106 protein-coding genes, 2 tRNA genes, 1 other RNA gene, 6 pseudogenes and 2 riboswitches (2 of these 117 running past the window's edge) are annotated in these 113,574 nt (G+C 63.7%); of the genes and pseudogenes, 65 read left to right on the forward strand and 50 right to left on the reverse strand.

Annotation, left to right across the window (positions count from 1 at the left end):
* From QPC17_RS00260 to QPC17_RS00285, 6 genes are all read right to left on the reverse strand, one after another.
* Nucleotides 1-187, reverse strand: the 5' portion of a protein-coding gene (locus QPC17_RS00260) for a hypothetical protein (RefSeq protein ID WP_251769703.1). The gene continues 431 nt to the left of window position 1, outside the view; the window shows 187 of its 618 coding nt (coding positions 1-187); the start codon lies at nt 185-187; its stop codon lies beyond the left edge, outside the window.
* 305 nt (nt 188-492) lie between these two features.
* Nucleotides 493-819: a hypothetical protein gene (locus QPC17_RS00265; protein WP_285347330.1), complete on the reverse strand. Its 327-nt coding sequence runs from the start codon at nt 817-819 to the stop codon at nt 493-495.
* Nucleotides 816-1,103, reverse strand: a complete 288-nt coding sequence (locus QPC17_RS00270) for a hypothetical protein (RefSeq protein WP_285347331.1) — start codon at nt 1,101-1,103, stop codon at nt 816-818. The genes QPC17_RS00265 and QPC17_RS00270 overlap by 4 nt, the downstream gene beginning before the upstream one ends.
* Before the next feature lie 4 nt (nt 1,104-1,107).
* Entirely contained in the window at nt 1,108-1,926 is an 819-nt protein-coding gene (locus tag QPC17_RS00275; protein ID WP_285347332.1) for a ParA family protein, read from the reverse strand.
* On the reverse strand, nt 1,907-2,158 hold the full coding sequence (locus QPC17_RS00280; RefSeq protein WP_251769699.1) for a hypothetical protein: 252 nt from the start codon (nt 2,156-2,158) through the stop codon (nt 1,907-1,909). Before QPC17_RS00280 ends, QPC17_RS00275 begins: the two co-directional genes overlap by 20 nt.
* Nucleotides 2,159-2,173: 15 nt before the next feature.
* Entirely contained in the window at nt 2,174-3,100 is a 927-nt protein-coding gene (locus QPC17_RS00285) for a tyrosine-type recombinase/integrase (RefSeq protein WP_285347333.1), read from the reverse strand.
* A gap of 64 nt (nt 3,101-3,164) precedes the next feature.
* On the opposite strand from QPC17_RS00285, the gene QPC17_RS00290 reads away from it, so the two are divergent.
* Entirely contained in the window at nt 3,165-3,314 is a 150-nt protein-coding gene (locus QPC17_RS00290; RefSeq protein WP_179853723.1) for a hypothetical protein, read from the forward strand.
* 176 nt (nt 3,315-3,490) lie between these two features.
* Here QPC17_RS00290 and QPC17_RS00295 read toward each other — a convergent pair whose 3' ends face one another.
* Entirely contained in the window at nt 3,491-4,159 is a 669-nt protein-coding gene (locus QPC17_RS00295) for a uracil-DNA glycosylase (protein ID WP_062614144.1), read from the reverse strand.
* A 109-nt stretch (nt 4,160-4,268) separates the two neighbouring features.
* Between QPC17_RS00295 and QPC17_RS00300 the strand changes: the two genes are divergently transcribed.
* From QPC17_RS00300 to groL, 6 genes are all read left to right on the forward strand, one after another.
* A complete protein-coding gene (locus QPC17_RS00300; RefSeq protein WP_062614143.1) occupies nt 4,269-4,973 on the forward strand; it encodes an ABC transporter ATP-binding protein in 705 nt (234 codons plus the stop codon).
* A 10-nt stretch (nt 4,974-4,983) separates the two neighbouring features.
* Entirely contained in the window at nt 4,984-6,000 is a 1,017-nt protein-coding gene (locus QPC17_RS00305) for a COG1361 S-layer family protein (RefSeq protein ID WP_068539094.1), read from the forward strand.
* Entirely contained in the window at nt 6,001-7,362 is a 1,362-nt protein-coding gene (locus QPC17_RS00310) for an ABC transporter permease (RefSeq protein WP_251769697.1), read from the forward strand.
* A gap of 135 nt (nt 7,363-7,497) precedes the next feature.
* Nucleotides 7,498-7,893 carry a DUF3263 domain-containing protein gene (locus QPC17_RS00315; protein ID WP_068539096.1) on the forward strand — a complete coding sequence of 132 codons (396 nt, stop codon included), beginning with the start codon at nt 7,498-7,500 and terminating at the stop codon, nt 7,891-7,893.
* 106 nt (nt 7,894-7,999) lie between these two features.
* Nucleotides 8,000-8,590 (forward strand): LytR C-terminal domain-containing protein, encoded by a 591-nt coding sequence (locus QPC17_RS00320; protein ID WP_068539098.1) that lies wholly within the window; start codon nt 8,000-8,002, stop codon nt 8,588-8,590.
* Between the two features lie 272 nt (nt 8,591-8,862).
* Nucleotides 8,863-10,488 carry a chaperonin GroEL gene (gene groL, locus QPC17_RS00325; protein ID WP_062614186.1) on the forward strand — a complete coding sequence of 542 codons (1,626 nt, stop codon included), beginning with the start codon at nt 8,863-8,865 and terminating at the stop codon, nt 10,486-10,488.
* A gap of 270 nt (nt 10,489-10,758) precedes the next feature.
* On the opposite strand, the gene QPC17_RS00330 is transcribed toward groL, so the two are convergent.
* Nucleotides 10,759-12,072 carry a hypothetical protein gene (locus QPC17_RS00330; RefSeq protein WP_145989888.1) on the reverse strand — a complete coding sequence of 438 codons (1,314 nt, stop codon included), beginning with the start codon at nt 12,070-12,072 and terminating at the stop codon, nt 10,759-10,761.
* A 97-nt stretch (nt 12,073-12,169) separates the two neighbouring features.
* Between QPC17_RS00330 and QPC17_RS00335 the strand changes: the two genes are divergently transcribed.
* Together QPC17_RS00335 and QPC17_RS00340 are read left to right on the forward strand one after the other, a co-directional pair.
* The gene (locus QPC17_RS00335; protein ID WP_285347334.1) at nt 12,170-12,958 is read left to right on the forward strand and encodes an SDR family NAD(P)-dependent oxidoreductase; all 789 of its coding nucleotides are present in this window, start codon (nt 12,170-12,172) and stop codon (nt 12,956-12,958) included.
* Nucleotides 12,955-13,650, forward strand: a complete 696-nt coding sequence (locus QPC17_RS00340) for a lysophospholipid acyltransferase family protein (protein WP_062614137.1) — start codon at nt 12,955-12,957, stop codon at nt 13,648-13,650. Before QPC17_RS00335 ends, QPC17_RS00340 begins: the two co-directional genes overlap by 4 nt.
* A 134-nt stretch (nt 13,651-13,784) precedes the next feature.
* Here QPC17_RS00340 and QPC17_RS00345 read toward each other — a convergent pair whose 3' ends face one another.
* From QPC17_RS00345 to QPC17_RS00365, 5 genes are all read right to left on the reverse strand, one after another.
* Nucleotides 13,785-15,299 carry a sensor histidine kinase gene (locus QPC17_RS00345; protein WP_070446563.1) on the reverse strand — a complete coding sequence of 505 codons (1,515 nt, stop codon included), beginning with the start codon at nt 15,297-15,299 and terminating at the stop codon, nt 13,785-13,787.
* Complete coding sequence (locus QPC17_RS00350) at nt 15,296-16,039, reverse strand: response regulator transcription factor (protein ID WP_062614135.1); 744 nt, start codon at nt 16,037-16,039, stop codon at nt 15,296-15,298. The genes QPC17_RS00345 and QPC17_RS00350 overlap by 4 nt, the downstream gene beginning before the upstream one ends.
* Before the next feature lie 9 nt (nt 16,040-16,048).
* A complete protein-coding gene (locus QPC17_RS00355) occupies nt 16,049-16,600 on the reverse strand; it encodes an NYN domain-containing protein (RefSeq protein ID WP_285347336.1) in 552 nt (183 codons plus the stop codon).
* Between the two features lie 82 nt (nt 16,601-16,682).
* Nucleotides 16,683-17,438, reverse strand: coding sequence for a PspA/IM30 family protein (locus QPC17_RS00360; RefSeq protein ID WP_070447587.1), 756 nt, complete (start codon nt 17,436-17,438; stop codon nt 16,683-16,685).
* Between the two features lie 47 nt (nt 17,439-17,485).
* The gene (locus tag QPC17_RS00365; RefSeq protein ID WP_285347337.1) at nt 17,486-19,387 is read right to left on the reverse strand and encodes a TPM domain-containing protein; all 1,902 of its coding nucleotides are present in this window, start codon (nt 19,385-19,387) and stop codon (nt 17,486-17,488) included.
* A gap of 213 nt (nt 19,388-19,600) precedes the next feature.
* On the opposite strand from QPC17_RS00365, the gene QPC17_RS00370 reads away from it, so the two are divergent.
* From QPC17_RS00370 to QPC17_RS00385, 4 genes are all read left to right on the forward strand, one after another.
* Nucleotides 19,601-19,975, forward strand: coding sequence for a cold-shock protein (locus QPC17_RS00370; protein WP_068539108.1), 375 nt, complete (start codon nt 19,601-19,603; stop codon nt 19,973-19,975).
* Nucleotides 19,968-20,756, forward strand: coding sequence for a DUF3027 domain-containing protein (locus tag QPC17_RS00375; RefSeq protein ID WP_068539110.1), 789 nt, complete (start codon nt 19,968-19,970; stop codon nt 20,754-20,756). Before QPC17_RS00370 ends, QPC17_RS00375 begins: the two co-directional genes overlap by 8 nt.
* Before the next feature lie 6 nt (nt 20,757-20,762).
* On the forward strand, nt 20,763-22,103 hold the full coding sequence (manA, locus tag QPC17_RS00380; protein ID WP_062614129.1) for a mannose-6-phosphate isomerase, class I: 1,341 nt from the start codon (nt 20,763-20,765) through the stop codon (nt 22,101-22,103).
* Between the two features lie 265 nt (nt 22,104-22,368).
* Nucleotides 22,369-23,835 (forward strand): NCS2 family permease, encoded by a 1,467-nt coding sequence (locus QPC17_RS00385; RefSeq protein WP_201783178.1) that lies wholly within the window; start codon nt 22,369-22,371, stop codon nt 23,833-23,835.
* A 73-nt stretch (nt 23,836-23,908) separates the two neighbouring features.
* On the opposite strand, the gene serC is transcribed toward QPC17_RS00385, so the two are convergent.
* On the reverse strand, nt 23,909-24,982 hold the full coding sequence (gene serC / locus QPC17_RS00390; protein WP_285347338.1) for a phosphoserine transaminase: 1,074 nt from the start codon (nt 24,980-24,982) through the stop codon (nt 23,909-23,911).
* 106 nt (nt 24,983-25,088) lie between these two features.
* Between serC and QPC17_RS00395 the strand changes: the two genes are divergently transcribed.
* The 6 genes from QPC17_RS00395 to QPC17_RS00420 all read left to right on the forward strand — a co-directional run bounded on the left by QPC17_RS00395 (nt 25,089) and on the right by QPC17_RS00420 (nt 33,168).
* Nucleotides 25,089-25,766 carry a metal-dependent transcriptional regulator gene (locus QPC17_RS00395; RefSeq protein ID WP_068539116.1) on the forward strand — a complete coding sequence of 226 codons (678 nt, stop codon included), beginning with the start codon at nt 25,089-25,091 and terminating at the stop codon, nt 25,764-25,766.
* Between the two features lie 106 nt (nt 25,767-25,872).
* A complete protein-coding gene (locus QPC17_RS00400; protein ID WP_068539119.1) occupies nt 25,873-26,610 on the forward strand; it encodes a C40 family peptidase in 738 nt (245 codons plus the stop codon).
* A 138-nt stretch (nt 26,611-26,748) separates the two neighbouring features.
* Nucleotides 26,749-27,687, forward strand: a complete 939-nt coding sequence (locus QPC17_RS00405) for a universal stress protein (RefSeq protein WP_285347339.1) — start codon at nt 26,749-26,751, stop codon at nt 27,685-27,687.
* A gap of 94 nt (nt 27,688-27,781) precedes the next feature.
* A tRNA-Arg gene (locus QPC17_RS00410) sits at nt 27,782-27,854 on the forward strand.
* A 192-nt stretch (nt 27,855-28,046) separates the two neighbouring features.
* A complete protein-coding gene (locus QPC17_RS00415; protein ID WP_285347340.1) occupies nt 28,047-32,867 on the forward strand; it encodes a hypothetical protein in 4,821 nt (1,606 codons plus the stop codon).
* A complete protein-coding gene (locus tag QPC17_RS00420) occupies nt 32,860-33,168 on the forward strand; it encodes a hypothetical protein (RefSeq protein WP_148132144.1) in 309 nt (102 codons plus the stop codon). Before QPC17_RS00415 ends, QPC17_RS00420 begins: the two co-directional genes overlap by 8 nt.
* Here QPC17_RS00420 and QPC17_RS00425 read toward each other — a convergent pair.
* Nucleotides 33,165-33,821 carry an SAF domain-containing protein gene (locus tag QPC17_RS00425; protein WP_285347341.1) on the reverse strand — a complete coding sequence of 219 codons (657 nt, stop codon included), beginning with the start codon at nt 33,819-33,821 and terminating at the stop codon, nt 33,165-33,167. The genes QPC17_RS00420 and QPC17_RS00425 overlap by 4 nt on opposite strands.
* Before the next feature lie 69 nt (nt 33,822-33,890).
* A complete protein-coding gene (locus QPC17_RS00430; RefSeq protein ID WP_062614120.1) occupies nt 33,891-34,538 on the reverse strand; it encodes a 5-formyltetrahydrofolate cyclo-ligase in 648 nt (215 codons plus the stop codon).
* An 82-nt stretch (nt 34,539-34,620) separates the two neighbouring features.
* Between QPC17_RS00430 and QPC17_RS00435 the strand changes: the two genes are divergently transcribed.
* The 8 genes and pseudogenes from QPC17_RS00435 (at nt 34,621) to QPC17_RS00470 (ending at nt 41,945) form a co-directional block, all read left to right on the forward strand.
* Complete coding sequence (locus tag QPC17_RS00435) at nt 34,621-35,835, forward strand: molybdopterin molybdotransferase MoeA (protein WP_062614119.1); 1,215 nt, start codon at nt 34,621-34,623, stop codon at nt 35,833-35,835.
* A gap of 162 nt (nt 35,836-35,997) precedes the next feature.
* On the forward strand, nt 35,998-37,044 hold the full coding sequence (locus QPC17_RS00440) for a hypothetical protein (protein WP_285347342.1): 1,047 nt from the start codon (nt 35,998-36,000) through the stop codon (nt 37,042-37,044).
* Nucleotides 37,041-37,673, forward strand: coding sequence for an alpha/beta fold hydrolase (locus tag QPC17_RS00445; protein WP_070446579.1), 633 nt, complete (start codon nt 37,041-37,043; stop codon nt 37,671-37,673). Before QPC17_RS00440 ends, QPC17_RS00445 begins: the two co-directional genes overlap by 4 nt.
* Nucleotides 37,674-37,736: 63 nt before the next feature.
* Nucleotides 37,737-37,809 (forward strand) — tRNA-Ala (locus QPC17_RS00450).
* 530 nt (nt 37,810-38,339) lie between these two features.
* Nucleotides 38,340-39,107: pseudogene (locus tag QPC17_RS00455) on the forward strand (IS256 family transposase); the annotation flags it as partial.
* A gap of 82 nt (nt 39,108-39,189) precedes the next feature.
* Nucleotides 39,190-40,325, forward strand: a protein-coding gene (locus QPC17_RS00460) for an IS3 family transposase (protein ID WP_101923801.1) whose coding sequence is annotated in 2 segments (ribosomal slippage) — nt 39,190-39,460 and nt 39,460-40,325 — 1,137 coding nt in all. Because the reading frame shifts where the segments join, the coding sequence is not laid out codon by codon here.
* 452 nt (nt 40,326-40,777) lie between these two features.
* Nucleotides 40,778-41,590 carry a class I SAM-dependent methyltransferase gene (locus tag QPC17_RS00465; RefSeq protein ID WP_062614292.1) on the forward strand — a complete coding sequence of 271 codons (813 nt, stop codon included), beginning with the start codon at nt 40,778-40,780 and terminating at the stop codon, nt 41,588-41,590.
* Nucleotides 41,591-41,606: 16 nt separating this feature from the next.
* A complete protein-coding gene (locus QPC17_RS00470) occupies nt 41,607-41,945 on the forward strand; it encodes a cupin domain-containing protein (protein ID WP_024110836.1) in 339 nt (112 codons plus the stop codon).
* A gap of 151 nt (nt 41,946-42,096) precedes the next feature.
* Here the strand turns inward: QPC17_RS00470 and QPC17_RS09560 are convergent, their stop codons facing one another.
* Nucleotides 42,097-42,282, reverse strand: a complete 186-nt coding sequence (locus QPC17_RS09560; protein ID WP_083200681.1) for a DUF4411 family protein — start codon at nt 42,280-42,282, stop codon at nt 42,097-42,099.
* Between the two features lie 72 nt (nt 42,283-42,354).
* Here QPC17_RS09560 and QPC17_RS00480 point away from each other — a divergent pair, with 72 nt between their 5' ends.
* Together QPC17_RS00480 and QPC17_RS00485 are read left to right on the forward strand one after the other, a co-directional pair.
* On the forward strand, nt 42,355-42,675 hold the full coding sequence (locus QPC17_RS00480; RefSeq protein WP_285347343.1) for a transposase: 321 nt from the start codon (nt 42,355-42,357) through the stop codon (nt 42,673-42,675).
* Nucleotides 42,675-43,544 carry an IS3 family transposase gene (locus tag QPC17_RS00485; RefSeq protein WP_101923945.1) on the forward strand — a complete coding sequence of 290 codons (870 nt, stop codon included), beginning with the start codon at nt 42,675-42,677 and terminating at the stop codon, nt 43,542-43,544. The genes QPC17_RS00480 and QPC17_RS00485 overlap by 1 nt, the downstream gene beginning before the upstream one ends.
* 60 nt (nt 43,545-43,604) lie before the next feature.
* Here QPC17_RS00485 and QPC17_RS00490 read toward each other — a convergent pair whose 3' ends face one another.
* From QPC17_RS00490 to nrdI, 8 genes and pseudogenes are all read right to left on the reverse strand, one after another.
* On the reverse strand, nt 43,605-44,129 hold the full coding sequence (locus QPC17_RS00490; protein ID WP_285347344.1) for a hypothetical protein: 525 nt from the start codon (nt 44,127-44,129) through the stop codon (nt 43,605-43,607).
* Between the two features lie 129 nt (nt 44,130-44,258).
* Nucleotides 44,259-44,354: pseudogene (locus QPC17_RS09590) on the reverse strand (hypothetical protein); the annotation flags it as partial.
* 14 nt (nt 44,355-44,368) lie between these two features.
* Nucleotides 44,369-45,052 (reverse strand): annotated as a pseudogene (locus QPC17_RS00495) (type I restriction-modification system subunit M); the annotation flags it as partial.
* Nucleotides 45,053-45,701: 649 nt separating this feature from the next.
* The gene (locus QPC17_RS00500) at nt 45,702-46,259 is read right to left on the reverse strand and encodes an Abi family protein (RefSeq protein ID WP_349018038.1); all 558 of its coding nucleotides are present in this window, start codon (nt 46,257-46,259) and stop codon (nt 45,702-45,704) included.
* A 318-nt stretch (nt 46,260-46,577) separates the two neighbouring features.
* Nucleotides 46,578-47,798 (reverse strand): ATP-binding protein, encoded by a 1,221-nt coding sequence (locus QPC17_RS00505; RefSeq protein WP_070448271.1) that lies wholly within the window; start codon nt 47,796-47,798, stop codon nt 46,578-46,580.
* Between the two features lie 215 nt (nt 47,799-48,013).
* Nucleotides 48,014-49,042 carry a class 1b ribonucleoside-diphosphate reductase subunit beta gene (gene nrdF, locus QPC17_RS00510; RefSeq protein ID WP_016664111.1) on the reverse strand — a complete coding sequence of 343 codons (1,029 nt, stop codon included), beginning with the start codon at nt 49,040-49,042 and terminating at the stop codon, nt 48,014-48,016.
* 112 nt (nt 49,043-49,154) lie between these two features.
* Nucleotides 49,155-51,329 carry a class 1b ribonucleoside-diphosphate reductase subunit alpha gene (gene nrdE, locus QPC17_RS00515; RefSeq protein ID WP_016664110.1) on the reverse strand — a complete coding sequence of 725 codons (2,175 nt, stop codon included), beginning with the start codon at nt 51,327-51,329 and terminating at the stop codon, nt 49,155-49,157.
* Nucleotides 51,326-51,835, reverse strand: a complete 510-nt coding sequence (nrdI, locus tag QPC17_RS00520; RefSeq protein ID WP_016664109.1) for a class Ib ribonucleoside-diphosphate reductase assembly flavoprotein NrdI — start codon at nt 51,833-51,835, stop codon at nt 51,326-51,328. Before nrdI ends, nrdE begins: the two co-directional genes overlap by 4 nt.
* 231 nt (nt 51,836-52,066) lie before the next feature.
* On the opposite strand from nrdI, the gene QPC17_RS00525 reads away from it, so the two are divergent.
* The 3 genes from QPC17_RS00525 (at nt 52,067) to QPC17_RS00535 (ending at nt 55,203) form a co-directional block, all read left to right on the forward strand.
* Nucleotides 52,067-52,351, forward strand: a complete 285-nt coding sequence (locus QPC17_RS00525) for a transposase (RefSeq protein WP_016664108.1) — start codon at nt 52,067-52,069, stop codon at nt 52,349-52,351.
* Between the two features lie 41 nt (nt 52,352-52,392).
* Complete coding sequence (locus QPC17_RS00530; RefSeq protein ID WP_068539522.1) at nt 52,393-53,202, forward strand: IS3 family transposase; 810 nt, start codon at nt 52,393-52,395, stop codon at nt 53,200-53,202.
* A 135-nt stretch (nt 53,203-53,337) separates the two neighbouring features.
* Entirely contained in the window at nt 53,338-55,203 is a 1,866-nt protein-coding gene (locus QPC17_RS00535; RefSeq protein WP_285347345.1) for a phosphoenolpyruvate carboxykinase (GTP), read from the forward strand.
* Nucleotides 55,204-55,315: 112 nt separating this feature from the next.
* Here the strand turns inward: QPC17_RS00535 and QPC17_RS00540 are convergent, their stop codons facing one another.
* The 5 genes from QPC17_RS00540 to QPC17_RS00560 all read right to left on the reverse strand — a co-directional run bounded on the left by QPC17_RS00540 (nt 55,316) and on the right by QPC17_RS00560 (nt 58,025).
* A complete protein-coding gene (locus QPC17_RS00540; protein ID WP_019174205.1) occupies nt 55,316-55,888 on the reverse strand; it encodes an NADPH-dependent FMN reductase in 573 nt (190 codons plus the stop codon).
* 170 nt (nt 55,889-56,058) lie between these two features.
* Complete coding sequence (locus tag QPC17_RS00545) at nt 56,059-56,664, reverse strand: hypothetical protein (protein ID WP_285347346.1); 606 nt, start codon at nt 56,662-56,664, stop codon at nt 56,059-56,061.
* A 24-nt stretch (nt 56,665-56,688) separates the two neighbouring features.
* Nucleotides 56,689-56,806, reverse strand: a riboswitch (SAM riboswitch).
* Between the two features lie 84 nt (nt 56,807-56,890).
* Nucleotides 56,891-57,154, reverse strand: a complete 264-nt coding sequence (locus QPC17_RS00550; protein ID WP_068539459.1) for a DNA polymerase II — start codon at nt 57,152-57,154, stop codon at nt 56,891-56,893.
* A gap of 191 nt (nt 57,155-57,345) precedes the next feature.
* Nucleotides 57,346-57,555 (reverse strand): hypothetical protein, encoded by a 210-nt coding sequence (locus QPC17_RS00555; protein WP_285347347.1) that lies wholly within the window; start codon nt 57,553-57,555, stop codon nt 57,346-57,348.
* A 77-nt stretch (nt 57,556-57,632) separates the two neighbouring features.
* Entirely contained in the window at nt 57,633-58,025 is a 393-nt protein-coding gene (locus tag QPC17_RS00560; RefSeq protein ID WP_285347348.1) for a peptidase dimerization domain-containing protein, read from the reverse strand.
* On the opposite strand from QPC17_RS00560, the gene QPC17_RS00565 reads away from it, so the two are divergent.
* From QPC17_RS00565 to QPC17_RS00590, 6 genes are all read left to right on the forward strand, one after another.
* Nucleotides 58,000-59,553: a DNA primase family protein gene (locus QPC17_RS00565; protein ID WP_285347349.1), complete on the forward strand. Its 1,554-nt coding sequence runs from the start codon at nt 58,000-58,002 to the stop codon at nt 59,551-59,553. The two genes, QPC17_RS00560 and QPC17_RS00565, sit on opposite strands and share 26 nt — an antisense overlap.
* Nucleotides 59,554-59,689: 136 nt before the next feature.
* Nucleotides 59,690-59,968, forward strand: coding sequence for a VRR-NUC domain-containing protein (locus QPC17_RS00570; protein ID WP_256881568.1), 279 nt, complete (start codon nt 59,690-59,692; stop codon nt 59,966-59,968).
* Entirely contained in the window at nt 59,949-61,310 is a 1,362-nt protein-coding gene (locus QPC17_RS00575; RefSeq protein WP_285347350.1) for a DEAD/DEAH box helicase, read from the forward strand. The genes QPC17_RS00570 and QPC17_RS00575 overlap by 20 nt, the downstream gene beginning before the upstream one ends.
* Nucleotides 61,307-61,771: a hypothetical protein gene (locus QPC17_RS00580; RefSeq protein ID WP_042406075.1), complete on the forward strand. Its 465-nt coding sequence runs from the start codon at nt 61,307-61,309 to the stop codon at nt 61,769-61,771. Before QPC17_RS00575 ends, QPC17_RS00580 begins: the two co-directional genes overlap by 4 nt.
* Before the next feature lie 155 nt (nt 61,772-61,926).
* Nucleotides 61,927-62,304, forward strand: coding sequence for an HNH endonuclease (locus QPC17_RS00585; RefSeq protein WP_014320314.1), 378 nt, complete (start codon nt 61,927-61,929; stop codon nt 62,302-62,304).
* A 246-nt stretch (nt 62,305-62,550) separates the two neighbouring features.
* Nucleotides 62,551-63,108: a terminase gene (locus tag QPC17_RS00590; protein WP_083200670.1), complete on the forward strand. Its 558-nt coding sequence runs from the start codon at nt 62,551-62,553 to the stop codon at nt 63,106-63,108.
* Here QPC17_RS00590 and QPC17_RS00595 read toward each other — a convergent pair whose 3' ends face one another.
* Nucleotides 63,109-64,338, reverse strand: coding sequence for an MFS transporter (locus QPC17_RS00595; protein ID WP_062614261.1), 1,230 nt, complete (start codon nt 64,336-64,338; stop codon nt 63,109-63,111). It lies immediately after the preceding gene.
* A 92-nt stretch (nt 64,339-64,430) separates the two neighbouring features.
* Between QPC17_RS00595 and QPC17_RS00600 the strand changes: the two genes are divergently transcribed.
* The 7 genes from QPC17_RS00600 to QPC17_RS00630 all read left to right on the forward strand — a co-directional run bounded on the left by QPC17_RS00600 (nt 64,431) and on the right by QPC17_RS00630 (nt 69,299).
* On the forward strand, nt 64,431-65,108 hold the full coding sequence (locus QPC17_RS00600; RefSeq protein ID WP_065422052.1) for a TetR/AcrR family transcriptional regulator: 678 nt from the start codon (nt 64,431-64,433) through the stop codon (nt 65,106-65,108).
* 100 nt (nt 65,109-65,208) lie between these two features.
* Entirely contained in the window at nt 65,209-66,390 is a 1,182-nt protein-coding gene (gene metK, locus QPC17_RS00605) for a methionine adenosyltransferase (RefSeq protein ID WP_285321654.1), read from the forward strand.
* Nucleotides 66,362-67,612: a site-specific DNA-methyltransferase gene (locus QPC17_RS00610; protein ID WP_070493635.1), complete on the forward strand. Its 1,251-nt coding sequence runs from the start codon at nt 66,362-66,364 to the stop codon at nt 67,610-67,612. Before metK ends, QPC17_RS00610 begins: the two co-directional genes overlap by 29 nt.
* Before the next feature lie 147 nt (nt 67,613-67,759).
* Nucleotides 67,760-67,945 (forward strand): cell division protein, encoded by a 186-nt coding sequence (locus tag QPC17_RS00615; RefSeq protein WP_285347351.1) that lies wholly within the window; start codon nt 67,760-67,762, stop codon nt 67,943-67,945.
* Nucleotides 67,942-68,592, forward strand: coding sequence for a hypothetical protein (locus QPC17_RS00620; RefSeq protein ID WP_014320309.1), 651 nt, complete (start codon nt 67,942-67,944; stop codon nt 68,590-68,592). The genes QPC17_RS00615 and QPC17_RS00620 overlap by 4 nt, the downstream gene beginning before the upstream one ends.
* Before the next feature lie 215 nt (nt 68,593-68,807).
* The gene (locus QPC17_RS00625) at nt 68,808-69,095 is read left to right on the forward strand and encodes an Nmad4 family putative nucleotide modification protein (protein ID WP_014320308.1); all 288 of its coding nucleotides are present in this window, start codon (nt 68,808-68,810) and stop codon (nt 69,093-69,095) included.
* 33 nt (nt 69,096-69,128) lie between these two features.
* Nucleotides 69,129-69,299, forward strand: coding sequence for a hypothetical protein (locus tag QPC17_RS00630; protein WP_285347352.1), 171 nt, complete (start codon nt 69,129-69,131; stop codon nt 69,297-69,299).
* Between the two features lie 9 nt (nt 69,300-69,308).
* On the opposite strand, the gene ffs is transcribed toward QPC17_RS00630, so the two are convergent.
* From ffs to QPC17_RS00650, 4 genes are all read right to left on the reverse strand, one after another.
* Nucleotides 69,309-69,404: signal recognition particle sRNA small type (gene ffs, locus QPC17_RS00635), an RNA gene on the reverse strand.
* A gap of 89 nt (nt 69,405-69,493) precedes the next feature.
* Nucleotides 69,494-70,285, reverse strand: coding sequence for an ABC transporter ATP-binding protein (locus tag QPC17_RS00640; protein WP_062614264.1), 792 nt, complete (start codon nt 70,283-70,285; stop codon nt 69,494-69,496).
* A gap of 4 nt (nt 70,286-70,289) precedes the next feature.
* A complete protein-coding gene (locus tag QPC17_RS00645) occupies nt 70,290-71,279 on the reverse strand; it encodes an ABC transporter substrate-binding protein (RefSeq protein ID WP_285347525.1) in 990 nt (329 codons plus the stop codon).
* A 22-nt stretch (nt 71,280-71,301) separates the two neighbouring features.
* Nucleotides 71,302-72,324, reverse strand: coding sequence for a FecCD family ABC transporter permease (locus tag QPC17_RS00650; protein WP_068539440.1), 1,023 nt, complete (start codon nt 72,322-72,324; stop codon nt 71,302-71,304).
* Nucleotides 72,325-72,644: 320 nt separating this feature from the next.
* Here QPC17_RS00650 and QPC17_RS00655 point away from each other — a divergent pair, with 320 nt between their 5' ends.
* From QPC17_RS00655 to QPC17_RS00665, 3 genes are all read left to right on the forward strand, one after another.
* Nucleotides 72,645-74,381, forward strand: a complete 1,737-nt coding sequence (locus QPC17_RS00655) for an ABC transporter ATP-binding protein/permease (RefSeq protein WP_068539438.1) — start codon at nt 72,645-72,647, stop codon at nt 74,379-74,381.
* Nucleotides 74,382-74,387: 6 nt separating this feature from the next.
* Nucleotides 74,388-76,115 carry an ABC transporter ATP-binding protein gene (locus tag QPC17_RS00660; protein ID WP_062614289.1) on the forward strand — a complete coding sequence of 576 codons (1,728 nt, stop codon included), beginning with the start codon at nt 74,388-74,390 and terminating at the stop codon, nt 76,113-76,115.
* A 401-nt stretch (nt 76,116-76,516) separates the two neighbouring features.
* Nucleotides 76,517-77,742 (forward strand): IS3 family transposase gene (locus QPC17_RS00665; protein ID WP_101923944.1). Its coding sequence is split into 2 segments (ribosomal slippage): nt 76,517-76,796 and nt 76,796-77,742, totalling 1,227 coding nucleotides; the frame shifts between segments, so codons are not numbered across the junction.
* Nucleotides 77,743-77,772: 30 nt separating this feature from the next.
* Here QPC17_RS00665 and QPC17_RS00670 read toward each other — a convergent pair.
* Nucleotides 77,773-78,369 (reverse strand): annotated as a pseudogene (locus tag QPC17_RS00670) (energy-coupling factor ABC transporter ATP-binding protein); the annotation flags it as partial.
* A 61-nt stretch (nt 78,370-78,430) separates the two neighbouring features.
* Entirely contained in the window at nt 78,431-79,024 is a 594-nt protein-coding gene (locus QPC17_RS00675; protein ID WP_285347353.1) for an ECF transporter S component, read from the reverse strand.
* A gap of 293 nt (nt 79,025-79,317) precedes the next feature.
* Here QPC17_RS00675 and QPC17_RS00680 point away from each other — a divergent pair, with 293 nt between their 5' ends.
* Nucleotides 79,318-79,575, forward strand: coding sequence for a helix-turn-helix domain-containing protein (locus QPC17_RS00680; protein WP_285347354.1), 258 nt, complete (start codon nt 79,318-79,320; stop codon nt 79,573-79,575).
* An 80-nt stretch (nt 79,576-79,655) separates the two neighbouring features.
* Here the strand turns inward: QPC17_RS00680 and QPC17_RS00685 are convergent.
* The 3 genes and pseudogenes from QPC17_RS00685 to QPC17_RS00695 form a co-directional block, all read right to left on the reverse strand.
* Nucleotides 79,656-80,096 (reverse strand): annotated as a pseudogene (locus tag QPC17_RS00685) (transposase); the annotation flags it as partial.
* Between the two features lie 31 nt (nt 80,097-80,127).
* A protein-coding gene (locus QPC17_RS00690) for an IS3 family transposase (RefSeq protein WP_285347355.1) occupies nt 80,128-81,263 on the reverse strand; the annotation gives its coding sequence in 2 pieces (ribosomal slippage) (nt 80,128-80,993 and nt 80,993-81,263; 1,137 coding nt in all).
* 82 nt (nt 81,264-81,345) lie between these two features.
* Nucleotides 81,346-82,113, reverse strand: a pseudogene (locus QPC17_RS00695) (IS256 family transposase); the annotation flags it as partial.
* Between the two features lie 754 nt (nt 82,114-82,867).
* Nucleotides 82,868-82,985, forward strand: a riboswitch (SAM riboswitch).
* A 15-nt stretch (nt 82,986-83,000) separates the two neighbouring features.
* On the opposite strand from QPC17_RS00695, the gene QPC17_RS00700 reads away from it, so the two are divergent.
* From QPC17_RS00700 to QPC17_RS00710, 3 genes are all read left to right on the forward strand, one after another.
* Nucleotides 83,001-83,417 carry a hypothetical protein gene (locus tag QPC17_RS00700; RefSeq protein ID WP_285347356.1) on the forward strand — a complete coding sequence of 139 codons (417 nt, stop codon included), beginning with the start codon at nt 83,001-83,003 and terminating at the stop codon, nt 83,415-83,417.
* A gap of 176 nt (nt 83,418-83,593) precedes the next feature.
* Complete coding sequence (locus QPC17_RS00705; RefSeq protein WP_068539317.1) at nt 83,594-85,282, forward strand: alpha/beta fold hydrolase; 1,689 nt, start codon at nt 83,594-83,596, stop codon at nt 85,280-85,282.
* 162 nt (nt 85,283-85,444) lie between these two features.
* Nucleotides 85,445-86,743, forward strand: coding sequence for a hypothetical protein (locus tag QPC17_RS00710; RefSeq protein WP_285347357.1), 1,299 nt, complete (start codon nt 85,445-85,447; stop codon nt 86,741-86,743).
* On the opposite strand, the gene QPC17_RS00715 is transcribed toward QPC17_RS00710, so the two are convergent.
* The gene (locus tag QPC17_RS00715) at nt 86,692-87,414 is read right to left on the reverse strand and encodes a hypothetical protein (RefSeq protein ID WP_285347358.1); all 723 of its coding nucleotides are present in this window, start codon (nt 87,412-87,414) and stop codon (nt 86,692-86,694) included. The genes QPC17_RS00710 and QPC17_RS00715 overlap by 52 nt on opposite strands.
* A 131-nt stretch (nt 87,415-87,545) precedes the next feature.
* On the opposite strand from QPC17_RS00715, the gene QPC17_RS00720 reads away from it, so the two are divergent.
* From QPC17_RS00720 to QPC17_RS00755, 8 genes are all read left to right on the forward strand, one after another.
* On the forward strand, nt 87,546-89,210 hold the full coding sequence (locus tag QPC17_RS00720; protein WP_285347359.1) for an MFS transporter: 1,665 nt from the start codon (nt 87,546-87,548) through the stop codon (nt 89,208-89,210).
* A gap of 69 nt (nt 89,211-89,279) precedes the next feature.
* On the forward strand, nt 89,280-89,540 hold the full coding sequence (locus tag QPC17_RS00725; protein ID WP_062613964.1) for an ACT domain-containing protein: 261 nt from the start codon (nt 89,280-89,282) through the stop codon (nt 89,538-89,540).
* A gap of 52 nt (nt 89,541-89,592) precedes the next feature.
* Nucleotides 89,593-90,912: a PFL family protein gene (locus QPC17_RS00730; protein ID WP_070445768.1), complete on the forward strand. Its 1,320-nt coding sequence runs from the start codon at nt 89,593-89,595 to the stop codon at nt 90,910-90,912.
* An 81-nt stretch (nt 90,913-90,993) separates the two neighbouring features.
* Nucleotides 90,994-91,881: an ATP-binding cassette domain-containing protein gene (locus QPC17_RS00735; protein ID WP_062613966.1), complete on the forward strand. Its 888-nt coding sequence runs from the start codon at nt 90,994-90,996 to the stop codon at nt 91,879-91,881.
* On the forward strand, nt 91,881-94,052 hold the full coding sequence (locus QPC17_RS00740; protein ID WP_285347360.1) for a YhgE/Pip family protein: 2,172 nt from the start codon (nt 91,881-91,883) through the stop codon (nt 94,050-94,052). Before QPC17_RS00735 ends, QPC17_RS00740 begins: the two co-directional genes overlap by 1 nt.
* Before the next feature lie 40 nt (nt 94,053-94,092).
* Nucleotides 94,093-94,992: a DUF4862 family protein gene (locus QPC17_RS00745; RefSeq protein ID WP_276786889.1), complete on the forward strand. Its 900-nt coding sequence runs from the start codon at nt 94,093-94,095 to the stop codon at nt 94,990-94,992.
* Complete coding sequence (locus tag QPC17_RS00750; protein WP_276786886.1) at nt 94,989-95,606, forward strand: NUDIX hydrolase N-terminal domain-containing protein; 618 nt, start codon at nt 94,989-94,991, stop codon at nt 95,604-95,606. The genes QPC17_RS00745 and QPC17_RS00750 overlap by 4 nt, the downstream gene beginning before the upstream one ends.
* Nucleotides 95,607-95,722: 116 nt before the next feature.
* Nucleotides 95,723-96,172 carry a carboxymuconolactone decarboxylase family protein gene (locus tag QPC17_RS00755; RefSeq protein WP_068539302.1) on the forward strand — a complete coding sequence of 150 codons (450 nt, stop codon included), beginning with the start codon at nt 95,723-95,725 and terminating at the stop codon, nt 96,170-96,172.
* A 132-nt stretch (nt 96,173-96,304) separates the two neighbouring features.
* Here QPC17_RS00755 and QPC17_RS00760 read toward each other — a convergent pair whose 3' ends face one another.
* A complete protein-coding gene (locus tag QPC17_RS00760) occupies nt 96,305-97,324 on the reverse strand; it encodes a DUF5692 family protein (protein WP_101923809.1) in 1,020 nt (339 codons plus the stop codon).
* A gap of 2 nt (nt 97,325-97,326) precedes the next feature.
* On the reverse strand, nt 97,327-98,367 hold the full coding sequence (locus QPC17_RS00765; RefSeq protein WP_276786884.1) for a hypothetical protein: 1,041 nt from the start codon (nt 98,365-98,367) through the stop codon (nt 97,327-97,329).
* 253 nt (nt 98,368-98,620) lie between these two features.
* Between QPC17_RS00765 and QPC17_RS00770 the strand changes: the two genes are divergently transcribed.
* Nucleotides 98,621-99,979: a DUF5692 family protein gene (locus tag QPC17_RS00770; protein WP_068539298.1), complete on the forward strand. Its 1,359-nt coding sequence runs from the start codon at nt 98,621-98,623 to the stop codon at nt 99,977-99,979.
* Nucleotides 99,980-100,047: 68 nt separating this feature from the next.
* Here the strand turns inward: QPC17_RS00770 and QPC17_RS00775 are convergent, their stop codons facing one another.
* The 4 genes from QPC17_RS00775 to QPC17_RS00790 are packed head-to-tail and all read right to left on the reverse strand — an operon-like array spanning nt 100,048 to nt 104,712.
* Nucleotides 100,048-100,671: a LutC/YkgG family protein gene (locus tag QPC17_RS00775; RefSeq protein WP_070445737.1), complete on the reverse strand. Its 624-nt coding sequence runs from the start codon at nt 100,669-100,671 to the stop codon at nt 100,048-100,050.
* Entirely contained in the window at nt 100,668-102,263 is a 1,596-nt protein-coding gene (locus QPC17_RS00780; RefSeq protein ID WP_062613975.1) for a LutB/LldF family L-lactate oxidation iron-sulfur protein, read from the reverse strand. The genes QPC17_RS00775 and QPC17_RS00780 overlap by 4 nt, the downstream gene beginning before the upstream one ends.
* Nucleotides 102,263-103,051: a (Fe-S)-binding protein gene (locus tag QPC17_RS00785; protein ID WP_062613976.1), complete on the reverse strand. Its 789-nt coding sequence runs from the start codon at nt 103,049-103,051 to the stop codon at nt 102,263-102,265. Before QPC17_RS00785 ends, QPC17_RS00780 begins: the two co-directional genes overlap by 1 nt.
* Nucleotides 103,052-103,062: 11 nt before the next feature.
* Complete coding sequence (locus tag QPC17_RS00790) at nt 103,063-104,712, reverse strand: L-lactate permease (RefSeq protein ID WP_371440122.1); 1,650 nt, start codon at nt 104,710-104,712, stop codon at nt 103,063-103,065.
* Between the two features lie 191 nt (nt 104,713-104,903).
* Between QPC17_RS00790 and lysX the strand changes: the two genes are divergently transcribed.
* Nucleotides 104,904-108,248 (forward strand): bifunctional lysylphosphatidylglycerol synthetase/lysine--tRNA ligase LysX, encoded by a 3,345-nt coding sequence (lysX, locus tag QPC17_RS00795; protein ID WP_285347361.1) that lies wholly within the window; start codon nt 104,904-104,906, stop codon nt 108,246-108,248.
* Between the two features lie 18 nt (nt 108,249-108,266).
* On the opposite strand, the gene QPC17_RS00800 is transcribed toward lysX, so the two are convergent.
* Genes QPC17_RS00800 through ocd form a run of 3 tightly spaced genes read right to left on the reverse strand, consistent with a single transcriptional unit; the run spans nt 108,267 to nt 110,746 of the window.
* Nucleotides 108,267-108,947 carry an alpha/beta fold hydrolase gene (locus QPC17_RS00800; RefSeq protein ID WP_083200650.1) on the reverse strand — a complete coding sequence of 227 codons (681 nt, stop codon included), beginning with the start codon at nt 108,945-108,947 and terminating at the stop codon, nt 108,267-108,269.
* Entirely contained in the window at nt 108,907-109,680 is a 774-nt protein-coding gene (locus QPC17_RS00805; protein WP_148132384.1) for a DUF998 domain-containing protein, read from the reverse strand. Before QPC17_RS00805 ends, QPC17_RS00800 begins: the two co-directional genes overlap by 41 nt.
* A gap of 34 nt (nt 109,681-109,714) precedes the next feature.
* Nucleotides 109,715-110,746, reverse strand: coding sequence for an ornithine cyclodeaminase (gene ocd / locus QPC17_RS00810; RefSeq protein ID WP_285347362.1), 1,032 nt, complete (start codon nt 110,744-110,746; stop codon nt 109,715-109,717).
* A gap of 307 nt (nt 110,747-111,053) precedes the next feature.
* Between ocd and QPC17_RS00815 the strand changes: the two genes are divergently transcribed.
* From QPC17_RS00815 to QPC17_RS00825, 3 genes are all read left to right on the forward strand, one after another.
* On the forward strand, nt 111,054-112,052 hold the full coding sequence (locus QPC17_RS00815) for a FecCD family ABC transporter permease (protein WP_062613981.1): 999 nt from the start codon (nt 111,054-111,056) through the stop codon (nt 112,050-112,052).
* A complete protein-coding gene (locus QPC17_RS00820; RefSeq protein ID WP_285347363.1) occupies nt 112,049-112,876 on the forward strand; it encodes an ABC transporter ATP-binding protein in 828 nt (275 codons plus the stop codon). Before QPC17_RS00815 ends, QPC17_RS00820 begins: the two co-directional genes overlap by 4 nt.
* Nucleotides 112,877-112,953: 77 nt before the next feature.
* Nucleotides 112,954-113,574 carry the 5' portion of an ABC transporter substrate-binding protein gene (locus QPC17_RS00825; protein WP_101923817.1) on the forward strand. It continues 345 nt past the right edge of the window, so the window shows 621 of its 966 coding nt (coding positions 1-621); the start codon lies at nt 112,954-112,956; its stop codon lies beyond the right edge, outside the window.

Raw genomic sequence — 113,574 nt, forward strand, 5'->3', positions numbered from 1 at the left:
TGTCCACACCATGGTTGGTCTCAAGGATCTGGCCGACAATGACGTCGCGTGCCTCCCCGTCGCGGGTGTAGACGATGACCGTCTCGCCGGGGGTGAGGTTTACTCCTTCGATCGCCCACTGGGTGTTGTCGAGTCGACGGAAGATGATGTTGCCTTCATCAAGGGAGGCTGGCTGGCCAGTTTTCATGGTGGTGTCCTTTCGAATGGTCAAAGTCCAAACAGTTTCTGAGTTGCCGCGCTCGTTCGGGCGGCGGTGGTCGGTTGCCGTAATCAGTCCCATCGCTTTGAGATCTGAGCGGCGTCGGCGGTAGTAGTATCGGTTGCCCGCGTATGGCCAGTGCTGTTCTAGTGCGTGGCGTTCGAGCTCGGAGTCAGTCATGTCACCATGGGTGGTGAACGCTGTCAGGATCCGCTGGCGTTCACGCGCCAGGTGTTGAAGAGCCTCGGCGGCTTGCACTGACGTTGGTGGGTCTGTGCGTCGAGCGTGGGCATTCACTGGAAGGGCCCTTGCGGGACGATCCCGGCGGCTACCGGCTCATAGGGGCGGCCGTTATTGTGGTCGGCCTCGTTGTGCTCGACCGCCTCGGCCAGATGCGCGCAGGCCCACGCAGATAGGGAGCGGTGCTCGCCACCGGCCGCTAGGTCACGCAGGTAGGCGGCACGGATACGGCCGAGCAAGTCAGCATCGATACGAATCGTGAACTTCTTTAAGCTGGCAGTGCCGGTAGCGCTGGCGGTGCTGGCAGTGCCGGTGATGATGGGGTTAGCGATGGCGGCCTTGGACAGGGCGTCGAGTGCGGCGTGAGGAGTGGTCTTCATTGGTTGTCCTTTGCTAGTTGATCAAGGTAGGCCAAGAGGCGTTTGACTTCGCGTGCGGTGGTGGTCAGTCGGGTGTGGGCGGGGATGATGTGCTCAGGGGCAACGAGGACGTCGTCGAGTAGTTCTCGGATATCGGAATCAAACAAACGGTCTTCGAGTAGCATGGATGCGGCGCTGAGGTAGGTCAGTGCGTTGAGGCAGTCGGCTTTCATGAGCTTGTGGTAGATGTGGCCGTGGTCAGGATCAGCTAAGAGTTTGCGAGACTGCTTTTGTGAGACGCTCATGGTGTTACTTGTCTTCCTCACTGGTGATGTGGATGGTGCTGGCCGTGCTGGCGGGGCCGGCAGTGCCGGTGATGATGGTCATTGTCTGGGTCAGTGCGGTGTCAATCAGCGGGTCAAGGGTGGCCTTGATCGGACTGTGTGCGGTGGCGGCGTGAGCAACTGCCTCGCGTTCGGGTACGTAAGCGTCGATGAGATAGGAGCCGAACGCGCTTTGGAGGGTCTCATGCCAGGCCTGGCGGTCGGTGCGGTCTGGACGATGGGCGTTCAGTAGGATTCCGGCCAAATACAGGCTGGAGTTGTAGTAGGAGCGGCAAGCAGCGATCGTGGAGATCATTTCGCTGACACCATCGACAGCGGCTTCGCGTGCGGTGGTCACGATCAGGGCGGTGTCCGCCGCCACGAGCGCGTTGGTGGTCAGCACGCCGAGGGATGGTGGGCAGTCAATGATGATGTGGGCATAGTCCTCGATCAGCGGCCGCAAAGCGGTCTTAAGGCGGTATTCACGGCCTATGCCCACGTCCTCCTGCCGGGAGGCTAGAAGTCGGTCAGCGGGAAGGATATCGACCTCACCCCACTGGGTTGGGGCGGTGACGATAGCCTGGTAGACCACGGTCGGGTCCTGCCCTGCGGCGATCGCGGCCATGACATCGTTCAGGGTCAGTGCCTGGGGTGCAAGATCCAAGCCGAGAGTGGTCGTGGCATTACCTTGAGGGTCAGCATCGACAACCAAGATCGTGCCCTGGCCACAGAGTCGGTGGGCGAGGTTGGTGGCGATGGTGGTTTTACCTACCCCACCTTTCTGGTTACATACCGCGATGATCATTTTTGGCCTCCATGTCCTTGTTCCATGCAGTGATGATTGGGGTCGTGGCGAGCTCGTCCATTGTGGGCTTGCGGCCATGTTGGGTTTGGAATTGTTCTGACGCTGCGCGCATGGCGGCTTGTGCGAATTGGGAAGATAGATGCCCGTCGGTGTCGTCGATCAGGTGAAGAACGTCAGATACATACATGACCATGCGGTGGTCTTCGGTGAAATAGATATGTGGCTGTTTCATGGTGTTTCCTTTCAATTAACGATCAGTGCCAGTAGTGCTGGCACTGCTGGCGGCGTTGCCGGTGCGGGCGTTGCCGGCAGTGCCTGCGGTGCTGGCGGTGCTGGTGGTGTTCATAGTGAAAACGGGTAGAAGATTGGTTGCCGTAGCTTCCTGGTCCTGGGACACCCGCGTGTAAAGCGCAGTGGTCTGGATTGACTCGTGACGGAGTAGCTCTTGGACGACGCGGATATCCGCACCGTGGCGAAGAAGCTCAGTGCCGTATGAATGGCGGAGCTGGTGGGCGCGGATGTTGACCCCAATTCGTTCAAAGGCGCGTTTGATGGTTTGGCCTACTGATTTCGGTTCGACGTGTCCGCCGCCGGGTGCGGGGAACCAGTAGCCGTGCCGTGGCATGGTGGCGAAGATGGGGATGAGGTCGTCGTGGATGGGAATGATGGCGATCTGTCCGCCCTTGCCTTCCACTGTCATTTGACGGGTGAGAAGATCAACGTCCTGGCCTTGGATTTTGGCGATCTCGGAAATGCGTAGGCCACAGTTGAACGCCAGGTGGATCATGCAACGGGTTTTCTTCCGTAGTGGGAGTTCAAGCACGGCAGAGATGTATTCGATCGGAATCGGTCGCGGCCGATATTTGGGCCGCTTCGGGGCGTGCATACCCAACAACGGATTATCGCTACGCCTCCCGCTGATCTCCATCCACCGAAATAAGGCACGTAGATGAGTAAAGTAGCACCACTTCGTGACCGAGCTAGGTAGGCCGCTGATCCACTGTGCGATTTGGTCAGCGGTGATCGTTTCCGGGGTGGTGCCCAGATCGCGGCAGATCGCGGTTGCGACTCGTGTGCGCTCTCTGATCGTGCGCTCGCTCAAGGATTGTGCTCTCATCGCCGTCTTCCATCTACTGATGGTGAGTGATGTCTGGTAATTCGTTTGAGTGCTCATTTTCCAAGGTTCTCCCATGGTGAGAGCGGGAGTCTCGCGGAAGTGGGCATGGAGACGAAAGCACGTGAAGAGCGCGGATTACCAGCGCTACCAGCAGTGCTGGCGCGGCTGGCACTTGCGGCAGTGCTGGCACGTGGGCAAAAAGAATAAGGAGGAGCAGGGCCTGGTCATGGTCGGCGTTGACGGTGACCAATACCTCGGTTTTGGCTCGTAAAGCGAAGGTCGTCAGTTCGAGTCTGACAGGGGGCTCTCCCAAGGCTCCGGAACCCACCAGGGCCGGGGCCTTTGCTGTTCTGGTCGAGTCCATGGTCGTGAACCTGAGGCCCACCAGGCCAAAATAGCAACCGGCAGCCGGTATATTCACGACTCCTGTCGAACGCGCTCTGTCCCTTACTCCAGCCGCCAGTCGATCGGCTCCGCGCCCTGCTCCACGAGCAGGGCGTTCGCGCGCGAGAACGGCTTGGAGCCGAAGAAGCCCCGGGTGGCGGACAACGGCGAGGGGTGGGCGGAGGTGATCCTCGGCGTCGTGCGAAGCAGGGGCGTCAGCTCTTGGGCCTGCCGGCCCCACAGGATCGCTACGAGCGGCTGGTCGCGCTGGGCGAGCACGCGGATGGCGTGGTCGGTGATTGCCTCCCAGCCTTTGCCCCGGTGTGACGCCGGCGCACCCGGCCGCACGCTCAGCACCCTGTTGAGTAGCATGACGCCGTGCTCGCACCACGGGGTGAGGTCGCCGTGGGAGGCGGGAGCGATGCCGAGGTCGTCGCTCAGCTCTCGGTAGATGTTCGCCAGCGACCTCGGGAGCGGGCTGACCTGCCTGTCCACCGCGAAGCTCAACCCGATGGGGTGTCCGGGCGTGGGATAGGGGTCCTGGCCTACGATTAGAACCCGCACCTGGCTCAGCGGGTAGGAAAACGCGCGCAGTACGTTCTTCCCGGCGGGCAGGTAGCCGTGCCCGGCGTCGTTCTCGGCGCGCAGGAAGTCCCCCATCGCGTGGATGTTGGCCTCTACCGGCGCCATCGCCTCGGCCCATTCGGGATCCATGACGTCGCTCAAACTCATGCCTTTAACCTACACCGCCCACATCCTGATATCCGCCCTGCGGCGGACATCGGGGAGCTCGCACCTCGAATAGAATCGGCTTAATAATGCCGGCGAGGAAGCTAGGTTCGTGGTAGAAGAAATAGCAGTACGCACAAACGACCTGTCAAAGTTGTACAAGGTAGGCCGTTCGCACGTCGTCGCCCTCAACCAGGTCAACCTTGAGATTAAGAAGGGTACGTTCGTGGCCGTGGTCGGCACGTCCGGCTCGGGCAAGTCCACGCTGCTCAACATGCTCGCGGGCCTGGAGCCGCCGTCGGCGGGGAGCGTGGAGGTGGCCGGGTGCCGGATCGACAAGATGAGCCAGGCCGAGCTGGCCGCGTTCCGCCGCGACCACGTGGGTTTCGTCTTCCAGTCGTTCAACCTCATGCAGGAAATGACGGCGCTGGACAACGTGGCCCTGCCGCTCACTTTCCGAGGGATGGGCAAGGCGGAGCGGCGCAAGCGGGCCGCCCGGGCGCTCACCACGCTGGGCCTGGGCACGCACCTGAATCACAAGCCGAGCCAGATGTCGGGCGGTGAGCAGCAGCGTGTCGGCATTGCGCGCGCGCTCGTGTCCAACCCGGAGATTGTCTTCGCGGACGAGCCCACCGGCAACCTCGATTCCCACACCGCCGCCGCCACGCTTGACCTGTTTCGCCGCCTCATCGCGCACTACCACCAGACGTGGATCATGGTCACCCACGATCGGCACCTGGCCAGCTACGCGGACGTCATCGTTTCGATTGGCGACGGCCGCATCCAAGACATCACGCACACCAACCATATGGACTGAGGAGACACCCGTGAAACGCTTCAGCACCCTTTTGGCCTTCCTAACGTTGCTTTTCGCAGGCCTCATCGTTCCCGCCGCCAGCGCGGATACGGCAGATGCCCCCGAGCCGGGCGACGCGCCGACGGCCGACGCCCCGGTCCAGACCGGCAAGTCCACCCCGCGTCTCATGGTGGAGGGCTTTACTACCACGCCGAAGCCCGTGGTGGCAGGCAGCGATTTCGACATCGTCTTCACCGTCCGCAACACCTCCGCTACGGCCCGTGTGCAGAACATCAAGTTCTCCCTGTCGGCCGAGGGCGGGTTGCTGCCGCGCTCGGGGTCGGCGTCGGTGTACCTGGCCAAGCTCGGCCCGCGCGAGTCGGTGGACGTCACCATGTACTACACGTCCCTGCCCACGCTTGAGGACAGGCCCTACCCGCTCACCCTCACGATCGAGTATGAGGACGCGGATTTCACGGCCCTGACCTCCACTGAGACCGTGGCGGTCGTGGTCAGCCAGCCGGCCCGTGTGGAGACGTCGGTGCCGCAGGTGACGCCCGAGATGCTCACCCTCGGCGGCGAGGGTTCGATCGTGTTCACCGTGAACAACCTGGGCAAGTCCGCGATCTCGAACGTCAAGGCTTCCATCAAGGAGGGACAGGCGATCACGGGGCAGGAGGCCTACGTGGGCAACATCGCCGCGGGTTCCACTGCGAACGTTGACATGATCGTCCGAGCCGAGGACGTCACTGAGGGGCCCATCACTCTCGTCCTCACTTACGAAAACTCCGAGGGGGAGACGGCCAGCATCGAGCGCGAGGTGCCCGTCACCGTCATCGAAATGATTCCCGAGGATGGCCCCATCGCTCCCGGGGACATCGACGAAGAGGAGTCCACGATCCCGTGGGGTCCGATCGCGATTGGTGCGTTGGTGTTGATCGGCGTCGTGATCGTGGCGGTGATGGCCGTGCGTCGTCATCGGAAGAAGAAGGACGTCGAGGACGAGGCGGACGCGCTGAGCCTCCTGGATAGCGACGGCCTGATCTAAATGCGCTTTACCGACATCCTCGCATCGGCGGTGGCGTCACTACGACGCCGGCCGTTGCGTACCGTCCTGACCTCGACGGGCGTGGTGATCGGCACGATGGCCGTGGTGGTGATGATTTCGCTCGGTGTCGGGCTGGCGCGGCAGAACGAGGTGAGCGCCAACAGTCCGTCGGTGCGGCAGGTGAGCGTGCAGTCGCCGCCGCGGGCCGAGCGGGGTAAGCCCGCGCCGAAGATGGACGACGCGCTTGCCCGGTCGCTGGCCGGTTTCGAGGGCGTGGAGGCCGTGTTTCCGGTGTATGCCGTGGACATGAAGATGAAGGCGGCGGGTATGGAGGAGTACCTCCAGATCCGCGCCATTCCGTCCGACGGTTTCGAGAAGCTGGGCTATGAGCTGGCCTGGGGCGCGGCGCCCGTGCACGGCGGCACCGTGCAGTTGCTTGCGGGTGGCAAGGCCAACCAGTCGTGGGACCCGCGCACTGGCGAGTCGAAGGAGATCGACCTCCAGGGCCGCACCTACTTCCTTACGGTGGAAACCGAGGGCGGCATGGCCTACGAGATGGCGGAGCCGCAACCGGCGCCGAGCGAGGGTTCGAGCGAGGGTTCTGGGGGCTCGGGTGAGGGCACGACGTCGGTCGCGCCGCCGCGTCCGATCCTCGCCACCGTTTCGGGGCAGCTGTACGAGGAGCCGCAGGTGTGGTCGATGATATCGTCGTCGTACTTCGCCGACCTCGACACGTTGGTGGCGGCCCTGAAGAAGTCGATCTCCACCGAGAAGCTACCCGGCCAGGAGAGCGCGAACGCCAAGCCGGGGCGCAACTTCATTTACAACGAGTTCATCGTCATGGCCAAGGACGCCGACGCCGCCCTCAGCCTTTCCGAGGAGTTGCGCGATTCGGGTTACGGGGCTTACTCGGAGGCCGAGTGGATTCTCGAGGCGAAGAAGACGGCGGCGCGCATCCAGGCGGCGCTCGGCGGAATCGGCGCGATCTCGATGCTTGTGGCCGCGATCGGCATCGCGAACACGATGCTCATGAGTGTGTATGAGCGCCAGCGCGACATCGGTGTGATGAAGGTAATCGGCGCCTCGATGCGGGACATCCGGAGGCTGTTCCTCGTGGAATCCTCCTCGATCGGCTTCCTTGGTGGCGTGATTGGGATCGTGCTCAGCTACGTGCTGTCGGCGGTCATCAACACGTTGGCCTCCTCGCCCGACCAACAAGGTGGCGGCATCTCCCAGATCCCGCCGCTGCTGGCGGTGGCGGCGGTTGCGGGCGCGACCTTCATCGCGATGGCGTCGGGCATGGTGCCCGCGCGCCGGGCCATGAGGCTCAGTCCGCTGGCGGCGATGACGGCACAGCGCTAACGGCTGGGCCGGGACTGGCGCACCAATCCTTCCTGTTTGCGGCGTCTTTCTGACATCCGCGACGGCAATTTGCTATCGCGCGTGTCGGAAAGGCGTCACAAATTATTGTCGGAGGGGCGCGCTAGAGTGGTGGGCATGGACGACGAGCTGACAGAGGTGGAGCGTTCGATCCTCGACATCGAACGCGGTTGGTGGCGGATGGCCCCTACCCGGGAGCAGGCCATCCAGCGTCAGCTGGGGATGACGGCGTCGAAGTACTACCTGGTCCTGTCGCGGATGCTCGACGAGCCGCGGGTGTGGACTGCTGATCCCGCGCTTGTGGACCGGCTGCGGCGCTTGCGCGACTCGCGCCTGACCGAGCGCGGCCTTGACTTGCCGGAGGTGCCGGCCCCTCATGCGCCGCGCGGGGGAGGGCCCGAGGTGGGTGACGGGTCTGACTTGGGTGACGGTGAGTCCGGCGGTGAGGGCGAGGCGGGTGGCCAGAGCGGGCAGGACAGCCAGGGCGCACTCGAGCTCGACGGGCGCGATTAGGCCGCAGATAGGACTGGGGGCGCCGACGAGGCGCGGGCGGCTCGGCCGCGAGCCGAAACACAGCCCGGAATCTCGATTCGGTGCCGATTCCCTGTAAACTTGCCCCGTGGCCACTACATATCCTGAAGACGAATTCGACCGACTCGCCGCCGAGCGCAAGACGATCGGCGGCCACCGCCAGCCTCCGAGTGCTCGCCCGTGGATCATCGGGATCGTCGCGGTCTTGGTGCTTGCCCCCTTGCTGGGCATCGGCATTGGGAAGTTGGTTGCGGGGTCGGACTCGCCGCGGGTGGAGACGACGTCGTCGGCGCCTGCCCAGGAGACCACGGAGCCGGAGGCTACGGAGACCAGCGCCGCGCCCACCGAGGAGCCGAGCGCCACGGAGGAGCCCAGCGCCACCGAAGAGCCGGCGGCTGAGCCGAATCTGAGTCAGCGGGTGCTCGTGCTCAACGGCCGCGGGACCGCGGGCTTTGCCGGGCAGCAGTCGGCGATCCTGCAGGAGGCTGGGTTTACGAACCTCAACGTGGCCGATTACAAGGGTGGGGCTGAGCCGACCGAGTCCACCGTGTATTACAGCGGCGCCGAACATAAGGGCACCGCGACGAAGGTAGCTGAGACCCTTGGGTTTGCGAACGTCGTGGAGGATGCGGCGGTGACGGGGCAGTACCAGACGGAGGTTGTCGTCGTCGCGAGGTAGCACCTCGGGCGGCGCATGCGGAGCCTCACGCTCTCACGAGAAGTTGATATAGCCGCGCTCAACTTTTAGCCGGCGGTGAAACGGCCGGGCGCGGTCGTGGGGAGATTTGCACTCCCGGGCGTCGAGTGCCAAAATCGTTACTGGCACTCTTGAAGTGAGAGTGATAATTCTGCAGCCGATGAGGCTCGCCGATGGCCGGGAAGGAAACGGCCGCACGCGGGTCGTCCGTCGCGGGCGTCGGCTGGACAACCACTAACGTGGAGGAAGTTCGCATGGCAAAGATCATTCATTTCGATGAAGAGGCGCGCCGCGGGATGGAGCGGGGCCTGGACCTGCTCGCCAACACCGTCAAGGCAACGCTTGGCCCCAAGGGCCGCAACGTGGTTCTCGACAAGCAGTGGGGCGCCCCCTCGATCACCAACGACGGCGTGTCCATCGCCAAGGAGATCGACCTGGAGGATCCGCTCGAGCGCATCGGCGCTGAGCTGGTGAAGGAAGTCGCGAAGAAGACCGACGACGTCGCTGGCGACGGCACCACCACCGCCACCGTGCTCGCCCAGGCGCTCGTTAAGGAGGGCCTGCGCAACGTTGTGGCCGGCGCGAACCCGATCGCCCTGCGCCGCGGCATTGACCTGGCGGTTGACGCCGTCGTCAAGCAGCTGCTCAAGGACGCGAAGGAAGTTGAGACCCGCGAGGAGATCGCCGCTACCGCGGGTATTTCCGCGGGCGACGCCGAGATCGGCGAGCTCATCGCCGAGGCGCTGGACAAGGTCGGCAAGGAAGGCGTGGTCACCGTTGAGGAGTCCAACACCTTCGGCACCGAGCTGGAGCTCACCGAGGGCATGTCCTTCGACAAGGGCTACCTCTCCCCGTACTTCGTAACCGACGCGGACCGCCAGGAAGTCGTGCTCGAGGACGCCTACGTCCTGCTCGTCGAGTCGAAGATCTCGAACGTCAAGGACCTCCTGCCGCTGCTGGAGAAGGTCATGCAGACCGGCAAGCCGCTGGCCATCATCGCTGAGGACATCGAGGGCGAGGCCCTGGCCACCCTCGTGGTCAACAAGATCCGCGGCACCTTCAAGTCCGCCGCCGTCAAGGCCCCCGGCTTCGGCGACCGCCGCAAGGAGATGCTCCAGGACATGGCAGTCCTCACCGGCGGCCAGGTCATCTCCGAGACCGTTGGTCTCAAGCTGGACACCGCCGATATCTCGATGCTCGGCCAGGCGCGCAAGGTCGTCATGACCAAGGATGCCACCACCATCGTTGACGGCGCCGGCACCGAAGAGGACATCAAGGCTCGCGTGTCCACGATCAAGGTCCAGATCGAGAACTCCACCTCCGATTACGATCGCGAGAAGCTGCAGGAGCGCCTCGCCAAGCTCGCGGGCGGCGTGGCCGTCATCAAGTCGGGCGCGGCCACCGAGGTCGAGCTCAAGGAGCGCAAGCAGCGCATCGAGGACGCGATCCTCAACGCGAAGGCCGCCGTGGAAGAGGGCATTGTCGCTGGTGGTGGCGTTGCTCTGATCCAGGCGGGCGACGAGGTCCTGGCCGGACTCGGGCTCGAGGGCGACGAGGCCACCGGTGCGCAGATCGTCAAGATTGCCGTGGCCGCCCCGCTCAAGCAGATCGCTGAGAACGCTGGCCTCGAGGGCGGCGTCGTTGCGGAGAAGGTCCGCTCGCTCCCCGCGGGCCAGGGCCTCAACGCCGCCACCGGCACGTACGAGGACCTGCTCGCCGCCGGCATCGCCGACCCGGTCAAGGTGACCCGCTCTGCCCTGCAGAACGCCGCCTCGATCGCAGGCTTGTTCCTCACCACGGAGGCCGTGGTGGCGAACAAGCCGGAGCCGGCAGGCGCTGGTCATGATGACCCCGCCGCGGGCATGGGTGGCATGTACTAAGCCGCACGTAGCTGGATAGGGGGCGGCCCGCCGAGGAGACTCGGCGGGCCGCCCTTTGTCTGTGCGGGAGCCTGTTTGGGTCGGTGTCTACTTGGGCCTCCGGCAGTCACGCCGTTGCCTCGGGCTGTGAAGCCTCATCCCTCCTCGCCGGCGTGACCGCCTCCGGCTACCCGGATCTGCCCGGACGTTTGCGACGCATTTCCGGCAGGGGCGATGGCAATTTGCTGTGGCGGGTATCAAAAAGGTGTCGCGGATGCGGGGTGGGCTGGGCTATTCGACCAGGCCGGAGGGGAAGTCAGTCTCCCGGACGCGCTCCAGGGCCTCGCGCGCCCGCTGCGCCTCCTTGGCGGCCTTGGCGCGCTCGATCTTTTCGTAGGTGGCGCGGGCGATCTCGTCGCGGCGGGCCTGTTTGGCCTCCTCGGGGGTGAGGGGGCGGTCGGGCATGCCGGGGTCGAGGTCCGCGGAAGCGGACTCCAACGAGGAACCCACATGCTCCGTCTGCGACGGGGCAGGAGCCGCCACGGGCCGCTTCTCCGGTTCGGCCATGAGGCCCGGGTGCGGGGCAGTAGACTCGCGGCCGGAATCGGCGCCAGCGGTGGTCGCGTCAGACTCGAAGTGCGCGTGAGGCTCGCGGGGCTCGGCGGGAGCCCCGACGGACGGATTGCTGACACCTGCAGGTCCGCCATGCGGCGTTGAGCCGGGCCCGGCCGGACTGCCAGTTCGATCGGCGGCGGTTTCGGCGGCGTGAGCGCCAGCCCCAGCCGCCCCCGCGGCAACGCCAGCACTCGGCCCGCCGGCAGCACCAGCTACCGCGCTAGCACCCGGCCCGCCATTCCCGCCGAGCTCGGCCTTAATCACCGGGATGCTCCCGGTGGTCTTCTGCAGTTTAACGATCAGGCGCTGCCGCTCGAGTTCGAGGTTCTGGCGCGCGGATTGCTCCCACTGCGTGGCAAGCGGGGTGCTGAAGATGCGGCGTCGGTCGAGCAGGCGGGTGACCACTTCGAGGCGCGCCTCGAGGAAGTGCAGTTCGGGGATGTGGGCGTATTCCTCGCGGACCTTCTCCATGTAGGTCTTGTACTTTTGGGGTTGGTTGGCAAGGAAACCAAGGTGGGCGTCGGTGAGGACGAGCAGGTCCATGTCGTGCGAGTCGAATATGCCGGATTCGGGCACGGGCAGGGGGTGCTTGCGCATGTGGAGGATGAGTTGGCGGATCTCTTCTACGGTGTCGCCGGGGACGCCCAGTTCGTCGAGGTACTTGGCCATGAGAGCCGCGGAGGCACCGCGGTCTTCGCCGCCGTTACGCGTGTAGAGGGCTTGGCCGTCGGTGGAGAAGACAAGCCCGTGTCCCCAGGCAGCCAGCCGGACGACGTCGGCGTCCTGCGCCTCAACAGCGAGGGCATCAACGCGGGCCAGGAGGTCGTAGAGGTGGGACGTGCCGTGGAAGTGGCGGCCGGGGCTGGACCACAGTTCAATGAGGAGGCAGCACACGCGGTCGATGGTCTCGCGTGGGGCTGTTGAACCTACCGCGAGCGCGGAACGCATGAAGGATTGCGTTACCCACTGGGGTACGTCGGTACAAGACATCTCTCTCCAAAATTTCGATGACGTCCGCGATTCTACCTACAATGGCGGTAGTATCTGAATCGGCAATGTTCTATCTGGGCCGGAGGGCGATGGCAGTATGACGCATCCAACGTCACTCGTGCGCGGGAGGGCGCTGATTACGGGCGGTTCGTCGGGCCTGGGCTTGGAGTTTGCGCGGCAGTTGGCTGCGCGCGGCTTGGATCTTGTGCTCGTGGCGCGTGACGCGGAGCGTCTGGCGCGGGCGGCGCAGGAGTTGCGTGGTTCGGGTGTGTCGGTGGAGACGCTACCGGCGGATCTTTCCGACGACGACGGCGTCGCGGCCGTCGCCCAGCGTCTCGGCTCTTCGCAGTCCCCGGTTGACGTTTTTGTGAACAATGCCGGCGCTGGTCTGTATGCGAAGATGGCTACCGCGGATGCGTCGGAGCTGGTGGCGGGCGCGGAGCTGATGGGGATCACCCCAATGGTGCTCGGTGGTGCGGCTGCGGCGGCGATGAAGGAGCGCGGGCGCGGCGTCATTATTAATACGTCGTCGATGTCGGGTGCGGCGCCAATGGGCGCGTACTCGGCGATTAAGGCGTTTGTGCGGGTGTGGTCAGATTCGTTGGCCATTGAGGTGGCACCGTTTGGCGTGCAGGTGGTGACGTTCATCCCGGGGTGGGTGCGCACCGAGTTCCATGCGCGCACGGGTGTGTCCACGTCCTCGATCCCGGATTTCCTTTGGTTGGATGCCCGGCGCGTGGTGGCCGAGTGCCTCGCCGATGCCGACCGTGGCCGTACCTCGTCCACCCCTTCGAAGTGCTTCAAGCTTATTGGTTTCCTGGCCAAGCACGCGCCGGCGGGCGCGGTGGCGGTGGCGGTGAAGAAGCTGAATAAGGGTCGGCGATGAGCGAACTGCAGCCGCTGGATGACTATCATTCGGAGTCGAAGATGCACGCGCGTAAGAACGTGCGGAGGTTTTTCACGCGCCCGGCGCTGAAGACGATCCTGTCCACGAATGTGGAGGGGCAGGAGAACGTGGAGGGCCTGGAGGGGGCGTACGTCGTGGTCGGCAATCACACGTCGCATCTCGACGCGCCGATGGTGTTCACGCTGTTGCCGGAGCACATGACGGAGAGGCTGGCTACGGGCGCCGCCGCGGATTATTGGTACCGGCGGCCCACCCTGTCGAAGATCACGGCGCTGTTTTTCAACACGTACCCGATCGAGCGCAAGCGCGGCGCGAACCAGGTCAGCGGGCCGGCGAAGGGCATGACCGCGCGACTGTTGCGCGAGGGCATCCCGATCTTGATCTTCCCGGAAGGCACGCGCTCCCGCTCGGGGGAGATGGGCGAGTTCAAGGTGGGGGCCGCGGCGCTCGCGATCAAGTTCGGCATCCCGATCGTGCCGCTGGCCCTGCGCGGCGGGCATGACGCGATGCCGGTGGGTGCGGTGCTCCCGGCCCCGAACCGCCCGCCGGTGGACATGTTTATCGGTAAGCCGATGTTTGCCGAGGAGGGCGAGGACGCCGAGGCCTTCATGTCCCGCGTGCGCAGCCAGATTCTGGCGATGCTGGAGCAGGGGGCTGCAAACCCGGAGTAGCCCGCGCCCGCCGGCCCTGGGTTTGAATTATTTTGGACGATTTCGGGGCGATCTCCTCATATGAGAAGATCGCCCCGAAATCGTCCAGTGTTTTTAAATCGCCCCGTGAGTTGCTCGCGTGCGGGCAGCCGGGCTCAGCGCCCGAGCAGACCCCGCTTCTTCTTGGTATCCCCCGTCATCACTCCCGGGAATTCGAGGCGGATGGTGAGCCCGCCGCCGGGGGTATCGAAGGCCTGCGCCGAACCGCCGTGAACTTCCATGATGGCGGCCACGATCGCGAGCCCAAGCCCGGATCCGCCCGACCCGCGCGAGCGCGAGGTGTCGGTGCGGAAGAATCGCTCGAAGATGCGCCCGGCCTGCTGGGCGTCGATGCCGGGGCCGTGGTCGCGTACGTCCACGACGCCGACCTGCCGCTCCGCGTCCACGCCCACGGCCACCTCGACGGGTGTGCCCTCGGGGGTGTGGTTGATGACGTTGGATAGCAGGTTGGTAATCACCTGGGTGACCTTTTCCGCATCCGCAGTGACGATGACCGAGCAGGGCTCGTCGCCTGTGAGTCCCACGAACTCGGCGGGCCACTGCGGGGCCCGCACGTGAAAGTCGGTGACCGTGTTGAGCGCGATGGTGGCCAGGTCGACGGGCTGCATGTTGATCTGGCGCCGCTCGTCAAGCCGGGCCAGCTGGAGGAGGTCTTCAACCAGGTGGGCCATGCGTTCGGATTCGGATTCGATGCGGGACATGGCGAGGTCCACCCCGCCGTCGGGAACGCCACCCAGCCGGTAAAGCTCGGCGTATCCGCGGACGGTGGCGAGCGGGGTGCGGAGTTCGTGGGAGGCGTCGGAGACGAATTGCCGCATGCGTTTCTCGGAGGCCACCTGCACCTCGAAGGATTCCTCCACGCGGGCGAGCATCTTGTTGATCGACTGGCCGAGCAGGGCCACTTCGGAGCCGTCGGTGCCGGTCGGTACGCGCACGGACAGGTTGCGGGCGGCCACCTCGTGGGTGGCGCGTTCGATGTCGCGCAGGCCGGTGAGCGACTGGTCGACCAGCAGGTAGGCGGCGAGCGCGCCGAGGATCAGGGTGATGAGCACGAGGGTGGCGAGCGCTCCGCCGAGGTTGCGCACGGTGTCATTGATCGGCTCGAGCGGCAGGCCGATCACCACCGATCCCACCGAAGTAAGGTTGGTGGGGGAGTAGTTGAGGTCGGTGGTGATGATGCGCCACTCCTGCCCGTCGCGGGTGGAGGGCACGGTGGAGGGCGCTGAGCTTTTGCGCTGGGCCAGCAACTCGGGGTTGAGCGGCGTGCCGTTTTCGTCCTTGATCTGGGAGTTGACAACCGTCAGGTGCCCGAAGGGCACGTTCGCCGCCGGATTTGTGTACGTAATAAAGAGGTAGAAGTCGCTGGGCAGGAGCTGGTCTTGCGTGTCGTTGATGAGCTGGTCGATCGTGACCGTGGCGATCGTGCGGCCCGAGGAGCGCAGGTTGCGGTCCGTCTCATCGATGAGCGAGCCGCGTAACGTGACCGTGGCGAGCCACGACACGGTGACCAGCACGATCGCCATGATGACGATGAACGCGAACACGATGCGGACCGACAGGGTCCGCCGCACCTTCGGTGCCGGGCGCCGGGATTGGAACGTGACGTTCATTTCGCCCGGCGTAGCACGTAGCCGATCCCGCGCTTGGTGTGGATGAGCGGTTCGAGGGCGGCCACCTCGTCGGGGTCGGTGATCCCGAGCGCTTCGGGCGAGTCGATCTTGCGGCGCAGGTAGGAAATGTAGGATTCGACGATTGACGCCTCGCCCACCCAGTTGTAATCCCACACGTGGTCGAGGATCTGGATCTTCGACACCACACGCTCGGCGTTGATGAGCAGGTAGCGCAGGAGCTTGTATTCGGTGGGCGACAGGTCGACGTCGTGCCCGGCCCTGCGTACTTCGTAGGAGCTTTCGTCCATTTCCAGGTCGTGGTAGCGCAGTACGTCGGAGCTGGCGGATTCGGGGGCGGTGCGGCGCAGGATCGCGTGGATGCGCGCTACTACCTCCTCGAGGGAGAACGGCTTGGTGACGTAGTCATCGCCGCCCACTTCCAGCCCGCGCACGCGGTCCTGCACGTCGTCCTTCGCCGTGAGGAACAGGACTGGCAGCTCGGGTTCCTGTTCGCGCAGGTGGGTGAGAACTTCGAAGCCGTCCATGTCGGGCAACATGATGTCGAGCACGACGATGTCGGCCAGGAACGTCCGCTCCACCTTGAGCGCCTCGGCGCCGTTTTCGGCGGTGGCGACGTCGAAGCCGGCGAAGCGCAGCGAAGCGGAGAGTAGCTCGCGGATCGTGGGCTCGTCGTCGACCACGAGCACCTTCGTCTCGGGCTTCTTTGATGCCATGTCCATCCTGGGTCCTTAGATGAAGGCGAGCGGATCGAAATCGTCGATGTCGATCGGGTAGATGCGGTTGAGGGTCTGGTTAAACGCCGCCACGTCGTATTCGAGGTCGATGATTTTCAGCCCCTGGTCCTCCAGTTCGGCCAGCTGGGCCGAGAGGAACTCGCGGAAGCACATGATCGCCACGCGGTGGCCGGCGTCCAGCAGGTCGCTGACCTGGGGGAGGTAGTCGACGTCGTGGGAGGCGATGACGATGTCCGCGCCCGGGCGGTGCAACCCGATCGCGTCGAGCGTGCGCTGGATGCCGACATCCACGATCTTCACGTGCGGATCGTCGGACGTAAGCAGTACGGGCTTCCAGCCGATAGCCAGCAGGGCCTGGACGAAGGTGAACGCGGTGCGCTGGGAGGCGTTCATGTAGAACAGGCCGGTGGTCTCCTCGTCCTCGCCCCATGGGCGGTAGCGCAACACGCGATCCCAGCGGGGGCGCTCCTCCGGGTGCGGGGCGCGCTTGAGGATGTTGACGCCCAGGGTCGCGTCGATATTCTCGCCGTCGATCAGAAAATACATATTCTCATGCTATCGCGGAATGAGGCGGCGAGGTGGCCCGGGGTGGGCCACCTCGCCGTCGTATCGCGCTGGGCTGATCGATTTAGTAATCGGTGAATTCCGTGCCCTCGATCGCCTTGGGTGCCTCGCCTGCCTGGAGGGCGGCGAGACGGGCGGCGACCTCGGCGGACGTGTCGGTTGACTCCAGCTCGGCGAACTGGGCATCCAGCGAGGACGCGGACACCTCGGCCTTGCCAGCCGCAATGGCTTCCTCGCGGCGCACCTTGTCCTCGAAGCGGGCAAGCTCCGAGGTCGGGTCGAGCACGTTGATCGACGCGATGGCGTCCTGGACCTTGTTCTGGGCCGCGGCGGACTTCTGGCGGGCGCTGAGCTGATCGCGCTTGGACTTGAGCTCTGCAAGCTTGCTACGCATGACGTTCAGGCCGTCCTTGAGTTTGGCCACCACTTCCTGCTGGGAGCGGATCATCGGCTCGGCCTCGCGGGCCTCGCCCTCGTGCTGGATCTGACGCTCGAGGGCCACCTTGGCGAGGTTGTCGAACTTCGCGGCACCGTCCTCGTTTCCGGCCGCGCGCATTTCGTTCGCCTTCGCGACGGCGGCCTGTGCCTTCTGCCCCCACTCGCGAGCCGAGTTGATGTCCTCGTTGTAGTCGGCCTCGGCCAGGCGCAGGTTACCGATGGTGACGGCAACCGCGTCCTCCGCCTCGGCGATGGAGTTGGTGTAGTCGCGCACCATCTGGTCGAGCATCTTCTGCGGGTCCTCGGCGCGGTCGATGAGTGCGTTGATGTTGGCCTTGGCCAACTGTGCCATGCGCCCAAGGATGGACTGCTTTTCTGCCATGGTAAATTACCTTTCTCTTACCTGGTCAAAATTGGACATGGACAAAACTAGAATCCTCGGCGCCCGCCGGTAGAGCCGCCGCCACCGCCGCCGAAGCCACCGCCTGAGCGGCCTCCGCCCCCGAACCCGCCGGACAGCCCGCCGATGATGAGCCCGCGGGCTACGCCGGACAGGATCGACCCGGCGAGCGCCCCGGCGAACGCGTCGCCGTCGGAGGAGTACCCGCCCGAGCCGTAGGGCCCGCCGCGGTTCATCCGCTCCACGTCCGACAGGGCGGCCTGCTTGGCGCGGTTGGCCGCCACGCGGGCGGACTCAGCCAGCTGCAGGCGCTCTTGCGGATCCTCGCCGCTTGCCGCCTGCTGGTAGGAATCCTGGGCTTGGGCCAGCTGCTCACGGGCCCCGCTGCGGGCCGAGGCCCGGTAGCGCGTGACCGTGGCTTCGGCGTCGTCGATCGCGCGGCGCGCGTAGGCGAGGGCCTGGTTGGCGTTGGCCTCGAGCTTCTTGCGGTTTTCCTCCGCCGCGCGGAAGGGCTCGAGGGCCAGGTCGATCTTCGTCTCGGTCTCGTGCAGTTCCTCGACGCTGCGGAACGGGTCCGCGTTCGCCCCCGATGCCCGCTGCACCGCCTCCTGGGCCGTGGCCAGTAGCGGCGCCACCGTGGGATCGGTGGGGGCCAGCCGGCGGGCGTCGGCAATATCGGAGGACAGCGAGGCCACGCGCTCGCGCATCTCCGCGCTCGCAGCCTCCAGCTGCTGCGGGGCGTTGAGGAGGGCGTCCGTGAGCTGGGAGGCCTGGGCGAGCGTGGCCTCTGCCATGCGCACGTACGGCACCGCCCCGTTGCGATCGCCCGCGGCCACCTCGGAGTCGGCCGAATCGAGCGACGTGCCCGTGGCCTCAAGCAGGTGCGCCACCTGCGCGGGATAGGTGCGCAGCGTGGCAAGCGCCGACGCCGGGTAGTTCACCTCAAGGTTGTCCACCGTGCGCTTGCCCAGCTCCAGGCGCTGGTTAATCTCCGCTACGCGCGTGCGGAACTCGGCCACCTTCGCATCGGCATGCGCGGCGAGGTTGCGCAGCTCGGAGAATTCCTTCGTGTGGTGCTCGAGCGCCTCCTGCGCCGACCGCACCAGCTGCGTAATCTTCGCGCTCAGGTCCAGCTTCTGCTGCGGGGTCTCCGGATCGGCGTCGTGAAGCTGGGAATGGATCTGGAAGGCCGCCGACGTCGCCTCGCGCGCCTTGTCGATCGTTAGCTGGAAGCTTTGGGTCGCCTCGAGCCCGAACTCGGCGCGGGCGAACTCGAGTTCAGCGCTGGCCGCACGCACGTCGTCGTCGACCTCGAGCAGGGCCGCCGATGCCTCCTGGACCTGCTTGTCCGCGTCCGCCACGGAGGCCTTCGTCTTACGGCGATTGGCGACGGCGATCGCGCCACCCGCGCCCACCGCCACCGTGCCAATCCCCACCAGCGGCCACGGGAACCCGCCCGAATCGTCCACGAGCTCCCCGCCACGCGCCACCGACGCCACGTTCTTGGCGAGGGTGGTGACGCCGGCGTCCCAGTCGCCGTCGCCGAAAAGATCCATGACGTACGGGCTCAGCGACTCGTTCAGCACGGCCTCGGACACGTCGCCCGAGCTGGTCGAATGCCAGCCCACCTCGAGCGTGTCCACCGAGATGACCACCACGCCGTCGTACTTATCCATCCCCGACACCGCGTGCGTCTGCTCGGCCCACTCCTGGGCGTCCATCCCGTCGAGGTTCTTGACCGTCACCACCCACAGGTCCTGGCCCGGCACCTTCTCGACCTCTGCGGCCGCCGCCGCGTCGTCGTCGACCACGCCCGCCAGGTCGGTAAAACGCGCATCCAAGTCCTGGGGCGGTTCAGCGAACGCCACCGCGGGCACAAGCACGATTCCAAGTGCCATCACCGTTGACGCCAGGACGTGCGACTTTCTCATGGGACCTCCCTGAACCTGCGCGTGTGTCGCGCAACACTAACCTACCAATTCCGGCAAGCCCCGCGCGAGTAGATGCCGGGCCGGGCGCCGATATCGCCTCAGAGCGGACAGGCCGGGGTGGCGGCGTCGTGAAGAAAAAGAGGCACAGGAAAAAGCCGCGGCGAAAGTGTCATAATAGGTGGACGTAACAACATTGATGAAAGGGAACGCTAGGTGCCTAAGGGAAAGGTGAAGTTCTTCGACGAGAAGAAGGGCTTTGGTTTCATTGCCGGCGACGACGGGCAGGAGGTCTACCTGCCCGAAACTTCGGTGCCGCTGGGAGTGCGCCTGCGTGCTGGAACGCGCGTTGAATATGGCATCGGCGATACGCGCCGGGGGCCGGCCGCGCTGCAGGTCACGGTGATCGAGAAGCAGAAGTCGCTGGCGGCCGCGAACCGCCGCTCGGCTGAAGACATGGTTCCGCTCATCGAGGACCTCATTAAGATTCTTGACCATGCTTCCACCTCGCTCCGCCGCGGGCGCTATCCGGAGGGCGGCGCGCGGATTGCTCAGGCGCTGCGGGCCCTCGCTGAGGATTTTGATGTCTAATCGTATTAACCCAACCCACAACGTCACTCGTGAAAAGACGCTCGCGCGCGCCGTCGACCAGGCGCGCGAAGCCCTGCTCGACGTCACGCACGCGTCCAACGTTGGCGAGCACGCCGGCGTGGTGCAGGAGGGAGAGCGCGTGGTGACGCACGCCTTCACCTGCCAGCTGCCCGGCTACAAGGGCTGGTTCTGGACCGTCACGCTCTCGCGCGTGCCGCGGGCCCGGCGCGGCACGGTGGACGAGGTCTCGCTACTGCCCGGCCCAGACGCTCTGCTCGCCCCTGAGTGGGTGCCGTGGGCAGACCGGCTCCGGCCCTCCGACGTCAGCGGCACCGACCGCCTGCCCTACAACCCCGACGACTCCAACCTCACCTCCAACGACCCCCTGCTGGATGAGAGCTTCGAGGCCGCGGGCGTGGACGGGGACGAGCTCGCCGAGTTTGAACTGGGGCTCGGCCGGGCGCGCGTCCTGTCCGATCAGGGCCGCCAGGAGGCGTTCAAGCGCTGGTACGACGGCGACGGCGGCCCCCACAACCAGGCCACCCGCACCGCCAAGGCTACCTGCTCCACCTGCGGCTACCTGCTCCACATGGGTGGCTCGGCCCGCCAACTGTTCGGCGTGTGCGCGAATGAGTGGAGCGCCTACGACGGCCGAGTGGTCTCGCTCGACCACGGCTGCGGCGCACACTCGGAAACCGATACGCCCAAGCCCGATAAGATGTGGGACCCCACCGACCCCGTGCTCGACGACCACGATCTGGATATCACCGCGAACGAGTAGCTCTCCATGCACATCATTCAGGGTCGCGTGCGCGATTATACCTGGGGCGCGCGCGATGTGATCCCCGAGTTCTTCGGCCTGCCCGCCGCCGACACGCCCGTTGCCGAGCTCTGGCTCGGCGCGCACGCCGGCGCCCCCGCCCGGTGCGGGGTGGGGCCGCACGCGGTCGCGCTCGCGGCGGAGGATGTGCGTGTTGACGACGCCGGCCCGGCGGCTAGCGCTGGTGGTGCCGGTGAGGCCGGGGCCGATGTCGCTTGCCCGGCCGACGTCGTTAGTCCAGCCGACGTCGTCAGCCCAGCCGGTCCCGCCGCCGACCTGCGCGACTACATCGCCCGCGACCCGGAGGGCGTGCTCGGCCGGGACGTCATGCGCCGCCACCAGGGCGAGCTGCCCTTCTTGCTCAAGCTCATCGCGCCGGCCCAGCCCCTGTCCTTGCAAGTGCACCCGTCGATGGAGCAGGCGGCCCGGGGGTTTGTGCGCGAGTCGGAGCGGGGGATCGCGCTCGACGCCCCGAACCGCTCCTACAAGGACGCCCTCCACAAGCCCGAGCTGGTCTACGCCTTCACACGCTTCGAGGCCCTGGTCGGCTTCCGCTCCCCGCGCCGGATTATCGGCGTGCTCGAAGGGCTCGGCACCGAGCTGACCGACCGCCTGGCCGACCTCATTCGCTGCGAGCCCAACGCGGGCGGGGTGCGCGAGGCCTTCTCCTGTCTTCTGTCCGCCTCGCGCCCGAGCGCGGACGCCGTGGCGGAGGTGGTCGAGGCCTGCCGCACGCGCCCCGCCGAGGACTCGCCCTCCCCGCGCGCGGACGCGATCGTGGGCCGCCTGGCCAGTTTCTTCCCCGGCGACCCCGGCGTGGTCGCCTCTCTCCTCCTCAACCCCGTCACGCTCAACCCGGGCGAGGCGATGTTCACCCCCGCCGGCACGGTCCACGCCTACCTTTCCGGCTTCGGGCTGGAGATCATGGCGAACTCCGACAACGTGCTGCGCGCCGGGCTGACCTCAAAGTATGTGGACGTGCCCGAGCTACTCGACGTCATGGAGACCGTGGCCGCCCCGCCCATCCGCATCGCGCCCGAGCGGATCTCGCCCGTGCAGTCCACGTACTATGCCCCCGTCGACGACTTCGAGCTTTCCATCGTCAACCTTCGAGATGCCACCCGGCGCGTCAAGCTGCGCGGTGCCGGCCCGCGCATCCTCCTGTGTGTGGCGGGCGCCGCCGAGATCCGCACCGCCTCCGGGCAGTACTGCCTCATGAACACAGGCCAGGCCGCGTTCGTCCGCGCTGACGATGGCATCCTCCAGGCGCGCGGTGCCGGCCGGCTCGTCCTCGCGGAGGTCCCGTAAGGCGGCCGGGTACCCTGGTCGGGCGGTCTGGCCGACGGAACTCGTGAATATATCGGCTGGCGATTGCTATAGCCACCTGGCCGGCCTCAGATTCACGACTTGTGACGGGCACACCCGGTACCGGGCGGGAATTGGGAGGGCGGCGCCGTGAAGCCGCGACCTCGGCAGTTGCCTGTTTCACAATGTGACCAACGCGTCGCCGCGAGTCTTTCAGAGTGTGAGACGGAAGTTGCTACACCTGTTTCGCGGTGTAAAACTCACGTAGGTGAGCACTACGAAGACCACTGTGAATAAGCAGAACACACCATCCATTCTTGATTCTTACTTCCGCCTCTCCGAGCGCGGATCGTCCGTGCGCCAGGAGCTGCGCGGTGGCCTCGTGACCTTCTTCGCGATGGCCTACATCCTCGTGCTGAACCCGATCATCCTGTCGGGCCCGGATTCGACCGGCCAGTTCCTCGGCGGCGGCAGCGAGCCGAACCTCCCCGCGATCGCGGCGGGCACCGCCATCGTCGCGGGCCTCATGTCGATCCTTATGGGCGCCGTGGCGAACTTCCCGCTGGCGCTCGCGGCCGGGTTGGGCCTGAACTCGATCGTGGCCTACACGATCGTCCAGCTCCCGGGCATGACCTGGGCCGACGGCATGGGCATCATCGTCATCGAAGGCATCGTCATCGTGCTGCTGGTGCTGACCGGCCTGCGCGAGGCGATCTTCCGCGCCGTGCCGAATGTGCTGCGCACCGCGATCTCGGTGGGCATTGGCCTGTTCATCACGCTCATCGGCCTCATCAACTCCGGCATCGTGGGTACGGGCGCCACCCCGCTCGCTTTCGGCGTCAACGGCTCGATTTCCACGTGGCCGCTCGTCGTGTTTCTTGTGGGCCTGGTGGTCACGCTCGCGCTGATGGTGCGCCGCGTGCAGGGCGCGATCCTGTGGGGCATCGTCACCGGCACCGTGCTCGCCATCATCGTCGAGGCCGTTGGCCACCTGGGCCCCAAGGGCGCCGAGAACGTCGGCGGTTGGGGCCTGACCATCCCCGCGGTCGAGGGCTCGCTTGTCCAGGTGCCGAGCTTCTCCACGCTCGGCCAGTTCTCCATCACCGGCCCGTTCCAGAAGATCGGCGTGCTTGCAGTCATCGTGCTCGCCTTCTCGGTCATGCTCGCCGACTTCTTCGACACCATGGGCACCATGGTCGCCGTCGCCTCCGAGGGCGACCTGCTCGATGAGGACGGCAACCCGCCGCACACGCAGTCCATCCTGCTTGTCGATTCCCTCGGCGCGATCGCCGGCGGCATGGGCGGCGTGTCCTCCAACACGTCCTTCGTCGAATCTGCCACTGGCGTTGCCGACGGCGCCCGCACCGGCCTGTCGACCATCTTCACAGGCATCTTCTTCCTGCTGGCCACCTTCCTCGCTCCCCTGTTCGCGATGGTGCCCTCCGAGGCCGCGGCGCCCGCGCTCGTGGCGGTGGGCTTCCTCATGATGCAGCAGGTTACGGAGATCGAGTGGACCGACCTCAAGGTCGCCATCCCCGCCTTTGTCACCATCATCTTCATGCCGTTCGGATACTCGATCACGGTGGGCATCGGCGTGGGCTTCATCGTCTACGTCATTATGCAGGCGGTGGCCGGCAAGGCCCGCGACGTGCACCCGCTCATGTACGCTACGGCGGGCACGTTCGTCATCTACTTCCTGCTTGATCCGATCAACAAGGCGCTCGGCCTGGCCTAAGGCTGGCTAATCGTTGGGCCCGGGCGAATGCCCGGGCCCTTTCCTATCCCCGACGTCGTGTACGGGTGGGGAGCTAGCCGACCAGCTCGTCGATGACGCCGAGCAGCCGCGTCACATCCTCGACGTCGATCGCGGGGAACGTGGCGATGCGCAGCTGGTTGCGCCCAAGTGAACGGTACGGTTCGACGTCGACGACGCCGAGCTCGCGCAGCTGGGCCGCAATGCCCGCGGCGTCAACGCCCTCGAAGTCGATCGTGCACACCACCGGCGAGCGGTACTCGGGCGCGATGAAGGGTGTGGCGAACGGGCGGGCCTCGGCCCACTCGTAGACGGCCGAGGAATTGTCCCGCGAGCGCGCCTGCATGGTGGACAGCCCGCCGGTCTCGACCATCCACTCCACCTGCGCCTGGAGCATGAGGAGCGTGGCGATCGCCGGGGTGTTGAGGGTCTGGGCCTTGCGCGAGTTGTTGACCGCGAGCTGGAGGTTCAGGAAGTCGGGCACCCAGCGCTCGGCGGTGAGGCGCTCAATCCGCTCGAGCGCGGCCGGGGAGGCGAACGCCAGCCACAGGCCGCCGTCGGCGCCGAAGCACTTTTGCGGGGAGAAGTAGTAGAAGTCGGCGTCGGCGGGGTCGATCTTCAGCCCGCCGGCGATGGACGTGCCGTCCACCACGGTCAGGGCCCCCGATCCGGGCGCGACCCGGCGTAGCGGCGTCGTGGCACCCGTGGAGGTCTCGTTGTGGGCGTATAGATAGGTGTCGACATCGGCGGGACGGCACTCGACCATCTGCCCCGGCTCCACGCGCAGCACCTCGGGCTCGCCGAGGAACGGGGCGCGCTCGACCGCACGGGCGGCCTTGCCGGAAAACTCGCCGATGACGGCGGCCTGTGCCCGGTCCTCCACCAGGCAGAAGGAGATCGCGTCCCACAGGGCGGACGCGCCGCCGTTGCCCAGGATCGCCTCGTAGCCCTCCGGCAGGCCGAACAAATCGGATAGGCCCTCCTGGATCGAGCGCACCGCCCCACGAATGGCCGGCTTACGATGGGAGGTGCCCATCAGGCCGGAGTCAGCGATCGCCGCGATCTGGGCGGGGCGGACCTTGGAGGGGCCGGAACCGAAGCGGCCGTCGTCGGGAAGAAGTAAACTCATGGTCCGATCATCTCACTTGGGCGCAGGCGGCGGGCAAGATTTCGAGTGCTGAGCGCGCGGGGGTTCCAGCGGCTAAGATGGCGGGGAGAGCCAGTGAGGGGGAGCCGTGAGCCAGCTGATCGATACCACCGAGATGTATCTGAAGACCATCTTCGAGCTGAACGAAGAGGACATCCCGGCGTTGCGCGCGCGCATCGTGGAGCGGCTCGGCCAGTCCGGGCCCACCGTGTCCGAAACCGTGAGCCGGATGGAGCGCTCGGGTCTGGTGTCGATGGGGCGCGGGCGCGAAATCGACTTCACGGAGGAGGGGCGCCACTACGCGATCCGCGTGATGCGCCGCCACCGGCTCGTGGAGCGGCTGCTGCAGGACGTTATCAAGCTTGACTGGCCCCACCTTCACGACGAGGCGTGCCGGTGGGAGCACGTGGTGTCCGACGACGTCGCCGAACGGATCGACGCCCTGCTCGGCCACCCGGAGGCTGACCCGTTCGGTAACCCGATCCCGGCGGCTGGCGAGTCGGCGATTCACAACGTGCGCGAGGCCGGGCTCAAGTCCGTCATGGAGGTCGAGCCGGGCGGGGAGTACGTCATCGAGCGGCTGGCCGAATCGGTCCAACTTGACCTCGACATCCTGTCGATGTTCTCCGATGAGGGGCTCGTGCCCGGGGTGAAGATCACGGTGGATGTTATCGACTCCGACAGCGCGATCGTCGTGCAAAACGGCGATTCCGTGCGGCTTTCGGCCGATGTGGCGCGCGGAGTTTTCGTTCGAGAAGCCAAGTGACGTATCACATCGTTATCAAATCGTGACAAATCGTTATTGTCCCGTTATGCTGATCTCGTAGCGCGCCGCACTGGCGCGGAGTTCTTAGCACAACGGAGAAAAAACTATGGCGAGTCGCCACGACATGATCGCGCCCCGCTCGACCTTCTCGAAGTCGACCGTGACTGCGGTTGCAACGGCTTCCACGGCAGGGGTCCTCATGGGTATCGGTTCGCCGATGGCTCTGGCTGATGGCAACGCTTCCGCCGCCCAGGCGTCGAAAGCCTCGATCGAGCTGGCCACCTCGGCTACCACCACCAACCCGGTTGCCACGGTTGATCTGGGCACGGTGTCGGTGGGCGAATGGGAGATGGAGACCGTCACCGTTGAGGCCGAGGGCGCCCCGGTTGCCGCGGCCCCTGTCGAGGCGACTGCCCAGACCGCCACCGCCGAGGCTCGCACCACCTCCGACACCGCTCAGGCCACGCCGGCTGCTGGGGCCGAGCCGGTCCAGCAGGCATACTCGGGCTCCGCGAGCTCCGTTGCCGCCACCGCCCTCGCTTACCAGGGCGCCCCCTATCGCTGGGGTGGCACCACCCCCGCCGGCTGGGATTGCATCGGCTTCGTCCGCTACGTCTACGCCCAGCACGGCGTGCACATCGGCGGCTACACCACCTCCGTTCTTTCGGTCGGCTACCAGGTCCCCTACTCGGAGGCCCGCGCAGGCGACATCCTCTACTGGCCCGGCCACGTGGCCATCTCGCTCGGCAACGGCATGAACGTCGGCGCCTGGAACGAGTCGATGGGCACCACCACAGGCTCGGACGCCTCCATCGGCATCCCCACCGTGATCCGCGTGTTCTAACACAAGCTTTTCGATGAAGGGCCCGAAAGGGCCCTTTTTCGTGTGCGTTGGTGGTGCGGGGCGCCGGCGTCGACATCGCCTATTTCCTACCGCTGTGACCTCGACTTTGAGACAATAGAGGCAACTAAGGAGGATGCAATGGCGCACGAAAACATTGTTGTCGTTGGTATAGATGGATCCGAGGCGGGTAATTCCGCGCTCGAGTGGGCGCTCGCCCAGGCTCGAGCCCGCGAGGCGCGGCTGCACATCGTGTGTGGGTACGAGTTGCCGTCCCAGTACATGTCGCCGGAATTCCAGGTCGCCCAGGGCAACGTAAATCACTTGTATGACTCGGCGCGCAAGATTGTGGACGAGGCGGTGGTCACGGTGGAGGGTCAAGGCGTGGAGGTGACGTCCGCGCTCGAGTTCGGTGATCCCACCGAGGTGCTCGTGGAGATTTCGAAGCGCGTGGCACTCGTGGTGGTGGGCGGGCGCACCCAGCACACGGGCCGGCTCGCCGACCGCCTCTTGCGCACCGTATCCTCCGCCGTGCCGGCCAACGCGTACTGCCCTACGGTGGTGGTGCCCACGGATTCGCCGTCGTCGCACGTCCCGATCGAGCGGGTGGTGTGTGGCGTGGACGGCTCGGAGCACGCGAAGATGGCGCTGCAGCGAGCGGTGTGGGAGGCGGATCGGTGGAACGCCAAGCTGACCGTGCTGGTGGCGGTGAACCCGTCTGCGGTGGGCTGGGTTCCGGCTTACACGTTCCGCGACGAGCACCTGCACGAGATGGAGTCCGCCGTGGCCGCGCAACTGGCCGAGGTGGACGAGGGCCGCAAGATCGACGTCGAGATCACGGCGGTCGAGGGCAGCCCGGCCCACATCCTGGCCCAGATGTCCGAGGAGTCGGACCTGGTGGTGCTCGGCACGCGCGGGCGCGGTGGCTTCACCGGCCTCCTCCTCGGCTCGACCTCCCAGACCCTGCTCGGTTACTCCGCCTGCCCCACGATGGTGGTGCCCAGGCGTGTGCGCAAGGACGACGATCACGGGCCGGGCCCGGTCCAGCTGGTCGACGACGAGCCCGGCATCAAGGGCTAGTCCGGCCGGCAAGCACTAAGTGCCAGCCTATGGCTGGGTTGCCGGCCAGCGCCGTTTTTGCCCTTGGCTCCTTTCGGGTAGTCTTGCAGGGCATGCCCTCGTAGCTCAGTGGATAGAGCACGGCTCTCCTAAAGCCGGTGTCGTAGGTTCGATTCCTATCGAGGGCACTTTTCATGCCCGTAGCGCACTGTGCCGGCAGGCGGCGTGGCTAACTGGTGGGTCTGGAAGCTTTCGTCGCGTAACTGGGCCTTTGCGCGCTCAGATTCACCAGTTGACCGCGCGATCTGCGTGTGGCGGGGCTCGGGGCGGTTGCGGCGCGCGTCTGTCAGAAGTGGCACAGTCCTCTGTACGGTAAGAGAGTGAGTCCTTTCTTTAAGCGTAAGAAGTCCCAGCCGAAGGCCGACGAGCCCGCGGTGGCGCAGGCGCCTGCCGAGCAGGCTCAGCAGACCGAGCAGGCCCCCGACCTCGAGGAGTCCGCGCCCGAAGCGGCAATCCCCGCGCCGGAGCCCACCCGCTCCCGCGAGGAGCTCCTCGACGCCGCCTACCGCGCCTGGCATGCCGAGCTGGCAGCGCGCGCCCAGCAGGCAGACGAGGTCACGTCGGATGAGGCCAACGGTGTCATTGACTTGACCCACCCGCACCCGACCGGGGCGGTGGCCTTCGCGTCCGGCTCGGCGGTGCGGATCACGTCGCTCATCCGTGAGAACGTGGCCCAGCGCGAGGCGCTTGCCAACCTGCGCCGGCTCCAAGCCACCACGCGCCGCATCTCGGAGATGTATGGCCACGCGCCGGTCTCGCTGTCGGTGGGGCGGCTGACGTGGTCCGAGCTGCCGTCGGCGTCGAAGTCTGAGGCGCCCGCGGCCCCCACGAACGTTGAATTTGCCGAGCTCACGGGCGAGTTCATCATCGACAACGACGGCTCGCTCGTGTCTGTGGACACCGACGGGGAATCCTCCGCCACCTTCGGCGGGAGGGCCGACGACGCCGATGGTGCCGCTCACGCCGACACCCCCGGTGACGCCCGTACCGAGGATCCGGCAGACGCACACCGGGCCAGCTCTGACGAACAGGTAGGCGTGCAGGCGGCCGAGCCCGCCGGCGAGGAGCGCGCGGTGGAGAGGGAGCCGCGCCAGGCCGTCGTCGTGAAGGAGCCGGCACTGTACCGGAGCGTGGCGATCGAGTTCGAGGAAGGCGACGCGGCCGTCCGCCAGCTCAATCACACGATGATCAACCCGGCCTATCTGCGGGCGCTGCGCGAGAACGGGGCCACGGCCGAGCAGTTGGCGGAGCTGACCGGCGCGGCGGCGTCGATGGACTTGGAGCAGGTGCTCGAGCTGGTCGCGGCCTATGGGCGGAACTTCCTGCCCGGATTCGACTTTGAAAACGAGATGCTGCTCGGGTGCTTCGAGCGCCCAGAGCGGACCATGCTGGCCGATCTGGAGGCGATGGAGCCGTACATCCGGACGTCGGGGATCATGATGGCGCTGGCGGGGGATGAGGAGACACGCCGGTTGTCGGCGGCGCCACTGCCCCCGGGTGGCGAGGAGGATCGCGCGCCGGAGGTCGAGCGCGGGGCGGGCGACCTGGACGTGGCCGAGCTGAACGTGGTGGAGGCGGTGGCCTCGGGGCGGTCGATCGTGGTGGATTGCCCGCCGGGTTCGCAGCGAGTCCAGACCGTGGCATCGATCTGTGCGGATGCGGCGGCGTCGAAGAGATCCGTGGTGGTTGTGCCCTCGCGGCTGTCTTCGGGGCGCCAGCTGATCGCGGAGCTCGAGCGGCTCGGACTTGGCGACCTCGTGCTTGATTTTTCGGCGGTGGAAAAGGTCCCGCAGCGGATCCGCACCGGTCTGCGCCTCGCCACCCCAGAGCTGCCGACCGAGGACACGCTGCAACTGCGCGGCGAGTTGGTCTCCGCGCGTCGTCAGCTCGAGGCGTTCGTGGGCGACCTGCACCGCGTGGACGAGGACTGGGGCACGTCCATCCACGGCCTGCTGGAGAAGCTCGCCGGGCTCATGGCGAAGCCGGACGCGCCGCAGACGCGCGTGCGCCTGGGTAAGACGGCCGTGGCCGCGATGAAGCGCGACGGGATCGAGGCGATCACAGCCGACCTCGACCAGGCAGCCGAGCTTGGCGCGTTCGACCCGGCGATCTCGCGGTCGGCTTGGGCGGGCTCGACCATCTCGAACGCGGCCGACGGGCAGAGCGCGCTCGACGCCGTGCGGCGCCTCAACGACATCACGGTCCCCGCCGCGATCAGCCAGTCCTCGCGCTCGGCGGGCGAAACCGCGATGAAGCAACCCAAGACGCTCGGGGAATGGTTCGAGCAGATCGACGTGCTCGACGGCATCGCCGACTCCCTCGACACGTTCTTGCCGGTGGTCTTCGAGACCTCGCCGATGAACCTGGCGATCGCCACCGCGCCCAAGCAGTGGCGCGAGGCGCACGGGCACTCCATGAAGATGTCCGACCGGCGGCGCTACCGCAAGCAGGCGCTCGACATGGTCCGGCCCGGCGAGTCCACGGCCACTCTGCACGAGGAGCTGCTCAAGGTGCAGCAGCGCCGCGAGGTGTGGCGCCGCTACAGCCCGGAGGGCGGCTGGCCCACCCTCCCCGACGGCCTCACTCAGATCCGCGCCACCCGCTCCGAGGTGCAGCGCGACCTGGAATCGTTACAGTCGTACCTTGGCGGCGAGTCGCTGCTCGACATGGACTTCGACTCCCTGCAGGCTCGGCTCGCGGCGCTTGTTGCCGACGCCGGACACATGGCCACCCTGCCCGAACGCAACGCCACGTTGGCCTCGCTGCGCGAGCGTGGATTGGGCGAGTTCATCGAGGATATAGCGAACCGGCAGGTGGCACCAGCGAGGATCGCGGCCGAGCTTGACCTTGCCTTCACGAGCGCGGTCTTCGAGGAGATGATCCGCACCACCCCGGCCGTGGCCAGCTTCGGCCCGAGCGACCTCACCCGCCTCCTTGACCGTTTCCGCCAGCTCGACCGCGCCCATACCCGCACCCTGTGGGGGCCGGTGCTACGCGCGGTGGTGAATAACGCGCGTGAGGCGATGCAGTCGCGCCGCCAGGACACGCTCCGCCTGGATGAGATCCTGGCCGAGCAGGGCCTGTCCGGCCTGCGTGACGCGATTGCCACCTACTCCCGGCTCGTGCAGAGTGCGCGGCCCGTGTGGGTGGTCCCGCCGAACGTGCTGGCCGAGTTCATCCCGCCGATGCCGTGGGCGGACCTGGTACTCGTGGAGGCCACCGACTTGGTGGCACCGCTGATCTCCCCGATGATGCGCGGCCGCCAGGCCGTGGTGGTGAGCGACCTGCGCCGGCCCGACGCCGAGGCAGTGCGGGTCTTCGACGAGGTGCTGCCCGTGGCCACCCTGCCCACGTTGCGCGCCGAGCATGACGCGCTGTCGGCCCATGCGCTGAAGGAGATCGGCTACGAGCTCTCGGCGATCCCGTCCGTGCGTGCGAGCCGTGAATCGCGGCTCATCTACGTGGACGGGCGTGGTGTTCCGGGGATTTCCGGGGACGGCGCGGTGGAGTCCACGCAGGTGGAGGTCGAGGCGGTGGTGGACGCCGTCATCGAGCACGCGGTGGCGCGCCCGGGGGAGACCCTCGCCGTGATCGCCCTGTCGGTGCTACACGCGAGCCGCATCCGCGACGCGCTGGTGGCCGCCGATTCGAGCGACGTGCACCGGCTGAAGGACTTCGTCATCACCGACATCACGCGGGCCGCCGGCCTGCGCTACGACCACGTGATCCTCTCGGTCGGCTATGGCAAGACCGTGCACGGGCGCGTGCTGCACACCTTCGGCGCGCTCGCCACCCCGGCCGGCCTGGCCGGCCTCATCGACACGATCGCCGCCGCTGGCTCCGACCTGACGATCATCTCCGCGCTCGGGCCGGGTGATATCGACACGCGCCGCGTCTCCACGCCCGGCCCCAAGCTGCTCGCTCGCTTGATCGAGAACTCCGCCGGCGCCGACGTCAGCGCCACCTTCGACGACGCCGTCACCCCGCTCCTCGCCGACGTCGCCCAGCGCTTGGGCGCCCGCGGCTGGCAGACTCGCGCCGACTACGGATACGAGGGGTGCCCGCGCATCCCGCTGGCGGTGGGCAAGGACGGCCGGTTCACCGTGGCCGTGGTGCTCGATGACGAGGCGTACGTGGCCGAGCGCTCCCTGCGCCGCCGCGACCGCTTCTGGATCGAGACCCTTCAGGCGCACGGCTGGTCCGTGTTCCAAACCTTCTCCAGTTCCCTCTTCATCGATCCCGCCGGGCAGGCTGACGCCATCGAGGCGTTGCTCATGGCCAGCTTTGGCACGCCGGGCGCGCCCGTCCAGGTCCCGATCGTCGACGACGACGGCACTGCGGTCCGCGACCCCGAGCGCAGCGACGAACTGACGACGAGCATCGGGTTGGGCGCGGCAATCGGTGCCGGTGCCGTGGCGGCAACGGGCGCTGATGCCGAGCCGGTCCGCGTGGCGCGGCCGCGCGGACCTCGCCCCGAGGTGGTCCCGGGCCTTAGCCTGGCCGCCTACTCCGACGACCAGCTCGACGACATGACCGCCTGGATCGCCTCCGATGGCCTCGTCCGCGGCGAGGATGACTTCGTCCACGACCTACGTTCCGAGCTAGGCATCACCCGGCGCGGGGAGCAGGTGGACGTGATCCTGCGCAACGTGGCCCGGCGCTCGGGCCTGGTTGGCGTGGCCGTGGAGGCATCCGCATACGTGGCGCCTGAGGCCACGGCCGAAGCGGTTGCTGAAACGGCTGCCGAGCCGGTTGCCGAAGAGGTGGCTGTGGTTGAGCTCGCCGCCGAGCAGTCCGAAGATCCCGCTCAGGACCTAATTGTGGAGGTGGCCGAGCCGGAGTCCTTGGCAGAGTCCCAGGTGACCGTCGGCGAAGAGCCGGAGCACGGCGTCGACGAACCGGCACCTGGATCGGTAGCCGAAGAACCGGCCGATGAGCCGGCAGACGAGCCGACCGATGAACCGGTAGACGAACCGGCTGTGGAGGAGATGACCGAGGAGGAGCCGACCGCTCACGAAAAGCCGGCCACGGCCTCCGACGATCCCCTGTTCGCCCCGGTGGACTATGAGATCGTGGAAGAGCGGACGGATGATCTAGATCTCGGTGATGAGGACCCCTTCCTAAGCGGCGATAATGACTGATATGGACGACGCGGTGAGCCAGGCGGGTAAGCCGGTGCGGCGTCGTGGCTCCCGCCGCGTCGTCATGGTCTCGCAGGTGGATGCGAAGCGGATCGCGGCAGGTGAGTTCGCATCGGTTGAGGAGGTTTTGCACGCCAGCGACGCCAAACAGCCCGCGCGCGAGCAGCACCCATCCGGTCGCAAGCCAGCCAGCCACAAGCCCCGCGATCCCAAGGGCAAGGCCAAGCAGCCCGCGCCCTGGCTCAGTGCCCGCGACCAGGAAATCCTGAACGAAGTACCCCCACATTTTGGCAAGCTCTAACCGCTAGCGGGCCCGGAGAGCACGGCGTGCAGGGGCGCCCGCGTGGACGCCCCGATCACTTTGTGGATCTCGTTTTCCGGGACGGCCAGGTAGAACACGCGCGTGTCCTCGGTGGTGCCGAGGAACGTGCTGGTGCCCTTCTCGTGGGCAATGCCGGCCACGAGTACGTCCCGGGCGAGGAGGGTGGCGGCGCCGTCGGTGAACTCGTCGGGCGGGCTGTAGAGGTTCACTGTCACGCCGGGTTGGAGGATGGCGAGGCCCCCGGCGTCGGCGACGGGCAGCGCGGCGATCACGGTCCCCGCGGGCGCACGCCCGAGGAACTCGGAGGAGAGCAGGTTGGACGTGAAGACAGGGGCGCCCTCGGCAACGGGCGCCACCACGAACTCGCCGACCACCAGCTCAGCCTCTCGTGCCACGTCGGGCAGCTCCTCGGCAAAGCTGACCACCCGCACGTCGCCGTCTTGAACGCGCTCCCCGCCGGAGAGCGGCCGGGCGGCCACCACGGTGGCGAACGCGGGCGGCTCCTCCTTCTCGGGCAGCAGCGCCTGGATCGCGAGGACGGCGAAGAGGGCCATGCCCACCCACCTCCAGCGCCACATGAGCGCCCGGATGGGTGTGGTGCGGGACGAGGAGGGTGCGCGCGTGATCTTCATGCACCCGATTGTGCCAAGTCGCCCCGCGCAAACCGCCGAGTTAGCGGCTAAATGTGGATGGCACCCCCGTTAGAGATGCTGTGGAAAAGTCTGGCCCGCGGCCTCAGTGGGGACGATCTCGGTGGGGAAGATGGCGTATGGCACCCGCACGTCCATGTCGTCCTGCGGGATCGACACGTCAAGCAACTCGTCCGCAAAAATCATCGCGCCCACGGCCGCCTGCGGGGTCGTCTGCTTGAGCGCCCGGTCATACCAGCCACCGCCTTGGCCAAGCCGCGCGCCGTTGCGCGAGAGCGCCAGCGCAGGCAGGATCATCGCGTCCACGCCCGCCAGGATCGAGTTGTCGAAGGCCTCGCCTTCGGGTTCCGGCGGCCGCCCGGGCGCCATGTTCACCAGCTCCGTACCGGGCTCGAAGTATCCCCAGGCGCGGGAAAGGCCCGGGCCGAGCTTGGGCAGGAGGACGCGCTTGCCGGCGTCGTGAAGTGCGGTGAGGACGAATGCGGTGGACGGTTCGGCGTTCGTGGACACGTAGCACGCGACGAGCTCACGCTCGCCCACGAAGTCCATCACCGTGGGAACCCAGACCTCGGCCAGCTCGGCGAGCTTGCGTTTTGAGCGCTGCTTGCGGTGCTCGCGGACCGCGGCACGCAGGACCTGCTTGGCTTCCTCGACCTCGACGTCGGCGATGTCGGGAATGCTCAACGGGGAGATTGACATGCCCCCATTCTTCCATGAAAGGAAGAAGTGCCCGGGGAAGCTACGCTCTTGGGTAAACTGGTCTTAATCTAGAGGAGGCCCGATGAAGTCTGTTGCCGACCACCTTGCCGAATGCCTCGCGGTGGCCCAGCCGCTGCCGCCGTTTGCCGTGGCGCTTGGCGACGCCGTGGGGTGCGTTCTCGCCGAGGACGTGCGTTCCCTTGTCGATGTTCCGCAGGCGGATTTGGCGGCGCGGGACGGGTATGCGGTGCGGGTCGCCGACGTCGATGGCGCCAGCCGCGACAACCCGGTCACCTTGCCGATGCTCGAGGAGGTCCGTGCCGACACGGTGGATCCCACGGCGATGGTGGAGCGCACAACCGTGCGCATTTCCTCGGGTGCGGTGCTGCCTGCGGGGGCGGACGCCGTCATCCCGATCGAGGCCACGGACCAGGGCAGGGCCGAGGTGCGTTTCTTCGCGGGCACGCGCGAAGGCGAGAACATTCGCCGCCAGTCCGAAGATTTTGCCGCCGGTGAGGTGCTGCTACGGGCGGGCGTGCGTATCGGGTCGCGCCAGGTCGCGGTGCTCGCCTCCGCCGGGCACTCCACCGTCATGGTCCACCCCGCCCCGCGCGTCGTGGTCATGGCCATCGGCGATGAGCTGCAAGAGCCCGGCATGCCCGCCACCCGCGGCAAGATCTACGATGCCAACTCCCACGCTCTCTCCAGCGCGATTCGCGATGCCGGCGCCGAGGTTTTCCGCGTGGGCGGCGTGAGCGACGACAAGCGCGAGCTGCGCGAACTGCTCGAAGACCAGCTGGTCCGCGCCGACATCATCATCACCACCGGCGGCCTGTCCTACGGCGGCGGCGACACCCTTAAAGAGGTGCTTTCCCCTCTCGGCACGGTCCGCTTCGACAACGTGGCGATGGCGCCGGGCCGCCAGCTCGGGGTCGGCCGCCTGGAAGGGGAGACCACCGTGTTCTGCCTGCCTGGCTCGCCCGTGGCTGCGATGACGGCCTTCGAGGTCTTCATCCGACCTGCGCTTCGCCACATGGCCGGCTACTCCTCGATCAACCGGCGCTCGATCCGCGCCGTCGTGGAAAAGGGATGGGAATCGCCGGAGGGCTTGCGAGAGTTCGTGCGGGCGCGCGTCGTCGGCAATCCGCACGAGGGCTACCGGGTGGAGCCGCTTGGCGACCCGGGCCGGCCGCTCCTGACCGCGCTTGCCACCGCGAACTGTTTGGCGATCGTGCCGGAGGAGCAGCGGGCGGTGCAGGTGGGTGACACGCTCGAGTGCGTCGTCTGGGAGCGGTAGCCGGGGTCGCCGAAGGCCTGCCGGAGGGCCCGGCGGGCGTGACTGGTGTGGCCAATGTGAAGGATGTCTGAATTCGTCACAAATGGCGCCAATCCAAGGATACGGGCAACACACCAGCGCCAGTTCGCCGCGCCCTTCCCGCTTTCGTCATAGCGTTGGACCATGGGTATCGAAGGGGCAGTTGTCGCCATGGGAACGCTGTTCCTCCTGGCATACGTCATCCCCCAGATCACCCGAAGGAGAGCCGTTTTCGCGGACGCGCCAATCGGTGAGCGCTACTCAGAAGACCTGAGGCTCATCACCGAACGGACCCTGCGCCAAGAGGGCGGCGATCACGGCAGGATCTTTACGACGGAGCGAACAATGAGCACACCTACTCGGCCGAGCGGCACCCGTGGTCCCGACGCAGCCAAGATGCGGGCCATCGCCCGCGACCGTTCATGTGCTCGCGCCCGCATCGCCCGCCGTGGCGCTCACCAGCAGCGCGCTCTCGTGGCTGGCGCCGCGCTCGCGGTCCTGGCCGCGGCGCTGTGGGTGGCGGTCGGGCTGACGTCCCTCGCTCCCGGGTTTGCCATTGCGGCGACGGCGGTCGGCGGGCTCTACTTGCTCGGTGTCGGCTACCTGGTCTCCTCCTGGGCCGTGCTCAACACCGCCGACGAGGAGCGCATCGCCAAGGCCAACAAGGTGTTGCGCCGGGCCAAGCGCGCGGGTGTTCGCGACTACGTGGCAGCTCGACCGGCGGCGGAGCTGGAAGCGGCTGAAGTTGGCTTGGCTGAGGTCGAGGCGGCCGAGGCTGAGGTCGGTGAAGATGAAGTGGCCGCGGCGAGTGCCGCTGAGGCGGCTGCGGCCGAGCCTGCCGTGGAAGCGCCTGCGGAGGTGCCCGCCGTCGAAGCGCGCCCGGCCCGAAAGGCTCGTCCGGCGAAGGTCGTAAGTGCGCGGGTCGACGTCGTCGAACGTGAGGAGCGCCCCGCCGACGTGCCGTCCTACACGCTGAAGGCGGTGCGGCGCACGGTCAAGCCGTACGAGGCTCCCGAGGCGCCGGTGGCCGACGTACCCTTCCGCCCCACCCGGCTGGGGGAGCGGATCGGGGACGGGCCGCTCGAGGCGGCGAACCCCGCACCGGCCATGACTGGCAATGAAGAGTTCCGTGCCGACGTGCTCGGCGGTGGCTCCACGCTGGACGCGCTGCTCGACCGCCGGCGGGCATGACGGCCGTCGCCTTCATTCACGGCCACGCCCACACGCCCGAGGTATGGCGGCCGGTCGCTGACCACTTGCCGCCCGCGTGGGCTGTCGTGGCACCCGACCTCTTCGCCGTGGCGCGCGTCGGTTCCGACGCCGACGCCCACCGCCACGCCATGGCCGCACACATCAACCGCGACCTGGCGATGATGGGCCTGGAAGAGCCCGTGATCGTGGTAGCCGAAGGGCTCGGCGCGATTCCCGCGATCCATTACGCGGTCGAGCACCCGGGCCGGGTGGCCGGGGTCTTCGTTTCAGGGCCGAGGCTGGCGTTGCGGCGTGGGGAGTCGATGCGGTTGCAGGTGGGCGCGGTGATGCGACGGAAGGGGCCGACGGCGGTGACGTCGGAGCAGATGGGGACGTATCTTGCTGGGCTGGTCGGACTCGATGAGCGCGAGGCGGCGGCGCAGGTGCGGGTGCCGCGCGTGGCGATCGCCGGGGAGAAGGACAGTGTGGGGACCCGGGGTGCCACCGAGCTCCAGGGTGCTGGCTGGGAACGCGACGTAGCCAGGGAAGCCTCCGAAGACTGGTATGCCTACGCGCCTGCGGCGTTCGCCGCGCGGGTGGCCGAGTTCGCCACGGCTCACGGGCTTTAGTGAGCTACTTTACGGTCGCGGACGGGCGAAGGGCGGCCGAGTAGTGCTACTATCATCTGGTCAGGGGCTATGGCGCAGTTGGTAGCGCGTCTCGTTCGCAATGAGAAGGTCAGGGGTTCGAATCCCCTTAGCTCCACGATGAGGAGTCCGAACGGTGAAAAAGCCTTCGGGCTTTTTCATTAGTAAGGACGACGAAATAGTGCTTAATCCCGTTAGGGATTACTAGCACCATTAGGAAGTTCATTTTGATACAAAGTGAGCGTCCTTTTGCTTTGCCCACGTGGGTGGCGTTGTGGTCTTATAGGTCAGGTTGTGTTGGTTTTTGGGCTGTCTTTCGTTGCTACAAAGCCGAAAGGTGGGGGTTGGACTCGTTGTGACTTGAGTTCTTGGTTGGCCAGGTCGTGTTGGTTTTATCCCGGTTTTTGATTGATATTCCGCGGTAAGGTCGGGGTTTGAATCGGTTTGGATTAGGGAATGGGAAATCCTCGATGCAAAATCTGTGGTGGCACGACGCAAAAATGGGGCTCAACTCGAGCAGGTAGGCCAAGGGGTTGCGTCCCTTAGTGTGGTGTAACGCTTGCTGATGGTGGGCCCCGGAAATAGTGGGGCGGCCATCGTCAGTAATCTTCGACTCAACTACCACATCTCACCGAAAGGCACGTAACGATGACCGCTGCACCGCATTCTATCGACCCGACAACCTATCTGGATGATCTGCTGGCACAGGCTTCCCCGGATCTGATGCGTCAGATGCTGCAGGGGTTTATCAACCAGATCCTCTCCGCCCAGGCTGATACCGTGTGCGGGGCTGAATACGGCGTCGCTTCTGCTGAGCGGGTCAACCACCGTAACGGGTACCGTCACCGAGACCTCGACACCCGGGTCGGCACGATCGATGTGGCAGTACCGAAGCTGCGCCACGGCGCGTTCTTCCCGGACTGGCTGCTCGGGCGACGCTCACGTGCCGAACGCGCACTATCGACCGTAATCGCGGCCTGCTATCTCAAAGGGGTTTCCACCCGCCGAATGAACGATCTGGTGGCAACACTTGGGATTTCCAACATGTCGAAATCCCAAGTCTCACGCATGTCAGAAGAACTCGACGAGATGGTCGAAGACTTCAAAAACCGCCCCCTGAACCCCGGCGGGTACGCCTACCTGTCCTGCGACGCATTGACGATCAAAGTGCGTGAAGGCGGCCGGGTGGTCAAATGCTGCCTACTACTTGCCACCGGTGTCAACGCCGACGGCTACCGCGAAATACTCGGCATGCATGTCGCCACCGCGGAATCCAACGCGTCGTGGAAAGGCTTCTTCCAGGACTTAAAAGCCCGCGGGCTTCGTGGTGTCTTCCTTATCACCAGTGACGCCCACGAAGGCATCCAGCACGCTATTTCTGAAGTGCTGCCTGATGCGTCGTGGCAGCGGTGCCGGTGGAGTGCCTCAGGTTTTTAGGTGCAGGTGACTTGAGTGTTGTCCATTGATGTCCTGCCCGGTGGGTAGGGGGAATGGATGAATGGTGAAGAAGTTTAGTAAACACACTCCTGAGCAGATTGTTCGCAAGCTTGATAAGGCCCGCGAACTCAGAGAATCAGGGTCGACCACAGCTCAGATCTTGACCGAGCTGGGTATTAGCGAAGCGACGTTGAACAGGTGGCAGGCGACGTATGGTGCGATGAGCAGGAGCGAGGCGAAAGAGTTGCAGCGTCTGCGCGATGAGAACACGCACCTGAAACGGCTACTGGGTCAGGCCGAGCTGGAAAAAGCAGCATGGAAGGAATTGGCAGAGGGAAACTTCTAGGCCCGGCTCGCCGTCACGATGCCGTGTGGCATCTGGTCGAGCTGGGCTATTCCCAGAGACTGGCGTGCAAGGTTGTTGGGCTCTCACGCTCAGCCTACCGGCGCGCTAGAGACCGCGATCATGGGCCTGATAAGTATGCGGGTCTGCGTCAGTGGATGCATGAGTTCGCTAAGGATCACCGCCGGTGGGGACACCGGCGCGTCTGGGTCAAGGCTCTTGGCCTGGGCTACGGGGTGTGCCGGGAAACATTCCGCCGCTTATGGCGCGAAGAAGGCCTGCGCGTGTTGCCACGGAAGAAGCGCAAACGCGTCGATGGTAGCGGCTGGGTGGATGTGCCTGCGGGGCAATACCCGGGTGATGTGTGGGCGCTGGATTTCCAGTTCGACTCGACCTGGCACGGCAAGACGATCAAGATCTGCAATATTATCGATGAATATACCCGCGAACACCTCGCCTTCGCAGTCGATAAGAAACTTGATGCGGGCTCGGTCATCGAGCTGCTCGACCTAGCCTCGCTTGCACATGGCGGACGCCCGCGGGTGATCCGGATGGATAACGGGCCCGAATTCATCGCTCAGGCTCTCAAAGACTGGGCAGCCGAGGACGAGACGATCCAAGCCTTCATCCCGCCAGGCGAGCCGTGGCATAACGGGTTCGTTGAGTCTTTCCATAACCGGATGCGAGACGAGCTCCTCGAAGACAACAGTATCGAGGACCTTGATCACGCCCGAACCCTCGTGGCACAGTGGTCACACCGGTACAATACCTTCCACCCGCACTCTTCCCTGGGCTACCTCAGTCCACGGGAATACGCGGAACAATGGAAACAAGAAAACACGGTCAACGCTTAAACCACGTGGACCTAATTCTTAGGCCACCCCACCCCCCCCAGCTTGGCCTGCTGGGTTTCGAGCTCGCGAGTGTTATACACGGTTTTGTCGAGCAGGTGCATGGTGTCATCAAGCACGTCAACACGTGATAGAAAGACCCCCGGACGGGTCTAGTCGCTAGCAACACAAACAAATTCAATCGCTTATTGTTTAGATGTTCTCTTGAAGATACCCCTTGAGTGGACGCAAACGACGGTTTGGTGGGCGCAAACACCTGGTTCGACCTAGTTTTAGCAGACTTTTTGACTGCAAAACTGTCTAAGGGCTACTGCCGTCGATCATTCGCGCTCAAAGCAAACGCAGCCCGGAATATCTCCATGCCGCGTAGGCAAAAAGTTGACCCAACTAGCCGGTTGCGAGTTTTTTAATTGAATAATTAGGTTCACCTAAGCTAATTCAGGTAGTATTTTGTTGTGTCAAAGAATCCTTCCATTCCGCAAAGTGATCGCTCTACAAAAACCGCCGCCGGGCATTGGGTGCTGGCGCGCGCCGGGAAACGGGTCTTGCGTCCCGGTGGCCTGAAGCTCACCACCCGCATGCTGGATAAAGCAGATATTTCCGGCCGCGAAGTGGTGGAATTCGCCCCAGGTTTGGGGCGAACAGCGAAACTCATAGTCGACCGCGGCGTTTCCTCATATGTAGGAGTCGACCAAGATCCCGATGCCGTCGCAAACGTGCAAGACGTCGTCACCCCGCATGGCGGAAAGGTTATTAACGCGCAAGCCCAGAACACCGGCCTGCCAGACGCCTCGGCTGACGTAGTGATTGGCGAAGCCATGCTGACGATGCAGGGCGAAAAGGGCAAGGACGAGATCGTGGCCGAAGCGTTTCGGCTGCTCGCTCCAGGCGGCTGCTACGCGATCCACGAGCTTGGGCTCACCCCCAACGATATTGACGCCCAGCTTGCCGACAACTTGCGTAAGCAGTTGGCCCAGACGATTCGCGTCAACGCCCGCCCGCTAACAGAAAACGAATGGTGCAAGGTGCTTGAAAACGCTGGCTTTACCATCGAATGGGTTGGTTTCGAGCCGATGGCGTTGCTATCGCCGCGACGCAATCTAGCCGACGAAGGGCTGCTCGGGGTAGCGCGCATTATCAAGAATGTTCTCCGCGACAAGGATCTACGCCAGCGTATTTTGACCATGCGCGCCACGTTCAACGAATACAAAGATCAGCTCACCGGAATCGCGGTCGTTGCCCGCAAACCCAAGACGCAAGAAGACTGAAGAAAGAACACCAGAAATGAGTGACCCCAAACCCCTCCCGACGGCCATGCTCGGCTTCATAGACAACCTCGCCGACCGCATCGAATACGCAGAAAATTCCACCGTCTCAAAGACGCTTATGCAGGCAGAAGGCGTTAACGTCGTGCTGTTCTCTTTCGACAAGGACGAGGAGCTCTCGGAACACACCGCGGCCATGCCCGTAATAGTGCAAGCCCTAGAAGGCGAACTAGAAATCACCGGCGACGGCAAGACCGTCATATTGAAGCCAGGAGGCCTGGTTCACTTCACGACGAGACTCCCCCACGCGGTAAAAGCCCTGACCAGGGCAAAAATGGTGCTCTACATGCTCAAGTAGAGCGGATGGCAGTTCGGGGGCACAGTCTCTCGCGCCCGTCCCTAAATCTATTCACGCGGTTTTCTCACGACTAGTAGGTTCAGAACCTACTAGTCGTGAGAAAAACTTATATTCCCATCTAAGTGCTCAGCATCTCGTTAGGTCTTACTTCCTAATGGAACCGAAGCCCCAGTTTCCGATAGAGATCGAACGGGCCGAAGTAACTCACGTTCATGGCATCACAGGCATCCGGAATCTTAATCTTCCTCTTCGAGTTGGGCGCCGGTTGCTCTGAAGTAACTACAAGACACTTTCTGCTATGGGTTGTGGGGTTACCCTGTGTTTGTTGACACTTGATGTGGGGTTACCCTGTGTTTGTTGACACTTGATGAGGCTGGCTTGTCTGGCTGGGAAGGGTGTTGGAAGACTCGTGAGTGAGGAGAAGACGAGGAAGTCGTATACGCCGGAGTTTCGGCGGGATGCGGCCTCGATTGTGATTGATCAACAGACCTCGATTGCGAGCGTTGCTCGTGATCTTGGGGTGGGTGAAGCGTTGCTTGGCCGGTGGGTCAAGCATGAGCGGGAACGACGCCAAGCCGAAGCGGCTGGGGTTCCCACGACGGCTCAGTTACATGCAGAGATTGCCCGGTTGAGGGCTGATAATGCCCGGCTGGCGATGGAAAACGAGTTCCTGGGAAAAGCAAGCGCCTTCTTTGCCGCCAAGCAAGCCCCGCGCAGCGTTTTGAGCTGATGGATGCAAAGAAGGCGACCTATCCCATTGCTTTGATGGCACGCGTGTTAGGGGTGAGCCGTCAGGGCTATTACCAGTGGCGGGCCCGCAGTCAGGCGCGTCGCCAGCGGGTTCTTGCTCGGGCCGAGTTTGACCGTGTGGTGGCGTGCGTGTTTGATGATTATCAGCGCACTCACGGGGCTCCGCGGCTGGTGGCAGCCCTGGCTAAAGTAGGGGTCGTGGCCGATAAGAAAACCATTGCCGCATCGCTGAAAAGGCAGGGTTTGGAAGCGGTCTCGACCCGCTCGTTCTACCGTCCCACCACTACGGGCACGGATGGGTGTGACTATGAGGATCACTGTCAGCGCCAGTGGGATCAGGGCGCGATCGACCTGGTATGGATCACCGATTTCACGTATTTGCGTTGCGGGGAGGGCTGGGTCTACCTGGTAGCGGTACGCGACGCGCATTCTCGGCGGGTGTTGGGGTATGCGATGGGCCAGCAGCAGACCACTGGCCTGTTGATCGAAGCCTTGCAGATGGCGATCGAAACTCGGGGCGGGGCCATGCCCGGCCAGGTCGTATTACATGCTGACCGTGGCACCCAGTTCACCTCCAAGAGGTTGGCTCAACACGCTGACACGGCTGGAATCGTGATGTCGATGGGACGGACCGGAGTGTGTTGGGATAACGCGATGGCTGAATCATTTTGGGCGACGTTGAAAGTCGAGTACTACTACCGCCACACTTTTCGTATCCGTGAAGAGGTCTACGAAGGCGTTGCCACCTGGATCGAGGGATTCTATAACCACAAACGAATCCATTCAGCGATCGGCTACCAAAGCCCGGTCGAATACGAACTCCACGCCGGACTGGACCTCGCGGCGTGAACTACACAACGAAACCGTCAACAACAAGCGGGCAAGCCCAATAACCACAAACGAATCCATTCAGCGATCGGCTACCAAAGCCCGGTCGAATACGAACTCCACGCCGGACTGGACCTCGCGGCGTGAACTACACAACGAAACCGTCAACAACAAGCGGGCAAGCCCAAGCAGGATGCGGGCCTCGCTGGCGACGACCGGGGAGTTCGGGTAGACGGTGATCTCACCGACCGCGGAATGCAGAACGCCCTCTTCGTAGTCGTCGACGAGCTCGCGGGCGGCAACGATGAGCGTGGCCGCCCCGAGCAGCGCGTGACGCCGTCCTCGTCCATGTTGCTGGCCCTGCTCGACGTGGATCTCGGCATACGCGGCCAGGTCGAGTTCGACCGGCCCGAACTGGTTGCCGATCTCATCGCGGACGACCTTCATCCCGTGGCGCTGCAGGAGCTCTGCGAACCAGCGGCGCTGCTGGCCGTCGGGCTCGGTGGCCTCCTGCCGGTCGACCCCGTGGGTGCCGGGCACCGCACCGAAAGTGCAGTGGACGTTCCAGTCGGCGAGGAATGCCTCAGCCTGTGACGTGTGTGTCATGGTCGGTCTCCGTTCATTACCCCAGCCGGCACCTCCGGGGAGGGGGGCGCGCAGCGTCGGGTCGGTGATGACGTGCAGCAGTGCACCGGTCGGGCTCATCAATGCCCGTTCGACAGTGTCGACGATCTCATCGGTCGAGCGCACGGTTTCGCCGTGCAGACCGTAGGACTGCGCTATGAGCGCGAAGTCCGGGTTCGTCAGTAGTTCGCGCGCGTTTGTATCCAGCGTTGCATGAAAGCTTCATACACTCGGTTCACACGCTTCTTACCGTCAATGGCGATGTGGGCGAGCAGTTCTGAAACCTCTTGCGGGGTGTAATACTCGCCCCCGGATTTACCGGCGTTGGAGGCGTACATCTGCATGAGGAACTCATAAGCGTCGCCGAACAGGTCAATGGAGTTGTCTGCGTACTCACCGCCGAGAGGGAGATCCCCAATCGCGTTTAACAGCTTCACGAGTTTTGCGTTTCGCTGCGCAACGGTGTTGCCAAGGCGTGAGTGGTTGACCTCGAAGTCGTCAAACAGACCTTTGATGTCGTGTTCGCTTCGGGCCCCCACCGCAGAAGCTTCGATGTCTCGGAACACCGCCTCGAGAGTTTCGTTGAGGTTCGGGTCGTTTTCTGCTCGCTTCCTGACGTTTTCGAACAGTTCGGACGGCAAGATGAAAAAGCCCTTGTCGTTGACGATGCTCGGACGGGCGAACTCTGCGTCTTCGTCAGAGAGCTTTGCGTAATCAAAGTTCGGATCGCCGGCTTCGCGCTCACCCTTGTTGATGAACGCGGTGAGGTTTTCCGAGATGAAACGATAAAACAGTGCGCCGAGCACATAGGATTTGAAGTCCCAGCCGTCAACTGATCCGCGTAGATCGTTCGCGACCTGCCAGATGGTTTTGTGGAGCGCGGCACGCTGCTGCTCTTTGTTCATCCGTGAAACTCCTTGTCACAGTGCTTGGCTGCGGAGGTTGTTCCGCGCCTTATGGTTCCGAACCGGGAACCATAGAACTCACAGTAGCCCGCAGCACTGACATTCGTACAGATCCACGCCGCCCCGCGGTCTACTCTGAAATGCGGTAGGCCTTGGTATAGCAATTGCTTCTGTAGCTGTTTTGTCGCTCGTCGATGTGGCTTGTCATCAAGCCTCACCATGTGCGACTAACTCTTTATGGGCAGAATAAGCGCCAAGACTACGCCAGGATTCGTGGGCCGCTTGATCCATTTGTTGAGGTGTTCAACCTCAACCCTTAGGGATGGCGAGGAAGCCACGTTCTAGCTACTGGAGACTCCATTCCAGTCATCAGGGAAACCCATCTCGTCGATTTTCCGTAGTTCCAGGGGCTCATATTCCTCCGCAATCAGTCTATGAATTTTTTTACCCAGGTGGATCCCGGAGAGACGCTCCGAGGCATGAATGCTATGGCAGTGAGAGCGCCGAAGAGCCGTTCACTTTGCCCCTTCGGGAGACAAGACAGTTCTTGTATCGTTCGGAAAGCATTCGTCGCTGCCGGGGTGAAGTGGCGGTTCCATACGCGGCCGTGATGTGCACCTGTGTTTCGCAGAACGGTGAGTTGTTCGCACTATCGAGCGAGGGGATCTTGGTTGTAGTAGCTCTTCTTCTGCTTAGAGTTCAATCGATCGACGTCGCCAAAGAAACCGAAACTGTGTGCAATACTCCGCTGATCATCAAGAGTGAGGCCATCAAAGAGGATGGAAATATCGGAAAAATCAAGGACATCAGCAAGAACCCAGAATGGGTAATCCCCGTAGTTGACACTGTAGTGAGCCACAGCGCGGTTACGTTTTCGCTCGCGATCCACACGCTTCTCAGCAGTCTCTAGCCAGTCTTGATGCCGGAAATCCTCACGAAAGATACCTGGATCTTTGTAAGATAAGGCTCCTTTCGCGACGAGTAGTTCGCCGATCCGTGCACGTAGCGCAACCTCAATCCGCTCAATCCCATCGTAAATAAGTGTGCGCATTTTACGGTCGAATTCGTAGAGAGCGACTATTTCTTCGAACTTCGTGCCTCGCACAAAGCTGTCGGCGCGTTGCGGCTGTTTGGGGTCTTCAGGCTCTGGGAGAATCCGGTAGGCGTACCAATACCCGGACAGCCTGTAGTAAGAGACGCTAGACAGCCACTACCTTGCTAGGGATTCGTTGAGCTCCATCCCTCGTGAGCGCATGAGGGCAATCTGCACTTCAACCGTGGTGGGATTTTTGATCTTCTTCATCGGGTTTTCATGCCTCGAAAGAAATCCAGCCCGTCTCCAACCTGATGGTCGAAGCGGGCTGAACGATTACCTAAATAATGCCACGGCCCCAGCGCGTTGGGTGGCCTCATTTGGCTACAGGAGCATGACGGCTAGATCGAGAAAAACAAAGACCGGCCCTGGGCTCCCACCAAAATGGGTAGCGGTACCGGTCATGTTGGTATTCAGGCTAGGCGATGACACCTAGCTGTGCAACGGTGAGGGCTCGACAAGCCACTCGATAATGTTTTTGTGTTGGATCCCGTCGCGGCTCATGTCGAACTGGTCCATGCTCAGCACGGTTTTCGGGAAGTTGTCGGTAACCCCGCGAAAGGCACCGAACTCGCGGTCGACGGTGTTTTGGCTGCCGAGCAGGTAACTCACCTGGAAGTACTCAGTGTCGGAACCTTTGCGGGCGATGAAGTCAATCTCGCGCGCGCCGGCTCTTCCGACACTTACCTCGTACCCGCGCGCAAGCAGCTCCACGCACACGATGTTTTCGAGGGTCAGCTCAATGTCGGCCTGGTTCGAAAGGCCGAGCGTTTCACGAAAACCGTGATCCACCGCATAGTACTTCTCAGTTGCCCGAAGCCTCGCCTTCCCCGCAATGTCAAAGCGCGGAACCCGATAAATCAAGAAAGCGTTCACGCAAAACTCAAGGTAGTTCAACACGGTATCAACCGAAACGGTGCGCCCCTCGCTTTTGAAAAAACGCACCAGTGACTGCGCCGAGAAGGTTTTTCCAATATTTGCGAAGCAGTAACCGACGATGCGGTGAAAAATGTCGACGTCGCGGATCTGGTGATACTCAATCACGTCTTTGAGCACAACCGAGTTGTACACCGAGTCAAGGTAGTCGAGCGAGGGTTCCCGGTCGAGGTTGAAGTATTTCAACGCCGGGAAACCGCCGAACTGCACAAAGTGCTGGAAGCGTTCGCTCAGTGTGCGGTCGCTTTGGCGGTGCAGCTCGACAAATTCCGCAAACGAAAACGGTTGGATCAAGAACTCAACGTAGCGACCGGCAAGATGTGTGGCGAGATCACCGGAAAGCATGCGCGAATTCGACCCGGTGACATAGATATCTGCGTCATAGTCGACGCGGATCGCGTTGATGGCTTTCTCCCAGTCGGCGACCTGCTGAATTTCGTCAAAGAAGAAATACGCGCGGGTGTTTTTGTTGAGGTTTTCGGCTTCGATGCGCCGTAGCAGCGCCGCTGCGTCTGTGATGTGAAGCCCGTCAGCGGACTCAAAATTCATCGCAAACACTTGTGGATCAGCGCTGCCCGCGCGAATCACTTCTTGCAGCTGCTGCAGAATCGTAGATTTGCCGCAGCGACGCACACCGGTGAGCACCTTCACGAGGGGTTTGTCGATAAAGGGCTGGATCCGCGAAAAGTATCTCGGGCGTTCAATGATTCTGTCCACCACAAACCTCCCTGTTTTGTCGAGTATAGTCGACAAGCTGCTACTTTGCGGAGGTTTTGTCGATCATAGTCGACAAGAATCGCGCTGGCTCGGGCACAAAACAGCGCACCGCGGGAAGGTTGCCGGCGTGTGCCAGCGTCCAACCCGCGGTGCGCTATTCGGACGGTGCGGCCCGAATCGAGCCGCTGAGCCCTCGAGCCGTTAAGCCCTTGAGCCTAGAAGTCCCAGTCGTCGTCGGTGGTGTCTTCGCCCTTACCGATGATGTAGCTCGATCCTGATCCACTGAAGAAGTCGTGGTTTTCGTTGCTGCCAGGTGACAGCGCCGCGAGAATCTCAGGGTTCACTTCGGTCTCTTCAGCGGTAAACCGCGACGGGTAACCGAGGTTCATCAGCGCCTTGTTCGCGTTGTAACGCACGAACACGGCAACGTCGTCCATCAGGCCGAGCGGCTCGTACAGCTCACCCGAGTACTGCAGCTCAAGCTCGTAGAGCTCTTCCAGCAGGTCGAAGGTGAACTTGCGCATCTCTTCCTGACGCTCTTTGCTCTGCGTCTCGAGTCCGCGCTGGTACTTGTAACCCGAGTAGTAACCATGCACTGCCTTGTCACGCAGAATCAGGCGGATCATGTCTGCGGTGTTCGTCAGCGTCGCGTGCACCGAGAAGTGCAGCGGCAGGTAGAACCCTGCGTACAGCAGCAGCGACGACAGCAGCGTCGAAGACACTTTACGCTTGAGCGGATCATCGCCGTAGTAGTGGTGCAGCACCTTCTTGCAGCGTTCCTGCAGCAGATCGTTGGCAACTGCCCAGCGGTAGGCGTCGTCGATTTCCGGGGTGCTCGTCAGCGTTGAGAACACCGAGGAGTACGAGCGGGCGTGCACCGACTGCATGAACGCAATGTTGGTGTAGACGGCCTCTTCGTGTTCGGTGCGGGAGTCTTGGATCTGCACGATCTCACCGACAGTTGCCTGCACGGTGTCGAGCATGGTCAGACCGGTGAAGACGCGCATCGTGAGGGTGCGCTCTTCCTGGGTCATTTTCTGCCACGCGGGGATGTCGTTTGACAGCGGCACCTTCTCTGGCAGCCAGAAGTTCGCGGTCAGACGGTTCCACACCTCGAGGTCTTTGTCGTCGGTGACGCGGTTCCAGTTAATGGGGCGCAGCCGCGCTGCCGGGTCGTGGCGGTACGACGGCGGGGTGACCGAGATCTCTTGCAGCGGGCGGTCGGTGTTCAACGGATCAGTCATAGTTCAATAAAGCTCTTTCACTAGTGGTGTCTGGTGGTCAGTGCGCGGAGTGCGCGGACGGCGCGCGGTGCGCCCGCGCGCAGCACGGGCGCACACGCGGGCGCGAACGCGACTACAGCGCGCAGGAAACGCAGCCTTCGATCTCGGTTCCCTCGAGCGCGGGCTGGCGCAGGCGGATGTAGTACAGCGTCTTGATGCCCTTGCGCCACGCGTAGATCTGCGCGCGGTTGATGTCGCGAGTGGTCGCCTCGTCTTTAAAGAACAGCGTGAGCGACAGACCCTGATCCACGTGCTTGGTCGCAGCAGCGTAGGTGTCGATGATCTTCTCGGCGCCGATTTCGTAGGCGTCTTCGAAGAACTCGAGGTTGTCGTTTGTCATGTGCGGAGCCGGGTAGTACACGCGGCCGAGCTTGCCCTCTTTACGAATCTCAATCTTCGAGGCGATCGGGTGGATCGAAGCCGTCGAGTTGTTCACGTAGCTAATCGACCCGGTCGGTGGCACCGCCTGCAGGTACGCGTTGTAGATACCGTGTTCGCGGATCGACTCGCGCAGCTGTTCCCAGTCCGCAACCGTCGGCAGCGCAACTCCAGCCTCGGCGAAGAGCTCACGCACCCGCGCGGTTTCTGGCACCCACTCCTCGGCCGTGTAACGGTCGAAGTAGCTGCCGTCAGCGTAGTCGCTCTTCTCGAAGCCCGCGAAGGTCGCACCGCGGTCAATCGCCAGCTGGTTCGAAGCGCGCAGCGCGTGGTAGGTCACCGTGCGGAAGTACGCGTCGGTGAAGTCAATTCCCTCTTCGCTGCCGTAGTGGATGCGCTGCGAAGCGAGGTAGCCGTGCAGGTTCATCTGGCCGAGGCCGATGGCGTGTGACGCACGGTTACCCTCGGCAATTGACGGCACCGCCTGAATGTCGGTCTGATCCGACACACTCGTCAGCGCCCGCACCGCAATCTCAACGGTTGCGCCGAAGTCCGGGCTGGCCATTGCCTGCGCAATGTTCAGCGAGCCGAGGTTGCACGAAATGTCGTGACCGATCGTCTCGTACCCGATTGCGGCGTCGTACTCAGAGGCGGTGTTCACCTGCAGAATCTCCGAGCACAGGTTCGACATGTTGATGTGCCCCTCGAGCGGGTTCGCACGGTTCACAGTGTCTTCGAACAGCACGTACGGGTAGCCCGACTCGAACTGCAGCTCAGCGAGGGTCTTGAAGAACTCGCGCGCGCTGATCGTGGTCTTGCGGATCCGCGGGTTCGCGACGAACTCGTCGTAGCGCTCGGTGATTGACTGATCCGAAAGCGGAATACCGGTTTCGCGAAGCACATCGTAGGGGCTAAACAGGTGCATATCTTTGTTCTGCTTAGCCAGTTCGAAGGTCACATCCGGAATCACAACCCCAACCGACAGGGTCTTAATGCGGATCTTCTCGTCAGCGTTTTCACGCTTCGTGTCGAGGAACCGCATAATGTCGGGGTGGTGCGCGTGCAGGTACGCAGCGCCTGCGCCCTGGCGAGCGCCGAGCTGGTTCGCGTAGCTGAAGCTGTCTTCGAGGATCTTCATCACGGGAACAACACCGGAAGCCTGGTTCTCGACCTGCTTAATCGGGGCACCCGCCTCGCGGAGGTTTGACAGCAGCAGCGCCACGCCGCCGCCGCGCTTGGACAGCTGCAGCGCAGAGTTAACGCTGCGGCCAATCGATTCGAGATTGTCTTCAACGCGCAGCAGGAAGCACGACACGAGCTCGCCGCGCTGTTTCTTACCCGCGTTCAAGAACGTCGGAGTTGCCGGCTGGAAACGGCCCGAGAGGATCTCGGTGACCGTCTTCGAAGCCAGTTCCTCGTCACCCTGACCGAGGAACAGCGCCGTGGCAACAACTCGCTGCTCGAAGTTTTCGAGGAAGAGGCTGCCGTCGAAGGTTTTCAGCGCGTAGGAGGTGAAGAACTTAAACGCACCGAGGAAGGTCTGGAACTTGTGCCCGAAAGCGTCGGCCTGTTCGTGGAGGCGCTCGACGAAGTCCTTGTCGTAGGCGCGCAGGTATTCGGCTTCGTAGTACTCGTTTTCGATCAGCCACTCCAGGCGTTCCCACACCGAAGCGAACTGCTTCGTGTTCGGGATGACCTGCTGGTTCAGGTAGGCCTCCGCCGCTTCGTGATCCTTGTCAAACTGGATCGACCCGTCCGCCGCAAACAGGTTCAGCTGGGCGTTGAGCGCGTGGTAGTCCTTCCGCTCGCCGACCCCGCCAACCCGTGCAGTGTTGGGGGTGGTTGTTTCTGATGGTGTGGCGATCGTCATGCGACGTCCTCCTCATTTGCTTCTGCTTCTAATGTGTTCTGTCGTGCCCAAAATTCGTCTAAACCAGCCTTGACTCGAGCAACGTCGCGGTTGGTGCCAAGAAGTTCAAAGCGGTACAGCTCAGGAACTTTGCACTTGGCTGAGATGATCGGTCCTGCGATGCAGTAGTGCTCACCGAAGTTGGTGTTCCCCGCGGTAATCACGCCGCGGATCAGCGCGCGGTTTGCAGGATCGTTCAGGAACGTAATCACCTGCCGCGGCACCGCCCCGGCCTGCGCTCCGCCGCCGTAGGTCGGAACCACGAGCACGTAGGGCCTGGTCACTCGGATCATTCCCTCTGTGCGCGGTCGGAGTGGGATCCGCACCGCCGGGCGCTCGAGCTTCTCGACGAAGCGGAGGGTGTTCTCCGAAACGCTCGAGAAAAACACCAGGTCAGGTGAATCTTGCCCCTCGAGCACTCGCACCTCCGCGACGCTTCGTGTTCGGCCTTCCCTGCGTTCACTCATCAGCATGTTCTCCTCTCAGCATTTGCACCTCAGCAATCCCACCCCTACATCTAGTCCTGACCCACGTTGCGGGCACCACATATAGTGTTTAGCACGAATAATCTCACAAATCTACGACACGCCGAAGTACAGACTACGTCATACCGAACCTGGAGTGCTCTAGGTTTTTAGGTCCAGGTGACTTGAGTGTTGTCCATTGATGCCCTGCCTGTGGGTGGGGAGAATGGATGAATGGTGAAGAAATTCAGCAAGCATACTCCCGAGCAGATTGTTCGTAAGCTCGATAGGGCGCGGGAATTGAAGGAATCGGGATCAACTACAGCTCAGATCCTGACCACGTTGGGGATTAGCGAAGCCACGTTGAACAGGTGGCAGGCTACCTATGGGGCGATGACCAAGAGCGAGGCGAAAGAGCTCCAGCGCCTGCGCGAGGAAAACACGCGCCTCAAACGCCTCCTAGGTCAGGCAGAGCTGGAAAAGGCTGCGTGGAAAGAATTGTCGGAGGGAAACTTCTAAGCCCAGCTCGCCGCCATGATGCCGTCTGGCATCTGGTCGGGATGGGCTACTCCCAAAGACTTGCCTGCCAGATTGTTGGGCTCTCTCGCAGTGCTTACCGGCGCGCTAGGACCCGCGAGAACAAGCCGGATAAGTACGCGGACCTACGGGCGTGGATGCACGACTTCGTTAAGGATCATCGCCGGTGGGGACACCGGCGCGCCTGGAGAACCGCCCTCGCCGAAGGGTACGGGATATGCCGCGAGACTTTCCGCAGGATCTGGCGTGAAGAGGGCTTGCGTGTCTTGCCTAGGAAGAAGCGCAAGCGTCTAGCTGCCGATACCCATCGTGATGTTCCTGCCGGCCAGTACCCGAACGACGTGTGGGCGTTGGACTTCCAGTTCGATTCAACCTGGCACGGCAAGACAATCAAAATCTGTAACATTATCGATGAATACACCCGCGAACACCTCGCCTTCACGGTCGACAAGAACATTAACGCGGTCTCGGTGACCGAACTCCTTGACGTGGCTTGTCTGGAGCACGGCGGGCGCCCGCGGGTGATCCGGATGGATAACGGGCCCGAGTTCATCGCTCATGCGCTCCAGGAGTGGGCAGCCGAGGATGAGACGATCCAGGCATTCATCCCACCAGGCCAGCCCTGGCATAACGGGTTCGTTGAGTCTTTCCATAACCAGATGAGAGACGAACTCTTGGAGGACAACAGTATCGAGAATCTCGAGCATGCCCGCCTACTCGTGGCCCAATGGTCATCACGTTACAATAACTTCCATCCGCATTCCTCACTCGGCTACCTCAGCCCACGGAAATACGCGGAACAATGGAAACAAGAAAACACGGTCAACACTTAAACCGAGTGGGCCTAATTCTTAGGCCACTCCAAACCCAAGACTCAAAGGGGATACTTATGGTGCTGTCAGACTCGACGTACTACGGTAGAGATCACAAGTGAGACCCGGAAACTAAAGAATGAATGAGGGCGCCTGGTGACCGCATCAAAGCAATTTCAAGTTCCTCCAGAGATTCACGTGGAAAGCGTTCGCGCTTTTGTGAGCGAGTGGGCAGAGATCACCAATCCTGAAAAGATCGAGCTCGTCTCAGCAGCGGATGACGCCAGGCTGCTCGAAGAGGCCATCGCCGCCGGCGAAATGCTGCGCGCAGGCAAAGGTCGCTACTACTCACGGTCACACCCGAAAGACACCGCCCGCACCGAAGAGCGCACCTTTGTCGCCACGGCTGACGAGGCGGATCGCGGGCGCTACAACAACTGGCGCCACTCAAGCGAGGTCAAACCGCTGCTGACGAGCCGCATGCGCGGCGCTTCGGCGGGTAAAACCATGTACGTGGTGCCGTACCTGATGGCCCCTCCCGGCACCCCGCTTGCGAACTTCGCGCTCGGAGTTGAGCTCACCGACGACCGCAACGTGGTGCTGCAGATGATCCGCATGGCCCGCGTCGGAATTGAGCACTTCGACGGTGTCAGCGACCAGGACTTCTTCGTGCGCGGTGTGCACGTCACCGGTGACCTGACCGCGCTGCAGCAGGGCACCGACTCCGACGAGCGGATGTTTGTGACCGTCGCAGACGAGCGCACCATTTTGCACTTCGGCTCCGCGTACGGCGGCAACGCGCTGCTTGGTAAAATCGCCCACGGTCTGCGCCAGGCGTCCTACGACGGTTACGCCTCAGGGAAGTTCCTCGCGGAGCAGTTCCTGCTGCTTGGGATCCACGACCGTGAAACCGGCGTCACCACGCACGTGTGCGGCGGCTTCCCGAGCGCGTCAGGGAAAACCAACCTCGCGATGACGCTGCCGCCAAACGGACTTGGCGACCGCTACCGCGTTGATTTTTACGGCGACGACATCGCCTGGATGTGGGTTGACGACGAAGGGAAACTCCGTGCCATCAACCCCGAAAACGGTGCCTTCGGTGTCGCAAAAGACACCAACGAGGGTTCCAACCCCACCGCGATGGCGGCAATCGCTGAGGGATCGGGCACGATCTTCACCAACACCGCCTACAACGAAGTCACCGGCGAGGTGTGGTGGGAGGGTCTCACCCCCGAACCCCCGGCCGACCCGGCAGGGTGGCTCGACTGGACCGGCGCGAAAATCACCGACCGCACCGCCGAGCAGCAAAACGAACCGTGGGCGCACCCGAACAGCCGCTTCACGATTCCGCTGGAGCGCATCCCGAACCTCGGCGAAGACGTCTCCAAACCCGAGGGCGTGGTCGTTGACGCGATTATCTTCGGTGGCCGCACCCGCGATCGTGAACCGCTGATCCGCGCAATCGACAACCTTGTTGATGGCGTCTACGACGGGCTGACACTCGGCGCCGAGGCGACTTTCGCAGCGGACGGGCTTGACGGGCAGCTGCGTTACGACCCGATGTCGATGCGTCCGTTCTTCTCGTACTCCGAGGGTCGCTACACCGAACACTGGCTTAAAGTGCTCGGGCAGCTGAAAGAGACGCCGATGTTTGCCCACGTCAACTGGTTCCAGCGCGAACCCGAAACCGGTCGTTACCTGTGGCCGGGCTTCCGCGAGAACCTGCGCGCGCTGAACTGGCTCACACAGTACCGCGACGGCAAAGTCAAGGGACGCAAAACCCCGATCGGCGTGCTCCCGCTTGTTGAAGAGCTCGACTTTACCGGTCTCGAAATCGACGCGGCGGATCTCGACAAACTGCTGCGGGTTGACGTTGAACGCTGGCTGCAGGAAACCGATCACCGCGCTGAGCACCTGCGCGAGCTGCCCGATATGCCGCGCGAAATCTGGGACGCACACGAGGCGCTTGTCGAGGCGTTGCGGGCCGAGGCGGCAACTGACGCAGGGGGCGCAGACAGCTAGCGCCTGCGCCACCGCGCGGCCGCGGCGACACAAAACTGCCACACAACAAACGAGGGGGAAACCGAAACGTGTTCGGTTTCCCCCTCGCCTTTGGGTTACGCGCCCGCGAAAACTAATCGCGGCTGGTTTTTTCGATCAGCTCAGCGAAGCGGTCAATGTATTTCTGCAGGAACTCAACGGTTGACTCGCGGGTGATCTTATCCCCGTCACCGAAAAGCTCAGGCGACTGCGACAGGAACACCTCGGGCTGGCCAAGCGTTGGCATGTCGAAGTAGGAAAGCGCAAGGCGCAGGTTCTTCTGCGACGAGTACCCGCCCATGCGTCCAACAGAGTGGCTCACAATTCCCGCCGGGAGTCCCTTCCACGCAACGTCGGCGTTGGGTTTCGACCCAATATCCACCGCGTTTTTCAGGCACGCCGGGATGGTGCGGTTGTTCTCCGGGGTCACAAACAGCACCCCGTCAGAGGCCTTAATCGTCTCGCGGAACTCCGTGTACTCCGCCGGCACCGGCTTGTCGGTGACCTCTGGGTCGTCGTAGTCGAAATCGTACAGCGGCAGGTCGCGGATCTCCACGATCTTCGCCTCGTACCCCTCAGGGAACATCGGAATCAGGTTGTGCGCAATCTTACGGGCAAAGGAGCCACGACGCAGGCTCCCAACAATCACACTCACGCGCTTCGTCATACGTTTCACTCTCTTTTCTCTATTTCAACTGTGGATCATGCACCGCGATCCGCGCCCTCATACGCCACAGACTCGCGCGGCGCGAGCTGCCGGTCGCTGCCCCAAGCCGAGCAGAACCGGCACTCGCTCACGAGGTCAAGCCTATGTTAACAATTCCGCGATTGCGAACCTCATGAGTAACCGAAGCTCCGAGCACCAAGCGCGGCCTGGTGCTCCCGGAACTTGCGGGGATCCAAGCCACTGGCTTTCAACTCTTTCGCGCGCTCCGGGTAACCAAACACCGACGGCAGTTCGCCCTGCGCAAGTTTCGCCCGGCTCTCCACCCGGACCTGCGAGTTGGGGTGGACGAAGCCGTGCGGTTCGTACTCGAAAAGCGCCCAGCACCACGCAAACGCCTCGCCCTTCGTGAGCCCGGCCCAGCGCCCCTCGGTGATCAGCGAATCAGCGTCGGGCATCGCGTACGCCTGCTCAACCCGCGCGCTCCCCTCTTCACGGAGGGTCTCAGCGGTGATCCGCTCTCCTTCTTCGCCGGCGCGAACAGCGTCAGCTGCCGCGGCCTCGATCAGTGCGGCGAAGTCGTCAAGTGACAGCGTGGCGCCGTTGTCACCGCCAGCGAATGCAACCGGCGGGTGCTCGCGCAAGATCTTCAGCAGCGACGCTCTCACGCGGTTCCCGAAACGAGTGCCGGGTTTGACCCCAGAGTAACCAAGCCCGATCCGGCTCCACCAGTCTTGGTCGGTCTCAAATGAAAAATGATGTGCAGACACGGAGCTCACGCCCCTTTCTTGGGGCAAGCGCCCCATCGAATCTTGCTCCATGAGATTTCATGAAGCCCGTTCTTCCCCTGGGACACCCGGGAATCGATGGATTCGGGTTGTCGCGTAACCGGCCAGGTACCTACGGTTACGGCTCTTGAACGTGGAAGTGATCGTAGCACACAAAACGATCCGCTGTCACGGGTCGCCTTGGTCGCCTTGGTCGCCTTGGTCGCCTTGATGAGGGCTACATCGCGTCGATGAGATTCCGAACGGCCTGCGAGATGCTCGTGCTGTGGGAGTGTGCGTAGTGTTCGAGTTTCGCGCGGCGCGCAGCATCGAGCCGCACAGTCACCGGGCGCACATCGGTTCCGACGCTGACGGGTCGACCGGGGCGTGACGGGCCGAGGTGGTCGCCGGTGTATCCCGCTTCGGATTCGTCCTCTGCCGCCCAGCGCTCAATTTGCTCATCGGTGAACTCAACCCCGTTTACATCGGTGTACGTGCTCATGACGCTACCTCCTTGCTCCAAGGCCTACCTCGATCAGAACTTTCTTTGTGGCAGGCATTGCGTGATAGATGAACCAACCATCCGGTTCGTCTTCCACTGCGACATATTCCAGGAGTCGGCCTGCGCCGTCGGCGCCCACACCATTTATTTATGTAAGACATAATTAATCTAAGGCGTAAACGGGCCTGTGTCTAGCGGTCGAGCCAGTGCCTTGTGGCGAGCACAAGCGCTGCAACACCGCGCTGCAGCGTCGGATCGATGACGGGTGCGTAGTGCGGTGAGTGGTTCGACGGCACATCGGTGTGGACCGTTCCCGCCGCCTCCGCCGCGGCGTACTCCGCGGCGTCGTGACCGCCGAGCATCCAGTACACAAGCGGCACCCCAGCGGCTGTGGCGAGCACTCCGACGTCTTCGCTTCCGGAGAGCGCGCCGGGTGCGAAAAACGCGTCCTCCCCGAAGGCGTCAACAAAGACCGCGTTCAGTTCCTCCGTGATCTCCGGGTCGTTATAGGTGACCGGGAACGGTCACCGAACTCAATCTTCGGTGGCCTTGGAGCGTTTGACGCCGCGGCCTCGGCCTCGATGACGCGCTGGATTCCCGCAACCAGGCGCTCGCGCACGGTCTCGCTGAAGCTGCGGACGCTCAGCCCGAGCGAGGCGGACTCCGGGATGATGTTGTTTTTGCTCCCGGCCTCGATCCGCCCGACAGTCACAACCGCGGTGTCACGCGGGCTGATCTCCCGCGACACCACGGTTTGTAAACGCATCACCGTGGCCGCCGCCATCACCACCGGGTCGATCGTTGTCTCCGGTTCCGAGCCGTGACCGCCCCTGCCGGAGGCGGAGGTGGAGTCGATCTGGCGGTCGGCCACCCGGTTCGCCAAGACGGTCGAGAACCAGCCCGGGTATGTGCCACCAGAGGATTTTGAGGCGAGCCTGGATTCGGTACGCCCCGCCGATTACAGCGACGTCGGCCAAGCCCACGCCCTATCCAAGGCGTACCCGGACTCGCTGCGCTACTCGGAGGCCACCGACTGGCTCGTCTATTACGACGGTGTCTGGTACGAATCCGCTCCCGCTGGCCAAGCCGTCGCCCAGGAGCTCACCGAACGCCAACTGGCCGAGGCCCACGAGCTGCTCGAAGACGCCAAAGACCAGCTCGCCGCCACGGGGGCTGCCATGTTGTTGGCGTCGATGTCGAAGGCGAAAGCCCAGGCCATGTTCAACGCCGCCCAACAGGAGGCGTTCGCCGCGTTCGAGGACGCGAAAACCTATGCGGCCTACGCGCTCAAACGCCGAGAATCACGCGGGATCACCAACTGCCTGAAAGAAGCCCGCCCCATGCTGCTGACCACCCCTGAGCAGCTCGATGCCGACCCGTATCTGCTCAACGCCCCATCAGGCACCTACGATCTGCGCCACGGGACCATGTCGCGCCACGACCATGATCCGGCGGATCTGGTGACCAAGCAGACCAGCCTCGACCCGGGCGCCGACGGCGCGCACCTGTGGCAGGAAGCCCTCGAGGTGTTCTTCCAAGGCGATGCCGAGCTCATCGCCTACGTGCAGCGCATCGTCGGCCTTGCTGCGATCGGGCAAGTCTTCGTCGAAGCCCTCGTCATCGCTTACGGAGATGGTCGCAACGGCAAATCGACGTTCTGGAACACCATCGCCAGAGTCTTAGGCACGTATGCAGGCAACATGAGTGCTGATGTGCTCACGATCGGTGGGATGCGCAACGTCAAACCGGAGCTGGCTGAGGCCAAAGGCAAACGCCTCATCATCTCTGCCGAATCCGAAGAAGGCGTGCGCATGTCCACCTCCGTGGTCAAGCAGCTGGCCTCCACCGATCAGATCTACGCGGAGAAGAAGTACAAGGCACCGTTTGCCTTCACCCCCTCGCACACCTTGATTCTCTACACGAACCATCTGCCCAGGGTGGGTGCGATGGATGCGGGCATCTGGCGCAGGCTCATCGTCATCCCCTTCGAAGCGAAGATCGAAGGCACATCCGATATCAAGAACTACGCCGACTACCTCTACACGCAGGCAGGCGGGGCGATCCTGGCCTGGATTATGGAGGGCGCGCGCCTCATCCACGCCGAGGACTACCACCTCAAGGCTCCTGCCCGAGTTGTGGAGGCATCAGCGGCGTATCGGGAAGAGAACAACTGGTTCGCTCAGTTCCTTGACGCCAACTGCGACCTTGACCCTGGGCTGTCGGAACGGGCCGGGGATCTGTATCAGGCCTATCGGGCGTGGGCGATGTCGACCTCTGGGTGGGCGCGTCCCATGGTCGATTTCAACGCCACCGTCGAACACCACGGCTTCACACGCAAAAGAACGATGCACGGCATGTTCGTCCACGGTTTGGCCTTGAAGAACGAGTTCGACATCTAAGCCAGACGGGCCTTATGACGACCTATGACGACCCATATGTGAGTTTGCTATAGGGCAGAAAATATAGCCCTTAGGAAAAGTCCATATCGCATCGTCATAGGTCGTCATGGGCCTCTCACAAGAGAGGACATGAACCATGAACGAGCAAGCAATCGAACAGCACTTGAAGCAAGCCGTTGAGGCGATTGGTGGCCTGTGCTGGAAATTCACCAGCCCCGGTACCGCAGGGGTTCCAGACCGCATCTGCATTCATCGCGGACGCGTCATCTTCGTCGAACTCAAAGCCCCCGGATGCCTTCCACGCCCCATCCAACGCCGCCGCATCCACCAACTCACAGACCACGGCATGGACGTGGTCGTCGTTGACAACATTGACGCGATCCAGGGGGTGGCTGATGCGCTACGAGCCGCATGACTACCAACGACAGGCCACCGCCTTCGTTGAAGACCATCCGCAGGCCGCGATCCTGCTCGGGATGGGCCTGGGCAAGACGGTGATCACCTTGACGGCAATCTGGAATCTGCTGCTGGACTCCTTCCAGGCCCGCCGCGTCCTTATCGTGGCACCCCTGCGGGTCGCCCGCGACACCTGGCCTGCCGAGGCCGCCAAATGGGACCACCTGGCAGGGCTCACCATCGCCGTCGCCGTCGGGTCCAAGGCCCAGCGGGTGAATGCGCTTGCCGCCGAGGCGATGGTGACCGTTATCAACCGCGAAAACGTGCCCTGGCTGGTGCGCCACCTCGGCAACACGTGGCCGTTCGACATGGTCGTCATCGACGAGTTCTCCAGTTTTAAGAATCATCGGGCGCAACGGTTCAAAGCACTCGCCTCCGTGCGGCCACGTCTCACCCGGATCGTGGGGCTGACCGGCACGCCCGCAGCCAATGGGCTGATGGACCTGTGGGCGCAGTTCCGTCTCCTTGATGAAGGCCAGCGCCTCGGCAGGTTCATCACCCACTACCGCAACCGCTGGTTCGTACCCGATCGGCGAAACGGCCAGCAGATCTTCACCTACAAGCCCGCACCCGGTGCCGAGGACGAGATCTACGAGGCGATCAGCGACATCACCTTGTCGATGCGCACCACCGACTACCTGCGCCTGCCCGAGCTGACGGTCACCACGAAGCTCGTCGACCTCGAACCGAAGGAGCTCAAAGCCTACGAGCGGTTGCGAGATGAGATGGTGCTCGACCTCGACGGGCAGGTCATCGATGCCGCGAACGCCGCAGCACTGTCAGGCAAGCTGCTACAGCTGGCCTCCGGTGCGATCTACGACGAGGACGGCAACACCGTGGTGGTGCACGACCGCAAGCTCGACGCGCTCGAAGACCTCGTGGAGGCGGCCAACGGCCAGCCGCTGCTCGTGGCGTACTGGTTCAAACACGACCGTGAGCGCATCACCGAACGCCTCCCGCAGGCCCGCGAGCTGAAAACCAGTACCGACATCAAAGCGTGGAACGCCCGCGAGATACCGCTGGCGCTCATCCACCCGGCCTCAGCCGGACACGGGCTCAACCTCCAGCAAGGCGGCAACCTCCTGGTCTGGTTCTCCCTGACCTGGTCCTTGGAGCTCTACCAACAGACCAACGCAAGGCTCTACCGCCAGGGACAAGACCAGCCGGTGACGATCACCCACCTGGCCGCAGACCACACCCTCGATGAGGCGGTACTGGCCGCGCTGGACAACAAAGACATGACACAGGCTGCGTTGATCAATGCGGTCGCCGACACTCTGGGAAAGCAGGCACACTCATGAACGACCACCCCATCTGGGACTACTTCGACTACCGCAAAGCCGCCATCGGCGTCCTCCAGGACTACGCAACCCAAGCTGTCATTCTCCAGCAAGGCGACGGGTACGCCAACGAGCTCAAAGCCTCACTGACCTCAATCGGCTCACCCCGATTCGACGGCCTGCCACGGGGCAACAACCGGCACGCCGGTGAAGCGAGAGTCTGCTCGATCCTCGACAACCTCGACGCGCTCAAAGCCCGCAACCAAAAAGCGCAGGCCTACATGGATTGGTTCAACCCGGCCTGGGAAAGCCTCAGCGACGATGACCGGCTGGTCCTCGAGGTCTTCTTCCTCGACGACCTCTCCGCCGAGGACGCCGCCGTCAAAGTCGCCGAACACTTCTACGTCGAACGCAAGACTGCCTTCGCCAAGAAGCAGCGCGCCCTTGCCCGCTTCGCGCGTCTCTTGTTCGGCAGAGACTGAAGCATTGGCGCGCATGAGTGTCGCAAAGAGGGGATGACTTTCAGGGTGTGCCTGTCGCATGCTGTAAGTGGTTGAAAAGTAGGTCCCGACCCCCAGACGAATCATCACGGTTCGTCTGGGGGTCGTTGCCATGAACGACAAGGGTGGTGAGACGGATGCCTTTCAAACCCAAGCGCCCGTGCTCCCAGCCCGGCTGCCCCGAGCTGACCGAGACGCGGTTCTGCCCCGAGCACGCCCGCGCCGAGGACACCCGCTACCGGACCTACCAGCGCGACCCGAAGATCAACCGACGCTACGACCACCGGTGGCGAAAGATCCGCGCGGCCTACGTCGAAGCCCACCCGTTGTGCGAGGACTGCCTGGCCCGTGGCCGGTACACGCCCGTGGCTGAGGTCCACCACGTGATCCCGCTCGACCACGGCGGCACCCACGACGAGTCGAACCTGCGCAGTCTGTGCAAGCCGTGCCACTCGCGCCAGTCCGCGCTCGATGGCGACCGGTGGCGGCAAGCCCCTCGGGTCTACAGCTACTAAAAAGGGCTGTGTGCCCGCCTGTCGCGGCCTCCCTGCCGACCCTCACCTGTGCCAACCTCGACCCCGTTCGCCCGGCACGAGGCGACGTGGCGCGCTTGCCGAGGGGGTGGGGGCGAGCGGATCTCCACAGCTGGGCTGCTCCTCAGCGGGCGGGGCCAACCGTACACAAAAAGACCGAATCAAACAGGGTATTAACCCCCAAGCCCTCCATCACCGGGCTAACCGCCTGGAAGGAGGCGAGATTTCATGGCGAAAGACGGAACACTGCGCGGCGGACGCAGAGCAGGCTCAGGTGCGAAGCCCACACCTGCGTTTGAGAAGATCACCGAAGGCAAAGACGCACGCGTCCTCCACATCGCGTCGCTCGACCCACCAGATCTGGAAGCGGGCGGGGATCTTGAAGGTAGCGTAATGCCAGAACCTTCGGCTTATTTGGCGGCTGTGCAGCGTGATGGTAACCCTTTGGGTGCTGACGTAATCTACCGCGATACCTGGAACTGGCTCAAGGAGCGCGGCTGCGAAAAACTCGTAGCTCCACGGTTGATTGAGGCTTATGCGCAGAATTTTGCTCGGTTCATTCAATGCGAAGAAGCAATCTCCGATTTTGGCCTGTTGGGTAAGCATCCGACCACGGGGGCGGCTATCGCGTCCCCATTCTTGGCCATGTCTCAGTCGTTTAGCAAGCAGGCGAATACGCTCTGGTACGAGATTTTCGATGTGGTCAAAGCCAACTCGCTGGTGGACTACTCGGGGCCGACTCCTGCGGATAACGTGATGGAACGGCTACTTCAGGCACGCTCATAGTTATTGGCGTAGTGCGGGTGCGGTGTGGGCGTAGATGACGACCACTGCAATCAAGGCGATACAGACGGCGAAGGGTGCCAGCGGGTTCCACCCGTAAAGGGCGGTCGAAGCCAGCGGGGCAATCGCGTACGCCAACCCATTATTAGCGTTAATGATGCCAGCCACTGCGCCTTGCTCATCTGCACTCATCTTCAAGGTTGGGCCAGTGTTGTACCCGGGCATCGCCAGTCCCATACCTACCCCCAGCACGATACACCCGACAACCAGTAAAGCGTGCGAGGAGGTAGGCCAAATGAGCACAGTTGCAACTAGTGTAATGGTCAGACCAGTACGTAAAAGCTTCGCTGCTCCCCACCCTGTCTTTGGAGCAATCACCGCTTGGGCAATGATCATGGTCACGCCCATGATGGTCAGGTAAATCGCGGAAATACCTGCGGTCGCAGTTGCCGACAGGGCGAAGCGGTCTTGGACAGTGAATCCAAAAATCGTAGCAACAGAAGAAAACACAAGAAACATTACCAGACCAGTTGCTAGCCAGGGAGCTACACGCGGATCAGTGAAGCGAATCCGTTGAGGCTTTGCAAAAAGTTGCCCTTGGCTTTGAGGTGCGAAACTCACCAAGAGAACAACCAGACCAATCACCATCACAACGGGCATGACCACCAAGGGCAAGAGCAGGCCACCAGCAGCGGCTAACACACCTCCAGTAACACCTCCAACAATGGAGGCCATCCCTTGAGCCGCTCCAATCATGCCCAGTGCTTTTACCCGCCCGTTCTCGCTGGCAGCATGCGTGACCAGGTGGGCTTGCGCGGTCGGGGCGATCGCTGAAATCCCTCCGCCATAGAGCAAACCACGAGTGATCACAACACCAAAAACTAGTCCGACACCGCCAACTACCTGGTTCATCCCCAGGTAGGAGACAATACCGAAGGCGCTCAAAGCGATGATCGCGATCACAAGCCCGGCAGCGAGTACACGTTTAGCGCCGAAACGTTGGGAAGCTCGCCCCCAATAAGCACTCAAGCTCGCTAGTACAATCGCTGCCAAAGAGATAGTGGCGCCAATATGCCATTCCCGCAATCCGATCTGTCGTGACAGTGGCGCGATGATCGGATTGAGAATCATTTGCCCCATAAAGGCGAGAAAAACGATTCCCACTACCAGGTTCGCTTGCGCTCCTGGATCAATAGAACTCTGTGTCGGCTTATTACTACGAGGGTCAGGCATCACTACACTCCATTACTAGAACACTGTTTCACTTAGGGGTATTGTAGAATGGTGTTCTAGTAAGGGTCAAGGAATAAGTTAAGGGTCACCTTATGAACACTGTGCTAACGGGGCGAAGGGCTGGGCTATCACGCGAGCTGATTGTCAAACAAGCTGTACAGTTAAGCGCGATCAGTGGCGTTGAGGGATGGTCAGTACGGGACATTGCCCGTGAACTGGGCGTGGTTCCCTCAGTGATTTATCATTATTTTCCAAACAAGGAAGCCATTTGTGATGCTGTTGTAGACCGGGTATGTGTCGGGATTGAAGTTCCCGACCCGGACCTTGAATGGAAAGCCTGGTTTCGAGCTATGGCTCACAATCTACGCCCCGCATTGTTAGCATATCCAGGGATTACCGACAGGTTCGCGCGGGGCAAGTTCACTGAACAGTTTTTGCCGATGATCGATGGAGCCTGGGCCAAACTACAAGAAGCTGGGTTTGGTGACAATTCGCCTGTGGCCTACACAATTATCGCGAACTCGATCATCCACACGATCGGAGCGAGAAACCTGCGCGCATCCAATCAAATCCAACCTCGCCACAACCTGCACGAAATGCTTGTCAGGCTTGAGCCTATGATGGCTCAATCTGTTGGACTGACCAGTATTGTCAACTCTTACCTGGAGCCTCTCTCACACCTTGATGAAGAAGAAGCGATGTCCGAGGAATACTACGACCTCGTCATCGATGTGATCCTAGACGGCATCGAACATACCCTGCTGCCTTAACTCTGACCCACTTCTCAATCATCGTCTTAGTGAGCGCCCGCACAGCTGGCGCTCACTTTTTTATTCCCACCCCATATCAATTTATGAAAGCGAGTTGTATATGTCGTTGAAAACCGCTGAAAGCGTGCGCGCCGGGCACCCGGACAAGCTGTGCGACTACATCGCCGACTGCATTTTGGATCGTGCCCTCTACGAAGACCCTGCCGCCAGAGTGGCTGTCGAAGTGATGGCAATCAAAGCACGCATCTATGTCGCTGGCGAGATCACCTGCAAGGCAAAGCTTGAGATTCCGATGCTGGTACGCGCAGCGCTTGAGCATGTGGGTTATGATCCGCGCCGGTTCCGCATCCGCGCCAAAATTCACTGCCAATCGAGCGATATTGCTGGCGGGGTCGATAAATCTTTAGAAGCACGCCACGGTGATACGAGTTCTCACGTAATGGTTGGTGCTGGCGATCAAGGCACCGTCTACGGCTACGCCACAGCCGAGAGCGAAGAACGACTCCCGTTGCCACTGGTTTATGCTCACCGGATCTGCAAGCGTCTCGATCAAGCATTCACAGACGGCAAGATTCCAGAGCTCGGCCCGGACGGGAAAGCCCAGGTCACTGTTGAGTATGACGGCGAAACCCCTAAACGTATCGCCACGATTGTGGTCTCGGTCCAGCACAAGCCAGGCATTAACGTGGAGGATTTCAACCAGCGTCTGATTTCGCTGGTTATCTCGGCGGCGTGTCGCGAGATCGAAATCGACGAACACACCGAAATCCTGATCAACCCTTCAGGGCGTTTCGTCGAGGGTGGCCCTGCCGCAGACACTGGGCTGACTGGCCGAAAGCTCATGGTCGATACCTACGGCGGGCTTGCACCCCATGGTGGCGGGGCGTTCTCGGGTAAGGACCCCTCCAAGGTCGACCGGACGGGCGCGTACATGGCGCGCCTGATCGCGAAAACCGTGGTGGATGCGCGCCTGGCCGAAGAATGCCACGTCGCTATCTCCTATGCGATCGGTAAGGCCGACCCGGTCGCGTTCCACATCGACACCTTCGGCACAGGTCAGCACTCGGACTGGCTGCTCACCGACGCCGCCCAGGCGATCTTCCCGCTGCGACCGGCCGCGATGATCGAACGCCTCGGCCTTAGAGCCCCCATCTACGCGAAGCTTGCCACCTGCGGGCACATGGGCCATGGCCTGAGCGAGTGGGAATGGACACTGCCATATGCCGACAAGCTCAGAGAAGAGGTGACCCGCCGTGCTCATCAAGCAGCTACCCATCAGTGAGCTCAAGCCCGCCGACTACAACCCGCGTAAGGACCTAAAACCGGGAGATCCAGAATACGACAAGCTCAAGCGCTCGCTGGCGGAGTTCGGGTATGTCGAGCCGGTGATCTACAACCACACCACCGGCCACGTCGTCGGCGGCCACCAGCGCCTGAAAGTGCTCGCCGACCTGGGCCACACTGATGTTGACTGCGTGGTCGTCGAACTGGACGAGACCCGCGAGAAGGCCCTGAACGTCGCATTGAACAAGATCAGCGGCGACTGGGACGAGTCCAAGCTGGCCCTGCTCATCGCCGACCTGGACGCGGCCGACTTTGATGCCGAGCTCACCGGCTTCGACGATGACGAAATCGCCCAAATGATTGGCTCCCTCGACGATGACGAGGTCACCGATGACGGCTTTGATCTCACCGCCGCTCTCGAGGCCGCCTCCTTCGTCCAGCGCGGGGACATTTGGACTGTCGGCAGGCACCGCCTGGTCTGCGGGGACGCCACCAACGCAGACGATGTCGCGGTGCTCATGGATGGCAAGAGCGCGAACCTGGTGCTCACCGACCCGCCCTACAACGTCGCCTTCGAGTCCTCCGATGGGCTCACGATCAAGAACGATGCGATGAAGGCCGACTCCTTCTACGAGTTCCTGCTCACCGCGTTTACCAACATGGCGGGCGTTCTCGACAAGGGTGGGTCGGCGTATGTGTTCCACGCCGACACCGAAGGGCTGAACTTCCGCAAAGCGTTCATCGACGCCGGGTTCAAACTCTCCGGCTGCTGCATCTGGGTCAAAGACTCCCTTGTCCTGGGACGCTCGCCGTACCAGTGGCAGCACGAACCAGTGCTCTACGGGTGGAAGCAAGGTGCCAAGCACAAGTGGTTCGCTGACCGGAAACAGACCACGATCTGGAACTTCGCCAAGCCGCGAAGGAACTCCGACCACCCGACCTCCAAGCCGCTGGACCTGCTGGCTTATCCAATCCGCAACTCAACCCAAACCAACGCGATCATCCTCGACACCTTCGCTGGCAGCGGTTCGACCCTGATGGCCGCCGAGCAGACCGACCGCATCGCCTACCTCATGGAGTTGGACGAGAAGTACGCCTCGGTGATCCTGCGCCGCTACGCCGAGGCGACCGGGGACGCGGCCGGGATCACCTGCCAGCGAGGCGACACCCAATACGCCTACCTGGATGTGGTCAAACAGGTCGACCGCGACCGCGAATAAAACCCCGGAAATGCAGGCAAAACAGGGGCGTGAAAATGAGCCGTTGATGAGGGCAAAAACGACTGGATAAGCGGAAAAACGTATGGCTGTATGTACATGACCGAAAGCACCCCCACACCTGGGGGAACCGAGCGAAAAGGACTGGTCATGAGTGAATTACACATCGAAATCAGCGAGCTCATCGCAGCCGGAGTCAACGTCTACGACCCCGAGGAAACCCTGCGGGTTGCCAGAGCTCGCGGCTACCAGCTGGTGGTGCGCGTGATCGAATACGACCCGACGCGTTTCCTCACCATGGTGGCCGCCTGGTTCGAGAAGGAGGTCGTGGCATGAGCATCCTCGCCTTCACCCCGCACAAAACGGGCAGGAAAAAGCTCGCCCAGCTTCTCGCCGATCACCTTGGCACCGAGGCCACCTATCTGGGCACGCCCTCGTTTGCCTACCAGATCGCAGACGCCACGCTGGATCGGGACTGGACCCTCTACCTGCCAGATGGTATCGAGGCGCAGGCCGTGCTCGAGTCCGCACACAAGGCGGGCTTTGAAACCGCCGACCCGGGCGAGGTGGCGTTGACGGTCACGATGCCCACCACCGGGTGGAGTGAGCGCACTCGCGCCAACCTCGAAGCGCTCCTAGCGGCCAAAGGGCCACTGATCGCCAAGGCCCTGGGCATCCCGGCCACACCCGTGCAGTTCAACGATGACGAGACCGTCTCGTTCCCGTGGTGTGAGTCGATTACGCCGGAGACGGCACGCGAGGCGGTGATCCCGCTTGTGGCAAAGCTCTGCCAGCGCGCCCAGGAGGCAACCCGGATCCGATCCACGCCGCCTGCACCGGGCAATGACAAGTACACGATGCGCTGCTTCCTGCTCTCCCTGGGCTTCATCGGCCCCGAACACAAGCAGGCACGCCGCATCTTGCTGGCAGGCCTGGAAGGCGACGCCGCCTGGCGCACCCCGGCAAGCAGGAAGGAGAACTGACGCATCAATCGCAACGCCTGACCTGCTGGCACCCGGAAACCCTGCCACGAGCGGGGTTTCCGCTCATCACAAGCCTTGTTTCTCCATGGTTTTCTTAAGTGCTGTAGATCCCAAAAAATAGTGCCTGATCTGGGCAAATACGACTGGATAAGCGCCCGCACCTATGGCTGTATGTACATGACAAAAGAACAGCCCCTCAGGAAAGGACAACAGCCATGAACACCACCGAGAAGCTCACCACCGAAGCCCTGCAGATGCGCGTCGACTCCTACGGGGCGATCCTCGCACACGGCGACTACACGCTGGCCACCTTCGCGACCTGGACCAAGAAAGACGGCTACGGCAACAGCGCCCAGGTCTACCGCCTCACCGAAGCCCCGATCGACGGCTTCGGCCCGAACGCACGCGGCCGCAGCGAATGCGCCCTGGAGCTCATCGCCGAGGCCGACCACCTTTTCGCAGACGCCGGACACGCCATCGCCTGGGCCCTGACCCAGATCTAACCCACACCCCACCAAGGCCAAGGAGGACCCGCGATGGACGCCACCCGGAACCTGATCACCAACCACCTGGAGATCCCCGCCGACGCCGCCCCGCACGGCGAGATCCAGGCAGCCGCCGAGATCCCCTTCAGCGCCCTCGACGAGCTCGCCGAGGAGGTCGGGGCTGAGAAGATCCCGGTCCACACGCTCAGCCGCATCGGCTGACACTACACCAAAGCCGATCCCTCACGTACCCGGCAGAGCTACCGTATCCTTGCTGCCTTCCGGCCCTGGGGAGGTTCGGGTGATACCGTCACGCGAGGGATCACGCCCAGTTTACTAAACCGCGCGGCGATTACAAAAGGTGGAGGCTTGCCGGCTGTTCGGTGAGGAGAAAGTGAGTGCCTGCCTGCAGGTTATCAACGGTTGAGGTGCAGCGGTTCCTGCAATGGCTTGAAGCTGAATTGTTTAGTGCCCGCATCGTTTACTTCGGTGGCGCTGACGCCGTAGACTTCGCGGATAAGTTGCGGCGTTAGGATTTCCGTCGGGTTTCCCTTGGTATGCAGGTGTCCGTTTTTGAGGATGATGGCGTTGTCGCAGTAGCGTGCAACGAGGTTGAGGTCGTGCAGGATAATAACGGCGGTGTCGCTGACTTTCCTGATGACACTGAGAATTTGGTGTTGGTATTTGACGTCCAGATGATTAGTGGGCTCATCAAGAAGGATGCATTTGCATTGTTGAGCGAGTGAGCGGGCGATGAGGACGCGCTGGCGTTCTCCTCCAGAAAGAGTGTGAACGTATCGGTCTTGGGCATAGCTCATTCCGACAGCTTCGAGGGCTTCGCGCGCAATTTTATGGTCGGTGGCGTTGTAGCCTTGGATGTCTTTGCGGTGGGGTGCTCGTCCAAGTAGCACGATGTCAATGACGCGGGTTTGGTCCATGTCTTGTTCGAATTGCGAAACGACCGCGATGCGTCTGGCAACTTGGCCTGGACTGAGTGTGCTCAGTGGATCACCGTTGATGGTGATTCTCCCCTCGGATAGTTTTTGCGCAGCGAATAGGGATCTCATGAGGGTGGTTTTTCCAGAGCCATTAGGCCCGGCGATTCCGAGGATTTGTCCTCGAGGTACCTCAAAAGAGACGTTGGTGAGGACTTGGTTGTCCCCAAACCGGACGCTAGCGTTTTCTATCTTGAGGGGAGAATCGCTCATCGGTTTATTTCCCTAGTTCCTTCAACTGCTTGGCTAGCTCAAGGGTGCCGTGTATTGCCGTGGGCGAGGCGTAGGCAGCAGCTGATTCGGCGTAGATGATGTTGCCGTTCTTCACGGCTTTCGTGTCGTTGTAGCCGGGAATTTTCGCGAGGCGTTCTAGGGAGCTTTCTTTTGTAGCCCCGCCCATGCCGGTGAGCACGATGATGACGTCGGGGTCTGATTTGACGAAAGCTTCAGGAGCAATGGGGCCTTGGTGTGGGTGGTAGTTCGGGTCAATTGCGGTTTCTAGGTTGAGGGTTTTGTTGATTTCTCCCACCACGCCCTGGTTGCCGTAGCTGAACAGCTCAGGATCTTCCCCGTAGTAGTAGGCGTAGGAAACTTTGCGTCCTTTACCGATTTTTTCGCTTCTGACTTGCTCAAGTTGGGCTTTGAGATCAGCAACCGTGGCGTCGGCTTTGTCTGACGTGCCCATGAGCTTGCCGAGCTGGGTCACTTCTGCCAAGATCGCGTCGAAGGACTCGTTTTCTGGTTGATCCGGGTAGAAGTAGGAGCATTCTGGTGCGTCAACGATGGCAGGGATGCCTTTCGCTGCGACTGCCTCAGGGCTTGAGTTTTCAGAGCTGAACCCGCCACCGTAGGCCAGGTCGGGCTCTAGTTTCAGCAGCGCTTCCATTGAGATGGACTCGTTGGAAAGCACGTCGATACTGTCTGCTTTTGAGCCAATCCACGCTGGTGGTTCTTCGCCCCATTCGTTGGCGCGGCCGATGATGGAGTCCTGCGCGCCAGCGGCGAACAGGTAGGCCAAGCCGGTTACACCCATCGAAACGGTTTTCTTCGGGTGAGTGTTGAAGGTTGTTTCTACTCCGCAGTTGTTGATGGTAATAGCGTCGTTTTCAGCGTTGGTGTTGGGATTATCAGTTTCTGAGCAGGCGGTTAGCGCGCCAGCGGCGAGCATAACGCCGAGAGTGCCGGCGATGATTTGTTTCTTCATCATCACGGGTTTTCCTTTCTGTTTTCTATTTGGAATATCTTTTGATTAGGGCCATTAGCATCGGAGTTCCTACAAGCGCGGTAAGGATGCCAATAGGTATTTCGGCGGGTCGGATTATGATGCGAGTGCAGGTGTCGGCTATGACAACTAGGAGTGCGCCGCACAAGGCGGCGATGGGTAGTGCGGCCCGCGTTGTGGAGCCAACCAGTTGTTTGGTGATGTGGGGAACCACAAGGCCAACGAAGCCGATTGCTCCGGTGAGGGACACGAGGACGGCAACGGTTAAGGCTACGACGAGGAACAGTAGGTTGCGGTAGAGGCGGGGGCTTGTCCCTAGTGAGATTGCTGTGTCGTCACCAAGGTTGAGTATGTCTACCCTCCTGCCCCATATTGCGAAGCAGGCGAGGGCGACAATGACCACCGCGGTGGCAAGTGCGGTGTCACCCCAAGTGGCATTGGATAGAGAGCCGAGCGTCCAGAACATGACTGATTTGGTTCCGGCAGCGTTTTTTGCCATGAGTGTGATCAGGCTGGTCAGCGCTGAAAACAGGTAGGTGGTTGCCATGCCAGCAAAAATGATGCGCGTGGGAGTGATTTTCCCACCGGCCGAGGCCAGAAGGGTGACGAGAATGATGGCTGCTAGTGCCCCAAGAAAAGCGCCGATGGTGACGCCCAGTGCGGATAGCACACTGCTGGAGGTGCCCAGAACAATTACGGCGGCCGCGCCGGCAGATGCACCCGACGAAATGCCGAGGATGTAGGGATCGCCCAGCGGGTTGCGTAAGAGTGACTGGGTGATGAGGCCGCATATGCCAAGTCCGGCACCAACTATTGCTCCAAGAACAGCGCGGGGGAATCGGACCTGCCCGATGATTTGGGTGTCAACGTCATTGGTGGGCGTGTGTAATAGGGTGGTTTTGATCCCTTCGAGCGCTGCGTATAGGGAGATGTCAGTGGCTCCTACGATTACCGCAACAACAAGGGCGCACACCAGCAGGATGGATAACGCGGCGGCTAGGACAAGGCGTTGATAGCGCTTAGTTAACATGGTGCGCTCATGCCTTTCATACTCGCACTACCTGTCGCAACATAACCCCCATGGATTTGCGTGGTCAGAGCAGTTCCGCCACTGACGTGGAGCAGATTTCCCTCAGATAAGCGGATCTGTTCTAGAAGCTGGGCATTGCCCGCGCATACCTCATTGCGCTGCAAAATCTGCGGGTTCACAAGCCCTCCTGGCTGGTGTGATAAAGCTGTGCGCTCTTGTCATGCTGAGAGAAACATGCCAAACTGCACTTAGGTAAGCTTAACCTAAGGTTAGTTTTGTGGCTAGTCCTGCTTTCTTCAGACACGCGAAGGTGGATAACCATGTTCATGAAGCAGCGTTTAGTGATGCGCGCAGCCGGGCTATCCGTGAGGATGTTGACTCCCGCCGTTTTAGTGGGCGTCCTCGTCTCTGGCTTGTTCATCGCCACTGCGGTATGTAACGCGATCCTGTTTAATGAACTACTCACTACCCGCCACATGCCTACAGTGATGGGCCTGATCGTAACTATCGTCATCCTGCTTTTGGTTCGCCCACTAGTGCAGGTGGGCGGGCAACTGTTACAAAACCGTGCCGGACTGGTGGTGAAAAGCCGGTTGCGCCGTGCCCTCCTTGAACAAATCGACGCTCGCGGTCCCATGCGGGCGGGGTTTGGCCGTTCTGGGCAAATCCAGTCGGTTGTGACTGATGGGGTCGAGGCAGTGGAGCCCTACTTCGTTAAATACTTCACCCAGCTGGCGGTCACTGTTATTACCGCTACAGGGTTGACGATAGCTATCGGAGCAATCAGCCCATTGATTGCGGGAGCGCTATTGATCTGCGGCGTCGCTATTATCGCTATCCCACGGCTATGGGACAAAGCCCTTTCCGATCGGGGGCAGTCCCACTGGATCGCGTATGAGGATCTCAACGCGGACTTTGTTGACGCCATGATGGGAATGGCAACGCTGAAATCGTTTGGGGCCGCCCAAAATCACGGTGAAAAACTAGCTAAGCAATCACGCCAATTGTTGTCAACAACAATGGGCCAGCTTCGCCTTTCGCTGGGGGAAACTGGCCTGTCCAGCATGATGAAGGTGCTTGGTCCTGCTCTTGGCCTGGTTATTGCTATCAGCTTGATACGGGCCGGCGATATGCCGATGAACCACTTGTTCATCATCACTTTGTTATCGATTGAGCTGTTTCGCCCATTCACTGCATTGTCAACGTGTTGGCATGAGGCATTCTTCGGGATTTCTGCTCTGCCAGCAATGAGTGAACTATTCGATCAAGAGGGTGTCCAAACCAAACCCTCCGCAACGGTTGAACGTCACCATGATGGCACCGGGGTGTCCTTCATTGATACCAGCTACACGTATTTGAGTGCGACGAAGCCCGCGCTTTCAAACGTTACGTTCGACGCGCTGCCAGGGAAGACAACTGCTCTGGTTGGTCTGTCCGGGTCAGGTAAATCCACAGCATTAGGGCTACTGATGGGTTTTGACCATCCCAATAGTGGAACGATCACGGTTGGTGGCGTGCCAGCAGACCAACTGAACATTGCGCAGGTAGCTACCCTGGTTCCGCAAGATCCCATTATTTTCCCTGGAACTATCAGATCCATATTGGCTGAAGCTAACCCGAAAGCGGATGACGAGGCAATGATGAACGCCTTAACTTTGGCCTGCGCTAACGATTTGCACCAGGATGTCAGCGGTCAAGCAGGAAATGATAGTGTGCTTGACTTGGTGATTGAGGAGCATGCCCACAATCTTTCTGGCGGGCAGAAACAGCGGTTAGCGATTGCGCGTGCTCTGATTCGCCAGTGTCCACTGCTGATCCTCGATGAATCTACGTCAGCGTTAGATACCCAGACGGAAACCGCTGTGCTTTCCAATATTCGCCGCGCTTATCCGGATCTCACGCTTATTCTGGTCACCCACCGCACGGATGCCGCTGCGCAAACGGATCACGTTGTGGTGATGGGAGATGGCCGCGTGCTCTGCGCTGGTGCACCCCAGATTCTGGCTGGTGAAGACAACGCGTGGTCACAGCTTATCGACGCACAGTTAGGAGCCTGATCCGCCATGTTTTCTGCGTTTAGCGACTTCATTGCGCTGATGAAACGGCTACGCGAATGTGTTCCTCTTTTCGTTTCCTCCACGATCGTTACCGCTTTGGCGCAAATCAGTGTTGTGGGTGTGTCGGTTACGTCCGTGTGGGTTTCAACCCGGTTCATTCTTGACCCGGCTCATGACCTCACGCCGCTGGTGACTTTGCTGTTCACTTTGGTGGTGGTTCATGCGGCCAGTACCCTGTTTGAAGTGTGGTGGTCGCACGAAGTTGCCTATCGAATTTTGCACACTTTGCGAGTGCACATCTATGGGGCTATCGAACGAATCGCACCACTCGGGCTCCACGGGAAACGCACTGGCGATGTGGCGTCAGCGGCCATGAATGATGCGGAACAGCTTGAGTGGTTTTATGCGCACACTGCGTCTACCGCAATCTGCGCGGTGTTCTCGCCAGTAGTGTTCACTGGTGTTCTTGTTAGCTTTGTGGGGCCGCTGGGGCTGATCATGCTAGTTCCCACTATCGCTATGATCGTATTCCCCTTCATTCTCATGCCCATTCAGCGTATGCAGGGCACACAGATGCGTAGTCAGCTAGCCGGGTTGCGGGTTGCGGTGTTGGACTCCATTCAGGGGCAACGCGAGTTGCGTTCCCTCGGAATGGTTGAGAAACAAAATCAGCTTATTCTTGACTTGACACGTCAAGTGCAGGCCACAAAAAATGCGCAAACCATGCGGCAAGCGTGGGAGTCAGCGTTCGCGATGATCGTTACCACGATCGGATCTACCATTTTGTTAATTATCCTCACTGGACGTGTGCTTGACGGCAGTTTGGATGCGGCGATACTTCCCGTTGCTGTGGTTTTGGCGGGGCTTGTACCCACGCCGGCCACCACGTTGGTGGGAATGCTTGGGCGCGTTGGAGAGATCGGTGCCTGTGCACACCGGATCAATACGATTCTTCACGTGAAAGACCCGATTCCTGCTGTACCTGAACCGCACCACACCGCCTATGACGGGGAGGAGAACTGTCTTGTTGTTGATAACGCGGTGTTTGCCTACCAGCCGGAGCTTCCGGTTATCAACAAAGTCAGCCTTACTGCTACTCCGCAACGTTCTGTGGCGATAGTTGGTAAGTCTGGGGCGGGTAAAACTACTTTGGCTAATCTCGCTATGCGCTATTTGGATCCGCGGTCGGGGCAGCTGCGTTTCGATGGGAAGAATTTGCGTGGCTATGAGCCGAACCGCTACCGAGACAGACTGGCCCTGGTGCCTCAGGACTGTCATATTTTTGCTGGAACTGTGCGCGATAATCTTATTTTGGCGAACCCTAATGCTTCTGATGAGGATATTTGGCGGGCTCTTGCCGATGCGGACATTAGCGAGTTGGTGACTTCGCTTGGCGGGCTTGACGCGAGGGTGGGTGATAGAGGAACCACGCTTTCTGGAGGGGAGCGCCAGCGCGTTGGGATTGCGCGTGCATTCTTGCGCAACCCGGATATGCTCATCCTTGACGAGCCGTTAGCTAATATCGATCCGTTCCTTGAAACGTCTATTGCTAAGAACATTCGCCGCGCGCGGGCTGATCGCACGACGGTTGTTATTGCTCACCGGCTTGCTTCTATCCGGATTGCTGACCACATTATTGTTCTTGAGGATGGGCGCATTGTTGCTGACGGGGCCCACGAGCAGCTCAAAAACAACCCCACTTACGCTTCTCTTCTTGGGAGCCAAATAAACTAGTTGGTTGACAGCTTGTTTCCACCCGTTGGCTTTTGCACCTTGAATTCGACACACCGGGAAACCTTATATTGGTTCCGCATCCGGCAATGCTCGTGGGTTGTGGCAACGCTGGGTCTCATACGCTGGCTCACGTAACCTCGCGGGTGGGTATCGTAAGCTGGAGCTACGCAAAGCCCAAGAAGGGGAGCTATACCTCGTCGATAATTTCCGGTACTCGATCGTCGAGTTTTCGACACGAAACTAAATTGGAAGACGTTATCAAACGCGAACCGTATTGGAAGTGCGTGCTTTTAGCTCGGTAGCAGGGTCTTAATGACGACTAGGATGAGGCAGTCATGGGCGAGTTAGACAATGAAGCGTCCTGGGTTTAGTTCCTACCTCAGCTAAGGAAGGATTGAACTATGCCTAGAAAGTATTCCGTCGAGTTCAAGGAAAAGGCGGTCCATCAGATCATCGAAATGGTCCGCCTGGAGTCCTGCTCACTGCAATGCGCCTACACAGAGGTCGGCGAGCTCCTTGGAGTATCTCACCACACGTTGCGGGCTTGGTACCGTGACAGCGCTTCAGTACGTGATGACTCAGACGCTTCAGGTGGCGAAACAATGGAAGAAGAGCTCAAGCGTCTGCGCCGCGAAAACCGCGAACTGAAACGAGCAAACGGGATTCTTAAGACTGCTTCGGCTTTTTTCGCAGCGGAACTCGACCGACCCACGACCAAATGATCTCCTACATCGACGCGTACAAAGATCAGTTTGGGGTCGAGGCCATCTGCCGAGTCCTCAAACAAGCAGATCGTGGATTCATCACCTCACGCGGCTACCGCAAAGCCACCACACGCGTTCCCAGCGCAAGGGCCTTAAGCGATAGCCTTCTCATCCCAGAGATACAGCGTGTGCATGCGCAGAATTTCTCGGTCTACGGCATCCGCAAAATGTGGCACGCGATGAACCGTGAAGGCTTTCATATCGGCCGCGACAAGACCGCCCGATTAATGAAGCTAGCAGGTGTTTCCGGCCGCAGACGTGGGCGAACGCCCGTGACAACGATTAGCCCGAAGACACCGGATCATCGCCCGGACCTAGTGCAGCGAAACTTTCGTGCACAAGCGCCAGGCAGGTTGTGGGTTGCCGACATTACATACGTTCGTACCCTGTCAGGATTCGCCTACACCGCGTTTGTCGTGGATGTCTTCAGCCGAAAAATTGTTGGTGTTGCTACACGCTCGACGATGCGCACCGATGCGCTGCCCATGGAGGCCTTGGAGCATGCATTAACGACTGCCGGACGAATCCATGGTAACCAGCTGATTCACCACAGCGATCGGGGCAGCCAGTACGTGTCGCTGAAGTATTCCACCGCCCTAGCGGAATCAGGAATACGCCCGAGTGTGGGAACAGTCGGCGATTCTTATGACAATGCACTAGCCGAAACAGTCAATGGTCTCTACAAGGCGGAACTGATTCATGCCCAAGGCCCGTGGACATCGGTCGGAGAAGTCGAACTGGCCACCTTGCGGTGGGTGCATTGGTGGAACACCAAGCGGCTTCACGAAGCATTGGACTACGCCACCCCACAAGAAGTAGAAACCGAGTACTATCTCACCCAGCCCATCAACACAGGGCCGTAAAAGAAGCGGAACTAAACCCAGGACGCTTCAGTCATGGTCGATCACCACGATGCCCACGCCATCGCTAACCAGCTGTTGGATGACGCTGTAAAACTCGTCCGTGCCTTGCGTGTCAATCATCGATGTTGGCTCATCGAGGACTAGTAAGCGGGGCTGCATAGCCAGTGCTACCGCGATCGCTAGGCGCTGGCGTTGGCCGCCCGATAATCTCCATGGGCTCTCCCACAGCTTGGTCTCCAGACCAACCGCAGACGATGCCTCGCGTACCCGTCGATCAATCTCAGGAACAGGCAGGCAGAGGTTCTGCAGCGCAAACGCGACATCGTCATACACCGTACGGGTAATGACTGCGGCATCCGGATTTTGTCCCACGTAGGCGACATTGGTAGCGATCAACTGGGCCGTGGCGTCGGCGATTTCGGCGCCGGCAATTTGAACGCTGCCGGAGTATTCGGACGGCAGACAGTGGGGCACAAGGCCGCACACGGCTCGGACGAAGGTAGTTTTACCGCATCCAGAGGGCCCAATGACGGCCGTTACCTGACCGCTCAGGTGGACCAGGCTTGGACGTTGCAGCACCCACCGGTCCTGACCCAAGTAGTGAACGGAAAGATCCTCAACCGCCAGGAGCGCCCGCGCGGACTCGCTCACAGACCGTTGCTCGCTGCTCAAAGTGGAGGCCAGCCTTTCACTCACGATGGTCTACGCCTACGCCTGCATTGTTGAGCAAACGGGTTAGTCCGACGACGGCCAAACCGCCAATGACGGACGACGTGACTCCCACCAGCACGATCAGTCCCGATACCGAGATTCCCACCGTGTGCTTGAGCAGCGTGAGGTACAACAGGCTGTTAAATGCCCCGAAGAATGCGGCGGAGATCAGATACGCCCACCACGTCCACTTCCGGTACAGCATCAACGCCATGGGAAACTCAACCAGGAGCCCGCCAATGACGTTACCGACAATCGCGGCAGGCCCAGTGGGAGTAGTAAATACGCTCACAACTCCGATGATCAGCGCGGCCAGCAGCGAAGCGCCCGGCCTTCGCACAACGGCCAGAGGAAGGAGGTAGGGAATGACCCAAAGTCCGAGAAGGGACACCCCGAGCCAGACTGCGCTCTGCGAAGCCGCACCCGCCGGCGCGATGTAGTTCAGTGGGATGAGGATGATGAGGCCGACCACCGACAGGGAGGCCACCATCATGAGATTTCGGGTACCTAGAATTGAGTCGGTTAATCCTCCGCGAGCTGAGCGTCGAACCGTACCGGATCGGTCTGTCACAGCAAACTCTCTTCCACTTAGGTTAACCTAACCTAACTCCCGACCGGGGTCAAGTCCCTTGAGCTAGACGTTGAGCCTGCGCAGAGACGCAGCTCGAGGGGTTTCTCGCGTTTTGAAAGGACGCAAAGCGACCGCTGAGGATCTCCGGGCAGAGCTGATCCGGGTTTGCGAGTCACCGCAGCACCCGAGGGTGTAAAAAGTATCGGTAGGGCGTCATGCGATACCCAAATGTGCACCTTGATCAAAGCTGACTGTATCGCACGAATAGTCATGCGATATGGTATTCTGGCTGCATGGTTGACACATCGAACGCGCCTCGCGAGGACTATAGAAACCTCTGGAAGTTGCTTATCGACAGAGGAATTCGGAAGGGCGAGCTTAAAGACCTTGCCGGTCTGAGCTCATCAACCATCACGAAGCTGGGTCGAAATCAGACGGTTACCACCGCGACACTTGGGCGGATTTGTAAAGCGTTGGATTGTTCACCCAACGACATTCTGGCTTTTGAAGACTGTTATGAGGAAGGAACCGGCGACGGTCGTAATGATTGAGATGAAGCAGGCAGGTCAAGTCCCGTGTAGTGGTGTAGCCGTTTGTGCTTTCGGCTCGGTATGAAGTTGGGGGTTTTGGGTTAGGCGGTTAGTTGGTGATGCTCACCATGTTCACCTCCAGTTTGGTCCATGAGGTATTTGGTGTGTTCGAGTGCCGATAGTGACATGTAGCGTTTTTGCTGGATCCAATCGTCGTGCTGTTCGGCTAGGATCGCGCCGACGAGCCGGATGATGGATTCGCGGTTCGGGAAGATGCCTACAACATCGGTGCGTCGGCGGATCTCCCGGTTGAGCCTTTCGGTGGGGTTGTTCGACCATACTTTTGTCCAGACTGGTTTCGGCGCTGTGGTAAACGCCAACACGTCATCGAGCGACTCTTCTAGATAGGCCGCAACCTGCGGGAACTTTGGTTCCAGTAGATCAACGACTTCGCGGGCTTGTGCCCAGGTGGATTGAGCGTCGGGTTGCTGGAAGATTGTCTGGAACATCGCAGAGACCATCGGCCACTGTGTCTTCGGGACTGGGGTGGCCTAAGAATTAGGTCCACGTGGTTTAAGCGTTGACCGTGTTTTCTTGTTTCCATTGTTCCGCGTATTCCCGTGGACTGAGGTAGCCCAGGGAAGAGTGCGGGTGGAAGGTATTGTACCGGTGTGACCACTGTGCCACGAGGGTTCGGGCGTGATCAAGGTCCTCGATACTGTTGTCTTCGAGGAGCTCGTCTCGCATCCGGTTATGGAAAGACTCAACGAACCCGTTATGCCACGGCTCGCCTGGCGGGATGAAGGCTTGGATCGTCTCGTCCTCGGCTGCCCAGTCTTTGAGAGCCTGAGCGATGAATTCGGGCCCGTTATCCATCCGGATCACCCGCGGGCGTCCGCCATGTGCAAGCGAGGCTAGGTCGAGCAGCTCGATGACCGAGCCCGCATCAAGTTTCTTATCGACTGCGAAGGTGAGGTGTTCGCGGGTATATTCATCGATAATATTGCAGATCTTGATCGTCTTGCCGTGCCAGGTCGAGTCGAACTGGAAATCCAGCGCCCACACATCACCCGGGTATTGCCCCGCAGGCACATCCACCCAGCCGCTACCATCGACGCGTTTGCGCTTCTTCCGTGGCAACACGCGCAGGCCTTCTTCGCGCCATAAGCGGCGGAATGTTTCCCGGCACACCCCGTAGCCCAGGCCAAGAGCCTTGACCCAGACGCGCCGGTGTCCCCACCGGCGGTGATCCTTAGCGAACTCATGCATCCACTGACGCAGACCCGCATACTTATCAGGCCCATGATCGCGGTCTCTAGCGCGCCGGTAGGCTGAGCGTGAGAGCCCAACAACCTTGCACGCCAGTCTCTGGGAATAGCCCAGCTCGACCAGATGCCACACGGCATCGTGACGGCGAGCCGGGCCTAGAAGTTTCCCTCTGCCAATTCCTTCCATGCTGCTTTTTCCAGCTCGGCCTGACCCAGTAGCCGTTTCAGGTGCGTGTTCTCATCGCGCAGACGCTGCAACTCTTTCGCCTCGCTCCTGCTCATCGCACCATACGTCGCCTGCCACCTGTTCAACGTCGCTTCGCTAATACCCAGCTCGGTCAAGATCTGAGCTGTGGTCGACCCTGATTCTCTGAGTTCGCGGGCCTTATCAAGCTTGCGAACAATCTGCTCAGGAGTGTGTTTACTAAACTTCTTCACCATTCATCCATTCCCCCTACCCACCGGGCAGGACATCAATGGACAACACTCAAGTCACCTGCACCTAAAAACCTGAGGCACTCCACCGGCACCGCTGCCACGACGCATCAGGCAGCACTTCAGAAATAGCGTGCTGGATGCCTTCGTGGGCGTCACTGGTGATAAGGAAGACACCACGAAGCCCGCGGGCTTTTAAGTCCTGGAAGAAGCCTTTCCACGACGCGTTGGATTCCGCGGTGGCGACATGCATGCCGAGTATTTCGCGGTAGCCGTCGGCGTTGACACCGGTGGCAAGTAGTAGGCAGCATTTGACCACCCGGCCGCCTTCACGCACTTTGATCGTCAATGCGTCGCAGGACAGGTAGGCGTACCCGCCGGGGTTCAGGGGGCGGTTTTTGAAGTCTTCGACCATCTCGTCGAGTTCTTCTGACATGCGTGAGACTTGGGATTTCGACATGTTGGAAATCCCAAGTGTTGCCACCAGATCGTTCATTCGGCGGGTGGAAACCCCTTTGAGATAGCAGGCCGCGATTACGGTCGATAGTGCGCGTTCGGCACGTGAGCGTCGCCCGAGCAGCCAGTCCGGGAAGAACGCGCCGTGGCGCAGCTTCGGTACTGCCACATCGATTGTGCCGACACGGGTGTCGAGGTCGCGGTGGCGGTACCCGTTGCGGTGGTTGACCCGCTCGGTGGATACAACACCGTATTCAGCCCCGCAGACGGTGTCAGCCTGGGCGGAGAGGATCTGGTTGATAAAGCCTTGCAGCATCTGCCGCATCAGATCCGGGGATGCTTGGGCCAGCAGATCATCCAGATAGGTTGTCGGGTCGATAGAATGCGGTGCAGCGGTCATCGTTACGTGCCTTTCGGTGAGATGTGGTAGTTGAGTCGAAGGTTACTGACGATGGCCGCCCCACTATTTCCGGGGCCCACCATCAGCAAGCGTTACACCACACTAAGGGACGCAACCCACTCCAATGCCGGCTCATATTTGTGAATGGCATAGTGAGTGAACGTATCTCGATCGACAAGTCGGAGCCTCACTACCTCATTCGCCCTGGCGGATTCTAAACACACCTTGACCAATTTTACCGTCCGTAGCTCACGTGAGGGCGAAAGACGGCACCCCACCAGCTGCAATGAACCAACTCTCACACGGCAGGAACCAGTAGCGTATTACGGCGGGTCAGTTTGGCCGCGGAGCCAGCAACGATCTGAGACTCGCAAGCTGGACAAGCAGCCCGAATGCCAGGGGCTGAGAAACCCACAGGTGCAGTTTGGCTTGTTGTCAAGCGAAAAGCCCTCCGTCGCCTCTGGCTCTGCGATCAGCATTTTGTATCGTCTTCGGCAGTTACATAACAGGTGGCCCGGAAACCGCGAGAAATTGAGGTTTCCGGGCTTTTTCGTGCCCGGGAATGACTAACCGGATGACCGATGCGGGGCCGGCGGTGGATGCCGGCGGCTGGCCGGTGGGGGCCGGCCTGTGGACCGGCAGGTGGTGGGTTGCCGCTGGATGGCTGCCCGCTGGGTGGCTGGTCCTCGGGGTTGGGGGCGGCACCCAACTCGGCTTTCCCCTTGCTCGATTTGGTGTGATACAGTCCTGCGTGGATCAAGAAGATCAGTCGCAAGCCCTTCGGCAGACTGACTGGCAACCGCGCGTCGCGCACGGTGCCCCCGAAGGAAGATCTGTCCCGGGTGGAATTCGCCTCCGGGAAAGAGCGATCAATGAAGGAGTTCCCCATGCGGAACATCGAAGAAGAAGCAAACCTGCCCACCCCGAAGAAGTGTGGGCGTTTCCTGACGGCTCACGACATTCATTACATCCGGGCGAGGCACAGCTGGACCGCCACGTGGCGGGACGTGGAGAAGGTCGAGAAGGATGGAGACTTTATCGTCTTCGTCGTCGACGGGGATACCGTCCGTGGCTGGAACCATGAACCGTCCTATGTGCAGGCGCTGATTGACTCTGGTCGGCGGGTGAAGTGGTGTGAGAGGTACGGGATTCTGAGCTTTGAAGCGCCGGGCGGGGGTAGTTCTCGCTATGTCGGAGTCGACTCCGTTGCGAGCCCGGAGGAATGCACCGGCACTCGCACAGATGGGTTCGTGATCGAGGGAAGGAAGCTCCTCGGAGGCGACGGCCAGGATAGTCGCGCATAGCGCGGCGCCGCCCCGCCCCGGCGATTTGAATTCACTGGACGATTCTGGGGCGATCTTCGTATGTAGAAAGATCGCCCCAGAATCGTCCACCTTGTCTCAACCCGGTTGCCCCCACGTCGCCGCGCCCCGCTTTCGGTCTAGACTTGTAGCGCCCGCCCACGAGCTAAGGAACCCCCATGATCAGCAACGCAGCGTCGTATTCGGTATCCGGCCGCGAGGAAAGGGGCGTGATCGTCGCGCTGCATGGTGTCACCGACAACGCCGCCGCACTGTCCGGCATCTCGCGCCGATGGGGGACCGAGTGGCGCGTCTACCTGGTCGACGCCCTCGGTCACGGCTTGTCGCGTCGGTTTCACGACGACGACCTCGCCGACCCCTTCACCGCTCTCGTCGCGGCGGCCCGGGCGGTCGTCATCGACGCGGCCCGCCACGCGGTGAGCCGGAAGGTGGTGCTGATGGGGCACTCGATGGGTGGGGCGATCGCGGCGGCGATCGCGCGGGAGGTGCCGGACCTGGTACAGGCGCTCGTGCTTGAGGACCCCGCGCTCCTCACCGACACCCAGCGGCAGGCCTACGCTGACACGGCTCGCGAGCGCGTCGTCCACCAAGATGCCGTCACCGCGGATCCGAGCCACGCGATCGCCGAGCTGAAGGCGTCATACCCAGCCTGGCCCGCCGCCGAGTATGGAGCGTGGGCGCAGGGGAAGGCGCAGGTGGACCGGCGCTTTTTGGCCACGGGCGTGGTGAGTGGGCGCGGGCGGGAGCTCCTGGCCGAGCTCGCGGTGCCCACGCTTCTCCTTACGGGCGACGGCGGCGATGTCCTGTTCGGTGCGGCCGGCCTTGCCCAGGCCGAGGCCCTCGCCAATCCGCACCTCAGCACGGCGCTCATCCCCGACGCCACCCACACGGTCCGCCGCGACCGGCCCAAGGAGTTCTACCAGGTCGTGAACGAGTTCCTCGGCCGCCACGGGCAGGACCCGCAGCCGGCCCCTTACATCGCCGACGAGCTGGCCTCCCTCCTCGACACGACGCCGTCACAAGACATGGCCCGCTACCACGTGGTTCGCCGGCAGGGAGAGGACGCCTTCGGCGGCGCGAGTCCGGGTGCGGGCGTGACGGTGGAGACCGTCGTCGTTGGCGCGGTGCCCCTGCGGTGCCTGCGGGGCGACGGGGAGCCGACCGCGGCGGTGCTGTCCATCCACGGCGGCGGATACGTGGCGGGTGAGGCGCGGTTCGACGACGCCCGCAACGCCGATCTGGTCGAACTGTTCGGGGGAGCGGTGGTGGCGAGCCCGGACTACCGGCTTGCCCCGGAGTACCCGTGGCCGGCGGGCGCCACCGACTGCGCCGACGCGCTGCGCTACCTCGCCCAGACTTACCCGGGCTTGCCGCTGTACGTGTTGGGCGACTCCGCCGGCGCCGGCCTGGCACAACAGGCAATCGCCCTGCTGGCAGAAAGCGGCGAGCCGGTGCGGATCGAACGCGCGTTCGTGCTCGAACCGTGCCTGGAGCCGGGGATGGATACGGGGTCGTTCGCCACCTACCGCGACGGGCCGATTTGGACGCGGGAGGCGTCGGCGGCGTCGTGGCGCCACTACCTCGGCGACCCGCGCGTCACCCCGCCCTACGTGCCCTCACGGCGGGCCGCGGCGCTCATGCCGCCCACGTTTATCGTGGTCAACCCGGCCGATCCGCTTCGCGACGAGGGCCTTCGTCTCGCCCAGGACCTCGCCGACGCCGGCGTCCCTGTCGAACTCCACATGTTCCCGGGCACCTTCCACGGGGCGCTGTCGGTGCCGTCCTCGCGCACGTGGCATCGCGTGAAGGAGGCGATGCGGGCCTTCCTCGCGACGCCGATGGGCTAGCGCCCGGTGGCTGGTCGCACGGCTACCGAAAACCCGTAACCTCGCGTTCACATTGGCGCCTTAGCGTGCAATAGCATGGGACGACTGCTCTTTGCGCTGGTTCTGGGTGGCCTGGCCTCATCGCTCGCCTTCGCTACGACCGGCTCGGAAAAATTCTGAACCGTGACTCGCGTGCTGCTCTTCGTGGCAGCGGCGAAGGACATCGTGTCCCTCCTTGACCTGCACGAGGTGGAGACCGGGGCCCTCGTGGCGGTCGCGCACCCGTACGAGGAATACAGCAACATCCACGTCCTCCTTGGCGATGAGGTTCCGCCCGCGTCGCAGGCGTTAAACGCCGACGCCGTGGCCTACGCCGAACCGCTCGAAGAGTGGCGTGCACCGACCAAGTTCCACCGGAGGTGGTGGGTACTGGTGTTGGCGTTCGTGGTCGGCGCTGTTGGCGCGCCGTTCCTGTCGACGTCGGACCCGGTGCCGTGCCTGAAGTACATGGTCGGCAAGTACGACGGGCGTGTGCAGCAAATCGACGACGGCTACCTCTTCGAAGAAGTGCCCTTGCTTGAGGCGCTCGACGTGCTGGAGGGCGAGCTCGGACACGACCAGGTGATCGAGGTTGCGTTCGCGGACATCAAGCTCGACGCTGACGCGTCCACCGCGCTTGGCGGGGCGCAGATCGATGATGTGGTGGTGCGAGGCGGCAAAGTCATCTCGCGAACAGTCAAAATACGTGAGCCCGGGCTTGATTTCAACGAGGCGGCCTTCAGCTTGGGGACGAACTGGTCGCAGATCATCCGAGCCATCCCCGAGGCGAAAAACGTGGCGCGCGAGCTGGGGCTTGCCGACCCGAAGATCGAGAGGGTCTCGGTGGCCCGGCTCCTTCCCATTTCGGTTGCGCTTGAGGTGCGCATGGTGTTCCGAGACGAGACCGGGTCCGAGACGGTGTTCCTCACGCCCAAGGGCGAGGTCACGACGTCGACCGAGTTCGCCCAGCTCGACGACGCCGCCCGCGAAACCTACTACTTCGCCCTCGATCGCTTCGTGCCCGCCGTCCAAGAGACCCTTGACGAGGTGGGTCTGACCGAGATGGTCAGCATCACAGTGTTCCGCGGGCGGCTTAACGTGGAGTCGTTCCGCGAGGAGGGTGGACGCAGCGAGACTGTTGAGGTGACGCACTCTGACGGGCGCGTGGCGCGCATCGCGCCCGCCGATCCCACGAAGGTGGACTCCGGGCGGCGCTTCACGATCAACGACGTCGACTGGGAGGCCACCTTCGCCATGATCGCCGAGGGGCAACGCATCATGGCCGAGGCTGGCGCTGAGGGCACCGAGCCCACCCACATCATCATTGAGCGCGACGACACGGACGTCCCGTATTTCCGGGTGTACTTAAAAAACGAGTACGACGAGGGTGGTTACCTCGAAGTGGACGCGAACGGGTCGATCGTGCGGACCATGCTCCCGTAGGCGCGAGCCAGTATCGCCCGCGTCGCCTGCGTGGCCTCCTCGATGACGTCCTCGCTGCCGCCCGCGTCGATGAGCGTGAAGCCCGTGGAGATGAGCCCGCGGATGAGGGCGGCCACGATCGCCCGCCGTTCGGCTTTAACCTGCGGCAGCGCCTCGGCCACGAGCTCGGCGAGCATGTCGTCCAGCACGGCGTGCCCGCCGCTCTCGCCCTCCAGCTGCGAGCGCCGGATCCCCGCGCCTAGCTGCATGAGCCAGCCGTGCCCGCTGCGGGTGGCCTGGCGCAGGTTCGCCTCCACAAAAGCAACCGTAGCCCGCGCCCCGCGCTCGGCGGTGCCGGCAGCCGCAGTGCCAGTCATCCCCGCGCCCGTGCGCTCAGCCACAGAGCTAGCCTCGGCTGGCTCGGTATCCGACGCCCCGGCCCGCGCCTCGTCCACCGCCTCCCGGACGGCCGTGATCCACGCGGGGAAGTGCCGTCCGACCACGCGGGCCCGCAGGTCGTCGATCGAATCGATGTAGCGGTAGAGCGAGTTGCGCTTGATCCCCACGGCGTCGGCCACGGCGCCCGCGGTCAGCTCCGCGCCCGAACTCATGATCGCCTCGGCGACGTCGTAGATCTGCGCGAGGGTCTGCGCGCGGCGGCTCGCGAGCTGTTCGTGGTAGGGGTTATTCACGCCTGCCATTGTGCCACGATCGGCTACCCGGCCGGTACTTGCGACACCCTGTCGCAGGGTGTTTAATGGAGAGGTGCGACACCGTGTCGCACCCTCGACGGCCGCGCCGCCGATCATCGAAAGGTTCATCCATGACCACTACGCGCAGCGCCGCCCACGACGCTCCCGACACGGAAACTCCCGCCGCGTCCGCCACCTCCGGCGCACCAAGCCGCGCCGCCCCAACCCCGCCCAACCGCTGGCTCATCCTCGGCGTGGTCATGTTCGGTGTCTCCCTCATCGTGCTGGACTCCACGGTGGTGGCCGTGTCGATCCCGACGATCATCGCCGACCTCGGCCTCACCCTCACCCAAGCCCAGTGGGTCACCTCCCTGTACTCGGTGATCTTCGCCTCCTTGCTCCTAACCTCGGGCACGCTCGGCGACAGGATCGGCACCAAGCGGGTCTTCCTCGCGGGCCTCGCGGTGTTCGCCGCGTCTTCCCTCCTGGCCGCGCTCGCGACGTCGGCCGCCACCCTCCTCCTCGCTCGCGGCCTGCAAGGCCTGGGTGGCGCGCTCGTGCTACCCTCCACCCTGTCCACGATCAACGCCACCTTCCGCGGCAGCTCCCGCGCGGCCGCCTTCGGCATGTGGGGCGCAGTCATGGCGGCAATGGCCGCGATCGGCCCGCTGCTGGGCGGTTGGATCACCCAGACTTTCTCCTGGGAGTGGATCTTCCTCATCAACCCGCCGATCGCCGCGGTCATCTTCGCCCTCGCCCTGCGCGTGCTGCCCGCCGGGGAGCGCGCCCGTGTCGGGATCGACTGGCGCGGCCCGGCGCTGTCCGCCGCCGCGATGGCCACCCTCGTCTTCGGCCTCATCGAGGCCACCACCTTCGGCTGGGTCCGCATGAAGAACGACGCCGCCCTCGGCCCTCTCACCTGGCGCGCCGGCTGGGTCTCACCCACGCTCGTCGCGATCGCACTCGGGCTGGCCCTGCTCGCCCTCTTCGTCTGGGACCAGGCTCGCCGTGGCCGCGCCGGCCAGGCCGTCCTCCTCGACGTCAGCCTCTTTACCCTCTCCTCCTTCACCAACGGCAACGTCACCGCGATGATGGTGGCGATGGGCGAGTTCGGCGCCCTGTTCGTCCTTCCCCTGTTCCTGATTAACGTGCAGGGCTTCGGCGCGATCGAAGCGGGCTGGGTGCTGGCCTCGCTCGCTATCGGCGCGTTTTTCTCCGGGGCAGCCGCGCGGCACGTGGCCGGGCAGATCGGCGCGGCCTGGACGGTCGTCGTCGGGCTGGTACTGGAAGTCGCCGGCATTGCGGTACTCGCCGCGATCTTGCACGCGGACCTGTCGGCGATCACGATGTCGGCGGTGCTGGTCGGCTACGGGCTGGGCATGGGTCTGGCCTCGGCGCAGGTGGCCTCCGTGGTCCTGGCCGACGTGCCGATCGAGCGCTCCGGAATGGGATCCGCCACGCAGACGACGTTCCGCCAGCTCGGCTCCTCGCTCGGCTCGGCGGTGGCGGGCTCCGCGCTCGCGGCCGGCCTCACCGTCCTCCTCCCCGCCAAGCTCGCCGACCTCGGCATCCCCGCCGCCGGCGCCAGCGCCATCACCGACGCCACCGTCACCTCCGCCGGCTCCGCCATGTCTCAGCTCGCCGCCCAGGCCCCCGACCCCGCGGCCCTCCACGCCGCCCTTACCGAATCCTTCGCGACGGCGACCAGCATCTCCCTCGCCGGCTCTGCCGTGGCGCTCGGCGTCGGCCTCGTCTCCGCGCTCATCCTCGCCAGCCGCGCGTCATCCCGCGCCTAAACCCGGGCGCCGAACCATCCCGCCCATGCGCCCATATGACCTCCCAGGCCAGCGCGATAGAATGGAAAAATGTACGCAATCATCACCGTTACCGGCTCGGACCACCCGGGCATCGTCGCAGGAGTGACCACCGCGCTCGCGGAACACAAGGCCAATATCCTCGACATCTCCCAGACTCTCATGGGCGGATTCTTCACCATGATCCTCCGCGTGGAGGTCTCCAACTCGATCGACGAGCTCCAGGCCGCCCTGACCGCCGTCGAACGCGAGCAGTCTACCGTGATCCGGGTCCAGTCCGAGGCCCTGTTCACAGCAATGAACGAACTGTAGGTGCGCCGTGGCTTTCCATTCGAGTCCGCAGTCCATCCTGTCCACGGTGGAGATGATTGAAAAGTACCGCCTGGACATCCGCACGGTCACGATGGGGATCTCGCTCCTGTCCTGCCGCCGGTCCACTATGGCCGCCACGTGCGAAGCGATCTACGAGCGCATCACCACCCAGGCCGCGCGCCTCGTGGAGGTCGCCGAGGGCATCGAGCGCGAGCTTGGCATCCCGATCGTCAACAAGCGCATCTCGGTCACCCCGATCGCGTTGGTGGCGGCGGGGTTGGAGGGCGACGTCGTCGACATCGCTCACGCCCTCGACCGGGCCGGCAAGGCCGTGGGCGTCAACTTCATCGGCGGCTACTCGGCGCTGGTGGACAAGGGGATGAGCGACGTCGATCGCGCCCTCATCGCCTCCCTCCCGCGGGCCCTGACCGACACGGATGTGGTGTGCGGGTCGGTCAACGTGGCCTCCTCGCGCGCCGGCATCAACATGGAGGCCGTGGCCCTGCTGGGCGAGGTCATCAAGGAGGCCGCCGCGCTCACGGCCGACCGCAGCGCGATCGCCTGCGCCAAGCTCGTGGTCTTCGCCAACGCGGTGGGGGACAACCCGTTCATGGCCGGCGCCTTCCACGGCGTGGAGGAGCCGGACGCCGTGATCAACGTGGGCGTATCCGGCCCCGGCGTCGTCGCCAACGCGATTGAACCCATGCGCGGCGCGCCGCTCAACGAGATCGCGGAGGAGATCAAGAAGGCCGCCTTCAAGATCACGCGCGCCGGCCAGCTCGTGGGTGAATTCGCGGCGGAACGGCTGGGCGTGCCCTTCGGCATCGTCGACCTCTCGCTCGCCCCCACCGCCGAAGTCGGCGACTCCGTGGCCGCGATCCTCGAGGCCATGGGCCTGGAGCGCGTGGGCGCTCACGGCACCACCGCCGCGCTCGCCCTGCTCAACGACGCGGTGAAGAAGGGCGGCATGATGGCTTGCTCGCGCGTGGGCGGGCTGTCCGGCTCGTTCATCCCCGTTTCGGAGGACGCGAACATGATCGACGCCGTCCGCGCCGGCACCCTCTCGATCGAGAAGCTGGAGGCGATGACGGCGATCTGCTCGGTCGGCCTGGACATGGTGGCCATTCCCGGCGACACCCCCGCCGCCGCAATTGCCGGCATGATCGCCGACGAATCCGCAATCGGGGTGATGAACCACAAGACGACAGCCGTGCGCGTCATCCCCGCCCCCGGCACCGCGGAAGGCGACGAGGTGGACTTCGGCGGGCTACTCGGCTACGCGCCCGTCATGCCCGTACGCGCCGTGTCCTCGGCCGAGTTCGTGGCACGCGGCGGATTCATCCCCGCACCCGTCCACGGGATGCGCAACTAACGCGCGCGGCGAACAAGTTTCGAGGGCATTTTTCACGGCGGTAGACTTCCGACGTTAATGCTGGTCAGAGTAGGAAATCAGATGAGACGCAAGCAACAGGTCCAAGTTGATTCGCTTAACGACGACGGCAGCGTGCTTCGTGCCATTCGCCTCGCTGCTTCTTCGGTGCACGGTCCGATCTTCGGGCCGCTCGACCTCGCGCTCGCCCCGGGCACGCTCTGCATTGTGCACGGCACCTCCGGCTCGGGCCGCTCGGCCCTGTTGCTCGCGCTCGCCGGCCGGTTGCGCCGCGTGACCGGCGGGCTTGAGATCGCCGGGTACGACGCCGACACCGAGCTTTCCGCCGTCCTCCAGTGTGCCGCGGTGGGCCGGATCGGGCAGTACGCCGCCCCGGATGACCGCCTCACGGTAGGTGAACTTATCGGTGAGCGCGCGGTCCAGGACGGTATGAGCATCCGCCAGGCCGTCGAGCGCGCGGAGCAGATCGAGGACTTCCTCGGCTACCGAATCGACCGAGGCGCCCTCTACCAAGAGCTCCCGGGTGCGGAGAAGGCGATGCTGTGCGCGGCGCTGGCGATGCTGCGGCCGGCGGCGGTTATCGTCGTGGACGGGGTGGATCACGACGTGCCCGCCCACCACGCCGCCACCCTCTTGGCCTCCCTGCAAAAGCTTGCCACGATGGATAACAACGTCATCGTCGTCAGCGCCTCCAATGCCAACGCGGCGCCCGTCGGCGCGGTCCGCGTTCACCTCGTGCCCACGAAGGTCACGCGCATCCACAAGATTGAGGAGCCGCCCGTCACCATCGACGAGGCCATCGAGGAACCCGAGGTCATCGCGCCGTTGGACCCGGACCAGGACGAGGTGGTGGTCGCAACCGTCGGAGAGCCGACGCAGGCCGAGCCGACACAGGCCAAGCCGGCGGACGCGGCCGGGGGCGACGTCGTCGTGAACGAGGAGGAAGAATAATGAAGCCGCTGCGCTCCGCGACCCTCGAATTCAAGCACTTCCGGGGCATCCCCGTGATCGCCCTCGTCTTTATCCTCATCGTCCCCGCCCTCTACGGCGGCATCTACCTGCACGCCAACTGGGACCTCTACCACGAGATCGACAAGGTCAAGGTGGCGATCGTCAACTCGGACAAGGCGGTGGACTTCGACGGGCAAACCATCGACGCCGGCTCCCTGTTCGTAGATGCGATCAAAGGCCAGGACGGCTTCGACTGGCAGTTCATGGACGACGAGGCCGAGGCCGAGCGGCGGCTGCGTGAGGGTGAGATCTACATGATCGTCTCCGTGCCTGAGAACTTTTCCGCGAACCTCGTGGCCGCCGGGCGCTTCCAACCCGAACGCGCCACCATCACCTTCCACCGCGACGACGCCAACGGCTTCATCGCCGGCTCCCTCCTGTCCCAGATGCAGGCGCTCATCCAGGAGCAGGTCAACGCCGCGGTGGGCGAGGCGTACTTCTCCACCCTGTTCGGGCAGCTGTCCGTCATCCGCGATGGCATGACCACCGCCGCCGACGGCGCCCGCCAACTCTCCGACGGCCTCACCCAGGCCGCCACCGGCGTATCCACGCTCAACGAGGCGCTCTCCGGACTGGACGTGCCAGGGATGCAGGAGGAGATGGCGCAGCTGTCGGACGCGATGGCCACCCTCGACCGGGGCGCCACCAGCGTGTTGCTTGGCGTGTCCGGCGCCACGGGCTCCGTGGTCGGGCTGGAGAACGTGGCCGACGGCGTGCAGGTGGGCAAAGACAACGTCAAGGCCGCGCTCGGCCCGCTACGCAATTACGTCAACAACAACCTACCCAAGCTCCAGGACGACGCCGTCAACCTCGGCGGGCTCAGCGCCGAACTGTCCGGGAACGCAAACTCGACGATTGGGAAGACGAACTCCGCTCTCGACGCCGTCGACAAGGCCCTCCTCCAAATGGCTGCCAACCCCGACCTGGCAAACGACCCCGCCTTCCTGGCGAAGTTGCAGGAGGACATCGCAGCGTCGTCGTCGTTGCTGGGCGACCTGTCCGCGAACGTGTCCGGGCAGCTGAGGCTGACCTCGAGCCTGCAGGCGAACCTCGACTACAACGCCACGAAGGCGGCCGTGGACGCGGCGGATGCGGCGATGGCGGCGATCGATTCGTCGTTCAACAGCCTCGATGCCGCGCTGCGGAGCTTCGGCTCCTCCGCCGAGGACATCAACGCCGGCGTGGAACAAATCAACCAGGGTAAGACCCAGCTCACCACCCTCATCTCGGGGCTGAGTGGCAAGCTGCCCGAGGCTGTGGCGGGGCTGGAGCAGCTGGTCAGCGGCGTGTCCCAGCTCGACCTTGCGATGCAGCAGCTCGACACCGGCGCCGCGACCCTGGCCGACGGGCTCGAGCAGGGCGTGGCGCAGATCCCCGCGCTCACGGACTCCGAAGTGGATCACCTTGCTGAGATCATGTCCTCCCCGGTCAGCATCAGCGTGATCACCGACAACGACGCGGAGACCTACGGGCGCGGCCTGGCCCCATTCTTCTTCTCGATCGCCCTGTGGGTGTCCTCCGTGACCTTCTTCCTCGTGATGCGCACGATGCCCGGGCGGCTCGTGCTCTCCCGCGCCAGCAATTTCGCCACGATGATGCACGGGTTTGCGCCATTCGCGGTGATGGGCGTGGCCTCCTCGCTCATCATGGGCCTGGGCGTGTGGGGCCTGCTCGGCCTACACCCGGTGCACCCGTGGCGGTTCATCCTGCTGCTGATCGTGGCGGCGCTAGCCTTCATGGCGCTGGGCTATCTGGTAAGGCTGTGGCTGGGCTCGCCGCAGAGCGCCGTGTTCCTCGTGGCGTTGATCTTGCAGCTGCCGGCCTCGGGCGGCACGTTCCCCACGGAGATGCTCAACTCCTTCTACCGCGGGCTGTCGTCCATCTCACCGATGCGGTACTCGGTAGATGCCTTCCGCGTGGCGATCTCCGGCGGCACGGCCACCCAGTACTGGGGGTCGGTGGGGGTGCTCGCGCTGATCGCCGTGGTGTCGCTGGCGTTGCTGTACTGGCTGGTCGGGCGCCGGCGCGTGCTACGCATGCGCGACCTGCACCCGCCCATGATCACCGGCGAATCCACCGGCGACTTCGCCTTCTCCGTCCGCCCCCGCTAACCGGGGCTTTGAGAGGATTGGAAGGATTGAAAGGACTGACATGATCGTTGGAGCCTACGCGGCGATGCCCGCCACCCGCGCCGAACAAGAAGCCTTCCTCGACGCGCTCGCCCCCATCGCCACCGGCCTGGAGATCCCGTGGCGCACCGACGCCCTCGACCCCGACCCCGCCTGGCTCGCCCGCCAGCTCGCCGGCCGTTTCACGGACTCGGTGGTGACCGCGATCCCCGACACGATGCGGATGCTCGGCTCCTGGCCCGGGTTCGGGTTGGGGAGTCCCGATGACGCTGCCCGGACCGCCGCGCTTACTCAAGCGCGCCAGATCCTGGGCGCCGTTGAGTCGCTGAATGATGCCGCCGGGGGAGTGGTGCGGCGGGTGGAGCTACACTCCGCGCCGAGCCATACGGCCGATGCCGGGGCGCTGGTGGCCTCGCTCGGCGACCTGCTGCCCGAGGCCGAGCGGATCGGCGTGGAGATCGTGATCGAGCACTGCGACGCCCGCGGCCGCGCGGGGGCGGGAGAGAAGAACTTCCTCAGCCTGGAGGAAGAGATCGAGGTGGCCCGGCAAGTCGGTGTGAAGATCGCGCTGAACTGGGGGCGCTCGGTGATCGAGTCCCAGGATCCCGGCCGGCCCGAGGCGCAGGCGGCGCTGTTGGCCGAGCACGGGTTGCTCGCCGGGCTCATGTGCTCGGGCGCGGGAGGGGCGGCCACCGCGTACGGCGCCGGCTGGGCTGACACCCACCTGCCCCTCAGCGTGGATGAGCCCTCAAGCCTGCTCACCCCGCGGCGCGTCCGCGATTTCATTGCGGCCGGGGGCGGCACCGAAGACTACCGCGGGGTCAAGATCCAGGTCCCCGCCGACGCCGGGGTCGAGGCGCGGGTGGCCATGATCGCGCGTGTGGCGGAGGCCTGGGCGGGCTTGGGTAGGCTGATCCCATGAACGAGCAATGGCTGACGTGGGCCACCGAAATCCAAGCAATCGCCCAGACGGGCCTGGCCTACGCCACGGACGTCTTCGACAGGGAGCGGTATACGCGCCTGCGGGAGATCTCGGCGGAGATCCTCGCCTCCTACACCGACGTGCCGGTGGAGAAGGTGGCTGAGCTTTTCTGCAACGAGGACGGCTACCAAACCCCGAAGCTAGACACCCGGGCTGTGATCGTGCGCGAGGGCAAGATCCTGCTGGTGCAGGAGGCCTCCGGCCGATGGGCGATGCCCGGCGGGTGGGCCGACATCGGCCTGACCCTGGGGCAGAACGTGGCCAAGGAAACCAAGGAAGAGGCCGGCCTGGACGTGGTGCCCCGGCGTGTGCTCGCCGTCCAGGACCGAGCCAAGCATAACCAGCCCGAGCTGCCGTGGAGCATCTGGAAGATCTTTGTGGCCTGCGACGTGATGGGCGGCCAGTTTGAGGCGAATGTAGAAACGATCGACTCGGGCTACTTCGGCTTGGACGAGCTTCCCCCGCTCCACGAGGGCAAAACCACCCGCGCGCAGGTAGAGATGTGCCTGGCGGGAGTGGCCGCGGGTGCGGGCGCGGACGTCGTTTTTGATTAGTGAATCGCGGGAATGAAATCCGCCCGTGGTCGGCTACAGGGTGCGAACGTGGTGGGCGCGCGCCCGTAGAATGCATGCGTTCCCCGAACGACCTCGCGTTTGACCGAAGGAGAAGAATGACCCGAATCGACATTGCCAAGGCAACCCCGGATGTCTACAAGGCTCTCAACGCGGCTTCGATGAAGTCGCGCGAGGCGTGGGAGGCGGCAGGCCTCACCGCGGAGGAGGTCGAGCTGGCGAAGGTGCGCGTCTCGCAGATCAACGGCTGCGTGGCGTGCCTCGGCGTCCACGTCCCCGCCCTGCGCGAGGCCGGTATGGACCAGCGCCACATCGACGTCCTGCCCGCGTGGCGTGACGCCGGCTCCCCGTTCACGCCCAAGCAGCGTGCGATCCTCGAGCTGGCTGAGGCTCTCACCACCCTGGAGCGCCCCGAGGCGCGCGACGCCGTGATCGCCGCCGCCCTCGAGTATTTCACCCCGGAGCAGGTCTCGGCCCTGGAGTGGTCGATTATCCTCATCGGCGCCTACAACCGGATTTCGATCGCGTCGGGCCACCGCCTGCGCTAACCCCCCCCGGCCCAGACCGCGCCTGGTAGCCGGCCGCGCCCGGCCAGCCCGGCCGGCAGGGCCAACCCTGTCCCTTCGCGGGACGAGGCCAGTCAGGTCACGCACAAGCCCGGTCAGGCCACGCGCTGGCCGTTACCGATAGCCCACTTCCTCGGGTGTCTTGCCCAGGCGGGCGGCGATCCGGTCCTGCGCCTCGGGAGTGGCGGTGTCGTGCACCCAGGTGATGTAGGTGGGGGTGTCGGAGTAGACCTCCTGCGTGAGTGGGTTCCGCCGGTACTTGAACACGCGGTAGAAGTGGTAGATGAACAGCGCCGCGTTCGCTGCCAGGGCGAGTGCGGCGATGAGGAACATCGCGTGCGGGTTCTGGCTGTGCCGGTGGGCGAACATGGAATCGTGCATGAAGTGCGGGAAGGTGAGCACGATCGCGGACCAGAACGTGAGGGTGTAGGCCCGGTACTGGATCCACTGGCCGCGCCCGAACCACATGAGTGCGGGGATCGTGCAGGCCAGCAGGAGTGCCACGCCGGAGTACCACGCGCGGTCCGAGAGGCAGTTGTAGACGTAGGCAACGTTCCACAGGTCATAGGCGATGATCCACCACACGGTGAGGTCGCCCCAGATGATGCCCTTGTCTTTATTCTTGGACACGTAGATGCCGATCCAACCGGAGATCATCAGCAGGTTGAGGATCCCGGCCACGCCGTTCATGATGTTCCAGGGCCCGCCCCACGTCCACTGGCCGGTCACGGGGTCGGCGCCGTGGATGAAGTAGCACTGGAAGTCGCGGATGACCGCCTCCACAATGTTGACGGCCAGCAGCAGTGGCGGGATGAGCAGGTACCACTTGTTGGTCTGCAGTTTCTTCACGTACTGCAGGGCCACCAAGCTGAGTGATCCGGCGAGCGCCGAGTATTGCTTGACGATCGCGAACCACCCGGCGGCCTCCGTGCCTTGGGTGGAGGTGGGCCACACGAAGATCGTGAGTGTGACCGGGATGACGATGAACACGGCGAGCGCCACGTACTTGCTACGTTGCGCGAGCCACGCCGTGAAGGCGAGCCCGGCGATGACCACGAGCAGCATCGCGTAGTCCCACCACTCGCCCACCTCGAAGAAGAACAGGGTGGGGTAATCGGGAATTGGGGGATTCATGGCTATTTACCCTCGCTCGGCGTCTTCTTGCCCCAGCCCTTGAGGTAGGTGCGTTCCATCTTCTGGCGGATCTGCTCGTCCCAGGAGAATTCGGGCTCTTCCCAGTCCACGAAGTACTCTTCGTCGACGACGTCGGCCCAGGGCGTGTCCGGGCCCGTGGGCGGCCAATTTGGGTTGTCGGTGACGGGTTCGCGGATGTCGAGCACGGAGGGCCGCTGGCGTCCGTACTGGAACCATTGCGTGTAGGTGTTGTCGAAGAGCGGGGTGCCGTCGTATCGGCCGGCCGGGGTGCCGGTGTTGATGATCCCGCCGCCGAAGACCTTGCGCATGGCCTTGCCGCCCAGGGTTTCCTTCTTGCGGAACTCGGCTACGCGCTTGATGTAGATGTTTTGCAGGTGGGCCATGACGCCGCCGATGAGCTCGATGTTGGTCCAATTGATAGCGGAGATGATCTTGCCGTTGGGCTCGAATCCGATGCGCCAGTGGTTGATGAGGCGGGTGCGCTCGCCCTTGAGTGGCATGAGGTAGAAGCACCAGGCTGCGGCGAAGTGTTTCATGCCGGGGAAGCGGAAGGCATACGATCCGGGGGCCATGGGCGCGGACTTCGTGTCTACCCATTCCACGAGGTACTTTCCGGGTACGACGTCGGTCCACTCCATCGACATCCCGTGGAAGTCGAATGCGGCGTTGTCGCCGGGCATGAGCGAATCGGGCTGCTGGTATTCTTCCTGGATTTCGTAGGAGTTGTAGAAGGGGAGCCGGGCGAAGACGCGTTCGAGCAGGTCCGAGCTGAATGAGCCGGTGCGGTTGGCGCCGATTTGCTTGATGATGCGGTAGACGGCGTAGGCGGGCGCGTCGATGTCGATCGCGTAGGTTGAGGAGCGGCCGTTGGTGTAGTGGGCGTCGATGAGGTCGTCGGCCGGGTAGTACCAGGCGTTTTCCTCGGGGGTGGCTTTGCCGGTGAGCTGGCTGAATGTGATCATGCCGCCCAGGCCGGCGAGCCCGATCGGCGCAAGGATCTTCAATGCGGACTTCGCTTGCATTGTGCTTCTTCCTTCGTTGGAATCTGTTGCGAACGACGACGACGGGCCGGGCCGACGTCGTCGTCGGACGCCACGAATGCCACCGCACGCATTTTGGTTGAAGAAGAGCTTACTGTGACCTCGTGCACATTTGTGGGGACTGAGGTCCTTAAAGCGTGCCTGTGAGCTGGGTATACGCTAATGCCACTGTTTCTAGGCGTCAATGGCGACGCCGCGGGGCTGCGCAAGGGCGCGCGGCGGTAGGAGAAATGACGTGGACTCGCTCTTTTTGTGGGAGATAGGAACTCCCATTGTGTACGTGACATGGCTGGTGGTGTTCGTCGCGCAGGTGGCGATCGCGGAGGTGCATCGCAGGTGGCCGTGGACGGTGTTTGTGCTGTGGACGGTGGGTGGCGTGCTCGCGATGCCGTTCGCGATCAAGTATGCGATCCCGATCGTGGGCTGGTTCCCGTTCGGCAAGTTCGCGATCATGGTGGCCACCGCCACGATGACCGGCTATCTGCTGTGGTACGGCAAGCGCAACCCGCTCAAGGCCCACCGTTACGCGATCTGGTTTGGTGTGGCGCTTTGGCTGGGGTTGGCCCTCAACATCATGGAGGCCAACATCCGCGACATCACAATTTTCTTCGAGGCCGACACGTATAACGCCTGCGCCGCCGACCCGGCCTGCCTGCAGGCGATCAACGACGGCTCGGCCCGCGACATGCTGGCCGGCCTGCCCGAGGCCCGCGGGATCACGGCCACCCTCCACAGTCCCGAGTGGTACCAGGCGCTCGCCGCGAACTTCGAAGCGAACAACGTGGGCATCGACCCGGCCACCGGCTTCCGCACGATTGGCGGGTACTGGAACATCATCACCGCGATTGCGGGCCTGCTCAACATCATCACGATCACGGGTCTGGGCAAGATCATGATCACCTCGCCGGGCATGAAGAAGGCCAACGGCAAGGACAAGGTGCGCGGGCTGATCTGGGTTGACATGGTCTGGCCGTGGGTCATCGCCTATGACCTGTGGAACCACGCCTTCCTCTACAACTCCCTGTCCGACTACACGTGGTACGCCACGCTCGCCCTGCTGTTGGCGTGCACGATCCCAGCGTTCACGTGGGCGCGCGGGCAGTGGATCTGGTTCCGCTGCTTCACCCTCATGTTCTGGATCGCGGTGAACAACCTGCTCGCCGAGTTCTTCGTGCCGCCGGGGAAGATGCACAACTTCTCCACGATGGACCCGTTCGCCAACGAGGTGTGCGCGTGGGCGGCGCTGATTTCCAACGTGGCGTTGTTCGTCTACTGGATTTACAAGATGGTTAAAACTGGCCGTCACCCGCTACGCGACGGCCTGTACCACGAGCACAAGGAGTTCCGCGACATCGTCAAGGACAATTTCGACGACGCCGACAAGTACTTCCTGGTCGACACGATCAAGGAAACCCCGGCCGAGCTGGGCTTCGAGCCCGAATCGCCAACCCCTCCCGCGCACGGCTGGGTGGGCTGGATGCCCTGGTGGAAGGAAGACAAGCGCTACCCCAAGCCGCGCACGCCGATGTCTGCCGACCCGCGCCTCATTGAGAAGGGCGTTAAGGCCGACCCCCGTTGGGACGTGAAGAAGTAACTGCACGCTCAGCAGGCGAGGGCCCCGGGATCGCTCCCGGGGCCCGCGCCCTGTTGCCTACGTGTGGCCTACCGCTCGACGATGATCACCCGCAGGTTGCGCGGCCCGTGCACCCCGTCCACGCGCACCAGCTCGATGTCCGAGGTGGCCGACGGGCCCGCGATCCACGTGGTGGGCCGGGTGGGGTTCTCGCCCAGCACGGCCACGGCCTCGGGGAGGGTGGCCTTGATGGCGTCGGCTTCGAGCACGACGACGTGCGTGTCCGGCACCAGCGTGATCGCGCGCCGGCCCTGATCGGCCTGGCCGTCAAGCATGATCGTGCCCGAGTTAGCCACGGCCACGCGCGAGGCGGTGAGGACGGCGTCGATGGAATCAAGCTCGGCCTTGGAAAGCGCCGGCTCGTCCACGCGAACCTCCCGGCCCTTGCCGGCGGCCTCCTGCCACTCGGCGGGCAGGCCGGCGGGCACTACCACGCTCGAGCAGTCGTCGAGCAGCTCGTCGATCGCGGCGGCGATCCCGTCCGGACTCACGCGCTTGACCACCGCGGTGTAGTCGATAAGGGCCTCTTCCATCTCGTCGATGACGACCGCGCGCGAGGCGTCGGTGCCGAAGCGGTAGTCGCGCGGGATCTCCGGGGTGGGGATCGGGCCGACGTTACGGATGCGGTTCAAAATCACGTCCTTGGCGCTCATCGCGCACCTCCTTCATGGCCGCCACAGCAGCCCTCCGAGCCTTTGCCACCGCAGCAGCCCTCTTCGTGCCACCAATCGCGGAAGGATTGTGCGGGCGGGGCGGGGATGTCGCGGGCGCGGGTCCAGTCCTTGGCCACCGGCAGGGGCAGGTAGCCGATCTTGCGATCCTTGCCGGCGGCCACACGGCCGGTGGTCACGGCCTTGCCGGCCGCCTCCATGGCCTTGCCCGATCTCATGATCTTGGACGTGGCCTTCATGCCGATGTCCCACTTGTCGGGGATGCCGCCCCGGTTGGCTTCGGCGTACTTGTGGCGCAGGTGGACCAGGATGTCGGGGATGTTGATCTTGACCGGGCACACGTCGTAGCACGCCCCACACAGGGTCGAGGCGAACGGGAGTGTGGAGGCCGGGTCCTTGCGGTCCGTGGCGCCCAGCAGCTGCGGGGTGAGGATCGCGCCGATCGGCCCGGGGTAGACCGAATTGTAGGCGTGCCCGCCCGTCACGCGGTACACGGGGCAGATGTTCATGCAGGCCGCGCAGCGGATGCATTTGAGGGCTTCACGGCCCACCGGGTCGTGCAGCACGTTGGTGCGCCCGTTGTCCATGAGGATGAGGTGGAACTCCTGCGGGCCGTCGCCCTCCGTGACGCCCGTCCAGAAGGAGGTGTAGGGGTTCATGCGCTCGCCGGTGGCGGAGCGGGGCAGGAGCTGGGAGAACACCTCGATGTCCTGGAAGTGCGGCACCAGCTTTTCGATGCCCATGACCGTGATGAGGGTTTCGGGCAGGGTGAGGCACATGCGGCCGTTGCCCTCGGATTCGTAGATCGCCACGGTCCCGGTCTCGGCCACGCCGATGTTCGCGCCCGAGATCGCCACCTTCGCGGAGAGGAACTTCTTGCGCAGGTGGGCGCGGGCCGCCATGGCGAGCACGCGCGGCTCGTGGGTGAGCTCCCCGGCGTCGTCCATGCGCGCCTCGAAGATCGCCTTGACCTCGGCGCGGTTGCGGTGGATCGCGGGCACGACGACGTGCGAGGGCATGTCCTCCGACAGCTGGACGATCATCTCGGCCAGGTCGGTCTCCCACGCCTGGATCCCGCGCTCGCCCAGGTATTCGTTGAGGTTGATCTCCTGCGTGGCCATGGACTTGACCTTGACCACCTCGTCCACGCCCTTCGCCTTGACCAGGTCGTAGACGATGCGGTTGGCCTCATCGGCGTCGCGCGCCCAGTGCACGACGCCGCCCTTGGCGGTCACGTTCGCCTCGAACTGTTCGAGCAGCTCGACCCAGTTCGCGGCCACGGTGCGCTTGATGTTCGACGCCGATTCGCGCAGCGCCTCCCAGTCGGGCATTTCCTCCACGCGCGTGTTGCGCTTGGTGCGGATCTTGCCGGTGGCATACCCGAGGTTGCGCCGCATCTGCGTGTTGCGCAGGGTTTCCTCTGAGCCTTCACGGAAGGACTGACCCCAGCGGAGCGGGTCGTTGGGAATGGGGTGGCCGGGCACCCAGCCGAGCTCGGTTTCGGCGATGTCCTTTTCGGCCCAGTCGGCGGGGTTGAGCCCCAGCTTCGAGCCCAGTTCCTTGATGTTCAACATTAGGCACCTACCTTCGTGGTTGTGGCCGGGGCGATGAACGGGTCATCCTGGCTGCCGGCGAGCACCTCGGCCAGGTGCATGGCGCGGATTCCGGAGCGTGTGCGGGACAGGCCGCCGGCGATGTTCATGAGGCACGAGTAGTCGCCGGCCACGAGGATTTCGGCGCCGGTGGACTTGATGTTGGCCATCTTGTCGGTGAGCATGGCCGAGGACACGTCGGGGTTCTTCACCGAGAACGTGCCGCCGAAGCCGCAGCACACGTCGGCGTCGGGAAGCGGGACGTAGTCGATGCCCTCCACGGCCTGGATGAGCTGGAGCGGCTTGTCGCCCACCTTTGCCACGCGCAGCGAGTGGCAGGTGGTGTGGTAGGTGACGCGGTGGGGGAAGTAGGCCCCGACGTCGACCATGCCGAGCACGTCCACGATGAGTTCGGGCAGGTCGTACGTCTTCTCGGCGATCTTCTCGGCCTTGGTGGCGAGGTCCGTGTGGCCGAGTTCGCGGGCCACCATCGCCTGCTGGGTGCGGATCGAGCCGGTGCACGAGCCGGAGGGGGCCACGATCGCGTCCCACTCGCCGTCGAGCACGGGGGCGAACGTGCGCACGTGATTCTCAATGAGGGGCAGGGCCTCGGGGTAGTAGCCGGTGTTGATGTGCATCTGGCCGCAACATGCCTGATCCTCGGGGAAGACGACCTCGTGGCCGAGGCGGCGGAGGAGATGCACCGTTGCTTGCGCGGCCTGCGGGAACATGAGGTCGTTCATGCAGGTGGAGAAAAGCGCGATTCTCATGGTGAACCTTTCTATGCGATGAGGAATCCGAGGATTCCGTTGGAGGCGAGGACCGTGATGAGGCCCAGCAGGACGATGAGGGTAAGAGAGTAGGGGGCGGCCTTGCGCAAGATCTCCGACTCGGAGCCCTCGGACTTCACGGCGCCTGCCGCGATCGCGAGGTTCTGGGGGCTGACGATTTTGCCGATGCCGCCGCCGATCTCGTTGACGCCGAGGAGGAGGCGGGTGGGCAGGTCGGCCGCCTGGGCGGCGGTGGCCTGCAGGTTTCCGAACAGGGCGCCGGCCGAGGTGGCCGAGCCGGTCACGGCGGTGCCGATCCAGCCGAGCATGGGGGAGAGGAAGGCGAAGGCGGCGCCCGTGCCGGCCAGCCACGCGCCGATCGCCACGGTCTGGCCGGAGAAGTTCATGACGTAGGCCAGGGCCATGACCAGGCAGATCGTGAGGATCGCGATGCGCAGGTTGACCACGGTGGTGACGAGCGTGCGCATGCCGGTGGCAAACGGCAGCTCGAAACGTCCCTCCGAGCGCGAGTACGCGATCGCCACCACCAGACCGGTGAAGAAGAGCATCGTGCCGGGCGAGGACAGCCAGGGCAGGGTGAAGGTCACCGACGTGTTCTGCTGGCCGTTCAGCCCCATGACGTCGGCCAGGCCCGGCCAGACGAAGGAGATGTCGGTGGAGGCCAGGGCGGCCGGCACGTCCACCCCGATGCGCCACAGCTTGGCCACCGCGAAGACGATGACCACCAGCCAGTACGGCAGGAGGCCGAGCATGATCCGGCTGCCCGAAAGTTGCTCGGTGGGCGCGGGGGAACGCAAGTCCTCGGGCGTCGTCGGCGTCCAAAAACGTAGCAGCGCGGCGAGCGCGGCGAAGGAGAGCAGGGAGCCGACCACGGCGGCGAGCTCGTAGGACAGGAAGTTGGAGGTGAGCCCCACGCCGGCGGCCATGCCGGCCCAGGCGACGATCGCGGCGAGCCAGCCGTCCCTGATCCCGCGCATGCCGTCCATGATGAACAGCATGAGGAAGGGGACGATGATGAGCAGGATCGGGGTGATGCGGCCCATGGTGGCGCCCACCAGGTTCGGGTCTTCGCCGCCGAGTTTGGCCACGGTGGTGACCGGGATCGCCATCGCGCCGAACCCGACGTTGAGAGCGTTGCCTACCATGACGGCGAGCGCGGCGCGGATCGGGGGCAGGCCGAGCGCCCACATCATCGTGCAGGCGATCGCCACGGGGGCGCCGAAGCCGGCCAGGCCCTCGAGTAGGCCGCAGAACGCGTAGCCGATGAGGAGGCCCTGGATGCGCTTGTCTCCTTTGCCCACGGCCGAGAAGACGGCCTGGACGTCAGCGGCGCGGCCGGAGCGGTCGGTGAGGTTGTACAGCCACACGGCCATCACCACGATGTAGATGATCGGGATGAGGCCGAAGGCCGCGCCTTCAACGGCGGACATGCCCGCCATCGCCGCCGGCATGTCGAAGCCGACCGTGGCCACGATCAGCGCCACCACAAGGGCGCCGAGCGCGCACCAGTGTGTGGGGATGGAAAACACCCCGAGCGCGACGAAGAAGAATACGAGGGGCAGGAGGCTAACAAGAGCAGTGATCAGCGACGACCCGGCGATCGCCGTGGTCGAAGGCTGAAAGAGTGTAAGCGCAATCATAAACATCCTTGTTGTCGATTTCTTCTCCCTATCTTAGTGAAACACTTCGCGCGCACATAGCCAGGATCTGGGAAAATGTCCGTCTTTACGTCAGAGTTTGCTTGCGCAAATCGTGAGGTCTGAGGAGGGCGGTCCCGCGGCTGTACCACGGTATGACGGGCGCGCAGAGGGTCGAGTCATAGGATTGTCCTATGCATACATCGATGGATGTGGACCTACCGTGTCAGCCCGCGCGCGCCAGCCAAGAGGCAGTCGCGCGCTTCTTCACCTTCCTCCTTCAGGTGGTGGCCGTGTGGAATATCGTGGGCCTGCTGGTTGAGCGCATCGCTCCCGGCACCGCGGCCGCGATCTCCGACTTCTTTTGGCTGACGAACATCTACTCCGACCCCTCCCTCATCTGGGGCCTCATCAACGCCATGCTGGCCTCCGGCTTCATGCGCCGCCAGCGCGCCGCGATGATTGGCTTCCTCGTCGTCTTCCAGGTGACCACCCTCGCCCTTGCCGTGGCGGTCATCCCAATGTGGCACGACCTTGCCGAGCTGGGCGTGGAGCGCCTGGAATACTTCCTCTTTGTCGCCGCCACACTCTTCGCACTCGCGTCGATCATCGTGCTGCTGTGGGCGCGCGCGGCGTTCCCGGGGCGGCTCGTACGCGGGGCATGGTGGCGGGCGCTCGCGGTCGGCCTCGGCGGGCTTGGCCTGGGATACGGGTACGGCTTCCTCAGCGCCGTCATGGTCCACCACATGCCCTACCTCGACGCGGCGAAGTGGGCGGCCGCCGCGATCGTTAGCGCCGACCCGACCGGCCACCCCTACGACGTCTCCTACGACGCCGGCTGGTGGACCTTCCTCATCGTCGAGATCATCGTGGTCGCCGGCCTGCTTGGCGCGATCTCCACCTTCTTTCGCGCCGACGCCCGCCAGGTGGCCCGCCAGGTTGATTCGGAGGTCACCGCGCGCACGATACTCCTTCACGATGACGACGCCGACTCCCTGTCCTACTTCGCCACCCGCGACGACCGCCGGCTCACCACCAGCCCCAACGGCCGGGCGGCGATCTCGTGGAAGGTGACCAACGGCGTGGCGTTGGCGGGCGGCGACCCGCTGGGTGATCGGCGCTCGTGGCCGGAGGCGATTGCCACCTGGCAGTTGGTGGCCCGCCGCTACAGTTGGGTGCCCGCCGTTATTTCCGCCTCCGAAGAGGGCGCCCGCGCCTACCAGGACGCCGGCATGCACCTCATCGCGATGGGGGATGAGTCGGTCATCTACCCCGCCGACTTCTCCCTGTCGAAGAACAAGCCCGTCCGCCGCGCGATCGCCGGCCCGCGCAATGCGGGTTACACCGTGAAGATCCGCCGCCAGGAGGAGATCGACGCCGCCGAGCTGGCCGAGCTGGCCGCCTGCGCCGAGCGTTGGCGCGTGGGCGACGAGCGCGGCTTCTCCATGGCGCTCGGCCGGCTGGGCGACCCGCGCGACCCCCGCATCCTCGTCGTCACCGCCCACGACGCCGGGGGCGAGGTCCGCTCCCTTCTCACGTTCGTACCGTGGGGCAAGCGCGGGGTGTCGCTGGACCTCATGCGCCGCTCGCCGGACGCGGCCTCCGGCGTCAACGAGCTCATGATGACCGAGCTCATGCAGAACGCCGAAAACCTTGCGATTGACCGTATCTCGCTCAACTTCGCCATGTTCCGCTCGGCCTTCGAGGTCAGCGAGCGCGTGGGCGCCACCCCGTTGCAGCGCCTCAACTACCGCATCCTCATGCTGGCCTCGCGCTGGTGGCAGTTGCACTCGCTGTACGAGTCGAACGCCAAGTACAACCCGGTGTGGAAGCGCCGCCTCATGTGTTACAGCTCGGCCCAGCAACTCACCCGCGCCCTCATCGCGTGCGGGCGGGCCGAAGGCTTCGTGCCCGACGTCCCCCAGGCCTTCCGCCGCCGCAACGCCGCCCAGGAGTCGGCAACGTATGTGGGCGACGTTGTGGCGCGCATGCAACCTATCCTCGACGAGCTGCTCAACCCGCCTGCGATCGAGCCCAAGCGCAACGAGCAGCAGCGCGTGCGAATCGCCAAGCTCGCCACCCTTGAGGCGGCCGGCATGGATGCCTACCCGCCCGCCGTCCCGCACACGGCCTCGATCGCGCAGGTCAAGCGGGGTCCGGTTGCGTCCGGGCCTGGCGCGGACGCAACGGGCGCTGTTGACGCGACGGGCGCGGACGGCGTCGTGGGCGAGATCTCGATCGTGGGGCGCATCCTGCGCATCCGCGACCACGGCGGCATCATTTTCGCCGATCTGCGCGAGGGCACCGACGAGCTGCAGATCAGCCTCGAGCGCTCAGGCGCGGCCGACATGGCGCTGTGGCGTGCGGGCGTGGACCGTGGGGACGTGGTGTCCGTGACCGGGCGCCTCGGCGTCTCCCGTACCGGCGAGCCCACCTTCGCAGTGGAGTCTTGGACCATGGCGGCGAAGTCGCTGGTGGCGCCGCCGGACAAGTTCCGCGGCGTGGCCGACCCCGAGGCCCGCCTGCGCAACCGCCACATGTACCTGGCCACCGACGCGGGGGCGTGGACGCGCCTGTACACGAGGTCGGCGGCGGTGAAGGCCGTGCGCGACTTCCTGGCCGGCCGGGACTACATCGAGGTCGAGACCCCGATCCTCCAACGCGTGCACGGCGGCGCGAACGCCCGTCCGTTCGCCACCCACATCAACGCTTACGACCTCAACCTCACCATGCGTATCGCCCCCGAACTGTTCCTCAAGCGGCTGTGCGTGGCGGGCGTGGAGCGTGTGTTCGAACTCGGACGCAACTTCCGCAATGAGGGCGCCGACTCCACGCACAACCCCGAGTTCACGTCGCTCGAGGCATACGAGGCCTACGGCGACTACCTCACGATGCGCGACCTCACCCGCGAGCTCATCATCGCCGCCGCCACCGCGGTGCACGGCTCGCCGCGCGTGCCGCGCCCGGGCGGCGGCTGGCTCGATATCTCCGGCCCGTGGCGCTCAATCACGGTTCACGACGCCGTCTCCGAGGCCTGCGGCCAGCGCGTCACCGCCGAGACGAGCGCGGAGGAGCTGCGTGAGCTGTGCAAGAAGTTCGACATCGAGGTGGGCCTGCACGCTACGCCCGGCGCGATGGTGACCGAGCTGTACGACGAGCTGGTGGAGTCCCAGACCGAGGAGCCGACCTTCTACCTCGACTTCCCCGTGGAGACCTCGCCGCTCACCGCCCCGCACCGCTCCGTTCCCGGGCTGGCCGAGCGCTGGGACCTCGTGGCCTTCGGCATGGAGCTCGGCACCGCGTACACCGAGCTGACCGACCCGATCGACCAGCGCGACCGCCTCACCCGCCAGTCCCTGCTGGCTGCCGCCGGGGACGCCGAGGCGATGGAGGTTGACGAGGAGTTCTTGAGCGCCCTCGAGTTCGGCATGCGGCCCACCGGCGGGCTCGGGATTGGCATCGACCGGCTGACGATGTTCCTGGTGGACGGCACGATCCGCGACACGCTGGCGTTCCCGTTCGTCAAACCCGCCCAGTAGGGTGCCGGTGCCGGCGGGTCAGTTGGCGGGCGGCTGGCGAGTAGATGGGCCGGCCAGGATCAACTCCGCCACCTCGGCCGGGTGCGTGAGCGGGAACAGGTGGTTCCAGCCGCGTGCCTCGATGAGCTCGCTGCCGATCTGGCGCGCGAACGCGCGCTGGGCCGAGCGATGCGAGCTCGCCCCCGGGTGGGGGAGAGCGCACACGTGCAACGTGGGCGGAAGCGGGTGGCCCAGCTTCTGAGAGATCCGATCCTGCAGGCGGGCAAGCTCGGCGAGCTGGAAGGTGATGGCCTCGAGGCCGGCGGGCGTGCCGTAGCGCGCCTGCCGCTCGGCCCCGGAAATCGGGTCCTTCCCCGTCAGGGCAAGCATGGCCGCCGCGCGGGCCAGCGCTCCGAGCGGGGCGGCGAACCGGGGAACGCGTACGTGGGAGCTGGCCTCGCCGAGGGTGGTGGGGTCGAGCAGGGTGAGAGAGTCTGCGCCGTCCAGGGCTAAGGAGAGGGCGGCGAGCCCGCCGAGCGAGTGGCCGATAAGGTCGAGCCGCTCGGTGCCGCGGTCGGGGAGTCCGAGGGCGCGCGGCAGATCCTCCGAGGTGAGGGGCACGGCCCACTGGTCGGCCACGATGACGCGCCCGCGAAGGAGCGCGGCGAGCGGCGCGTAGTCACGCGGAGCGAGAGCCAGTCCGGGCAGGATCACCCACATGTCCACCTCCCATCCGTGCCGCAATCACCAGCATGAGGACGACGGACGCCGCCACCTGCACGCGCTGCGCGATCCCGACCGGCCACCCGGCGGCGATCGTCACGAGCTCCACGCCCATCGCCCCCACCACCACGGCCCCCACGGCCCGCATCACCCGCGTGCCGGCGAGCAGCGCGCCCACCGCCACCGCGACCAGTCCGAGCCCCGCCAGCGACGACGTCACCGTATGGGCGAGGTGGCTGAACGACGTGCCGGCCTCGAGTTGTGCCCGGCACGAGGGCACGGATTCGGCACAGTCCATGGGGAAGGCGGCGTCCAACACGGTGGCGACTCCGGACAGCGCCATCCCGCCCGGCACCAGTGCTACGAGCACCCGCTCCGGCACGAGCCTGGCCAGCCGGCCGCCAACCCCGGCACCGCCCAGCAGCCCGCCGCGCGCTCCCGCCAGCTCCGCATCCAGCTCACCCGCGTGGCCTAACCCCCAGCGCACCCCGGGCAGGAGGTCGCGCGCCGCGCCACGGCGTCGTGACCACAAGTAAAACCCGACGGCCGCGAACGCCACCCCCGCAGCCGCATCCATCGAGCGCACGAGCGCGGAGGACGCCTGGTCCGCCGCCGACAGCTCGGACAAATACGACACCGTGGGGGAGAGCGGGTAGCCGAGGGCGGCCTCGGTCAGAACGCTGGCATAGGCCAGCGCTCCCAGGGTCAAGGCGATCGCGGCAATCAACACGCATCAAACCTAGCGCGCCGCGCCGTGATCCCCATCAGCCCACCGGATGAAGCGAGGGCACGATGAGGGAGAACAGGTCCTTGGGGTCGTCGGGTTCGGCGACCAGCTCGATGTCGTCGAAGTAGCTGGTGCCGGCCACGGAGTCGCGCGTGTAGCGCAGGGCGGAGAAGTCGCTCATGGCGAAGCCAACGGAGTCGAACAGGGTGATCTCGTCTGCCGACGTCCGCCCGGGCGCCTTACCCGCCAGGACGTCGGCGAACTCGGTCACGGAGAAGTCCGGGGCCATCTGCTGGATCTCGCCCTCGATGCGGGTTTGCGGGGTGAATTCCACGAACACAGTGGAGCGCTCAAGGATCGCGGCTTCGAGCTCGGTTTTGCCCGGACAGTCCCCGCCGATCGCGTTGAGGTGCACGCCGGGTCGCACCTGCGCATCCGACAGGATGGTGTTGTTGGCCTTGTCGGCGGTGCAGACGGTGATGACGTCGGCCCCGGCCACGGCGTCGTCCACGCTGTCGCACACCGTGATCGTAAAGCCCAGCGGGGCGAGGTTGCGGTGGAATTTTTCCATGGCGTGCGGGTCGATGTCGTAGATGCGCAGCTCCTCCAGGCCGAGCGCGGCGCGCATGCCGAGCGCCTGGAATTCCGACTGCGAACCCGAGCCGATGAGGGCGTGGACGTGCGAGTCCGGGCGGGCCAGCGTGCGTGCCACGAGCGCGGAGCACGCGGCCGTGCGCAGGGCGGTGAGCAGGGTCATCTCGGCGAGGAAGGTCGGATAGCCGTTGTCGACGTCGGCGAGCACGCCGAACGCCGTGACCGTCTGGAAGCCGCGCGCTGGGTTGGACGGGTGGCCGTTGACGTACTTGAACGAGTACTCCTCCGAGTTCGACGTGGGCATCAGCTCGATCACCCCGATCGGGGAGTGGCTGGCCACGCGCGGGATCTTCTCGAACGAGTCCCAGTTGAGGAAGTCGGCTTCGAGGTAGTCCATCATCCCGGAGATGATCTTCTCCACGCCGGTGCTGAAGATCCAGCGCGACATGTTCGTCACGTCAACGAAGGTGGTCATGGGTGATCCTTTCGCGTTGTTCATCACATCGTAGCGCGCCGCCGGGGGCGTGGCTAGGCGGTCCGCCCGCGGGCTCGGCGGTGGTGGCGGGGGCCTTTTTCGCGACGCCGTGGCGCGGCTTTTCCGGGCTTTCTCCCGATGCCGCGCTGGGGCGTTGGGTGCGGGTCGCGGCCGGCGGGGTGGGCGCCTTAGGTGACCGGTTGCCGCGCGCATGTCGCTAAGCTGATCGGCCCTCCGTTCGACGCGCCGGCGGAGAGTGCGTAGGCTGAAACGGTCCAGATGGCAACGAGAGTGCGAGGAGGTTGCCATGAGCAAGCGCGGGCTCCTCATCGGGTGCGTGGCCCTCGGTGTCGCTATGCTCCTCGCCGTTGCCATCGGCCCGATCCTCACCCCGCCAGCCGACGTCGCCGCCGCCCTCTCCCGTGCCATCACCGGCGCTGATGCCCCCGCCTCCGACGCCCTCATCACCCACATCCGCCTCCCACGCGTGCTCATGGCCGCGCTCGTGGGCGGGGCGCTCGCGGTGGCCGGGGCCGCCATGCAGGCCGTGTTCCGCAACCCGCTCGCCGAGCCGGGGATCACCGGGGTGGGGACGGGAGCGGCCGCGGTCGCGGTGGTCGTCATCGTGTCCGGGGCCTCGCTCGCGCATCCGGCCCTGCTGCCGCTCGGCGCGTTCGCCGGGGCGTTGGCCGCCACTGGGCTCGTGCAGCTGGTGGGGGCGCGCGGCCCGCGGGCGTCCACGGCCACGATCCTGCTGGTGGGCGTGGCTCTCAACTCCTTCCTCGGCGCTATCATCGCCGCCACGATCGCCAACGCCCCCGACGCCGAAAACGCCCGCTCGGCCATCTTCTGGCTGAACGGCGACCTCGCCGGGCGCACGATGTCCGACGTCGCGCTGGTAGTGGCGCCCGTGGTGATCGGCGCGATCGGCGTGGGCCTACACGCCCGCGAGCTCAACATGCTCTCCCTCGGCGCCTCGACGGCCCAGAGCTCGGGGGTGGCGGTGCGGCGGGTGTCGCACACGGTGCTGGCCTTCGCGGCGCTCGCCACCGCCGGTGCCGTGGCTACCACGGGCGTGATCTCGTTCGTCGGGCTGGTGGTGCCCCACCTCATTCGTCTGGCGCGCGGGGAGAACTACCGGATGCTCATCCCCGCGTCCTTCATCTTCGGCGCGGTGTTCCTCATCGTCGCCGACACCGTAGCCCGCATGATCTTCACCCCCGTGGTGCTGCAGACCGGGGTGGTGACGGCACTGGTGGGCGCGCCGATGCTGCTCTTCCTCGTGCTGAGGGAGGGGCACCGATGAGCGGGGCGAGCGCCGGGCAGCCGATTGCTGGGCGCGCGGCGGCCGCGGTCAGCCTGCGCGGCCTTCGGGCCGGCTACGGCGACCGGCCCGTGCTGGACATCGCCCACCTCGAGCTCGGCGCCGGCCGGATCGTGGGTCTCATCGGTCCGAACGGCGCGGGCAAGTCCACGCTGGTCAAGGCCATCCTGGGGCTGGTGCCGGCTGAGGGTGTGGTGGAGGTCGGCGGGGAGAGCCTTGCCCGACTCTCTGCGCGCCGGCGGGCCGAGCTCGTGGCCTACCTCGCCCAGGAATCCCTGCGCGGCTCGGCCTTCACCGGCCGCGAGGTGGTGGAGATGGGCCGGTATGCCGCCCTCCCGCGCTTCGGTTCGCTTTCCGCCGACGACGACGCCCGTGTCGCGTCCGCCCTTGCCGCCACCGGCGCGCTGGCCTGGGCCGAGCGCCCCACCCGGCAGACCTCGGGAGGTGAACGCCAGCTCACCGGCCTGGCCCGCGCTCTCGCACAGGACGCGCCCCTGCTCTTGCTGGATGAGCCGGTCTCCGCGCTCGACCTGTCCCACGCCGTGGCCGTGCTCAAGGTGCTACGGCCCTGGGTGGCGGCCGACCGGCGTCGGACCGTGATCGCCGTCCTGCACGATCTCACGCTCGCCGCCCGGTTCTGTGACGAGCTAGTCCTCCTCCAGCCCCGGCTGGGAGGGGCGCGGGTGCGGGCCCGCGGCACGCCAGGCGAGGTGCTCACTCCCGAGGCGATCAAGGAGATCTACGGCACGCCCGTGGACGTCCGGCCCTCCCCGGTCACCGGCACGCTCGTCGTCACCCCGCTCTAGCACCGCTCACGCAGGCTCCGCGAAGCCCCTGATCACATGCCCTCCTATCCATTTTCGACTCACGAAAGGTCAACATCATGAAGAAACTCCTTGCAGCCGCAGCCGTCCTGGCCCTCGCAGCGTGCTCCCACGCGCCGGCGAGTTCGGGGGAGGCCGGGCCGTCGGCGTCGGGAAGTGCCGAGACCACAACCCAAACCGATGAGCCTACGGATACCGTGACGGAGACCAGCGCCTACACGCGCATCGTGGCCACCAGCCCCGAGACCAGCGACATGGTCCTCATGCTCGCTGGGCCGGAGAACGTGGCGGTGATTTCGGCGTCGGCGGCGTCGCCGATGGGGCAGAACCCGGAGCTCGCGCGGCAGGTGACCGAGCGGCTCGAGACGGGCATCAACCCCGACGCCGAACAGATCCTGTCCTACAACCCGGACCTGGTGGTGATGACGGCGCGCTTCGAGTCGGAGAGCGGGGTGGCCGAGCAGCTGCGCGCAGCCGGCGTGGAGGTGCTCGACTTCGACGGCCACGAGTTCGACACCCCGGAGCTGTACGCGGCGGCGGTGGAGAAGATGGGCGAGAAACTGGGGATGCCGGTCACGGCCGCGGGGCTGACGAACGATTTCCTGGGGCGGATCGCGCAGATCGACGCCGAGGTGGCGCAGGTTGAGAGCAAGAAGAGCCCGGCGGTGCTCGAGCTCATC

This window comes from Trueperella bernardiae, from assembly GCF_030246965.1.
Lineage (GTDB): Bacteria > Actinomycetota > Actinomycetes > Actinomycetales > Actinomycetaceae > Trueperella > Trueperella bernardiae.

Bases quoted from the DNA above. Each gene is read 5' to 3' on its own strand.
- QPC17_RS00485 (WP_101923945.1), top strand. From the start codon at position 42,675: ATGGATGCAAAGAAGGCGACCTATCCCATTGCTTTGATGGCACGCGTG.
- groL (WP_062614186.1), top strand. From the start codon at position 8,863: ATGGCAAAGATCATTCATTTCGATGAAGAGGCGCGCCGCGGGATGGAG.
- QPC17_RS00570 (WP_256881568.1), top strand. From the start codon at position 59,690: ATGAACGAGCAAGCAATCGAACAGCACTTGAAGCAAGCCGTTGAGGCG.
- QPC17_RS00490 (WP_285347344.1), bottom strand. From the start codon at position 44,129: ATGACACACACGTCACAGGCTGAGGCATTCCTCGCCGACTGGAACGTC.
- QPC17_RS00800 (WP_083200650.1), bottom strand. From the start codon at position 108,947: ATGTGGGTGATCCTGCCCGGACTGGCTCTCGCTCCGCGTGACTACGCG.
- QPC17_RS00590 (WP_083200670.1), top strand. From the start codon at position 62,551: ATGGCGAAAGACGGAACACTGCGCGGCGGACGCAGAGCAGGCTCAGGT.
- QPC17_RS00585 (WP_014320314.1), top strand. From the start codon at position 61,927: ATGCCTTTCAAACCCAAGCGCCCGTGCTCCCAGCCCGGCTGCCCCGAG.
- QPC17_RS00310 (WP_251769697.1), top strand. From the start codon at position 6,001: ATGCGCTTTACCGACATCCTCGCATCGGCGGTGGCGTCACTACGACGC.
- QPC17_RS00660 (WP_062614289.1), top strand. From the start codon at position 74,388: ATGTTTTCTGCGTTTAGCGACTTCATTGCGCTGATGAAACGGCTACGC.
- QPC17_RS00755 (WP_068539302.1), top strand. From the start codon at position 95,723: ATGACCCGAATCGACATTGCCAAGGCAACCCCGGATGTCTACAAGGCT.
- QPC17_RS00720 (WP_285347359.1), top strand. From the start codon at position 87,546: ATGACCACTACGCGCAGCGCCGCCCACGACGCTCCCGACACGGAAACT.
- QPC17_RS00575 (WP_285347350.1), top strand. From the start codon at position 59,949: ATGCGCTACGAGCCGCATGACTACCAACGACAGGCCACCGCCTTCGTT.
- QPC17_RS00435 (WP_062614119.1), top strand. From the start codon at position 34,621: ATGAAGTCTGTTGCCGACCACCTTGCCGAATGCCTCGCGGTGGCCCAG.
- QPC17_RS00790 (WP_371440122.1), bottom strand. From the start codon at position 104,712: ATGATTGCGCTTACACTCTTTCAGCCTTCGACCACGGCGATCGCCGGG.
- QPC17_RS00765 (WP_276786884.1), bottom strand. From the start codon at position 98,367: ATGCAAGCGAAGTCCGCATTGAAGATCCTTGCGCCGATCGGGCTCGCC.
- QPC17_RS00375 (WP_068539110.1), top strand. From the start codon at position 19,968: ATGTCTAATCGTATTAACCCAACCCACAACGTCACTCGTGAAAAGACG.
- QPC17_RS00400 (WP_068539119.1), top strand. From the start codon at position 25,873: ATGGCGAGTCGCCACGACATGATCGCGCCCCGCTCGACCTTCTCGAAG.
- QPC17_RS00620 (WP_014320309.1), top strand. From the start codon at position 67,942: ATGAGCATCCTCGCCTTCACCCCGCACAAAACGGGCAGGAAAAAGCTC.
- QPC17_RS00315 (WP_068539096.1), top strand. From the start codon at position 7,498: ATGGACGACGAGCTGACAGAGGTGGAGCGTTCGATCCTCGACATCGAA.
- QPC17_RS00345 (WP_070446563.1), bottom strand. From the start codon at position 15,299: ATGAACGTCACGTTCCAATCCCGGCGCCCGGCACCGAAGGTGCGGCGG.
- QPC17_RS00785 (WP_062613976.1), bottom strand. From the start codon at position 103,051: ATGAGAATCGCGCTTTTCTCCACCTGCATGAACGACCTCATGTTCCCG.
- QPC17_RS00430 (WP_062614120.1), bottom strand. From the start codon at position 34,538: ATGTCAATCTCCCCGTTGAGCATTCCCGACATCGCCGACGTCGAGGTC.
- QPC17_RS00680 (WP_285347354.1), top strand. From the start codon at position 79,318: ATGGTTGACACATCGAACGCGCCTCGCGAGGACTATAGAAACCTCTGG.
- QPC17_RS00265 (WP_285347330.1), bottom strand. From the start codon at position 819: ATGAAGACCACTCCTCACGCCGCACTCGACGCCCTGTCCAAGGCCGCC.
- QPC17_RS00350 (WP_062614135.1), bottom strand. From the start codon at position 16,039: ATGGACATGGCATCAAAGAAGCCCGAGACGAAGGTGCTCGTGGTCGAC.
- QPC17_RS00725 (WP_062613964.1), top strand. From the start codon at position 89,280: ATGTACGCAATCATCACCGTTACCGGCTCGGACCACCCGGGCATCGTC.
- QPC17_RS00440 (WP_285347342.1), top strand. From the start codon at position 35,998: ATGGGTATCGAAGGGGCAGTTGTCGCCATGGGAACGCTGTTCCTCCTG.
- QPC17_RS00530 (WP_068539522.1), top strand. From the start codon at position 52,393: ATGGGCTACTCCCAAAGACTTGCCTGCCAGATTGTTGGGCTCTCTCGC.
- QPC17_RS00700 (WP_285347356.1), top strand. From the start codon at position 83,001: ATGCGGAACATCGAAGAAGAAGCAAACCTGCCCACCCCGAAGAAGTGT.
- QPC17_RS00640 (WP_062614264.1), bottom strand. From the start codon at position 70,285: ATGAGCGATTCTCCCCTCAAGATAGAAAACGCTAGCGTCCGGTTTGGG.
- ocd (WP_285347362.1), bottom strand. From the start codon at position 110,746: ATGACCACCTTCGTTGACGTGACGAACATGTCGCGCTGGATCTTCAGC.
- QPC17_RS00550 (WP_068539459.1), bottom strand. From the start codon at position 57,154: ATGAGCACGTACACCGATGTAAACGGGGTTGAGTTCACCGATGAGCAA.
- QPC17_RS00275 (WP_285347332.1), bottom strand. From the start codon at position 1,926: ATGATCATCGCGGTATGTAACCAGAAAGGTGGGGTAGGTAAAACCACC.
- metK (WP_285321654.1), top strand. From the start codon at position 65,209: ATGTCGTTGAAAACCGCTGAAAGCGTGCGCGCCGGGCACCCGGACAAG.
- QPC17_RS00285 (WP_285347333.1), bottom strand. From the start codon at position 3,100: ATGAGCACTCAAACGAATTACCAGACATCACTCACCATCAGTAGATGG.
- QPC17_RS00740 (WP_285347360.1), top strand. From the start codon at position 91,881: ATGAAGCCGCTGCGCTCCGCGACCCTCGAATTCAAGCACTTCCGGGGC.
- lysX (WP_285347361.1), top strand. From the start codon at position 104,904: ATGCATACATCGATGGATGTGGACCTACCGTGTCAGCCCGCGCGCGCC.
- QPC17_RS00735 (WP_062613966.1), top strand. From the start codon at position 90,994: ATGAGACGCAAGCAACAGGTCCAAGTTGATTCGCTTAACGACGACGGC.
- QPC17_RS00630 (WP_285347352.1), top strand. From the start codon at position 69,129: ATGGACGCCACCCGGAACCTGATCACCAACCACCTGGAGATCCCCGCC.
- QPC17_RS00295 (WP_062614144.1), bottom strand. From the start codon at position 4,159: ATGAGTTTGAGCGACGTCATGGATCCCGAATGGGCCGAGGCGATGGCG.
- QPC17_RS00760 (WP_101923809.1), bottom strand. From the start codon at position 97,324: ATGAATCCCCCAATTCCCGATTACCCCACCCTGTTCTTCTTCGAGGTG.
- QPC17_RS00820 (WP_285347363.1), top strand. From the start codon at position 112,049: ATGAGCGGGGCGAGCGCCGGGCAGCCGATTGCTGGGCGCGCGGCGGCC.
- QPC17_RS00340 (WP_062614137.1), top strand. From the start codon at position 12,955: ATGAGCGAACTGCAGCCGCTGGATGACTATCATTCGGAGTCGAAGATG.
- QPC17_RS00750 (WP_276786886.1), top strand. From the start codon at position 94,989: ATGAACGAGCAATGGCTGACGTGGGCCACCGAAATCCAAGCAATCGCC.
- QPC17_RS00600 (WP_065422052.1), top strand. From the start codon at position 64,431: ATGAACACTGTGCTAACGGGGCGAAGGGCTGGGCTATCACGCGAGCTG.
- nrdF (WP_016664111.1), bottom strand. From the start codon at position 49,042: ATGACTGATCCGTTGAACACCGACCGCCCGCTGCAAGAGATCTCGGTC.
- QPC17_RS00420 (WP_148132144.1), top strand. From the start codon at position 32,860: ATGACTGATATGGACGACGCGGTGAGCCAGGCGGGTAAGCCGGTGCGG.
- QPC17_RS00705 (WP_068539317.1), top strand. From the start codon at position 83,594: ATGATCAGCAACGCAGCGTCGTATTCGGTATCCGGCCGCGAGGAAAGG.
- QPC17_RS00655 (WP_068539438.1), top strand. From the start codon at position 72,645: ATGTTCATGAAGCAGCGTTTAGTGATGCGCGCAGCCGGGCTATCCGTG.
- QPC17_RS00445 (WP_070446579.1), top strand. From the start codon at position 37,041: ATGACGGCCGTCGCCTTCATTCACGGCCACGCCCACACGCCCGAGGTA.
- QPC17_RS00405 (WP_285347339.1), top strand. From the start codon at position 26,749: ATGGCGCACGAAAACATTGTTGTCGTTGGTATAGATGGATCCGAGGCG.
- QPC17_RS00330 (WP_145989888.1), bottom strand. From the start codon at position 12,072: ATGTCTTGTACCGACGTACCCCAGTGGGTAACGCAATCCTTCATGCGT.
- QPC17_RS00780 (WP_062613975.1), bottom strand. From the start codon at position 102,263: ATGTTGAACATCAAGGAACTGGGCTCGAAGCTGGGGCTCAACCCCGCC.
- QPC17_RS00525 (WP_016664108.1), top strand. From the start codon at position 52,067: ATGGTGAAGAAATTCAGCAAGCATACTCCCGAGCAGATTGTTCGTAAG.
- QPC17_RS00615 (WP_285347351.1), top strand. From the start codon at position 67,760: ATGAGTGAATTACACATCGAAATCAGCGAGCTCATCGCAGCCGGAGTC.
- serC (WP_285347338.1), bottom strand. From the start codon at position 24,982: ATGAGTTTACTTCTTCCCGACGACGGCCGCTTCGGTTCCGGCCCCTCC.
- QPC17_RS00650 (WP_068539440.1), bottom strand. From the start codon at position 72,324: ATGTTAACTAAGCGCTATCAACGCCTTGTCCTAGCCGCCGCGTTATCC.
- QPC17_RS00625 (WP_014320308.1), top strand. From the start codon at position 68,808: ATGAACACCACCGAGAAGCTCACCACCGAAGCCCTGCAGATGCGCGTC.
- manA (WP_062614129.1), top strand. From the start codon at position 20,763: ATGCACATCATTCAGGGTCGCGTGCGCGATTATACCTGGGGCGCGCGC.
- nrdE (WP_016664110.1), bottom strand. From the start codon at position 51,329: ATGACGATCGCCACACCATCAGAAACAACCACCCCCAACACTGCACGG.
- QPC17_RS00775 (WP_070445737.1), bottom strand. From the start codon at position 100,671: ATGAGCGCCAAGGACGTGATTTTGAACCGCATCCGTAACGTCGGCCCG.
- QPC17_RS00280 (WP_251769699.1), bottom strand. From the start codon at position 2,158: ATGAAACAGCCACATATCTATTTCACCGAAGACCACCGCATGGTCATG.
- QPC17_RS00365 (WP_285347337.1), bottom strand. From the start codon at position 19,387: ATGAGAAAGTCGCACGTCCTGGCGTCAACGGTGATGGCACTTGGAATC.
- QPC17_RS00595 (WP_062614261.1), bottom strand. From the start codon at position 64,338: ATGCCTGACCCTCGTAGTAATAAGCCGACACAGAGTTCTATTGATCCA.
- QPC17_RS00540 (WP_019174205.1), bottom strand. From the start codon at position 55,888: ATGACGAAGCGCGTGAGTGTGATTGTTGGGAGCCTGCGTCGTGGCTCC.
- QPC17_RS00730 (WP_070445768.1), top strand. From the start codon at position 89,593: ATGATTGAAAAGTACCGCCTGGACATCCGCACGGTCACGATGGGGATC.
- QPC17_RS00355 (WP_285347336.1), bottom strand. From the start codon at position 16,600: ATGTATTTTCTGATCGACGGCGAGAATATCGACGCGACCCTGGGCGTC.
- QPC17_RS00580 (WP_042406075.1), top strand. From the start codon at position 61,307: ATGAACGACCACCCCATCTGGGACTACTTCGACTACCGCAAAGCCGCC.
- QPC17_RS00745 (WP_276786889.1), top strand. From the start codon at position 94,093: ATGATCGTTGGAGCCTACGCGGCGATGCCCGCCACCCGCGCCGAACAA.
- QPC17_RS00425 (WP_285347341.1), bottom strand. From the start codon at position 33,821: ATGAAGATCACGCGCGCACCCTCCTCGTCCCGCACCACACCCATCCGG.
- QPC17_RS00335 (WP_285347334.1), top strand. From the start codon at position 12,170: ATGACGCATCCAACGTCACTCGTGCGCGGGAGGGCGCTGATTACGGGC.
- nrdI (WP_016664109.1), bottom strand. From the start codon at position 51,835: ATGAGTGAACGCAGGGAAGGCCGAACACGAAGCGTCGCGGAGGTGCGA.
- QPC17_RS00270 (WP_285347331.1), bottom strand. From the start codon at position 1,103: ATGAGCGTCTCACAAAAGCAGTCTCGCAAACTCTTAGCTGATCCTGAC.
- QPC17_RS00645 (WP_285347525.1), bottom strand. From the start codon at position 71,279: ATGATGAAGAAACAAATCATCGCCGGCACTCTCGGCGTTATGCTCGCC.
- QPC17_RS00470 (WP_024110836.1), top strand. From the start codon at position 41,607: ATGAGTGACCCCAAACCCCTCCCGACGGCCATGCTCGGCTTCATAGAC.
- QPC17_RS00815 (WP_062613981.1), top strand. From the start codon at position 111,054: ATGAGCAAGCGCGGGCTCCTCATCGGGTGCGTGGCCCTCGGTGTCGCT.
- QPC17_RS00360 (WP_070447587.1), bottom strand. From the start codon at position 17,438: ATGGCAGAAAAGCAGTCCATCCTTGGGCGCATGGCACAGTTGGCCAAG.